Genomic DNA, 81298 nt, shown 5'->3' with positions numbered 1-81298 from the left:
CGATAGCCTGGAGAAATAAGCGGAGGGAACCACGAAGTGGCAATTTTCCTGCCGGGAGCCGGGATTGTAAAGGGCGTGGCGGAAAACGCCCTTTACACGTTCACAGGAATCGGTGCCTCAGAAAAACGATGAACATGAGGTGAACGGAACCTCTCTCTGAGATAGCATGTTCATCACCTCCCCAACACTGGTTGATGCTTTCTGAAACTGAGTCGTTGAATGAACAGTATTACCGGTAACGGGGCCTTTTTTATGGAGTCAGAGAGAAGCATGAAACGAATTGTACTGACATGTGCGGCACTGCTGCTCAGCAGCCCGGCGCTGGCAGAAGACTGCACCAGCGCGAACACCCAAACTGAGATGAACACCTGCGCCGCTGAGCAGTTTAAAACGGCGGATGCAAAGCTCAATGATACCTATCAGAATGCGCTTAAGCGTGCAGCGCCCGCTCAACGTGAATTACTGAAAAAGGCGCAAGTCGCGTGGATAACTCTGCGCGATGCTGACTGCGCGTTAATCAGCTCAGGTACGGAAGGCGGCAGCGTGCAATCGATGATCGCGAGCCAGTGTCTGACCGATAAAACCCACGAGCGCGAAGCGTTTCTCGCCTCGCTGCTGCAGTGTGAAGAAGGTGATTTAAGCTGCCCGTTACCGCCCGCCGGTTAACGCACGCGGATCCCTTCGATAATCATCCGCTGGACGTTCTCAACCGTTTGGTTAAAAAAGGCTTCATCGCGTAGTGTCGCACCCGTCACTGCTTCCACCTGTGGAGCAAAGTCGGCGTAGTGCTGGGTTGAAGCCCAAATCATAAAAATCAGATGATGCGGATCGACCGGAGCCAGTTTGCCGCTACTGACCCACCCGGCAATCAGCGCGGATTTCTCATCAATCAGCGTTTTGAGATCTCCCGTCAACTCGGTCATCAGCAGCGGCGCGCCTGCCAGCATCTCCATACAAAACAGCCGTGATGCCTGCGGGTAATCGCGGGAAACTTCCAGTTTGAGGCGGATATATTCTTTGATCGCCACCAGCGGCGCAAAGTCTTCACGAAAGGCCTTCAGCGGCGCCAACCAGATGTCGAGGATCTGGCGTAACACGGCAATATAGAGCACTTCTTTTGACGGGTAATAATAGAGCAGATTGGTTTTTGACACGCCCGCCTGCTCAGCCACCTGTTCAAGACGCGTTCCGTGGATCCCAAACTGGGAGAAGATATTTAGCGCCGCAGTTAAAATGGCCTGGCGTTTCGCGTTGACCGCCTGCGAGCGTTTACCTGTTTTTTTCTCTACGCCTTGAGCCATCCGCCCTCTCCTTGTTCTGAGGGCGTCAGCATAACAAATCATACGGTGAATGGATAAATTAAAGCGGCCACGGGAAGTAGTTACCGTGCATCCTTCAAACAAAAAAACCGCCGGATAATCCGGCGGCGGTGGCTTTGCGACGTCTGTCGTTGAACGCTCAGACGTCACGATATAGTTAACAGACAGCCTGGCAATTACGTTTTGTTATTGCCGTGGCTATTTTTGCCCCCTTTTTTGCCTGCCTCTGAAGCGCGTTGCGGGTCATTCTTGAAATTCCCCCCGCTGTGCTGGCCACCTTTTCGACCTGCTTCTGATGCTCTTTCGCGGTCTTCCGCAAAGTTGCCGGAACCGCCTCGATGGTTTGCCATTACTGACCTCCGTCATTGATTAGACATCATATTGCATAGGTACTGAGGAGTGATACCTCACGCAAGCTGTGGGCAATGCCCTATGTTCGCTGCGTGGGATTAAGCATAGTGAAGACTGGCCTGACAACCGGCTAACGGTAATATTCTGCAACAGGTTTGTCGGTATTTGGCGAATAATCACCGCCGGAAATCAATAACCCTTTCTTATGACTAGCAAATCCAACCTACTCAAAAATGTATCATTTTGCGACAAAATAGAACTGCCATTAAAATTGTTATAAATCAAAGAAATGATGGTGAAATTTGCACTCCTGGCAGTACGTCATATCTTTAAAGAGAGGTAGCGATTCGCTACACAGACGGTTAACTCGAGGAGTAGTGTAAAATGGCAAAAGTTCTGGTGCTTTATTATTCCATGTACGGACACATTGAAACGATGGCCCATGCAGTCGCAGAAGGTGCAAATAAGGTCGATGGCGCGGAAGTCATTATTAAGCGTGTGCCAGAAACGATGCAGCCTGAGATCTTCCTGAAGGCGGGCGGTAAAACACAAAATGCCCCTGTCGCGACCCCGCAAGAACTGGCTGATTACGACGCCATTATTTTCGGCACCCCTACCCGCTTTGGCAATATGTCCGGTCAGATGCGTACCTTCCTGGATCAGACCGGTGGCCTGTGGGCTTCTGGCGGCCTGTACGGCAAACTCGCCAGCGTATTTAGCTCAACAGGAACCGGCGGCGGTCAGGAACAAACCATTACCTCAACCTGGACAACGCTTGCCCACCACGGGATGGTCATCGTTCCTATTGGATACGCCGCGCAAGAGCTGTTTGACGTCTCGCAAGTTCGCGGCGGGACACCGTACGGCGCGACCACCATTGCCGGGGCCGACGGCTCTCGCCAGCCAAGTCAGGAAGAGTTGTCTATCGCCCGCTATCAGGGTGAATATGTCGCCGGTCTGGCAGTAAAACTCAACGGCTAATCTGCAACAGGAGGATTCGTATGCCAACTCAAGAAGCGAAAGCCCATCGCGTCGGTGAATGGGCGCGTCTGCGCAATACATCGTCGGAAATCGCCGAGGCTATTTTTGAAGTCGCCCATTATGACGAGAAACTGGCGGAGAAAATTTGGGAAGAAGGCAGCGACGAGGTGCTGATCAAAGCCTTCGAGAAAACGGACAAAGACTCACTCTTTTGGGGTGAACAGACTATCGAACGTAAAAACGTCTAGCATCATGACTCCCCCGTCTGTACGGGGGAGTTTCTTGTTATTTCACTCTACTTTGCCGCCGCATTCAGCACGCTATCGAATTTATCGATCGGGCAGAAGCCATTCGCATCTATCGGGCAGCCTTTCAGTTCCAGCGTCACGCGCTGCGCGGGTGATTTCAACGTCAACACCTGTGCATCACGCAGCTGCTGCGAGCTTTGATAAACATACTCGATTTTCATCAGATCCCGGTTAGCATTACTGTCATGCCAGCGCTGGAAGACAATCTTCCCGCCAATCGGCGTGCGTTCGTTCTGGTCATGCAGCTGATACGGTTTGAAATCCAGCGCGGTGAGTAATGACGCAATGTTGGAGTCGTGACCGACCAACACGGTAATTTTCGGCGCTTTTGTACGCCCGGTCACCAGTGCATTATCGATATATTTCACCAGCGGCTTGGCCACATTTTGCGCCACGGCTGGCGAGGTAAACAGGCTGTCCTGATAGCCATTCTTCAGCTTTGACAGCACCTTCCACTGTTGATCGGATTTGATCTCACCCCAGGCCACCTCATTTAGCGGGAACCCTTCGTAATATTGCAACGTGAACGCATCCACCAGCGAGTTACCAACCTTTAGCGGTCCTGAAACTCAGGCTCCTGTTGGTACTTCGCAGTAAACGTGTCTTTGGCGTCGGTCAGTGAGCACTGCTGTTTTTCTTTACAGGACGGTGAGTCTTTGTAGTTTGTCATTTGCTCTAGCAACTGGTAGCTGTCGCTAAGCTGCATTTTGCTGCGCTCTTTTTCCATCGCCTGCACGGCCTGCTGACTAAATGCGGCAGAGTCGTCAGTGATTACCGGGTTGAAGGTGGGATCCATGGTGCCCATTTTTTCCTGATGGTGCACGGGAACATCGCAGCCCGGGAACGCGCCGGTCACAAAGAACTGCGCCGTTGCGACCGTACGCTGCAGGCTATTGGCGTAGGTATACACCGAGTCCGGGGCCGGACATTCACCGGATTTCACCATCCCCTGCTCTGCCAGCCATTCACGCATGTAATGGCCCATATAGATTTCCAGCACCCCGCCTTTGGTGGTGAGTTGACCGCCCGGCACATCCCACTGTGGCCACGGCTTCGGCGTTGATTGCTCCAGAACACTGCCATTATTGGCTAAAGGTGCACGTAAGTTATGTCGGCTCATCATCAATACTTGCTGGAGTTGATAGCCCTCCGGCGCGATCTGCGCCTGTGCGGCGGATGACAGTAATACGACCCCTGCCACGGCTGCGGCGATTAGCGATTTATTCATCCCTACGACCTCTTGTTGTTATCAATCACCACTGAGTGTGACAGAAACAAGACATTTTTCCGGGAACGCTTTCGCAAAATGCAGGTGTAGTTAAGGGTTTATCTCAGCTGTAAAAAAATGCCGGGTTTCCCCGGCACGATATTCAGAACTTTTTTGCCCACCACAGCCGCAATTTCATGCCCCAGTAACTGGTCCAGCCGCTGGTTGTGGAGACCACGCGGCCTTGCGACATCACTACCAGCGTCGGCGTGACGCTAACCTCCCAACTGCGGGAGAGCGTGCCATCGGCGTCATTGATGACCGGGAAGTCCACGCCTTTGCGCGACAGCCAGCGAGACACTTCCGCTTCACTGCCGGAGCGTAACGCAATGGTCATCACGTTCTCGCCTTCCCGCTGCAACCGGGCAACATCCGGTGTGGTGAAGCGACAAACGCCACACCAGCTGGCCCAGAAATAGAGCAGCACAGGTTCTTGTTGACTGAGCGCCGCCAAGGTAACGGTTTCACCCTCCAGCGTCTGCAATGGCGTGCTGTCAAAAGCGGTGGGGAGCGTGGGCGCTCGCCACGCATCCATCAGCAACATCGCGCCCGCAATCAGCACCAGTAAGATGAGCCCTTCGCGCAGCCAGCGGCGCAGTTTACTTAGCATTGGCCGCCGCCAGCTTTTCTTTGACCACGGCTTCCAGCGTTTCCCACGGTACGGCACCTGGGATCAGTTCATCGTCGATGATCGTGGCAGGCGTACCGCGCACACCTACCAGCCGCGCCAGTTGCAGGTTGGTGCTCAACGTTTCCATACTTTTATCATCCAATGTGACCGGGGTTGCCGCCGATTTCTCCTGCGCCTGTTTGATGCTGGCAGCAGTATGGTAGCCTCTTTTCTGCATCAGTTTTTCATGTAACGCCTGGAACTGCTGCGGGTGCTCACGCCAGGTCATCAGTGCGGTGCGCGCCGACAGCACCGAGCTTTCACCTTTAAACGGCAGCGGTTTAATCACTACGGCTACGTCCGGGTACTTTTGCACAATTTTTTCCAGCATCGGATCCAGCTGCTTGCAGTACGGGCAGTTGTAATCGGTAAAGTTAATCAGCGTCAGTTTTGCCTGCTTCGCGCCAATGCGCGGACTGTCCGGATCGTTAAACAGCGCTTCCTGAATTAACGCTTCAATTTGCTTTTCCTGCTCCGGGGTAAACGGCGCGGGCTCTTGCGCCACACTGACGGCAGAAAACAGGGACAACAGCAGAACAATCAACAGTTTCATGGCGTGACTCCTTTAGCATCTACCAGCATGTTTAACACCGCATCGCGGGTTAACAGCGTCGGCAACGCCTGGCCTTCCGGCATGCCGGGGCCATAAATTTGGTTAAACGGCACAGCAACCTGGCCGCGTTTTTTTAGAAATTCGGTAATTGCTTCAGAGGGCAGCGTCCAGTCACCGCGCAGTGCCACCACATCGGGCTGCTGCAGGGCGGCCTGCACGTCTTCTTTATTCAAGACGTTGAATTTGTTGACCTTACAGGTAATACACCAGTCGGCGGTCACATCGATGAAAACACGTTTATGCTGAGCCAGCGCGTCGGTGATGGCCTGTTCACTTAGCGGCTGCCAGTTGACGCTCTCTTTGGCAGCACTTTGGCTGGTAAACCCCAGATGCGGGAGCAGCAACGTTGCCAGCCAGATGGCTGAACCGAGCATCATCACCCCGAGCAAACGCCGCAGGATAGTCATCCAGCGTCCCGGACGCGGTAAACGCAGCGCCAGACCCGGGCGCAGCGCCACCAGCAGCCACGGTAAACTCATTCCCAGTCCTAGAGCCAGAAACAACCCCCACAGCGTGGGTAGTGAAGCCGTTAGCGCCACCGCCACAGCCGTACCCAGGAACGGCGCACTGCACGGCGTGGCAAGCAGCGTCGCAAACGCGCCCTGCCAGAAATGACCGGCCAGGCCATTGCCACCGTGAGTCGCCAGCGTAGTGGTCATCTTTGAAGGTAAACGGAATTCAAACAGCCCGAACAGGCTGGCACTGAACGTAAGCATCACCAGCACCATCACGCCGATAAACCACGGACTCTGGAACTGGATCCCCCAGCCGAGTGCCTGATTGGTCATCCGCAGCACCGTCATCAGCGCGGCCAACGCCATAAAGGAGACCACTATTCCGGCCACCGAAGCCAGAAACTGGCGGCGAACCTGGCGACGGCTTTTCTCCTCGACGAGTAAAATTGAACCCAGCTTCATCCCAAGAACCGGCAGCACGCAGGGCATCAGGTTGAGGATAAGCCCGCCCAGAAGCGCCATCAACACCACCTGCCACAGCGGAAGCGCCGCGCTTTCTGCTGCCGGCGCGTCACCAATGACAAGACGACTTTCCTGAGCGACACCGTTATCTACCAGCACCAGCGTGAGCGATTTACCGCGCAGATCCGGCGCACCCTCACCCCAGCTGTCATGCACCGGGATCGTGGCGCGCAGCGTTTCACCCTCCACGCGCATTGTCGGCATGCCAAAGTCCGCCTCATCGACAGTATCCAGGTACAATCCCGGTGTAGACCAGCCGCCCTTACGCTGCGCCTCGACGACCAGTTCTCCGGCGCGCGCCCCGGCGTGCAGAGAATCCGTCAGACCACTGGCAAGTGGGATCTGCCCCATGGCCTGTGCATAGTCATGGGCAAAAGTGGCGTCCTGGACAGAAGGCGTCACAGAAAAGGGATAATCTGTCAGCAGACAGACGTTGCTACAGGTCGACAGCGTCAAAACGCCGTTCAGCGTAGCCGGTGACGTACCGCGCACCACCATCGGGAACGTCACCCGATCGTGATAGCCCTGGGTGGTAATGTTGGCGACCTCAAAACGCGCAGGCGTGGGCCAGAACCAGTCCACGGTTGGCATAGCGCCCTTCCAGGCAATAGACGGCGCGACGCCGCCCTCGCCCGGTGAGCGCCAGTAGGTTTTCCAGCCATCCTCCAGTTTGACGTCCAGCAGCAGCCGGGTTTCCCCCTCGGCGGACGTATCGGCACGCAGTCGCACACTGGCATGGTCGTTCTCGGCTGAGCGCAGCCAGCCGATATCAGCCGCCCAGGATACGGGCAGCCATAGCAATAACAGACAGAGCAGCGCCTGCCTGAAAACAGTCATCATATTTTTTCTCCGTGAATAATTATCTAACAGTCAGCAACGGCTGCTCTGTCATTCACGGAAGACGCAAAACCTGAGATGAACCCGCAGAGTGGGCGGCGAGATAGCTCGCGGTGGGAAAAACGGCAGACGAAAAGCCCGCACCGGCGCCAGTAGCGACAGAAGCAGGCAAAGCACCAGAATGGCACCTTCAAACAGCACCGGAGGCGAAGCCAGCAATGACTTCGCACTCAGTTCGCAAGGGGTCACGGGTGAGGCGTCATCAGCCTCTGTTTGCGCGCTGGCAACAACGGTTGCGGCAGTGGTGTTCATCTGCAACGCGTGCAGACCCGCCATGCGCTGCGCGGTGCATACCATCACCACAACACATGCCAGGCACAGGAACCACCATCCCATCCGTTGACGTTTTGCCATTTTACCCTCACTGATTGACGCGGTTATCTTAGCTACTGGCGAGGTTTTGGCAACCTTTACGCTGTAAAGTTATGTCGGTGCAGGACATTCATTCGCCCTGCTTGTATGTTATGGAAACAAATAATCGCCACCGTAAAATATAACGAGGGAAATATTTCGCTATTTCCGATAACTCCAAAAAATTCACCCAGGCATTTAAATACGTTATTAAAAAGCATCCATGCGTAAATCAAAGTAAGGAGCAGCGCATTATAAAATAAATGCTTTATTATAATGATGGCGTAATGGACATCGCGTTCATTATAAACATCTTTGTTTATAATATGTTATTTAGAGTATATGAAAATGAAAAAATATCTACTCCCGCTGATCGGGTTGCTGTTTACCGTGAGTGCTCAGGCCGCAACATTTACCGATGGAAAAGAATTTATCACGCTGGAAAAAGCCGTACCGTCAGCGCCTGCTGCACTGAAGTTTTTCTCCTTCTACTGCCCCTCTTGCTATCAATACGATGAGGTCCTGGAAGTTACTGATAATGTGAAAAAAGCCTTACCTGAGGATGTTAAACTCACCGAGTACCACGTCGACTTTTTAGGTCCTCTGGGAGCCGATATGACGCACGCCTGGTCTGTCGCCATGCTGTTAAATGTAGAAGATAAGGTTAAACCTTTACTTTTTGATGCCGTACAGAAGAAACAGTCGATTAAAACCGCTGATGATATTCGCAACGTGTTTATCCAGGCAGGCGTGAGCGCCAGCGATTATGATGCCGCGTGGAATAGCTTTGCGGTGAAATCACTGACTGCCAAACAGCAAGAATTGGCCAAAGCCGTCGATTTGAAAGGCGTACCGGCTATCTTCATTAACGGCAAATATATGATTAACCCGAAAGGATTAAATTCCGATAACGTAAATGCCTTTGTGCAGAACTACGCAGAGACGGTCCGTTTTCTTATTACCAAATCCTGATCATTAATATTGCACGACGCACCACCAACAGAAACCGTCGGCTACCGTTGGTGGTGCAAAATGTCCGATTCATGCCGTCAGGCGTCACTGTTTTCGTCCCTTTCATAGTTGGCATTCGCACTTTTCAGGATTACCCTAAACTTACGGTGATGCCTTTCCCGAGGGGTATCCTTCTTCATGGGTTGATTCATACGAGATAACACTATGGAATTAAAGGATTATTACGCCATCATGGGCGTGAAACCGACGGACGATCTCAAAACCATCAAGACCGCCTATCGTCGACTCGCCCGCAAATACCATCCTGACGTCAGCAAAGAAACCGACGCCGAAGCACGTTTTAAAGAGGTTGCTGAAGCCTGGGAAGTCCTAAGCGATGAACAACGTCGTGCCGAATACGATCAGTTGTGGCAGCACCGCAACGATCCGCAGTTCAGCCGTCAGTTCCAGCAAGGTGAAGGTCAGAGCTACAACGCCGAAGATTTTGACGATATTTTCTCCTCCATTTTTGGTCAACACGCTCGCCAGTCGCAACAGCGCCACGCCCGTCGTGGGCACGATATCGAAATCGATGTGGCCGTGTTCCTCGAAGAAACCCTTGCTGAGCATAGCCGCACCATCAGTTACTCCCTGCCGGTCTACAATGCGTTTGGCCTGGTAGAGCGAGAGATCCCCAAAACGCTGAATGTGAAAATTCCAGCAGGTGTAGGCAACGGCCAGCGCATCAGGCTGAAAGGCCAGGGCACGCCCGGCGAGAACGGTGGCCCGAACGGTGATTTGTGGCTGGTGATTCATATCGCGCCGCATCCGCTATTTGATATCGTCAATCAGGACCTGGAAATTGTCGTGCCCCTTGCCCCATGGGAAGCCGCACTGGGCACAAAAGTGACCGTGCCAACACTCACAGAGAGTATCCTGCTGACGATCCCACCTGGCAGCCAGGCCGGACAACGATTACGCATCAAGGGCAAAGGGCTGGTGAGTAAAAAACAAACCGGCGACCTGTACGCGGTGATCAAAATTGTGATGCCACCCAAACCTGACGACAACAGCGCCGCATTGTGGCAACAGCTGGCGGACGCGCAGAAGACCTTTGATCCACGCAAAGAGTGGGGGAAAGCATAATGGCTAACGTTACCGTCACCTTTACCATTACCGAGTTTTGCCTGCATACCGGCGTTTCCGCCGAGGAGCTGACTGAGATTGTCGGCCTGGGGATGATTGAACCCCGCGAAGATGAAAGCGCCCACTGGCAGTTTGACGATCGCGCGTTAGGCGTCGTACGGCGGGCTTTGCGTTTACGTCAGGAACTGGCGCTTGACTGGCCGGGGATAGCCGTTGCGCTCACGTTACTGGAAGAGAATGCGCAGTTGCGTCAGGAAAATCACCTGCTGCGCCAGCGTTTGTCGCGCTTTGTCACGCATTTATAACGAATTGAGATTAACGCCCGATTGATAACGTGAAATACCACGGGTAAGCGACGAATTCAGCGCTTACCCGTGTAGTCAGGATTTATCCGTCTTGCCGAACAGCAACGCCGTGTAGTGGGTGTTCACTTTGCCACTGCGTTTACCGTCTGGTCCAAAATATCGGTCATCCCGGCACAGACGCTCAGTGGTGTCGCAGAACAGACCGCCCTGGAAGGTAAAGGCCGTCGTGTCAAATTGTCCGGCCGCTGCCAGTTTATCACCCTGCTTCTTTCCGACATACTTCGTGGTCAGCGCCACCGACAAGCCGTGCTCATCCGCACAGATATATTTGTCGCACAGTACGCCCGCGACAGGGCTGTATGGTCCGGTCGTCGCGGCGTACGCGGGCAGTGACAGGATACCAACTGCCAGCAGGCTACCAATTTTTATCATCATACTCTCCCTATATTCTTCGCCTGACATGATTAATATTGTACACCAGAAACCATCTATAACCATGAGCTACAATTATATTACTTTTAGATAATCAGCTGCGCGCTTGATGACAATAATGTGCAAAGGTTTACTATAAACCTGTCTTTTTTAGCAGGGAATTAAAATGAACAAAACAAAAGGCGTAATGATTCTGCCCCTGACATTCGCCCTGTCGGCGTGTGCTTTAAATACGATAGTGCAAGTATAACTCGCCATCACACATTGGGTGAACCTGAATTTAAATAACGCACTCTGTTACCTGTAATTCACTTGCTAAATCATTAGCCAAAAATAGGCTTTATCCTTCTTATGCCTGATCGCCTCATGCTATTTATCGATGACATCCCTCCCCTGCATACAATGCAAATTACAGTGTACGTCAAATTTATTCAGGGATTACTATGAACAGAAAACGCTTACTGCTGATACCATTGTTTTTTAGTGTCGCAATTATCACCGCGTGTGACAATCAATCCTCAGAAAAAAACATCACCAGAGAACCCGAAGTTGGGATTATTACTCTGAAACCCTCTTCCGTTGATATTAAAAGTGAACTTCCGGGCAGGGCCGTATCGTTCGAAATTGCTGAGATAAGACCGCAGGTCAGCGGTATAATTATTAAGCGAAATTTTATTGAGGGTGATAAAGTCAGCAAAGGTGAATCGCTCTACCAAATTGATCCGGCGCCTCTGCAGGCAAAACTCGATGCGGCCAAAGGCGCTCTGGCAAAAGCGCTGTCCACTACCAATAATCTACGTTTAACATTCCAGCGCCAGTCAGCTTTATTAAAATCCAATTACGTCAGTCGTCAGGATTATGACACCACGCGTTCACAGCTTAATGAAGCTGACGCTAATGTTGCCGTCGCCAGAGCGGACGTCGAGCAGGCCGCCATTAACCTTCATTACGCCAATGTCACCTCGCCTATCGATGGCATTAGCGGCACGTCTTCCGTTACCGTTGGCGCACTGGTCACCGCGAATCAGGAAAGCGCGCTGGTCACCATTCAGCAATTAGACCCAATTTACGTCGATTTAACCCAGTCGGTGCAGGACTTCTTACGCCTGAAAGAAGAAAAATCCAGTGGAAAAATCGCCCAGGAAAAAGGCCAGATCCCGGTTGAATTGATGCTGGAAAATGGCAAACCCTACCGCTATACCGGGGCGCTGCAGTTTTCCGATCCCGCCGTCGATAAAGTCACTGGCTCCGTGACCCTGCGCGCCATCTTCCCGAATCCTGACGGCGAGATTTTACCCGGTATGTACGTTACGGCTTTACTGGATGAAGGTCGCCAGCAGAACGTTCTAATGGTTCCTCAGCAAGGGGTTACCCATAACGAGCAGGGAAAGGCGACTGCCCTGATCCTCGACCAGAAAAACAGGGTGCAACTGCGCCAAATCAACGCAGTAAAAGCTGTCGGTAACCAATGGTTAGTGACCGCAGGATTACGTCCCGGCGACCGGGTTATTGTTTCCGGATTACAACGAATCCGTCCGGGAATGAAAGCCCGGGTTCTCTCTTCGCCATCAAACAGCCCTGACACGGTAACCGAACAGTAATATTTCAGGTATTAAGGACACCTTCTTCATGGCTAACTTTTTTATTGAGCGCCCGGTTTTTGCCTGGGTGCTGGCGATTATTCTGATGTTTACCGGGGGGATCGCTATTATGAACCTGCCGATCGCCCAATATCCGCAAATAGCGCCCCCGACGATTACGATTAACGCCGCCTACCCTGGCGCAGACGCAAAGACCGTAGAAGACTCCGTCACTCAGGTGATTGAACAAAATATGAATGGTCTTGATGGCCTGATGTACATGTCGTCCACCAGCGACGCGGCAGGCAATGCGTCAATTATCCTGACGTTTAAAACCGGCACATCACCCGATATTGCACAGGTTCAGGTGCAGAATAAACTGCAGTTGGCGATGCCCTCCTTGCCGCAGGAGGTTCAGCAACAAGGGGTCAGCGTGGATAAATCCAGTAGCAATATCTTAATGGTTGCCGGCTTTATCTCGGATAACAACAGCCTGAGCCAATATGATATTGCTGACTATGTTGCCTCAAACATTAAAGATCCTCTCAGTCGTACTGCCGGGGTGGGGAGCGTGCAATTATTCGGTTCACAATACGCCATGCGCATTTGGTTGGATCCGCAAAAACTCAACAAATATAGCCTCACACCGCAGGACGTTATTGCGCAAATTAAGATACAGAATAATCAGATATCGGGGGGACAACTGGGGGGGATGCCTCAGTCGGCAGACCAGCAGTTGAATGCGTCGATCGTTGTTCAGACTCGCCTGCAAAGTACCGATGAATTTGGCAAGATCTTTCTGAAAGTCCAGCAAGACGGTTCTCAGGTTCTGTTGCGTGACGTTGCGCGAATTGAGCTGGGGGCGGAAAATTATTCGACGGTCGCACGGTATAACGGCAAACCTGCCGCCGGGATCGCGATTAAGCTTGCCGCCGGCGCAAATGCCCTGGAAACATCCCAGGCGGTCAAAAAAGAGCTGGACAAATTATCGGCCTGGTTCCCGACCAGCATGAAGACCGTTTACCCCTATGACACCACCCCGTTTATCAAGATTTCAATTCAGGGTGTTTTCCAAACATTGATCGAGGCAATTATCCTGGTCTTCCTCGTCATGTATCTATTTCTGCAAAATTTCCGCGCGACGCTTATCCCCACAATCGCAGTTCCCGTGGTTATTCTCGGCACATTTTCCATCTTGTCTGTCGCCGGTTTTACGATTAATACACTGACGATGTTTGGCATGGTGCTGGCAATAGGACTTTTAGTCGATGATGCCATCGTAGTGGTCGAGAACGTTGAGCGTATTATTTGCGAAGAAAAATTGCCGCCAAAAGCGGCAGCGCATAAAGCGATGAGCCAGTTGCAAAGAGCGCTGGTCGGTATTGCCGTGGTGTTATCTGCCGTATTTATGCCGATGGCCTTTATGAGCGGCGCGACAGGTGAAATCTTCCGTCAGTTTTCCATCACCTTGATCTCCTCTATGACGCTATCGGTATTCGTGGCGATGAGCCTGACACCCGCACTTTGCGCCACGCTGTTGAAACCCGCGCCTGAGGAGGAGAACACAAGAACACATTTTCTGTTCACCCATTTCAATCATTTCATGGAGAAGTGCACCCGGCACTACACGGACAGCACGCGTAAACTCTTGCGTTGCACAGGCCGTTATATGGTTATCTATTTGGTGATCGGGGCAGGCATGATTGGCTTGTTTTTACGCACCCCAACCTCCTTTTTACCTGAAGAAGATCAGGGGGTATTCATGACCACGGCACAATTGCCTTCAGGTTCAACGATGGTCAATACCCGCAAAGTCCTCGACGAAATAACAGATTACTACCTGACGAAAGAAAGGAAAAATGTCGCGTCTGTTTTTACCGTTGGTGGATTTGGCTTCAGCGGCCAGGGGCAAAACAACGGGCTGGCCTTTATCAGCCTGAAGCCATGGTCAGAACGTGTTGGTGAAGAAAATGCAGTTACCTCCATTATTCAACGGGCAATGGTGGCTTTAAGCGCCATTAATAATGCCGTGATTTATCCGTTCAATTTACCTGCGGTAGCAGAACTGGGAACCGCTTCAGGGTTTGATATGGAGCTACTGGATAACGGTAATCTCGGACACGAAAAAATGATGCAGGCACGCAATCAGTTGCTGGAGCTGGCCAGTCAGTCATCCGGAGAGGTCGCCGGGGTGCGTCCTAACGGGCTGGAAGACACACCGATGTTCCATGTTAATGTTGACGCCAAAAAAGCTGAGGCCATGGGCGTTTCACTCGCGGATATTAATCAGACCCTCTCCACAGCGTTTGGTAGCCGCTATGTCAATGATTTCCTTAACCAGGGCCGCGTTAAAAAAGTGTATGTCCAGGCTGATACGCCGTTCCGTATGCTACCTGGCAATATAAACCACTGGTACGTGCGCAACGCCTCCGGCTCTATGACCCCGCTTTCCGCCTTCTCAACCACCGAATGGACCTATGGTTCACCCCGTCTTGAACGTTACAACGGGCAGCCTGCGATGGAAATTCTGGGACAGCCGGTTGCCGGGAAAAGCAGCGGTGATGCAATGAACTTTATGGCATCCCTGATTAATAAACTCCCTGCCGGCGTCGGCTACGCGTGGACGGGTCTGTCTTATCAAGAGGCGTTATCCACCAACCAGGCCCCCATGCTATATGCCATTTCGCTCGTGGTAGTCTTTCTTGCGCTGGCAGCACTGTATGAAAGCTGGTCCATTCCTTTTTCCGTGATGCTCGTAGTGCCCATTGGCATCGCCGGTGCGTTGCTGGCTACCGACCTGCGTGGTTTGAGCAATGATGTTTACTTCCAGGTCGGCCTGCTCACCACGATGGGCCTGTCGGCTAAAAACGCCATTCTGATCGTTGAGTTTGCCGTCGAGATTATGCAAAAGGAAGGTAAAACACCGCTTGAGGCTGCGGTCGACGCGGCGCAAATGCGTCTGCGCCCTATTCTGATGACCTCACTGGCCTTCATTTTAGGTGTAATTCCACTGGCTATTAGCAACGGCGCGGGTTCTGGTGCACAAAATGCCGTCGGTACCGGCGTAATCGGGGGCATGCTGGCGGCGACCGTACTGGCGATTTATTTTGTCCCGGTCTTCTTTGTGCTCGTTGAAAACACGTTAGCGCGATTTAAAATATCGCGCTGATATAAATAAATATAATATATCCGTATATGATAAAAACTCTGGGGTTACATTATGTAATCCCAGAGTTTTTAAATAATCGATTAACAATGATTTAATGCTTATTCTGAACATTCACCGCAACTTCAGAATATTTTCAGGCCTGAATGAAGTGCAACAGATCGTTATTAATCACCTCGGCATGGGTAGTATGCATCCCATGCGGATAACCTGGATAAATCTTCAGAACGCTGTTAACGAGCAATTTATCCTGCAACAGCGCTGCATTTTTATAAGGGACGACCTGATCATCATCTCCTTGCATCACCAAAACGGGTAGCGTAATGGCTTTTAAATCATCGGTCTGATCGGTTTCAGAGAACGCCTTAATTCCTTCGTAGTGCGCTTTTGCACTCCCCATCATGCCCTGTCGCCACCAGTTTTGAAGAGTTCCATTGGATATCTCTGCCCCTTCCCGATTGAATCCATAAAAAGGCCCGGTTGCCACGTCAAGATAAAACTGCGCGCGATTGGCGGCAAGCGCCTGGCGGAATCCATCGAAAACGCTGAGCGGTGTCCCTCCCGGATTATTATCTGTCTTAACCATCAGCGGTGGCACGGCGCTGATCAGCACGGCTTTCGCCACGCGACCTTGCGGTTGTCCGTATTGAGCGACATATCTTGCCACCTGCCCCCCTCCCGTGGAATGACCAATATGCACGGCATTATGCAGGTCAAGATGCTCTACCACGGCCGACGCATCTGCCGCATAGTGGTCCATATCATGACCGTCGCTCACCTGATCTGAACGTCCATGCCCGCGACGATCGATGGCGATAACACGATAACCGTGATTAAGGAAGAATAACATCTGGTTATCCCAGTCATCTGCGCTCAGCGGCCAGCCATGATGGAATACGATAGGTTGCGCATCTTTCGCACCCCAGTCTTTATAAAAAATGTTTACACCATCTTTTGTTTTTACAAATGACATAGTTGTATTTCCCTCGAGAGGATATTCCGCCTAAAGATCGTTGATACCACATTGATCGCGCAACGTCTTACCAGCATGTTACACATCAACGCGAATGAACCTGCGTAAGGCTTAGTGAGTATAGTTGCAAAAAAAGAAACCTATTAATTTTGGTTTTACTGGATATATAACGTATGCCATCAATAAATCGTTAAAAACAAAGCGTTATTAGCTAACATCCACTTACCTGAAAATTAAACTTCACATTATTAATGAATACCACTCATAGCGCCTATCCTCCTGCTGACCATTATCTGCAAGCACAAACCCGTTAACATGGTCCTGTCTTTCAATATCCAGATGGTTCAGCATGCTTAACCTACAAGCACAAACGCAGTCAGCGACGGCTAAAAAAACCGGTCTTACCTTTATCCTTATCCTTAGCGCCTTAATGGCCGTGACCTCCTTATCAACCGATATCTATCTGCCGGCAATGCCCATAATGGCAAAAGATTTACACGGCGATGCTGAGTTAACCATCACCGGTTTTCTCATGGGTTTTTGCATTGCACAACTGATTTGGGGACCGATTAGCGATCGTTATGGGCGGCGTCTGCCGCTATTCATTGGTTTGAGTTTATTCGTTATAGGTTCAGTCGGCTGCGCGTTATCAACGGATATTGTACATATTGTCTTCTGGCGTGTTTTTCAGGCGCTAGGTGCCTGTACCGGCCCGATGCTGGCGCGCGCAATGATCCGCGACCTGTTTAGCCGTACTCGCGCAGCACAAATGCTGTCGACCCTGATGATCATCATGGCTATCGCGCCGATTGCCGGTCCTCTGATTGGCGGGCAAATGATTAAGGTCACCTCGTGGCACACCATTTTCTGGCTACTGGCGATAATCGGTACATTCATGCTGCTGTCGCTATTCTGGCTACCGGAAACCCTGACGGAAGACAAACGTTCCCAGGCTTCCATCTCCAACGCCTTTCATCATTATTCCGCATTACTGACCAACACCAGATATATGCGCTTTACGCTATGCCTGACGTTTTACTACATCGCGGCCTACGCCTTTATCACCGGTTCCCCGTTTGTGTACATCACGTACTTCGGCGTTGATCCGCAGCATTATGGCTGGTTATTTGCCATCAACATTGTGGGACTGATGGCCGTGAGCATGGTCAACAGACGCCTGGTTTATCGCTACCCACTGGAGGTGTTACTTAAGATTGCTGTCTTCATCGCTACCGTTGCCGCCATCGTGCTGGCTGTTACAACGGGCCTGGGCGCGGGAGGGATCACCGTGATTGTCGGAGCCGTATTCGTGTTCTTCTCAATGAATGGCATCATCGCCGCGACGTCTACGGCATGTGCACTGGACGCCGCGCCGAATGTCGCCGGTTCCGCATCGGCGCTAATGGGCGCGTTGCAATACGGTAGCGGCATCATCTCCTCGCTGTTGCTGGCACTCTTTAGCGATGGCACACCTTGGACAATGAGCTGGGTCATTGCGGTATTTACGACAGCCAGCGCCGTTATGGCACTGAGCATTCAGGTAAAAAATCCGCAGTAGCACGAGATACTGCTATTCCCCCAGAGAATGGCAAAACACTTAGATTTACAGTGCTTTAAGAATTGTGACTTCTATTTTCGCTGGGGTGGTAAACGGTGCAAAACGCTTGAGCGGTTTACCGTCGCGTCCAATCAGGAACTTAGTGAAATTCCACTTGATCCGCCCACCCAGCACGCCTGGCAATTCGTCTTTCAGGTAGCGAAATACCGGATGCGTTGCACCGCCGTTGACCTCCACTTTCTCGAACATCGGGAAACTCACACCGTAGTTGATGTGGCAGGTCTGAGCGATTTCGTCGGCACCGCCGGGTTCCTGCTTACCAAATTGGTTGCAGGGAAACCCCAGCACCACCAGCCCCTGCGCAGCGTACTTCTTGTAAAGCACCTCAAGACCTGCGTATTGTGGCGTAAAGCCACAATGGCTGGCAGTGTTAACGACCAGAACCAGCTTGCCAGCGTAGTCAGCCATAGAGATGAGCTGACCCTGCAGGCTGGTGGCAGTAAGTTGATGAAAAGTGGTCATGTCGGGATCCTCAGAGCAGACGTCGACATTGCCATGCAGCGGGTTGCTGCTGGGGTAATCGTCGCGGGTCGTGGCGAGGAGATCCGGCTCCCCATTGATTAACACCCTATTATACGAGCAATATCCGTTTCCTCATCATTCATTAGTTACGCCACTGCCATTTTGTTAATCTTCGTTACTGGTAATCAGAATGGATGTCAGGAAATGAGCGAGCAGATAAAGATAGATATTCCGCCACAGGAAGGTCGTGGCTTTTGGGTTGCTAAAGGTCAAACATTCAGTGTTATTGACCCTGAAGGACAGCAGGTTGCGGACTTGTGGGCAATGTCTATCAGCGCTGGTGAAATTGACTGGCTAAGCACATCTCAGACGCGAGATATAACAGAGCGATTATTCCCCGCACCGGGAGAGTCTTTTTACAGTGAAAAAGCCAAACCCTTACTCACATTAGTGCAAGATAACTCACCATGCCCGCATGATATGCTGTTCCCGGCCTGCAACCCTGGACTTTACGAACGAGCAGGCCTGTATGATCACCCGAACTGTCGTGACAACATGCTGAGAGCACTGCAGGCGGCAGACATATCACTCCCCATCGTTCCCGATCCGGTCAATTTTTTCCAACGCTCAGAACCGCAGGCTAACGGTAAGCTTGAGGTATTGGCTTCGAACAATCCCCCCGGAGGAAATGTGCTATTACTCGCGGAAACAGATCTCTATGTGATGGTTACTGCCTGTTCTGTTGATTTCCACCCGACCAATGGGGGCCACTGTACTGGTATCCAGATTATCGTTGGTTGAAATTCTGATAGATTAGGACTGGGCTATCACCGACTTCCAGGACGTGCACAGCAGGTACAATAAGCCTTTCGGGGCACTTTAATTTGAGGTTAACGATGGAATTTATTCCTTATTTTTTATTTGCCGGTGCGCTGTTTCTTAATGCCGGCGTTCCAGGACCCAGTATTGCTGCCCTTGTGTCACGGGTCATTACGAATGGCTGGCGAAATGTCATACCTTTCATCGCTGCAATGTGGATAGGTGAAGTGATCTGGCTCTCCATGGCTATGGCCGGGCTAACTACCCTCGCGCAAACATTCCAGTTCGGTTTTCATATTCTGAAATGGGTAAGCATCGCCTACCTTTGCTGGCTTGCGTTTAAAATGTGGCGCAAGCCTGTGAATGAGAAAACAGACGAACTTCCGCAACGGACATCTTCATGGTCAATGTTTAGCGCGGGTATGGCATTAACGTTGGGTAACCCCAAAATCATGGTGTTCTACCTGGCTCTTCTTCCGTCGTTTATCGATTTGTCAAAAGCCGGTGTAAGTGAATGGGCAATCCTTGCCAGCATTACGCTGGTGACATTGGCCGCGATCGATCTGAGCTGGACGTTCCTTGCACACAGAGCACGCGTTTTATTACGGACTCCTAAAGCGGTGAGATTTGCCAATCGTATAGGCGCTGTTGCTATGGGCGGTGCCGCTGCGGCTATCGCTGCACGCAACTAATACTCTAAAAAGTCTGCTGGCCATTTGTCGGCTGATTTATTAAATCTGAGCGTCTGTTTCTGGCTCTGACCGGCCCTTGAGGCTGGCATTATCCGTAAAAAACCTTGTACCATTTTTAATGAAGGAGTTCGCATGCTAAAAGTCATCGCCGAAGATTTTATCAAACCTGAATGCGTCGACAACGTTCTCCCTTTATACCGCGAACTCATCGCGGCAACGAAGAAAGAGCCTCTGTGTATTGCTTATGATTTGTACCGGGATGAAAAGGATCTGGGGCATTTTATTTTCATTGAAGAGTGGCCAGACCGGGCAGCACTCGATGCACACTGTGCCAGCGAGCATTTTACTCGGCTTGTTCCTTTGATTGATCAATACGCACGTAAAGCGGCGCAGTATATCCTGATGGATGGTCGGGTGGAGCCGGAGAGATAAAGTCCGTTTCCGGCTCGAAGCCGACCAGCGTTGTTCCATAAGATTAATGAATCCATCTAATAAAGCTTAGTGAATTACTCCACCTAATCAAATAAATCAGTTTGCGTTATGCTGTTACGGGACAACAGTTGAAGGATAACGTCATGCAAACAGTCACACTGAACAACGGTATTAATATGCCCCTGTTGGGCTTTGGTGTATTCCAGATGACGGATGCCGCCGAGTGCGAGCGGGCGGTGATTGACGCCATCGAAACGGGTTATCGCCTGATTGATACCGCAGCCTCTTACCTGAATGAAACTCAGGTAGGCAACGCGCTAAAACAAAGCGGCGTCGCCCGCGATGAGCTTTTTGTGACCACCAAATTGTGGTTACACGATACAAACTACGAAGGTGCGAAGGCCCAGTTCGAGCGGTCACTGAACCGACTACAGCTCGACTATGTTGACCTGTATTTGATTCACCAGCCTTACGGCGATGTCCACGGCGCATGGCGTGCCATGGAAGAGCTGCAACAGGCAGGTAAAATTCGTGCTATTGGCGTGAGCAACTTCCATCCCGACAGACTGGCCGATCTTATTGCCTTTAATAAGGTCACCCCGGCGGTGAATCAGATTGAAGTGAACCCTTTCAATCAGCAGCTGCATGCCGTGCCGTGGATGCAAAGTCGTGGTATTCAACCTGAAGCGTGGGCCCCGTTTGCCGAAGGGAAAAACGGTCTGTTCCAGCATCCTGAGTTAACAGCGATAGGCCAGAAATACGGCAAAAGCGTCGGTCAGGTTGTCCTGCGGTGGATCTTCCAGCGTGGCATCGTGTCACTGGCAAAATCGGTGCGTAAAGAACGTATGGAAGAGAATATCAACATCCTCGATTTTGAACTGAGCGCGGAAGACATGCTGCACATCACCGCGATCGACACCGCAACCAGCGCATTCTTTTCCCATCGCGACCCGGCCAGAGTGGAATGGCTGGCTGGCCGTAAGCTCGACGTCTAATCCGCGACACAAACAGTGGTTTACTGTCGCAAACACGTTATCTCGGTCAATCCTGGCTCGACGTGTTGGCGACAGGACTCGGTTTCATGGGGCTAAGCCACGGCTTACATGACTAACACGCTGAATCTGTTTGCCTGACACGTTAAATGCCGCAACTAGAACCGAATAAAACGAAAAAACCCAAGTCGCATAACGACTTGGGTTTTGTATTTGGCGGAAGCGTAGAGATTCGAACTCTAGAACCCTTTCGGGTCGCCGGTTTTCAAGACCGGTGCCTTCAACCGCTCGGCCACGCTTCCAATGAGGCGCACTATAAACATCCCGAACGGACCTGTAAAGCACCAATGTGTTTGTTTGCCTGAAAAACAGTCAAAATATTGTTAATCGACTGAAATAACAACAGATTGAACGTTTATTCAGCACAAATATGCTCTTCTGCCACTTAGTGTTTTTTGATGAACATATCTTTGGTGTAGTAATAGCCCCGGTTATCCGGCGCAAATCCCCCTACCCACGGCTTCACCAGATGTGCGCGAACATAGTGATAAATCGGAATGGCTGGCACATCCTCAGCCAAAAGCGCTTCCGCCTGCTGATAATACTTGCCACGTTCTTCCACTGAACCTGCTTTCGCCGCATGACTCATCGCCTCATCATAGGCAGGGTTGCTGTACTGGGTCGTGTTCTCACTATCGCCGGTACGGAAAATATTCAGGAAGCTTGAAGCATCATCGTAATCAGCGATCCACGCATAGCGCACCACGTCAAAATTACCGGTGTGCATGGTGTCCAGCATCGTTTTCCACTCCTGGTTTTGCAGCGTCACCTCGACACCCAAATTTTTCTTCCACATCGACGATGCCGCAATCGCAATCCGCTGATGCGTTTCGAAGGTGTTGTAGAGCAAATTTAATGAAAGCGGATGTTCAGGGCCAAAACCGGCTTCTGCCAGTAGTTTTTTCGCTTCCGCAATACGTTTATCCCGCGGCCACGACGCGTATTCTGGCGCGGATAACGTCACCCCGCCAATTTCAGGCTGGCTGATAACCCAGGCTTCCCTCTGCCCCTGCCCCATCACCTTTTGGGCAATGATGTCTTTATCCAGCGCCATATTCAGCGCCCGACGCACGCGCGAGTCGTTAAACGGCGCCCGGGTCGTATTAAACTGGTAGTAATAGGTTGATAACAACGGTGAGACGTGAAGCTCATTACCCATTGTTTTTTTCAACTGGGCAAACTGATTCACCGGCACGCTTAAGACAATATCGATTTCACCGGCCTTGTAGCGGTTAACATCTGCCGCTTCTGAGCTAATAGGCAGATAAGTGACTTTATCAATGACCGTGTGCGCGTTATCCCAGTAGTGCGTATTGCGCACCGCGACAATTCGCTCATTCACCACCCACTGCGACAGTTCGTACGGCCCACTGCTGACAAAATGCTCTGGTCGGGTCCACTTATCGCCATAACGGCCAATCAGTACCTTATCCAGCGGCACCAGTGACGGATGCGCCAGCATAGCCAGAAACGCCGCCGTCGGTTGCGTCAGGGTAATTTCCAGCGTGGTATCATTCAGTGCTTTTACACCCAGCGTGGTGGGGTCTTTTTTCCCCTGTGCGATATCTACAGCGTTGGCCACATGCATATTGCCAAGGTAAGAGGCATACGGTGAAGCTGTTTGCGGTGAAACCAGACGCTGCCAGCTCCAGACAACATCCTGTGCGGTAATGGCAGAGCCATCAGACCAGGTAATACCCGGTCGTAAATGAAAGGTCCAGACGGTGTTATCTTTATTCTCCCAGGATGCCGCCAATCGAGGCTCGATAGCCCCATCCTGACTGACGGCAACCAGACCGTCGAACATATCGCTGATTAAAGTAAATTCAACGTTGCTTTCAACTTTATGCGGATCCAACGATGCAGGTTCACTCCCGTTATTTCTCACCAGTTCCTGTTTTTCGGCCAATGTTGTTCCTGCAGGAACATTGGCAGCCCATACCGCACCGTTTATCGATATCAAACAAGCGGTCAACAGCGAAAACGTAAATACCTTCGATTTTTGTTGAGTCATTCCCTGCACCTTATTGTTCTGTTTTATGATGACACCGCAGTCACTCTTAAAGGGATGTAGGGGATAACGCAATATTTTTCAGTTACCTATCAGATATCGATCTGACATTTTCAAACATTAAGTGGTAACATCTGATTCAGGCACTTTTGCTGAAATAAAATGCTTAAGTCTGGCGGGTTAAAATGCGTAAAGATGGGTAAAACCGCTGTGTCATTACCCGCGATTTCATTATCCTCCGTCATTAATTACATCTGTCATAAGAGAGTGACTCATGGATCGTATTATTAGTTCATCGCGCGACCGTACATCGCTACTCAGCACGCATAAAGTGCTGCGTAATACCTATTTTCTGCTTAGCCTGACGCTGGCGTTTTCTGCCATCACCGCAACGGCTAGCACCGTGCTGATGCTGCCATCCCCGGGTCTTATCCTGACGCTGGTCGGTATGTATGGCCTGATGTTCCTGACCTATAAAACGGCAGATAAGCCGGTCGGTATTCTGTCAGCTTTCGCCTTCACCGGCTTCCTGGGCTACATTCTGGGACCGATGCTGAATGCCTACTTGTCTGCGGGCATGGGTGATGTCATCGGTATGGCGCTGGGCGGTACCGCGCTGGTCTTCTTCAGCTGTTCTGCCTACGTGCTGACCACCCGTAAAGACATGTCCTTCCTCGGCGGTATGCTGATGGCGGGTATCGTGGTGGTGCTGATTGGTATGGTTGCCAATATTTTCCTGCAGTTGCCGGCTCTGCATCTGGCTATCAGCGCGGTGTTTATTCTGATTTCTTCAGGCGCTATCCTGTTCGAAACCAGCAATATCATCCGTGGCGGTGAAACCAACTACATCCGTGCAACGGTCAGCCTGTATGTGTCGCTGTACAACATCTTCGTCAGCCTGCTGAGCATTCTGGGCTTCGCCAGCCGCGACTAAGTTGTCAACTCGCATTATCCAGCCCCGCTTATGCGGGGCTTTCTTTTTTGCTAAACTGCCGCCAGTTTGACTAACGCAGTGAAGGATTATGTTGATCTTTGAAGGTAGAGAAATAAGTACCGACAGCGAAGGCTATTTAAAAGACACTACCGAGTGGAGTGAGCCGCTGGCCGCTGCCATTGCCGAAAACGAAGGTATTACCCTGACGCCCGAGCATTGGGAAGTGGTGCGCTTTGTACGCGAGTTTTATCTGGAGTTTAATACGTCTCCGGCAATCCGCATGCTGGTAAAAGCGATGGCCAACAAGTTTGGCGAAGACAAAGGTAACAGCCGTTATCTTTACCGTCTGTTTCCGAAAGGTCCGGCTAAACAGGCAACCAAAATCGCGGGCCTGCCTAAACCGGTAAAATGTATTTAATAGCGGATACTAAATCCCTTTAAATCATCGCCAGGACGGTGGGGTTCGCTGAGAATTCTGTCTACCCTGGCGCTACGCGGGCCCCCAGCCTTTAACCACCTCATCAGTTGTTCCACCTGGTCGCTTTCGCCGCAGGCGACAATCTCTACGCTACCGTCATCCATGTTCTTTGCGTATCCGGTTAATCCCAACCGTTGTGCTTCATGCTGAGTGGTGTAGCGAAAACCCACGCCCTGTACCCGGCCGTGAACCCAGGCAATGATGCAGACTTTAGACATAGCGGTTCTCCTTATCATCGCGTTGCGCGTTGCAAATCCTCGAAAAACTCAGGACAATGGCGCCCATTTCTTTGAATCGACAGAATAGCAAATTATGAGTGTACGTTTAGTGTTAGCCAAAGGGCGCGAAAAATCATTACTTCGCCGCCATCCGTGGGTATTTTCCGGTGCAGTCGCCCGTATGGAAGGTAAAGCCAGTCTGGGTGAAACCATCGATATTGTTGACCATCAGGGTAAATGGTTAGCACGCGGAGCCTGGTCACCGGCGTCGCAGATCCGTGCACGCGTCTGGACATTCGACAAGTCCGAATCCATTGATATTGACTTCTTCACCCGCCGTTTGCAGCAAGCAAAGACGTGGCGCGACTGGCTGGCGAAGAAAGACGGCCTGGACAGCTACCGTCTGATCGCCGGAGAATCCGACGGCCTGCCGGGTATCACCATTGACCGTTTTGGCCGTTTCCTCGTCCTGCAACTGCTCAGCGCCGGGGCTGAATATCAGCGTGCCGCGCTGATTAGCGCCCTGCAAACGGTGTTCCCTGAATGCGCCATTTATGATCGCAGCGATGTTGCAGTGCGCAAAAAAGAAGGTATGGAGCTGACCCAGGGGCCCGTCACGGGCGAACTGCCTCCGGCCCTGCTGCCGATTGAAGAACACGGCATGAAGCTGTTGGTCGATATTCAGCACGGTCATAAGACAGGTTACTACCTGGATCAGCGTGACAGCCGTCTGGCCACGCGTCGTTATGTACAAGACAAACGTGTCCTGAACTGTTTCTCCTATACCGGCGGTTTCGCGGTGTCTGCGCTGATGGGCGGATGCAGCCAGGTCGTCAGCGTTGATACCTCGCAGGAAGCGCTCGACATCGCCAGACAAAACGTCGAACTGAATAAGCTGGATCTGAGCAAAGCTGAATTTGTCCGCGATGACGTCTTTAAACTGCTGCGCGCCTATCGCGATCGCGGTGAGAAGTTTGATGTCATCGTGATGGATCCGCCGAAGTTTGTGGAAAACAAAAGCCAGCTAATGGGCGCCTGTCGTGGCTATAAGGACATCAATATGCTGGCTATCCAGCTACTGAATCCTGGCGGTGTACTGCTGACGTTCTCGTGCTCCGGACTGATGACGACCGATTTATTTCAGAAAATCATCGCTGATGCCGCATTAGATGCGGGTCGTGATGTACAATTTATAGAGCAGTTCCGTCAGGCCGCCGATCATCCGGTGATCGCTACCTACCCGGAAGGGCTGTATCTGAAAGGGTTTGCCTGTCGCATCATGTAACTTGAAAAGTGGAATATTGCCCTTACATAGAGGGTATCTATTTCCCGGGAGGTGACTATGATTGCCAGCAAATTCGGTATCGGCCAGCAGGTCCGCCATTCCCTGTTAGGTTACCTCGGAGTGGTCGTGGATATCGACCCGGAATATTCGCTTGATGACCCGTCACCTGATGAGTTGGCGGTTAACGACGAACTCCGCGCCGCTCCCTGGTATCACGTGGTGATGGAAGACGATAATGGCCTGCCAGTGCATACGTATCTGGCGGAAGCACAGTTGAGCAGTGAGCTACAGGAAGAACATCCAGAGCAACCATCGATGGATGAACTGGCACGGACCATCCGTAAACAGCTTCAGGCTCCACGCCTGCGCAACTGACTTTAGCCGTTGCCGGATGACGATAAACTCATCCGGCAACGGCTCATTCTTATTTCGCCAGCCCCAGTCTCGGGATCTCGATAGCCGGGCAGCGATCCATCACCACAGCCAGACCCGCATCACGCGCCAGCACCGCCGCCGGCTCATTGATCACGCCCAACTGCATCCATAATGTCTTTGCCCCGATGGCAATCGCCTCCTGCGCAACACCCCAGGCCGCTTCTGAATTACGGAAGACATCCACCATATCCACCTTCTCCGGCACATCCGCCAGCGTCGCATACCCTTGCTGTCCCAGTAACGTTTTCCCGGCAACCTTGGGGGAAACAGGAATAACGTGATAGCCCTGATCGAGCAAATATTTCATCACGCGATAGCTGGGGCGGTCGGGTTTATCGCTTGCCCCTACCAAAGCAATCGTGCGGGTGGATGTCAAAATGCCAGCAATATCGGTCTCTTTCATCATCTTCCTCCAGGCTGTTTTGCAAAGTGTACGACAAACCTGACGTTGCAACCATTCATCCCATACCGGCGCATGAGAGCTAAACTGGAAATTATGTCTATATGTTAGTAAACATGATTGTCGAAAACTTTTGATACATCTTACTCAGGTATTTTCTGGACAGGAGAACCCTATGAGAGCCGGCATTGTGACAGCCTTGATTGCCCTGTGTTTGCCGGTATCCGTTTATGCGACCTCACTGCGTCTGTCAAGCGACATTGACCTGCTGGTACTGGACGGAAAAAAAGTCTCCAGCTCATTGTTACGCGGTGCCGAAAGCATTGAGCTGGAAAATGGTCGGCATCAGCTGGTTTTTCGCGTCGAGAAAACCATTCGCCTGTCCAGCCATGAAGAACGGCTGTATATCTCCCCCCCGTTGGTCATCAGCTTCGATACCCAATTAGTCAGTCAGGTTAATTTTCATCTTCCGCGTTTGGGCAATGAGCGTGACGCGGCACATTTCGATGAAACCCCTCGTGTGGAACTGTTGGATGGTGACGCCATGCCGATTCCGGTCAAGCTGGATGTGATGACCATCACATCCACCGCGAAAACCGTTGATTATGAACTGGAGACCGAACGCTACAACAAAGCGGCTAAGCATGCTTCATTACCACAATTTGCCACCATGATGGCCGATGACAGTTCGTTACTCTCCGGGGTTTCTGAACTGGATCGGGTGCCACCTCAATCGCAAGCGCTCACCGAGCAGAGGTTAAAATATTGGTTTCAGCAGGCCGACGCGCAAACGCGAAGTAACTTCCTGCAATGGGCAGAGAAGCAGCCCCCCTCATGACATTTATGTCCACGTACGCATTTTTTTTGTCTTTCTCTTGCAGCGTCAAGTGCTTCCAGTACTCTGTAGCAAGGTTAACTTGGGAGCGGTACTATGGAATTGACGACTCGCACATTGCCAGCGCGCAAGCATATTGCGCTGGTTGCACACGATCACTGTAAAAAGATGTTGATGAACTGGGTTGAACGCCACCAGCCACTGCTGGAACAACACGTTCTCTATGCGACAGGCACAACGGGTAATTTAATCCAGCGCGCGACCGGTATGGACGTTAACGCTATGCTGAGCGGCCCGATGGGCGGCGACCAGCAGGTGGGAGCGCTGATCTCTGAAGGGAAAATTGATGTGCTGATCTTCTTTTGGGATCCGCTCAATGCCGTGCCTCACGACCCTGATGTCAAAGCCCTTCTGCGCCTGGCAACGGTGTGGAATATTCCGGTAGCGACCAACGTGTCGACGGCCGACTTTATTATCCAGTCGCCGAATTTCAGCGACGAGACGGAGATCCTGATCCCCGATTACGCCCGCTACCTGGCTGAGCGCCTCAAATAATAGCCAGCAGGCGGCTGTCGCCGCCTGCTTTCAAGGTTTACGGCTAACTGGCACATCCCGCTGTTTAAGCTCATCGACAAAACACGACGGCGCGTCTTTATTAAACAGCAGCCATACCCGATGCCGTGCACGCGTAAGCGCCACGTAAAGCAAGCGTCTCTCTTCTGCATCAGGAAAATCTTCTACCGCCGGCAGCAGCGCCTCCTCCATAATTGACTCGCGGGCCGGTGCCGGGAAACCATCATTACCGTCATGAAGCCCGACAATAATGACGTAATCCGCCTGCTGCCCTTTACTGGCATGGATAGTCATAAACTCAAGCTGTAGCTTGGGCCAACGGGTCGCCGCCTTCTCCAGGCTGGCAGGTTTCAGATGATGATAGCGCGCCAGTACCAGAATTCGCTCCTCGGCTTTCGCAAAACCAGACAGCTTATCCAGCAGCGCATCCAGCTGGCTTTCATCCAACAGCGTCACCGCTTTTTTGTCACCAACCGTCAGGCTGTTAAGCGGTTTTGCAAGTTGATGCGGGTTTTGCTGAATAAAACCGTTGGCTACCTCTCCAATACGGCTATTGAAGCGGTAAGTGGTATCCAAATCGCAGCGATCGCCCTCGCCAAAGGTGTGATGGAAGGCAGTAGTTAACGAAAGCTGTGCGCCACTAAAGCGATAAATAGCCTGCCAATCGTCTCCTACAGCAAACAAGGTGGTCTGTGAATTTTGCTGTCGCAACGCAGCCAGCAACGCTGCGCGCTGGGGGGAAATATCCTGAAACTCATCAACCAGAATATGTTTCCACGGGCTGATAAAACGCCCCTTTTCCAGAATGACGATGGCCTGATGAATTAGCCCGGAAAAATCAACGGCGTTTTCTTCTTTCAGGGCGCTCTTCCATGCTTTAAGCAACGGCGCCATGAGCTTGATACGTTTACTGAATAGATCGCGAATGTCCTCCGGCGCATTGGCAATCATTTCCGCTTGCGCCCCCCCGTGCATACGCATCAGGCTAACCCAACGATCCAGCCTCGGGGCCAGGCGACGCTGCAGTTTTTCATCATCCCAAAAATTACCTTCAGGTACTGACCACTGCATCTCTTCTTCTAACCATTGCCGCCAGCCTTTGGCCTGCGCCTTTTTCTCACTACACTGCTGACGCCAGGCGGTAATAAAAAGTTTATGGCGCGCGGGGGTATCGTTTTCAAGCTTGCTTACCGTTGGGACCTTTTTACTGCCCTGCTGAATGATGTGCAGCGCCAGCGAGTGGAACGTCCGGGCGGTGATGTCTTCTGTATGCAGTCGCTCACGAATCCGCTCATCCATTTCCTCGGCCGCTTTGCGACCAAACGCCAGCAGCAGAATTTGTTCGGCCATCGCGTCTCCCTTTGCCAGTAGCCAACCTGCACGTGCCACCAGCACAGATGTTTTGCCACTTCCCGCACCCGCAAGCACGAGTAACGATTGCTCACCGTTAACCACCGCCCGGGCCTGAGCCGGATTCAGCGGCGAAGATTCAATCTGCTGGAAGAACTCGGCGTGCTCTGTCAGCATTGCGTCGGTATAGGCTTGATTATGCTGCAACCGGCAGGCTTCAATATCCTGCAACCATGCCTGACACTGGCGTATTGCCTCGCGACAGTTGTCAAACTCCTCCAGCCTTTCAACCGGCAACGGCAGCGCCGCGAAAGCGCGACGGATTTGCTGTTGCAGGCCTGCCGTTTGGTTGCGTGTCAGCCATTTATTTTCATGGGTACGGGCCGCAATCGTCTCGAGCTGCTCCTGCAAAACCGTGGCGGCGACCTCGCTCATTTCCTGGCTCCACTGCTGCCAAAGCATGTTGAGATGGCGATGAAAACGCTGAGTTTCTGCCCATTCCGTCCCATGAAGTCGCACAACCTTATCGCCCGGGAGTACAAATTCGAGTTCCCCCCATACGAGGCCCCGTTTGCAATGAATAGCCAGTAATTGATTGAATGGAATAAGATACTCGTGACGATCGCCGGAAACTTTAATCCCGGCATTAAGAATAACGGCCCGATCGTACGGGTGTTGCGCCAGACGTTTTCCAATAGAAGTAGCTTTCAGTTCCATAAGGCTTAAGCGGATCCACACGAAGAGGTTTACTTATCAGTGTAACCGCCAGAGAAAACGTGCTCCAGCCCAAAAAAACGTTACAATTGCCGAATTCACCAAAAACCAGAGTTAACCGAGAGTTTATGCGTACAGTTCTGAATATTTTAAATTTTGTGCTCGGGGGGTTCGCCACCACCTTAGCCTGGTTACTGGCAACGCTGGTCAGTATCGTGCTTATTTTTACCCTGCCATTAACCCGCTCATGCTGGGAGATAACGCGCCTTTCTCTGTTTCCCTATGGCAACGAAGCCATTCATGTTGATGAACTCAACCCGGCAGGTAAAAATGTTCTTCTGAACACCGGCGGAACATTACTGAATATTTTTTGGCTGATTTTCTTCGGCTGGTGGCTGTGCCTGATGCATATTGTCTCCGGTATTGCCCAGTGCATCACGATTATTGGTATTCCGGTGGGGATTGCTAACTTTAAGATTGCCGCAATTGCACTCTGGCCCGTCGGTCGGCGCGTGGTCTCGGTAGAAACTGCCCGCGCAGCACGTGAAGCCAATGCGCGTCGCCGCTTTGAATAACCAGGACTGATGGCCTTTATGTTAAGTCCTCTGCTCAAACGCTATACCTGGAACAGCACCTGGCTGTACTACGTGCGAATTTTTATTGCACTTTGTGGCACCACCGCGCTGCCCTGGTGGCTGGGCGACGTCAAGCTGACTATCCCGCTGACGCTGGGCATGGTGGCCGCCGCGTTAACCGACCTCGACGATCGTCTAGCTGGTCGCTTGCGCAATTTGATCATTACGCTGATCTGTTTTTTTATTGCCTCAGCGTCCGTCGAGCTTCTCTTCCCATGGCCGTGGCTGTTTGCCATTGGATTAACGCTTTCAACCAGCGGCTTTATTCTGCTTGGCGGATTAGGCCAGCGCTATGCGACGATCGCCTTCGGCGCATTGCTTATCGCTATTTACACCATGCTGGGCACGTCACTGTACGATCAGTGGTATCAGCAGCCGATACTACTGCTCGCCGGGGCTATCTGGTACAACCTGCTGACATTGACCGGACATCTCCTGTTCCCAATCCGTCCATTGCAGGATAATTTGGCGCGCAGCTATGAGCAGTTAGCGCACTATCTGGAGCTGAAATCCCGTCTGTTTGATCCCGACATTGAAGATGAAAGCCAGGCACCGCTCTACGATTTAGCGCTGGCCAATGGGCAACTGATGGCGACGCTAAACCAAACCAAAGTGTCGTTGCTAACCCGCCTGCGCGGTGACCGTGGGCAACGGGGAACACGTCGCACGTTACACTACTATTTTGTGGCGCAGGATATACACGAACGCGCAAGCTCTTCGCATATTCAATACCAAACGCTACGCGATCACTTCCGTCACAGCGACGTGATGTTTCGCTTCCAGCGCCTGATGTCTATGCAGGGGCAAGCCTGTATGCAGCTGTCACGCTGTATTTTATTGCGCGCACCCTACCAACATGACCCACATTTTGAGCGCGTTTTCACCCATATCGATGCCGCACTTGAGCGCATGCGTGTTAATGGTGCGCCTGCAGACTTGCTTAAAACATTGGGATTTTTGCTCGCTAACCTGCGTGCTATCGACGCGCAATTGGCAACAATTGAGTCCGAGCAGGCGCAGGTCATTTCGCGCAATGAGTCCGAAAATCAGCTTGCCGATGACAGCCCACATGGGTTCAGCGATATCTGGTTGCGTCTGAGCCGTAACTTCACCCCCGAGTCAGCCCTATTTCGCCATGCTATCCGCATGTCGTTGGTGCTCTGTGTCGGATACGCCATCATCCAGATAACCGGTATGAACCATGGATACTGGATCCTGCTAACCAGTCTGTTTGTCTGTCAGCCAAACTACAACGCCACCCGACATCGCCTGGCCCTGAGAATTATTGGTACCTTAGTCGGAATAGCGATTGGTTTACCCATTTTGTGGTTCGTCCCCTCTCTGGAAGGGCAGCTCATCCTGTTGGTGATTACCGGCGTGCTCTTTTTCGCCTTTCGCAACGTACAGTATGCCCATGCGACCATATTTATCACCCTGCTGGTATTATTATGCTTTAACCTGCTGGGAGAAGGGTTCGAGGTCGCACTGCCGCGAGTCATCGATACGCTGATCGGCTGTGCGATTGCCTGGGCTGCCGTCAGTTTTATCTGGCCAGACTGGCGTTTTCGTAATTTACCACGGGTCATCGAACGAGCAACGGATGCTAACTGCCGCTATCTGGACGCTATCCTTGAGCAATATCATCAGGGCCGTGATAACCGTCTGGCATACCGAATTGCCCGCCGTGATGCACATAACCGTGATGCGGAGCTTGCTTCCGTGGTGTCGAACATGTCGAGTGAACCAGATGTTACAGCCCAAACGCGCGAAATGGCATTCCGTTTGCTGTGCCTCAACCATACCTTCACCAGCTATATTTCCGCTCTCGGCGCTCACCGGGAACAGCTGACTAACCCGGAAGTCCTGGCATTACTGGACGACGCGGTCTGCTATGTTGATGATGCGCTTCATCATCAACCCGCTGACGAGCAGCGCGTATACCAGGCTCTGGAAAGTCTTAAACAACGGATTCAACATCTTGAAACGAGCCAGGACACAAAAGAACCGCTGGTCGTACAACAGGTTGGATTATTGATTGCGCTGTTACCAGAAATCAGTCGGTTACAGCAACAAATCGCGGCATTACCCATTAGTAACCCGGTTCAGGCTTAAGTGAACTCACCCACTCAACCAACTCCCGGCGGCGAACCGTCGGGAGTGCAGCTTCATGTATCCCACTGATTGCACCCTCAAGCGCATAAAGAATTTTCACTGTCAGCGATGGGTTAATTTGCAAAAGCTTTAGCCAACACATTTGAGCACCCAGGGTGCGTAATGTATTCTCATCGTTAATCCCGGCTTCACTCAGTAGGGTCTCCAGATGAAAGGAAATGTTCGGCAGTTCCCGTAACCGGTGTTGCGAAACACGCGTCTGCTTTTCTTTTACTGCGGCATCCAGCGAATATCGTGATAAAGACACCAACTGCGGATGGTTTCGCCACAGCGCATCATTAACTTGATAATAGTTGAGTATCACGGGACGTCCCCGCTTCATAAACGTCAACCAGACCGGGGAATGTTTGACACAGTACTGTACGCTTTGCTCACAGGCCCGCAGGTATAACTCACCGTCGGCAACCATTGCAAAGACCGTATCGCCCACCGTCAGGCTATAACTGCCAAATAAAGAGCGGTAGCTAATTGTACCTAAAGAGGCCAAATATTCTTGTGATTTATAGATCCTGGCATAAGAGAGGTTTTTCATAAAAGTCCTTTTAAATCATAAGATAATGGAATGATTTCCAGTAACAGATCCGTTAATGACGACGATAGGCAACTTAGCCCCAAGGGGCAAGATGAATTTTATATTTCCCGCCACGACGGCTAAAAATTGCGAGTCTGTTTCCGAAAATAAGGTTGATCTTTAGTGATAGCAGAGTTACTGTACATCCATACAGTAACTCACAGGGCTGGATTGATTATGTACACTTCAGGCTACGCAAATCGTTCTTCGTCGTTCTCTTCAACATCAAGCAATAGTGCGCGCGTTTCTTCAGAAAATGCGACTGCCGGGCTTATCAGTGAAGTGGTCTATCGCGAGGACCAGCCCATGATGACGCAATTACTGCTATTACCCCTGCTTCAGCAGTTAGGACAGCAATCACGCTGGCAGCTCTGGCTTACGCCACAACAAAAGCTGAGCCGTGAATGGGTGCAATCAGCGGGGCTTCCATTAACGAAAGTTATGCAAATTAGTCAACTCTCTCCCTGCCACACGTTAGAATCGATGGTTCGCGCGCTGCGCACCGGCAATTACAGCGTGGTTATCGGCTGGCTGACTGAAGAATTAACAGAAGATGAACATGCAGAACTGGTGAAAGCTGCAGATGAAGGGAATGCAATGGGATTTATTATGCGTCCTGTTCGCGCTCAGGCACTTGCGGGGAGACAGCATTCCGGGCTAAAAATTCACTCGAATTTGTATCATTAAGTAAAATTAGGATTAATCCTGGAATTTTTTTTCATACCTCAATCTGCCATTGAGATATAACGCATATTTTGTGTGAACGCCTGTCAGAAGCGGTTTTAGAGAAGTTTTGAGTTCAATTAATCAGCCATAAATGTTAAATATTGTGTATACAAGCCTTTTTTTTTCATATGCCTGACAGAGTTCACACTTGTAAGTTTTCAACTACGTTGTAGACTTTACATCGCCAGGGGTGCTCGGCTTAAGCCGCAGATATCGGTAGAGTAACTATTGAACTGATCCCCGGGTGAAGGATTTAACCGTGTTATCTCTCTGGAGATAGTCATGGCGAATTTTGGATGATAACGAGGCGCAAAAAATGAAAAAGACAGCTATCGCAATTGCAGTGGCACTGGCTGGTTTCGCTACCGTGGCGCAGGCCGCTCCGAAAGATAACACCTGGTATGCTGGTGCTAAAATGGGCTGGTCTCAGTTCCATGACGTAGGCAACAACCAGATCAACAACGCCGGTCCTACCCACGAAAGCCAACTGGGTGCTGGTGCGTTCGGTGGTTATCAGGTTAACCCGTACGTTGGTTTTGAAATGGGTTACGACTGGTTAGGTCGTATGCCGTACAAAGGCTACACCGACGGCACTCATCAAAACGGCGCTTTCAAAGCTCAGGGCGTTCAACTGACCGCTAAACTGGGTTACCCAATCACTGACGATCTGGACGTTTATACCCGTCTGGGTGGTATGGTTTGGCGTGCTGACGCTAAAAACAACGAAGGCTTTAAAGACCACGACACTGGCGTATCCCCAGTATTCGCTGGCGGCGTAGAGTATGCAATTACTCCTGAAATCGCTACCCGTCTGGAATACCAGTGGACCAACAACATCGGTGATGCGAACACCGTTGGTGGTCGTCCGGATAACGGTCTGTTGAGCGTTGGTGTTTCTTACCGTTTCGGCCAGCAGGAAGAAGCAGCTCCAGTAGTTGTAGCTCCGGCTCCGGCTCCAGAAGTCCAGACCAAGCACTTCACTCTGAAGTCTGACGTTCTGTTCAACTTCAACAAAGCGACTCTGAAACCAGAAGGCCAGCAGGCTCTGGATCAGATGTACAGCCAGCTGAGCAACCTGGATCCGAAAGACGGTTCCGTTGTGGTTCTGGGCTTCACTGACCGTATCGGTTCTGACGCTTACAACCAGAGCCTGTCTGAGAAACGTGCTCAGTCCGTTGTTGATTACCTGATCTCTAAAGGTATTCCTTCTGACAAAATCTCTGCACGTGGCATGGGCGAATCTAACCCAGTTACTGGCAACACCTGTGACAACGTGAAAGCTCGCGCTGCACTGATCGACTGCCTGGCTCCGGATCGTCGTGTTGAGATCGAAGTTAAAGGCATCAAAGACGTTGTAACTCAGCCTCAGGCTTAAGTTCTCGTCTAATAAAAAACCCCGCGATGCGGGGTTTTTTTTCACCTGTGGTTCACCATAAAAACGTGGGTGCTCAGCACACCGAAGCCGACATCAGGCTATTCTTTTCCCAGCAACGCTTGTAAATCCTGCTTCAATGTGGACATTTTGTTCGCGTACTTCTCTTTATGCTCAGCGTCTTCAATCAGCTGCACGATGGTTTCAGAAAGCGTTTTTCCACGCCGCTGCGCAAGCCCTGCTAAGCGCTGCCAAACCATGAACTCCAGATCGATAGATTTCTTACGCGTATGCTGATGCTCTGCATTAAAGTGCCGCTTACGCCTCGCGCGTATGGTTTGCTTCATACGATTTTGCAGCGCGGCATTCATGTGTTCTTCAATCCAGGTATTCACCCGAACCGGTTCATTTTCGAGGGTTAGCAATAAATCAACGGCTTCTTCGGCAGCGCTGGCTTCCACGTAACGGGTAATCAACTCCCCTTCACGATGCTTTTTCACCAGATACTTCCATTTCCAGCCGCTTTCAAGATTTTCAAGTTGTTGATATTTCATTGCGATCTCAATGTTACCGTGTAACTCTTATCAGAATATCAGCTTTTTGGGCATCTGAAGAAAAGAATATCCAGCCTGTGAACTGTCGCGCGTCATCATCCCCGTTTAGCGGTGCATTCCACGTGTGCAGTGCTGACGGTTACGGTATAATCTCGTTTTTTACAACAGACTAAAAAACATCAACTTTGACCATTACGAAACTTGCATGGCGTGATCTGGTTCCTGATACTGACAGTTATCAGGAAATATTTGCACAGCCGCACGTCACTGACGAAACCGATACCTTACTCAGTGATACTCAACCACGCTTACAATTTGCGCTTGAGCAACTGCTTCAGCAATGGGCGACGTCCTCCTTTATGCTGGTGAAAGCGCCGGAAGAGCTTGAGTATCTCAATCTTATCGCCACGGCTGCGCGCTCATTACATACGGATGCCGGAAGCTTAACCGGAGGTCATTACGACATCTCTGGGCACACTATCCGTTACCGTGCAGCACAGCACGCAGAAGACAATTTTGCGACCTTAACTCAGGTAGTCAATGCTGACTGGGTTGAAGCCGAACAACTGTTTGGCTGTTTGCGTCAGTTCAATGGTGAAATTACGCTGCAACCGGGACTGGTGCATCAGGCAAACGGGGGCGTGCTGGTTATCTCATTACGCACCCTATTGGCTCAACCCCTGCTGTGGATGCGCCTGAAAGCCATTGTCAGCCACGAGCGCTTTGACTGGGTAGCTTTCGACGAATCTCGTCCACTTCCTGTCTCCGTACCGTCTATGCCGCTGAAACTGAAAGTGGTGTTAGTCGGTGAGCGTGAGTCGCTGGCCGATTTCCAGGAAATGGAACCAGAATTAGCTGAACAGGCAATTTACAGCGAGTTTGAAGATAATCTGCAGATAGTGGATGCTGAAACCATGACCCAGTGGTGTCAGTGGGTCACGCATACCGCCATACGCAACAATCTTCCCTATCCCGCCCCTGACGCCTGGCAAACGCTGGTGCGTGAGGCCGTTCGTTATACCGGCGATCAGGCGACATTACCGCTTAATCCGCTGTGGATCATCCGCCAGTTCAAGGAAGTGGCCCCCCTTTGTGAAGGCGAAACCTGCAGCGCAGAACAGCTGGGTCTGATGCTGGCGCAACGCGAATGGCGGGAAGGTTTCCTGGCCGAACGCATGCAGGATGAGATCCTGCAAGAGCAGATCCTTATCGAGACGGAAGGCGAGCAAATTGGACAAATAAACGCGCTGTCGGTGATTGAGTTTCCAGGGCATCCTCGCGCGTTTGGTGAACCTTCTCGTATCAGCTGCGTTGTGCATATTGGCGATGGCGAATTTACCGATGTTGAGCGTAAAGCCGAACTGGGCGGAAATATTCATGCCAAGGGTATGATGATCATGCAGGCGTTCCTGATGTCGGAACTGCAGCTCGAACAGCAAATCCCCTTCTCTGCCTCGCTAACCTTCGAGCAATCCTACAGCGAAGTAGATGGAGACAGCGCATCCATGGCTGAACTGTGCGCATTAATTAGCGCCCTTGCCGATGTTCCTGTCAATCAAAGCATCGCGATTACCGGTTCTGTCGATCAGTTTGGCCGGGCACAACCTGTCGGTGGCCTGAACGAGAAAATTGAAGGTTTCTTCACTATCTGCCAGCAGCGTGAATTAACCGGTACGCAGGGCGTGATTATCCCTTCAGCCAACGTCAGGCACCTGAGCCTACCGCCAGCCCTGTTACAGGCCGTTGAAGAAGAAAAGTTCACTATTTGGGCGGTGGATGACGTGACCGATGCGTTACCACTGTTGTTAAATTTGGTGTGGGATGGCGAAGGCCAAACAACGTTGATGCAAACTATCCAGGAGCGTATTGCTGCGGCAACGCAACAGGAAGGTCGTCACCGTTTTCCATGGCCGCTGCGTTGGCTGAACTGGATTATTCCGAACTGATCGGACTTGTTCAGCGTACACGTGTTAGCTATCCTGCGTGCTTCAATAAGATAAGGCTTACAGAGAACATGGTAGATAAACGCGAATCCTATACAAAAGAAGACCTTCTTGCCTCTGGTCGCGGTGAGCTGTTTGGCGCAAAAGGCCCACAACTGCCTGCACCAAGCATGCTGATGATGGACCGTGTCATCAAGATGACCGAAACCGGTGGCAACTTTGACAAAGGTTATGTTGAAGCTGAACTGGATATCAACCCGGACCTGTGGTTCTTCGGTTGCCATTTTATTGGCGATCCGGTGATGCCAGGCTGCCTGGGTCTGGATGCCATGTGGCAGCTGGTTGGATTCTATCTCGGCTGGCTCGGTGGTGAAGGTAAAGGCCGTGCACTGGGCGTGGGTGAAGTGAAATTCACCGGTCAGGTTCTGCCGACCGCGAAGAAAGTCACTTACCGCATTCACTTCAAACGTATCGTTAACCGCCGCCTGATCATGGGCCTGGCAGATGGTGAAGTGCTGGTTGATGGTCGTCTGATCTACACGGCGAACGATCTGAAAGTAGGCCTTTTCCAGGATACGTCTGCGTTCTAATTGCGGACATCTGTTAGCCTGATAAGATGCTACAAAAGGCGAAACCTCCGCAATGCGGAGGTTTCTTTTATCTAAAGAGACAGAATCAGGCCATTAACACCCTATCCCCCATGGCTTCTCGCCAGCCTCCCAGCCAGTATGACCTTTGATTCAGCGTCTGATAGGGACACATTTCTTTTGAGCGTCCGGCGATGCCGGCCTGATATCCACGTTGATGTGCCCGTTCCAGGCGATCTCGTTTTTGTCTCTTCATGCCTCGTTTCCCTCATCTTTGGGTCTGGTGGAAAAGAAAACAGTGATTACTAAGTGTGCAATCACACTAAACGAATACCCCGAAACATCAGACTCGTCAATGCGCAAAATTCACGCCAGTGTCATATTTGTGAGCTACCCGGTAAATCATCTATACAAAAATCATGAGTCAGAACAGTTATATCAGTCGTGAAAAAAATAAAAAAAACCGCCCAGGGCGCTGAGCCGAAGGCGGTGTAATTTACAATTATTTAAGCTTAAGGAATGCGTTTCAGTTCTTGAGCGATAGCCGTCGCCTCCTGACTCCATGCGCTGGCCAGTACCTTCACCATCTCATCATAGCCATCTTGCGTCTGCATGGCTTCGATGTGGAACGGGCGCTTAATCAGTTGTCCCTGGTGATTCAGCAACCATTCACCACTGACGATCACTTTACCATCGTAGCGGCCATGGAAGCCGGTTACCGTCACATTGAGCGTGTCCTGCGTACTGCCCAACGGTTGAGAGGCAACCACCCACCCTGGCAACTGCGTGCTCAGGTTGGCGACGAGAGTGTTACGCAATTGCTGATCTAACGGGCTGGCCCACAGATTACTGTTGGCAATAACGTACTTCACATCACTGGTTTGGTACACCACGCCATTACCTGCCAGGTAATCCGGTACCGCCACCTGCTCAACCCACAACAGGCGGTTACCCTGGTTAGCGCTACTCTGTACGCCCCCTTGGGCGATAGGGAGCTGGTAATAGCTTTTATTCTCTCCGCTGGAGCTACATGACGTCAGCCAGACCGCCATCATCACCACTAGCCACTTTTTCATTGTTTCGCCCTCTTCGGCTCTGGATCTTTTTTGTCCTTCGCTTCAAACACCAGCGCGTTACTCTTATCGTTCAACGTTTTCAATACCGGCTGCAGCTCACGCAGAACCTGATCAAGACGCTGCATATCTGCCACCATCTTGTTATAGGCCGCAGAACCTGGCTGGAAGCCCTGCATGCTACGATTCAGTTCGCGCAGTGTATTCTGCATATCCGCAGGAAGCTGCTGCATCGACTGGCTACCGGTGATCTTATTCATGTTATCCAGCGTCGTTTGCAGATGTTTCATCGTGCGCTGGCTTTCTGAAAGTGTCGTGGTCGCCTGCACAATCATCGGATTCAGTGGCAGATTATTAATCTTATCCAATGCTTCCATCAAACGTTGCTGGATCTGCGCCAGACCACTGCTCACGGTCGGGATAATTTGGTAACCATTAAATTCGCGCACGCCCGTAATCGGTGGATCCTTCGGATAGAAGTCCAGATCGACATACAGCGCCCCGGTGACCAAATTCCCTGTTTTCAGGGATCCTCTTAATCCACGCTTGAGCAATTCGGCCAGATGGGTACCGACATCAGTATCTTCACCCAACTGCGCCTTAAGGCGTTCTGGTTCAATGCGCACCAGCACCGGAATACGATAATCATCATTGAACACCTGACGCATATTCGGGGCAAAGAAAGGCACCTTGCTAACCGTACCGAGGCGAATACCACGGAACTCCAGCGGCGCACCAGGCTGCAACCCGCGAATCGAGTCTTTAAAGAACATCAGGTAATCAATGTGATCCGTATACAGCGAGTCCTGAATACTTTTTTGATCGTCATACAGGCTAAACGTGGCCTGTTGTGCAACCGGCTGGCCTTGTTCTAACCCCTCCGGCACATCAAAGCTGACTCCACCGCCAAACAGCGTGGTTAGCGATCCCATTTCTACACGCATCCCCGCCGAGGTGAGATCGACGGCAATACCGCTGTCCTTCCAGAAACGTACGTTGCTGGTGACCAGGCGATCGTTTGGCGCATTAATGAAAAGCTGATAGCTGATGGAGCGTTTTTGCGCATCAAAGGTGCTGGTCTCAACTGACCCTACGCGATACCCGCGGAACAACACCGGGTCTCCCGGGCTAAGCTGACCGGCTTTTTTGCTGTCCAAAATCACGCGGATCCCCTTCGCATCTGGCGGTGCCAGCGGTGGAGAGTCCAGCAACTGATAATTGGCGAGCTGGCTGCCTTTGTTACCCGGCTGCAGTTCAATATACGCCCCGGATAACAGCGTGCCTAAGCCACTGATACCTTCACGTCCCACCTGCGGCTTCACTACCCAAAAGACCGAGTCTTTATGCAGCAGCTTTTCCATACCAGAATTGAGACGTGCTTTAATTTCCACATGCGTCAAATCGTCGGTCAACGTGGCACTCTCAACGACGCCGACATCCACGCTGCGGCTCTTGATCGTGGTTTTGCCACCTTCAATACCTTCAGCATTGGTTGTAATCAGCGTGACGACCGGCCCCTGATGACTGTAGTGATAAAACAGGACCCACGCGCCGATGAGTGCGGTGACGATTGGGAATATCCACACGGGCGACCAGTTTTTAACCTTTTGCACTTTGGCTTCCCCACTTTTAGATTCCATGCTGTCAGGACTCCTCATGGCCTGGTTCTGGTTCACGGTCCCACGACAGACGTGGATCAAACGTCATCGCAGAAAACATTGTCATAATGACGACTAAAGCAAACATCAATGCACCCATTGCAGGATAAATGTTCATCAACCCTCCCATACGCACCAGCGCAGAGAGTACCGCAATAACAAAAACATCGATCATTGACCAACGACCGACAAATTCCACAACTTCATAAATGAAATGCATACGTTCACTGTCGCGTTTGCCGTGCCCTTTGGCATCCCAGCACAGCCAGGCAATGGCGATCATTTTTAGCGTCGGCACCAGAATACTGGCAATAAAGATGACCGCTGCCACCGGATAAGAACCTTCGCTCCAGATTAAAACAACGCCTTCAATAATGGTTGATGGCAGTTTTGACCCTAACAAATCGGTAATCATGATCGGCATAATATTGGCGGGCAGATACAGCATGATCGACGTGAACAGGAGTGCCAGCGTCCATTGCAGACTGTTTTTACGTCGCACGTAGCCCGTTGTCTGACAGCGCGGGCAGACCGGCTCGTCAGCGGGAAGAATCGCGGTACAACAGGAGCAGGAACGCAACCCTTGGTGAATACCGGGTACACCGGGTTTTAAGACCTGCTTAACCTCCGGCATTGGCGCGATATCATCCCACAGCCAGCGACGATCGACACACTGAAAGGCACGCAACTGAAGAACGCAAAATAGGCACCACGGGATAAAGCTGCTCCCCACGCCGATATCGCCATAAGCCATCAGCTTAACAAAGCTCACCAACACGCCTGCGAGGAAAATTTCTGCCATTCCCCAGCTTTTTAACTGAAACAGAATCCGCGCTAGCCACGCTTTCAGCCGCCAGGGCATCTCAACCCGGTTCACCAGCAATAAGATGGTGAACAGGCAAAAAGCAGGAACCAACTGCACGAATAATAAAAAGAAGGTGCCAAGACTGGCGTAGTCTTCTGAAAACAGAACGCCGGGGATTTCCAGCAACGTGACTTCGCTGCTCACCCCTGCGACATTCATGTTCACAAAGGGAAAAAGGTTCGATAAAAGCAGCATGAACAATGCTGCGATAACATACGCGGTGGGACGCTGTCTTGGCGCGTCCCACGCAACGGTTAATGTCGTGCCACATCTTGGACATGCCGCTTTTTGACCATGCGTCAGGCTCGGTAATGCCACCAGCATGTCACACTGCGAGCACAAAATATGCTTCGCGGCATGGTGATGTTCGCACATATGCGCTCCTTTAATTATGCGCCATTCTTCAAAGACTCAAGATACTCCCAGCGCTCAAAGGCTTGCTCAAGTTCTTGTTCCGCTTCGCTCAGATTAGCTAATACCTGCTGCGTTTGCTCATGTGGCTGACTGAAAAAAGAAGCATCAGCAACCTGGGCCTGCAACGTTTCCAGTTTAGCTTCCAGCTCTTCAAGCTGCGCAGGGAGCTGCTCCAGTTCGCGCTGGTGTTTATAGCTTAGTTTGCTGGTGCCGCGTTTTACAATTTCTGCTTTAGGGGCAGCAACTTCCTCTGTTTTTTTGGCAACAGGCTGTTTAAACGCCACATACTGTGACTGCTGCTCACGTGCGTCATGGTAACCGCCTACATAACGACCAATTTTGCCGCCGCCTTCAAAGATCCAACACTCGGTAACGGTGTTATCGACAAACTGACGATCGTGGCTGACCAGCAACACGGTTCCCTGATAACCGTCAATCAACTCTTCGAGAAGTTCCAGCGTTTCGACGTCGAGATCGTTCGTTGGTTCATCGAGAATCAAAAGATTGCTGGGCTTCAGAAAAAGACGCGCCAGTAACAGACGGTTTCGTTCCCCACCGGAGAGTGCACGCACTGGTGTCATCGCTCGCTTAGGGTGGAACAGGAAGTCCTGCAGGTAGCCCAGCACGTGACGTGGTTTACCGTTGACCATCACCTCTTGCTTACCTTCCGACAGGTTATCCATGACGGTTTTATCCGGATCCAGCTCCGCGCGGTGTTGGTCAAAATAAGCCACTTCCAGCTTGGTACCGACATGGATACGACCGCTGTCAGCCTGTAACTGACCCAACATCAGCTTGATTAGCGTTGTTTTACCGCAACCGTTAGGTCCAATTAGCGCAATTTTGTCACTACGCTGTACCTGCGCCGAGAAGTCTTTCACCAGTTGTTTACCGTTAATCTGGTAATCAACATTCTCCATTTCAAAGACGATTTTACCCGAACGGCTCGCCTCTTCGACCTGCATCTTCGCGGTACCCATCACTTCACGACGCTCGCCACGCTCACGACGCATCGCCTTCAGCGCACGCACGCGGCCTTCGTTACGTGTACGGCGCGCTTTAATGCCCTGACGGATCCAAACCTCTTCCTGCGCCAGTTTGCGGTCAAACTCCGCATTCTGAAGCTCTTCTACACGCAGCGCTTCTTCTTTCTCCAGCAGGTACTGATCGTAATTACCCGGATAGGTCACCAGCTTGCCGCGATCGAGATCGACAATACGCGTTGCCATATTGCGAATAAACGAACGGTCGTGAGAAATGAAGATGATCGTTCCATTGAAGGTTTTCAGGAACCCTTCCAGCCAGTCGATGGTTTCGATATCCAGATGGTTGGTCGGTTCATCCAGCAACAATACGCGTGGATTGCTGACTAACGCCCGGCCCAGTGCGGCTTTACGCAGCCAACCGCCGGAAAGCGATGCCAGTTCCATGTCTGGCTCCAGCCCAAGCTGTTCCAGTACTTCATTGATGCGGTTTTCCAGTTGCCACAGATTGTGGTGATCCAGCTGTTCCTGAACCTTCGCCAGTTCCTGCAGGTTTTTATCACTCGGATCGGTGATCACCAGATGCGAAATATCATGGTAACGCTTGAGATACACCGCCTGCTCTGCAATCCCTTCGGCAACGAAATCGTAGACGGTACCCTGCACGTTACGCGGCGGATCCTGCTGCAGACGTGCCACAACCAGATCCTGTTCATAAATAATACGTCCGTCGTCAAGACCCTGTTCACGGTTGAGGATCTTCATCAGCGTCGATTTGCCCGCGCCGTTACGGCCAACCAGACAAACGCGCTCGTTATCTTCGATATGCAGTTCAGCATTATCAAGAAGCGGCGCATCGCTGAACGACAGCCATGCACCATGCATACTGATTAATGACATTTATTTTTCCTTTCAGGCTGCGGTAATCAGCCAGCAATTGTGGATCTGACGGTTACGGGCAAAGTCCTGAGAAAGCGTTTTTTGGGTAATTTCTTGTGCTTTCAATCCCAGTTCAGCCAGTCCGTCGAGATCCATACGGAATCCACGTTTGTTGTTAGAGAACATGATCGTGCCGTCTTTACGCAGCAGACGCTTCAGATCTTTCATTAGCGCCAGATGATCGCGCTGCACGTCAAACGAGTCTTCCATACGTTTTGAGTTAGAGAAGGTCGGTGGATCGATGAAGATCAGATCAAACTGTTCATTGGCTTCGCGCAGCCAGCCCAGGCAGTCGGCCTGAATTAAACGATGCGCGCGGCCGCTCAGCCCGTTGAGTCGCAGGTTACGTTCCGCCCACTCCAGATAAGTACGAGACATATCGACCGTTGTGGTGCTGCGCGCACCGCCAAGCCCGGCGTGTACGCTGGCGCTGCCGGTATACGAGAACAGATTGAGGAAATCTTTACCCTTGCTCATCTGGCCCAGCATGCGGCGCGCAATACGGTGATCCAGGAACAGACCAGTATCAAGATAGTCGGTCAGGTTAACCCACAGGCGCGCGTTGTACTCGCTCACCTCAATGAATTCACCCTTCTCATTCATCTTCTGATACTGGTTTTTCCCTTTCTGCCGTTCACGGGTTTTCAGCACCAGTTTATTCGGCGCAATCTCCAGTACCGACAGCGTGGCGGCAATGATGTCAAACAGACGCTGGCGAGCCTTCTGGGCATCAACCGTCTTCGGCGGCGCGTATTCCTGAACCACAACCCAGTCACCGTAGCGGTCGACCGCGACGTTGTATTCTGGCAAGTCAGCATCGTACAGGCGATAGCATTCAATGCCTTCCTGACGCGCCCATTTTTCCAGCTTTTTGATATTTTTACGCAGACGGTTGGCGTAGTCTTCCGCCACCGTGGCAGGCTTGCTGTCTGCGGTGGTTTCCGCGACGTGATAGTTTTTCTGTACGCAATCCAGCGGGCCGTTTTTGGCTTTAAACTGCTTGTCAGCGCGTAATTGCAGACTGCTGAGCAAATCCGGTGAGGCGCTGAACAGCGACAGATTCCAGCCGCCAAACTGGTTTTTCATCGTGCGGCCCAGCAGGCTGTGTAGTGCGATCAGCGCCGGTTCGCTATCCAGACGTTCACCGTACGGCGGGTTGCTGATAACGGTACCATACGGACCTTGCGGTAGCGGGTTACTCAGTTTCGCTACGTCTTTGACGTCAAATGTCACCAGATCGGCAATCCCAGCGCGGCGGGCGTTGCTGCGCGCTTTTTCAATCACTCGGGCGTCGCTATCAGAGCCATAGAAGTGCGACGTATAGTCCGCCAGCCCTTTACGCGCGCGAACCTGTGCTTCCGCTTTCACCTCTTGCCAGACCGCTTCATCATGCTGCGCCCAACCGTTAAAGCCCCAGTAGCCACGGTGCAGACCGGGTGCGCGATCGGTTGCCCACATCGCGGCTTCAATCAGCAGCGTACCGGAACCACACATCGGATCGAGCAGCGGCGTACCCGGCTGCCAGCCAGAACGCATCACGATAGCCGCAGCCAGCGTCTCTTTGATCGGCGCCTGACCGGCACGATCGCGATAGCCGCGCTGATGCAGACCATCACCGCTAAGATCGAGGGCAATGCTGGCGGTATCTTTGTTCAGCCAGACGTTAATACGCAGATCCGGGGATTCGCGATCCACATTCGGACGGGCCATATTTTTACGGGTAAAGGAATCGACAATCGCGTCCTTTACTTTTAATGCGCCGTACTGGCTGTTACGAATGGTGTCGTTTAAGCCGCTAAAATGCACGGCAAACGTCGCTCCTGGGTTAAATATCTCTGTCCAGTCGATTGCCTGAACACCGAGGTACAGATCAAGATCGCTGTAGACCTTGCACTCTCCCATCGGCAGGATAATGCGCGAGGCCAGGCGGCTCCACATCAGGCTCTGGTAAACAAGCCGCGTGTCGCCCTTAAAATGGACCCCACCCTGAACCACCTGGCACTCCGCGGCGCCGAGGTTTTCCAGTTCAGTTTTTAACAGCTCTTCCAGCCCACGGGCCGTACTGGCAAACAGAGAATTCATAATGTCACTTTTACTCCAATAAAATTGCTGCGCATTATAGCTAATCTCGCGCCCTTGTCATAAAGTTGAAGGCTTATTTTCGTTCGAGGGGCTGTACAGTGGTAACGTTAACCCGACTTTTTGTTCATCCGGTTAAATCAATGCGCGGTATTGGGCTCACGCACGCCCTGGCAGACGTTAGCGGTCTGGCCTTTGACCGCATCTTTATGGTTACCGAACCCGACGGAACGTTCATCACCGCCCGGCAGTTCCCCCAGATGGTCCGTTTTACCCCTTCCCCTTTACACGATGGGTTGCACTTAACCGCACCCGACGGCAGCAGTGCGTTGGTCCGTTTTGCCGACTTCGCCACCCAGGATGCGCCAACAGAAGTCTGGGGAAACCATTTTACTGCACGTATCGCGCCAACAGCTATCAATCAGTGGCTCAGCGGTTTTTTCTCGCGCGATGTACAGTTACGCTGGGTTGGCCCACAGTTAACCCGCCGGGTCAAACGCCACGACGGCGTACCGCTCTCGTTCGCCGATGGTTTTCCTTACCTTCTGACTAATGAAGCCTCACTGCGCGATGTGCAGCAACGCTGCCCGGCCAGTATCAGAATGGAGCAGTTTCGCCCCAACCTGGTGGTCTCAGGGGCTAGCGCCTGGGAGGAAGACACCTGGAAGGTGATTCGCATTGGCGAGGTCATCTTTGATGTGGCAAAACCCTGCAGCCGCTGTATTTTCACCACTATCAGCCCTGAAAAAGGCCAGAAACATCCGTCCGGTGAACCGCTGGCAACGCTGCAAACCTTCCGCAGCGCGGTGGATAACGGCGATGTCGATTTCGGTCAGAATCTCATCGCCCGCAACAGCGGCGTGATCCGCGTTGGCGATGAAGTTGAAATTTTGTCCACCGGGCCCGCCCGAGCTTACGGCGCGGTGGCTTCCGATGACACTGTTGCACAACAGCAGCAGCCTGACGCCAGTGTGCTTATCGACTGGCAGGGGCACACCTTTCGTGGCAACAATCAACAGGTGTTACTGGAACAACTGGAAAACCAGGGGATCCGGGTTCCTTATTCGTGCAGGGCGGGGATCTGCGGATGCTGCCGGATTCGGCTGGTAGAGGGCGAAGTCAGTCCGCTGAAAAAATCAGCGATTGGTGATGACGGGACGATTCTTTGCTGCAGTTGTGTGCCAAAAACAGCGGTCAGGCTGGAGAGTTAAACGGCCTGCTCAAGGCTGAAACTGTCGACAGGGAGTTGCGGTTTCAGTCTGTCATTCATGATTTTAATGGCGTCGCCAAGCTGCATGGTGCGCCCGGCAATAACCACGCCCGGCTGTGCCAACAGACACAGGGCCGCATTTTCCCCCGGCTCAACCACTAACAGATTGACCTGTTCCTCGGTATCGCTTAAATACACGCAGGCAGCGTCACCTATCCTCGGTGACCAACTAACAGTGTGCGCCACAAAGTGCCAGCTTTTTGGCATTTGCGGTTTTAGATAACGAATAGCCACCAGCGCATTGAGTACCAGCTCCGCTTTTTGCTCTTTGGCTAAATCCAGATCACGGCATTTTTCTTCAAAAGAAAAATAAAGCGCGGCATCATCAACACAAAAACCGGACGGAGAGAATGCATCGGGTGTGAGCATTTTGCGCGCAAAACGCGAACGAAATAACATGCCATTGGCTAAATCGAGCATCATACGATCGTGCTCTTCATCATAATACCAGCGCCAGTTATCGTCGGGTTTAATTCGCATCAGTATCTCTCCATTCCTTAATCATCGTCGTTACGACAGTATCCTTTTGCCGCTTCGTTTATTGCCCTAATAATAAAAGCTCAGAATGTTTAAATAAGCAACAGTAAAGGAATATAAAACAACCAGGGCCAGAAATAAAGCCCTGGTTTGTGATTAAGGTAGTATTCAGATATTGGTGATGATTTCTTTAATCAACGGCGGGCCTTTAAAAATAAAGCCTGAATAAATCTGAACCAGGGAAGCCCCTGCGGCTATTTTCTCACGCGCAGCGATGACTGAGTCGATACCGCCAACCCCGATAATCGGCAGTTGCCCTTTTAATTCCCGGGACAACATACGAATAATTTCGGTGCTTTTTAATTGTAACGGTCGACCACTCAGGCCACCCATTTGATCGCAATTTTTCATTCCCTGTACCAGGGAGCGATCGAGCGTGGTGTTGGTGGCAATGACGCCATCAATATTATGGCGAACTAAACTGTCGGCTACCTGGATCAGTTCTTCTTCAGAAAGATCCGGGGCGATCTTTACCGCCACCGGAACATATTTATGGTGGATCGCCTGGAGATCGTTTTGCTTATTTTTAATTGCCGTCAGCAAATCATCCAGCGCTTCGCCGTATTGCAGCGTGCGTAACCCTGGCGTATTAGGTGAGGAAATATTAATCGCAATATAGCCAGCATAAGCATAGACTTTTTCCATACAAATCAGATAGTCATCTTTGCCATTCTCTACCGGGGTATCTTTGTTCTTACCAATATTGATCCCCAGAATGCCGTCAAAATGCGATTTCTTAACGTTCTCTACCAGGTTATCAACGCCCAGGTTATTGAAGCCCATGCGGTTGATCAAACCTTCTGCGTCAACCAGACGGAAAAGACGTGGCTTATCATTACCCGATTGAGGACGTGGCGTCACGGTGCCTATCTCAATTGAGCCGAACCCCATTGCACCGAGTGCATCAATGCACTCCCCGTCTTTATCCAGCCCGGCGGCAAGACCGAGCGGATTCTTAAACGTCAGCCCCATGCAGGTCACCGGTTTTGCCGGTACTTTCTGGCGGACAAGCGCTTCGAGCGGCGTGCCCGTAATGCGACGTAATTGCTGGAATGTCAATTCATGAGCGCGCTCTGGATCGAGCTGAAAAAGGGCTTTACGAACGAAGGGGTAGTACATGAACTCTCCTGGATTCCCGGTGTGCAAACCGGGGGCGTATTATGTGCGATCGTGAACAAAAAGGGAATTGACCTGCGGCAATAAAACGCAAACGTTTTCTTTCTTCTCCTCCTTTTATGCAGTTTTCAGCTTTTCTATCCCGCATAAATCATTTCGATAAACAAAATCTCTCTGCCAGACTGCACAAATTGTTATCAATGTTAAATAAAAACGAATATTTGGTTATAAGGAGAGAATATAAATATGCGCGTTATCACTCTGGCGGGTAGCCCACGCTTCCCCTCTCGCTCCAGCGCCCTACTGGAATATGCGCGAGAAAAACTGCATGGACAGGATGTCGAGGTCTATCACTGGAATCTGCACAATTTTGAGCCCGAGGATCTGATCTATGCGCGCTTCGACAGTCCGGCACTGAAGACGTTTATCGAACAGTTGCAGGATGCAGACGGACTGATTGTCGCCACGCCGGTCTACAAAGCGGCCTATTCCGGCGCATTGAAAACCTTGCTTGACCTGCTCCCCGAACGTGCACTGGAAGGCAAAGTCGTGTTGCCACTGGCCACCGGCGGCACCGTGGCACATTTGCTGGCCGTCGATTACGCCCTGAAACCAGTACTCAGCGCACTGAAGGCCCAGGAGATCCTGCACGGCGTTTTCGCCGATGATTCGCAGGTTATTGATTATCAACATAAGCCGCAGTTTACGCCGAACCTGCAATTACGCCTGGACAATGCACTCGAGACCTTTTGGCAGGCGTTGCAGCGTCGTGATGTCCAATTTGTGCACGTGAACACGCTGCGGGGTACCGCCCATGCTTAATTTACTCAAACGCCATACATCGTGGCTAGCGCTGACCGGACTGCTGTCTTTATCCACGCTGGTTCACGCCGCAGAGACCGCGCCAGACGCCCTGCGCATTGGCTATCAGAAAGGCAGCGTCAGCATGGTGCTGGCTAAAAGCCATCAGTTGCTGGAAAAACGCTACCCGCAAACAAAAATCTCCTGGGTAGAGTTCCCAGCCGGCCCGCAAATGCTGGAGGCGCTCAATATCGGCAGCATCGATCTGGGCAGCACTGGTGATATCCCGCCGATTTTTGCTCAGGCCGCCGGGGCCGATCTGGTCTATGTCGGCGTCGAACCGCCAAAACCGCATGCGGAAGTGATTTTGGTACCGAAAGACAGCCCCATCCACACCGTCGCTGAGCTTAAAGGGCATAAAGTCGCCTTCCAGAAAGGCTCTAGCGCGCACAATCTGCTGCTGAGAGCCCTGCAGCAGGCCGGGTTGAAGTTTACCGATATCCAGGCCACCTATCTGACGCCCGCCGATGCGCGTGCCGCTTTCCAACAGGGGAATGTGGATGCATGGGCAATTTGGGACCCTTACTACTCCGCCGCCTTGCTGCAGGGTGATGTACGCGTACTCAAAGACGGTACCGACCTTAAACAGACCGGATCGTTTTATCTCGCCGCACGCCCTTATGCCGAGAAAAACAGCGCATTTATTCCTGGCGTGCTGGACACCTTCAGCCAGGCCGATGCCTTAACACTCAGCCAACGCCAGCAGAGCATCACCCTGTTGGCGAAAACGATGGGGCTACCTGAGCCGGTCATAGCGTCCTATCTGGACCATCGCCCGCCAACCTCCATTACGCCCGTCAGCGCTTCTGTTGCCGCATTGCAGCAACAAACTGCCGATCTGTTTTATGACAATCGGCTGGTGCCGAAAAAAATCGACATTCGCCAGCGAATCTGGCAACCCACTCAGCAGACAGGAGCAAAATTATGAGTCTGAATATGTTCTGGTTTTTACCCACGCACGGTGACGGCCATTATCTGGGAACAGAAGAAGGTGCACGCCCGGTCGATCATGGTTATCTGCAACAAATCGCGCAAACGGCCGACCGCCTGGGATTTACCGGGGTACTGATCCCGACAGGCCGCTCCTGTGAAGATGCCTGGTTGGTTGCCGCCTCAATGATCCCGGTCACCCAGCGGTTAAAATTTCTGGTCGCGCTGCGCCCCAGCGTGACGTCCCCCACTGTGGCGGCACGCCAGGCGGCGACGCTCGACAGACTGTCCAACGGTCGGGCGCTATTTAATCTGGTAACCGGCAGCGATCCACAAGAGTTAGCAGGTGATGGTGTTTTTCTCGATCACACTGAGCGTTATGAAGCCTCCGCTGAATTTACCCAGGTATGGCGACGCTTGCTACAGGGCGACACCGTGGATTTTAACGGTAAACACGTTCACGTCCGTGGGGCAAAACTCTTTTTCCCGCCCGTGCAACAACCCCATCCGCCACTGTATTTCGGCGGGTCTTCCAACGTCGCGCAGGAACTGGCCGCAGAGCAGGTTGATCTGTATCTGACCTGGGGTGAGCCGCCCGACTTGGTGAAAGAAAAGATAGAGCAAGTACGGGCAAAAGCAGCGGCGCTTGGGCGTAAGATCCGTTTTGGCATTCGCCTGCACGTGATTGTGCGCGAAACCACCGCAGAGGCATGGCAGGCAGCGGATCGCCTGATTGCCCATCTGGATGATGAGACCATTGCCAAAGCCCAGGCGGCTTTCGCCAGAACCGACTCTGTGGGCCAGCACCGAATGGCAGCGCTGCACAACGGCAAGCGCGACCAACTGGAAATTAGCCCGAACTTGTGGGCGGGCGTTGGACTGGTACGTGGCGGGGCCGGGACCGCACTGGTGGGGGATGGTCCAACAGTGGCGGCACGGATTAATGAGTATGCCGCGCTGGGTATCGACAGCTTTGTGTTGTCCGGGTATCCACATCTGGAAGAGGCGTACAAGGTCGGCGAGCTACTGTTCCCGCATCTGGATGTCTCGATCCCAGAAATACCGCAGCCGCAACGCCTGCATCAACAAGGTGAAGCCGTGGCGAACGAATTTATTCCGCGTAGCGTCGCGCAACGCTAAGGAGCCCGATGATGGCAACGCCGCAAAATAAGTGGTTACTTCGCTTTGCTCCGTGGTTTTTACCGATTGGTCTGGTGGCGCTCTGGCAGCTGGCATCATCCATGGGCTGGCTGTCCACCCGCATCCTGCCCTCTCCAGAAGGTGTAGTAGAAGCTTTCTGGACGCTTTCCGTCAGCGGCGAGCTTTGGCAGCATCTGGCGATCAGCACCTGGCGGGCAGCGATCGGCTTTTCTATTGGCGGATCGATTGGCCTGACGTTGGGGCTGATAAGCGGCCTGTCACGCTGGGGGGAACGGTTGCTGGACACCTCGGTGCAGATGCTGCGTAACATACCGCATCTGGCGCTGATCCCTCTGGTCATTTTGTGGTTCGGTATTGATGAATCCGCCAAGATCTTTCTCGTTGCCCTGGGTACATTGTTCCCGATTTACATCAATACCTGGCACGGGATCCGCAATATCGATCGCGGGCTGGTGGAAATGGCTCGCAGCTATGGGTTATCCGGTATTTCACTGTTTATCCATGTGATCCTGCCCGGCGCTCTGCCCTCGATCATGGTCGGCGTACGTTTTTCCCTTGGGCTGATGTGGCTGACGCTTATCGTGGCGGAAACCATTTCAGCGAACGCTGGCATCGGCTACCTGGCAATGAATGCCCGCGAATTTCTGCAAACGGATGTGGTCGTGGTGGCCATCATTCTCTACGCCCTGCTCGGCAAGTTGGCCGACATCAGCGCGCAACTACTGGAACGTAGCTGGCTACGCTGGAACCCGGCTTACCATGCGAAGGAGGTCACCGTATGAATACCACGCGTTTAAATCAGGGAATTCCGCTACTGCTAAGCGGCGTAACAAAACGCTACGGCGCCAATACGGTGCTCAATCAGCTAGATTTGCCTGTTCCAGCGGGGCAATTTGTTGCCGTGGTGGGCCGCAGCGGTGGCGGGAAAAGTACCCTGCTGCGTCTGCTGGCCGGTCTGGAATCGCCCACCTCAGGGGAATTGTTCGCCGGCACCGCGCCGCTGGCAGATATTCAGCATGATACGCGAATGATGTTTCAGGACGCACGCCTGCTGCCGTGGAAATCAGTCATTGATAACGTAGGACTGGGCCTTAATGGCCACTGGCAAGATGCAGCCCGGGATGCGCTGACGTCTGTTGGGCTGGAAAATCGGGCGCAGGAATGGCCTGCCGCCCTTTCCGGTGGGCAAAAACAGCGCGTGGCGCTGGCACGGGCACTGATTCATCGTCCCGGATTACTGTTGCTGGATGAACCACTGGGCGCGCTGGATGCGTTAACCCGTCTGGAAATGCAAGATTTGATTGTCTCGCTGTGGCAAAAGCAGGGATTTACCGTACTGCTGGTCACCCATGATGTCAGCGAAGCGGTGGCGATGGCCGATCGCGTGTTGCTGATTGAAGATGGAAAAATTGGTCTGGATTTGACGGTAGATATTCCACGTCCACGCCGACCAGGTTCAGTGCGCCTGGCAGAACTGGAAGCAGAAGTATTGAATCGGGTGATGCAGCGTGGCGAGGCAGAACAGTCAATCCGACTGCATGGATAAACATTCAGGACATTGTAGGCCCGGTAAGCGTTTGAGCCACCGGGCATTTTGCCGGATGGCGGCTTTACCGCCTTCTCCGGCCTACAAAACGACAGGTCAACGTCTCAGGCTAACGCTTTGGTTATCTTCTCGAACAGATCGCCGGACAGATTCTCCAGACCTTTCAGTTGCTCGAGCGCCGCACGCATCTTCGCCTGGCGTTTGGCATCATAACGTTTCAAGCGGATCAGCGGCTCAATCAGACGTGAGGCCACCTGCGGGTTACGGCTGTTCAGCTCGGTCAGCATGTCGACCAGGAACTGATAACCGCTACCGTCTTCCGCATGGAACGCCGCCGGGTTGCTGCCCGCGAAAGCGCCAATCAAAGAACGAATACGGTTCGGGTTGCTCATGCTAAAGGAACGATGCTGCAACAGGCCGCGTACCGTTTCCAGCACGTTGTCCGCCGGGCTGGTGGATTGCAGGATAAACCATTTATCCATCACCAGACCGTCATGATGCCACTTGTCGTCATACGCCTGCATCAGCGCATCGCGACACGGCAACTGCGCCGCTACCGCCGCAGACAGGGCCGCCAGCGCATCAGTCATGTTATTGGCTTCACGGTACTGCTTGCTCACCAGGGTATCTGCCAGATGCGTTTCGCCGAAAGCCAGGAAACGCAGACAAGCATTACGCAGCGTGCGTTTGCCAATATCGCCATGTTCAACGCGGTATTCTGCAAGATGGTTGGCGTTATACACGGCCAGGAACTCATCTGCCAGTTCGGCAGCCAGCGTACGGGTTAACGCCTCGCGCACGTCGGTAATCGCCACTGGATCGATAATCTCAAACAGCTCGGCAATTTCATTCGCCGAAGGCAGCGTCAGGATTTCTGCCGCCAGCGCCGGATCGATTTTCTCATCCAACAAAATGGCACGGAACGCATCAGCCACGTGCACCGGCAGCGACAGAGGTTGCCCTTGCTGATGGCGAGCAACGTTCAGCTTGATATAGGTGGCCAACAGGCTTTGCGCCGCATCCCAACGAGAGAAATCGTTACGCGCGTGACGCATCAGGAAGGTTAACTGCTGATCGCTCCATTTATATTCCAGTTTTACCGGTGCAGAGAATTCGCACAGCAGCGCCGGAACCGGCTGGAAGTAGACGTTATCAAAGACAAAGGTTTGTTCCGCCTGGGTGACGTTGAGCACAGAATTCACCGGATGCCCGCCTTTTTGCAACGGGATCACTTTGCCTTCGTTGTCGTACAACTCAATGGCAAAAGGAATATGCAGCGGCAGTTTTTCTGCCTGATCCGGTGTAGCCGGCGTACGTTGGCTTATCGTCAGCGTGTACTGTTCGGTGGCCGGGTTATAGTCATCACGTACAGTCACAATCGGCGTACCGGACTGACTGTACCAACGGCGGAAATGCGAGAGATCGACGTTAGACGCATCTTCCATCGCCTGCACGAAATCATCACAGGTCGCTGCGCTGCCATCATGGCGCTCAAAATAGAGCTGCATTCCCTTCTGGAAATTCGCTTCACCCAGCAGGGTGTGGATCATCCGGATCACTTCTGCGCCCTTTTCGTACACGGTCAGGGTATAGAAGTTGTTCATCTCAATGACACTATCCGGGCGGATAGGATGCGCCATCGGGCTGGCGTCTTCGGCAAACTGCAGACCGCGCATGGTACGCACGTTGCTGATCCGATTAACGGCACGAGAGCCAAGGTCGGAGCTAAACTCCTGGTCGCGGAACACGGTTAAGCCTTCTTTCAGGCTCAACTGGAACCAGTCGCGGCAGGTCACACGGTTGCCGGTCCAGTTGTGGAAGTATTCGTGGCCGATCACGCGCTCAATATCGAGGTAATCTTTGTCGGTGGCGGTATCGGTACGCGCCAGCACGTATTTGGAGTTAAAGATGTTCAGACCTTTATTCTCCATCGCGCCCATATTAAAGAAGTCCACCGCGACAATCATGTAGATATCGAGGTCATACTCAAGGCCAAAACGCTCTTCATCCCACTTCATGGAATTTTTCAGCGAGGTCATCGCCCACGGTGCGCGATCCAGATTGCCGCGGTCGACGTACAGCTCTAACGCCACTTCTCGCCCGGAACGGGTGGTAAAGGTGTCACTCAGAACGTCGAAATCACCGGCTACCAGGGCAAACAGGTAGCATGGTTTCGGGAACGGATCCTGCCACTGTACCCAGTGACGACCGTTGTCCAGCTCGCCCTGAGCAATGCGGTTACCGTTAGACAGCAGGAACGGATAGCGGGTTTTATCGGCGATAATTTTAGTGGTAAACCGTGCCAGCACGTCAGGACGGTCGAGATACCAGGTAATATGGCGGAAACCCTCCGCTTCGCACTGCGTGCACAGCGCTTCGCCGGACTGATACAGGCCTTCCAGTGCGGTATTCGTCGCCGGACTGATTTCATTCACGATACGCAGCGTAAAACGTTCCGGCAGGTGGCTGATGACCAGCGCCCCCTCTTCTTCTTTATACTCTGTCCACGGTTCGTCGTTCACGTGGATTGACACCAGGGTCAGATCCTCGCCATTCAGGCGCAGAGGTGCATCAGACGCACCATGACGGACAGCCTGGCTCACGGCAGTGACCACGGTTTTTTCAGCATCCAGGTCAAAGGTCAAATCAATATCAGTAATCTGGTAATCCGGCGCACGGTAGTCGTGGCGGTATTTGGCTTGTGGCTGTTGTGTCATAAAAAACCTTTAGCATCTATGGTAGAGTCTCGGGTTCAGTCTATTCCTGTTGCGTAAATCGCGCTACGCAGAATGTTCATCTTTTCAGGCACAAACACCCTTTTTGCTACATTTGTATAACACGAGGCACGAATTGCCCTCGACCAGAAAGTCAGCTTATGGTGTGATCGGGGTTCAATAAATCGCTAAACAGGGTATACTCCAGCGGTTTTCTTAGTTGTTTATTGTACTAAACGCTCCCGTGAGAGGATGCTACTGCGCACCTATGACACAATTCGCTTCTCCTGTTCTGCACTCGCTGCTGGATACAGATGCTTATAAGTTGCATATGCAGCAAGCCGTTTTTCACCACTACTATGATGTACAAGTAGCGGCTGAATTTCGTTGCCGTGGCGATGACCTGCTCGGTATTTATGCCGATTCTATTCGCGAGCAGGTGAATGCTATGCAGCACCTGCAACTGCAGGAGGACGAGTACCAGTGGCTCTCCGGCCTGCCTTTCTTTAAAGCTGATTACCTCAGCTGGCTTCGCGATTTCCGCTATAACCCGCAGCAGGTATGCATCACCAACGATAACGGTAAGCTGAATATTCGTTTAACCGGCCCGTGGCGTGAAGTCATCATGTGGGAAGTCCCGCTGCTGGCAGTGATTAGCGAGCTGGTGCACCGCTACCGTTCGCCAGAAGTTGGGGTGCCGCAGGCGCTGGATGAACTGGAAGGCAAACTAGTCGAATTCTCTGCTTTAACGAAAGATGTCGATATGTCCCGCTTCCATCTGATGGATTTTGGTACGCGCCGTCGTTTTTCTCGTGACGTGCAGCAGGCGATTGTTAAACGTCTCCAGCAAGAGCCATGGTTTGTGGGCACCAGTAACTACGATCTCGCCCGCCGCCTGTCATTAACTCCAATGGGGACTCAGGCACACGAATGGTTCCAGGCTCATCAACAAATTAGCCCTGAACTTGCCACCAGTCAGCGCGTCGCACTTGCCGCCTGGTTGCACGAGTACCCTAATCAACTCGGCATTGCGCTGACCGATTGCATCACCATGGACGCCTTTTTACGCGATTTCGGCGTTGAGTTTGCGACCCGCTATCAGGGTCTGCGCCATGACTCTGGCGATCCGCTGGAATGGGGTGAAAAAGCCATCGCGCATTACGAGAAATTGGGTATCGATCCACTGAGCAAAACGCTGGTGTTCTCCGATAATCTCGATTTGAAGAAAGCAATCGAACTGTATTGCCACTTCTCTTCTCGCGTGCAGCTGAGTTTTGGGATTGGCACGCGCTTAACCTGCAATATTCCTCAGGTCAAGCCGCTGAATATCGTTATCAAGCTGGTCGAATGCAACGGCAAACCGGTGGCGAAGTTGTCCGACAGCCCGGGTAAAACCATTTGCCATGATAAAGCGTTTGTCCGCGCGCTGCGCAAAGCCTTCGATCTTCCGCATATCAAAAAAGCCAGTTAATCTCTCAAGGGAGTCGTTTCGACTCCCTTTTCGCGTTTATTTCCGAAATCTTTCACTCCAGCTACGAATTCTGCTTGTCTGATTGCAGATGCCAGGTAACATAGGTATCCCCCCCATTTACGGGTGGACATGTGTTTATATATCCGACTATTAACAGAGAGACTATTATGAGCGTAGTGCCTGTAGCCGACGTACTCCAGGGCCGCGTAGCCGTTGACAGCGAAGTCACCGTGCGCGGATGGGTGCGTACCCGCCGAGATTCAAAAGCTGGCATCTCCTTCCTCGCCGTTTATGACGGTTCCTGCTTTGATCCTGTACAGGCCGTCATCAATAATTCTCTGCCCAATTACAATCAAGACGTATTACGTCTGACGACGGGCTGCTCGGTTATCGTAACGGGTAAAGTCGTTGCGTCTCCAGGACAGGGACAGAGCTTTGAAATCCAGGCAACCGAAGTTGAAGTGACCGGCTGGGTTGACGATCCTGATACCTACCCAATGGCCGCTAAACGTCACAGCATTGAGTACCTGCGTGAAGTGGCGCATATGCGTCCGCGCACCAACATGATTGGTGCAGTCGCGCGCGTTCGTCATACGCTGGCGCAAGCGCTGCATCGCTTCTTCCACGAGCAGGGTTTCTTCTGGGTATCCACTCCGCTGATCACCGCCTCCGATACCGAAGGCGCCGGTGAAATGTTCCGCGTTTCAACTCTGGATCTGGAAAACCTGCCGCGTAACGATCAGGGTAAAGTCGATTTCGATAAAGACTTCTTTGGTAAAGAAGCGTTCCTGACCGTTTCAGGTCAGCTGAACGGCGAAACCTACGCCTGTGCCCTGTCCAAAATCTATACCTTTGGACCGACCTTCCGTGCAGAAAACTCCAATACCAGCCGCCACCTGGCTGAGTTCTGGATGCTGGAGCCGGAAGTTGCGTTTGCCGATCTGAACGATGTTGCGGGTCTGGCTGAAGCCATGCTGAAGTACGCGTTCAAAGCCGTACTGAATGAGCGTGCAGATGACATGAAATTCTTCGCTGAACGTGTCGACAAAGACGCGATTTCACGCCTGGAGCGTTTCATTGAGGCTGACTTCGCGCAGGTGGATTACACCGACGCGGTAAGCATTCTGGAAAACTGCGGTAAAAAGTTCGAGAACCCGGTTTACTGGGGCGTGGACCTGTCTTCCGAGCATGAACGTTACCTCGCGGAAGAGCACTTTAAAGCGCCGGTGGTGGTTAAAAACTACCCGAAAGACATTAAAGCGTTTTATATGCGCCTTAACGAAGACGGTAAAACCGTCGCGGCAATGGACGTACTTGCTCCAGGAATCGGTGAGATCATCGGTGGTTCCCAGCGTGAAGAACGTCTGGACGTGCTGGATGCCCGTATGCTGGAGATGGGGTTGAACAAAGAAGATTACTGGTGGTATCGCGATCTGCGCCGCTACGGCACCGTTCCGCATTCCGGTTTCGGTCTGGGCTTTGAACGTCTGATAGCCTACGTTACTGGCGTACAAAACGTGCGTGATGTTATTCCGTTCCCGCGTACACCGCGTAACGCCAGCTTCTGATCCTGAATGATTCTGCCAAAGGCCAGCATTGCTGGCCTTTTTTATATCCATCACCCATACACCGTTTTTTCACTTAAGACAGACTCGCCATTCTTCCTGAATACAACCTCTTACTCCATTTGTCCTGTTACGTAATGTTTCTCTGCAATACATATGCACAAAAAATAATCAGTTCTTTTATTGTGGATTAGCATTTTCTGATTAAATAGACCATTTTTAATCACTCACATGGCATTCTGGATGGCCAAAAATAGTCAACTGTAAAAATCGAACTTTCCATTATTCGCACAGAAAAACGCCGTTATGATAATTAAATATAAGAAAATCATATAAATAGAAATGAAAGTGCTGTTTTTTAGCGCGGAGACAACTGAAGTTTGAAGTTGTTCACAAAGTTGCATAAAAATAACATTTAGTTACACATTTTTTCTTTTTGAAACCAAATCTTTATCTTTGTAGCACTTTGACGGTAGCGAAACGGTTGTTTGAATGGAAAGATGCCTGTCAGACACATAAAGACACCAAACTCTCATCAATAGTTCCGTAAATTTTGATTGACGGAATTTATTGGCGGCAGTGGCAGGTGTCATATAAAAACCGATGAGGGTAATAAATAATGATGAAGCGCAATATTCTGGCAGTGGTTATCCCTGCTCTGCTGGTAGCCGGGGCAGCTAACGCTGCAGAAGTTTATAACAAAGATGGCAACAAGCTGGATCTGTACGGTAAAACCGTGGGTCTGCACTATTTTACTGACAACGCTGGTGACGATGGCGATCAGACTTATGCTCGTCTTGGTTTCAAAGGGGAAACTCAGATTAATGCCGATCTGACTGGTTACGGTCAGTGGGAATACAACTTTGCCGGTAACAATTCTGAAGGCGGCAGTGACGCTCAGAACGGCAACAAAACCCGTCTGGCCTTTGCGGGTCTGAAATATGGCGACGCAGGTTCTTTCGATTACGGTCGTAACTACGGTATCGTTTACGATGCACTGGGCTACACCGATATGCTGCCAGAATTTGGTGGTGATACTGCATACAGCGACAACTTCTTCGTAGGTCGTGTTGGTGGCGTTGCAACCTACCGTAACTCCAACTTCTTCGGTCTGGTTGACGGCCTGAACTTTGGTGTTCAGTATCTGGGCAAAAACGAGCGTGACGGTAACACCAGCCGCTCTAACGGCGACGGTGTGGGCGGTTCTGTAAGCTACGAAATGGATGGCTTCGGTATCGTCGGTGCTTACGGCGCAGCTGACCGCACCAACGCGCAGGAAAACTCTGCCTACGCTAACGGCGGTAAAAAAGCTGAGCAGTGGGCGACCGGTCTGAAATATGACGCCAACAACATCTATCTGGCAGCAAACTACGGTGAAACCCGTAACGCTACCCGTTTCACCAACGGCATCAACAACGTGAGCGGTTTTGCTAACAAAACTCAAGACTTCTTTGTTGTCGCTCAGTACCAGTTCGATTTCGGCCTGCGTCCGTCCATCTCCTACAACAAATCTAAAGCGAAAGACGTAGAAGGTATCGGCAACGAAGATCTGGTGGACTACATCGAAGTAGGCGCAACCTACTACTTCAACAAAAACATGTCCACCTATGTTGACTACAAGATCAACCAGATCGATTCTGACAACAAACTGGGCGTGAACTCTGACGACATCGTGGCACTCGGTATCGTTTACCAGTTCTAATAGCAGACCTCTTTGCTAAATGCCTAAAAAACAGGACTTCGGTCCTGTTTTTTTATGTCCATCAGCGGATTCTTGCGTCTTCAAAAAACACTCTATCTTTTCGTCACTAACGGTTGGCATTTTGTAAATCTACCGTTAACCTGATAGCGGACTTCCCTTCTGTAACCACAATGGAACCTCGTCATGTTTGAGAACATTACCGCCGCTCCCGCCGACCCAATTTTGGGCCTGGCTGATTTGTTTCGTGCCGATGACCGCCCAGGGAAAATCAACCTCGGGATCGGTGTATATAAAGATGAGACAGGCAAAACGCCGGTGCTGACCAGCGTGAAAAAAGCCGAGCAATATATACTGGAAAATGAAACCACCAAAAACTACCTTGGCATTGACGGTATTCCGGAGTTTGGTCGCTGCACTCAGGAATTACTGTTTGGTAAAGGTCACGCACTGATTAACGACAAACGCGCACGTACCGCGCAAACCCCTGGTGGCACCGGTGCATTGCGTGTGGCGGCTGATTTCCTGGCAAAAAATACCTCAACGCAGCGCGTATGGGTAAGTAACCCAAGCTGGCCGAACCATAAAAGCGTCTTTAACTCCGCCGGTCTGGAAGTTCGTGAGTACAATTATTACGACGCGGCCAGCCATTCATTAGACTTTGATGCGCTACTAGCAAGCCTCAGTGAAGCACAGGCAGGTGACGTGGTACTGTTCCACGGTTGCTGCCATAACCCTACCGGTATTGACCCTACGCTGGAGCAGTGGCAAACGCTGGCACAGCTGTCGGTAGAAAAAGGCTGGTTACCACTGTTCGACTTCGCTTATCAGGGCTTTGCTCGTGGTCTGGAAGAAGATGCCGAAGGCCTGCGTGCATTCGCCGCGCTGCACAAAGAGCTTATTGTCGCCAGCTCTTACTCCAAGAACTTTGGCCTGTACAATGAGCGCGTGGGTGCCTGTACGCTGATTGCTGCCGATGCCGACACCGTTGACCGTGCGTTCAGCCAGATGAAGTCCGTCATTCGTGCCAACTATTCCAACCCACCGGCCCACGGTGCATCGGTTGTCGCCACCATTCTGAGCAATGATGCCCTGCGTGCAATCTGGGAGCAGGAACTGACCGACATGCGTCAGCGCATTCAGCGTATGCGTCTGCTGTTTGTGAATACATTGCAGGAGAAAGGGGCGAACCGTGACTTCAGCTTTATCATCAAACAGAACGGCATGTTCTCCTTCAGCGGTCTGACGAAAGAACAGGTTCTGCGTCTGCGTGAGGAGTTTGGCGTTTACGCTGTCGCTTCCGGGCGCGTGAACGTCGCGGGTATGACGCCTGACAACATGGCGCCGCTGTGCGAAGCGATTGTTGCCGTGCTGTAAGCTCACCTGAAAAGAGAAAGCCCGCATATTCGTGCGGGCTTTTTTTTGCCGGATGGCGGCTAGCGCCTTATCCGGCCTACGGACTGGATTTACCAGACCGGCATTTCATCCTGCAGGAACGGATTGTGCTGGCGTTCATTCCCCAGCGTTGAAAGCGGACCGTGACCAGGAATAAACGTCACATCATCGCCCAAGGGTAATAACTTGCGTTTAATCGAGTCGATCAGCTGGCTGTGATCCCCGCGCGGGAAGTCGCTGCGTCCGACTCCACCTTTGAAAATCACATCGCCTGAAATCAGCAGCTTTGACTGTTCATCAAAGAAGACCACGTGCCCCGGCGTGTGGCCCGGACAATGCAACACCTGTAACGTCACGTTGCCAACGCTGATGCGATCGCCTTCGTTTAGCCAGCGATCGGGCGTTAACGGCTCGCAATCACCCAAGCCAAACATGCGGCTCTGCGAAGGCAGTCCCTGTAGCCAGAACTCATCTTCTTTTTCCGGACCGATAACCGGTACACCATAATGTTGCGCCAGTTCAGACGCCGCGCCCACGTGGTCAAGATGACCATGTGTGAGCAGGATCTGCATAAGCGTCAGACCGCTGGCATCCACTTCCTGTTTGATTTTCTCGGCATCGCCGCCGGGATCGACCAACGCGGCAAGACGCGTTTGTTCACACCAGATCAGCGAGCAGTTCTGAGCGAATGCAGTGACCGGAATAATACGATAGTTCATACAGCTCCTGTTTCATTAAGCGACGGCTCACCAGTGCCGTGCAGGCCCGGTGTCAATATGCACAAAGTTACTGCGTGGGTAGTATCCTACACCACCTGCGCGCATAGATAACGCAGCTTTGCGAATATTACTTAATGCAACGCCTTCAATGTGGAAATCCATGGCCTGCCCTTTGGTGTGGTAACTTTTCTTTGCCACACCGCGGCTGCGCGCGCGTAATTCGTTGTTGGTATCGACAGAACGATAGCCGGAGATCAGCTGTACGGGTTTACGCGTGCCGAGGAGGCCTTGCAGACGGAAGAGTTGATCGAACAATCCCGGATCGATGGACTTGACTTTATTCGCGCGAAAATCACGGAAAAAGTGGTTAAGTTTTGCTAATTCGTCCTGAATATAGCCCCTGCCATCAAAAAACTCAGCTTTAATTGACTCACCGGTATGCAGGTTATTCAGAGTCAATATACGCGGACGTGGGGTGGAGAGTGTAGCAAACGCAGGCGTGGGCAGGATGGCGGCGCCGAGGGCAACGCCACCAAGCGCCAGCAGTTTGCGGCGATTAGCGTCAAATTTGTCCATGGTATTAAGGTCTACAAGGTCAATGTTATCGTATGTATGCTCTAGCGCACGCGGGAAACCTTACCGGGCTAACTAGTCTGCGTCAAGGCTCCCAACCCCAGGAAATACGGGGCCTGTAGCCATTTCACCCCGTTTCCAACATAACTTACGACAATCATTTTCCTCGAACTGCTTCATTTATCTGATTAATTGTTCCACTTTTGACACAATTTGTGCACTGGATCGCGCAGTAAGATCGTAATTGTAAATATCTGTACGATATTGCGTACGCCCATCGGGTCCAACAAATGCGGTCAGATAGTAAAGATTAACCGGAATATTTTGGCGAATATTCACGTAGCGCGTATCCCCTTGTTTCAAGGCATCCGAGATCCGCGAATCATTCCAGCCCGCATCCTGTAGCAGCATATTCGCCAGTTCCGAGGCCTTATTCACGCGCACACAACCAGAGCTAAGCGCCCGCGTATCTTTCTGGAACAAATTATGATTCGGCGTATCGTGCAGATAAATAGCGTCTGAACTCGGCATATTGAATTTATAACGTCCCAACGAGTTGCGCGCACCCGGCGCTTGCTGGAAGCGGAACGGCAGATTTGACGGCGTAATCGTCGCCCAGTCCACCTGCCACGGATCGATAGTTTCTTTACTGTTCCAGCCACGCATCACGGTATACCCGTGACGTTCGAGATAGCCCGGATCGTTCCATACCTTAGGCAAAATGTCTTTGCGCGCCAGCGTCGGCGGAACGTTCCACGGTGGGTTTACGACGACGTTATTCAGCGCGCTGCTCATCATCGGCGTTTTACGGTCAGGACGTCCCACAATAACCCGTGAATCCAGCACCTGATTACCGTTTTGATAATAGACCAGCGAGTAAGCCGGAATATTAACCATAATCCCGGTAGACATCTCACCCGGCAGCAGGCGTAAACGCTGGATATTCAGTGCCAGCACACCCGCGCGCTGCGCGGGCGTCACGTTCAGCCAGTCACGCGTTGCCGGACCAATTGCACCATCGGCCCCCAATCCCTGCCATGTCTGAAAACGCTTTACCGCCGCAACCAGTTCACTGTCGTAAGCACTACGCCCTTCTCGGGCAGATGTACTGACTGTCGCATCCAGCATGCCGGTGCGCTGCAAAATTTCGCGCAGGGCCGGAATATCATTACTCCATTCACCTGGGCGCAGCGTGGCTGTGCTGGTTAACTGTGGCCACGGACGTGAATCGCCCACCAGCTTCAGCAGCGATTCATGCATCGCCGCGTACTGCGGGTGCTGCGGCGTCAGACTGGCTATAAAGGGGGTTAACTGGCCGTTATCCAATGCCACCTGCCATTGATTAATCACTGAAATGGGCGGCGTAGTCAGCGCGTAAGGCTTGTCGCTGTAGAGCCAGCGATTACCTTTGACCGGGATATTGGCAATAAAGTGAAGGTAGCCCATCATCGCGTCAGAAAGAACGGCATCCCGCGCCAGGCCCGTTACGCCTGGGTCGGTCAATAAAGCCACCCAATTAGTGAACTGCGGCTGAAAACCGGCAATCGCCACCTCGGCGAGCTGTTGCTGAAAGGCTTTGACCGCATCGCGATTTTCCCACATCGGTTTCATATCGCGGGCGGCGTACAGCAACTCCAGTTGGCTCATGTAAACCGGCGTATAACCTACTGGAAGTTGAGAACGTAATTCTGCGCGGGCATTATCCACAGACGCGCCATCCGGCAGCGCCTGAATACCCGCCATCACGGCTGTGGCTAAAGATTGTCCCTGCGGCTGCGATAACGCGGTTGGCTGCTCGCTGACGGTCGCTGAGCTGTCGCCAGGGATCATTTCAGGCTCATCGGCCTGCGCATTGAACAGCGGAGCGAATGTTACGGCCAGGCACAAACTGATTGCCGACAGCCGACGACCACACATTTTATTAAGCAACATCCCTTGCCCCCTGTTTTCTTTATCATACTTAAATAGCCAGGCCGTCTGTATTCTCCCGATTATCTCGGGGCGGGCCTGTAAAACGCCAATACGCTCTGAAGTATGACGAGCAAGCCCGGTGACGCGTCGGGCTTATCTTCAGTATATAAACATCAAATCGTTTTTGCCTAACCTAATGTAAAGAAATATAAAGAAATTACACCTGGCATTGAGTACTTTTCAGAAAAGAAGAAGGCGGCCCTTTAGCCGCCTTCCTGACTTAACTTGCCTGCGATGAGGCATCTTCCGTTCCGGGCAGCGGTTCAGGAAGCTGCGGTGCAAACCCGCGCAGACCCACTACATGAACGTGCTCAGTATTCTGGAAGACCTTACGCACCAGTTTATAGGTGGTGCCTTTCTCCGGGCTGATGTTCTCCGGCGCGGCGATAATAAGCTGCATCTGCAAACGCTCGCACAGTTCAAACAGGGTCGCGATAGAGCGTGCATCCAGTCGTGCGGCCTCATCAAGGAACAGCAGACGACACGGGGAAATATCTTTCCCACGCAGTCTACGTCCTTCATCCTCCCAGCTTTGTACCACCATCACCAGAATCGACATCCCGGTACCGATCGCTTCACCCGTTGACAGCGCACCGGACTCAGCACGCAGCCAGCCGTCTGAACCACGGTTAACTTCAACTTCCATTTCCAGATAGTTGCGGTAGTCCAGTAGCTCTTCACCAATGGTTTGCGGCGTGCGCTGCCCCATGTCAATCTGCGGATTCAGACGCTGATACAGCTTCGCCAGCGCTTCCGAGAAGGTCAGGCGGTTACTGTTAAACAGATCCTGGTGCTGCTCGTGCTGCTCGGACAGGACATCCAGCAACGTGGCGTGGGTTTCACGCACGTTAACGTTCAGACGAACGCTGTTAACCTGACCAAAGGAGACGTTTTGCAGACCCTGGTTCAGCATACGAATACGGTTTTGCTCGCGCTGGATAGTCTTACGGATGATGTTCGCCACGCTGCGGGAGCTGATCGCCAGCTTCTGTTCACGCGAGGTTAACTCTTCCGTCAGGCGGCTAAGCTCAATTTCCATTTGCTCGATGGCTTCCACCGGATCGTCGGTGCGGATAATATCCTGACGAATACGTTCGCGCAGATGCTGGTAGACCGCCACGAAGAACTGGATTTTGCGTTCCGGACGCTTCGGATCTTCGGACATGCGCAGTACGTCACGCAGATGTTCGTTATCCGCCACCGCCAGACGTAGCGCACCCAACGCCTTATCCGACATTGAACGTAATTCATCCCCGGAAAGATAAGCCAGCTCGCGACGGTGCAGACGACGTTCAACGCCATTGTCTTTCACCATGCGCATCACGGCGCACCATCCGGCTTTCGCCATGACCACCTGCTCACGCATTTCAAAATAATCACGTTCCAGCTTACGCAGCCTGCGGGTCAGGTTATCCATTTCCGCTTCGCAGAAGGTCAGTGCTTTTTCCAGCTGGTTACGGCGCGCACGGTTGTTGCTGAGCTGCGCGTGCAGCTCATCACGACGGATACGCGCTCGTTCTTCCGCTCCGCTGTCGGCGCGAACGCCAATATCCTGCAGCTCGCGCTGTAAATCGTTGAGCAGCTCTTTTTTGGTGTCATACGAGCTTTTCAGCGACGCCATTACCTGGCTGTACTGACTTAGCTGTGCAGCATGACTGCGCAAGGCTTCACGAGCACGGGTACGTTCAGCTTCTGCGTGCTCCAGACGTTCACGCAGCTTCTCGTTCAGATCGCTGTTACCGCTGAGCATATCTGCCGAGTCGGAATAGCTAAAGTGCGCGCGGCGCTGGACGACTTCAGTCAGCGCAAACGCCTGCTGACGCGCGTCACGCTGCATTTGCTGCGAGTATGCGTAGTCTTCTTTTAACTGTTCAAACTGCTCGGGGTCATTTTGCAGAACCGAAACCATCGGCTCCAGTTTGGCAAGCTGATTACCATGCTGCTGAACAAAACGCGCGGCCTCCTGGGCTTCATCCAGACGTTCGCGGATTTCGTCTACGCGGTCAGCTAAGGTGTCATCGGCCAGTAGATTCAAACGCGGCAACAGGCGGTTAAGGGCTGAGACGCCCTCTTTCGCCTGTTCAAACTGCATGCGTTGCTGCTGGTTATCATTTTCATGATTGGTCAGCGCACGCTCCAGCTCAACACGGCGGCTGTTCAGTTGGCGAATTTCCGCCTCGGGATCGGATTCAAACGCCACCGATAGATGGCTGCCGATGAAGCGGCTAAACGCCTGGTGCAGACGTTGCGTTTTCTGGACGTCAAAAGAGAGCGTGGCGAAGCGTTCGGACAGCCCTTCACGTTCGGCATGCAGGGTTTCTATGCGACTTTCCCGCGCGGCGCGACCAAAAATCGGTACCGTCGGGAAGCGAGAATAACGCCACTGACGCTCGGCGGTTTTCACCACCACCGCGCCTTCCAGTTCATCCACGCTGAAGACGCTGTCATCAAACGACTGCGGGTCCCCTTCGATGAAATAGAGATCTTCCGGGCAATCCGTCAGTCCAGACAGCTGTTCGGTGACAAGCGACAGGTCCGGGACCACGATGGCATGGCGCGACGGGCCATACAGCGCGGAGAAGTACGGGGCATCTTCAAGGCTGACGTCATCGTAGATTTCTGACAGCAGCACGCCACCAAAACGTTCGGCCAGTGCGTTGAGGCGCTGATCTTCTGCGCCCCCCGGCTGACTTAAGCGTTCTATCTCTTCATCTACCGCGTTTTTACGTGCGCCGACTTCATCACGCTCAACAATGGCTTCGCGTTCGCGCTCCAGCAGTTGTTGCAGATATTCGGTGACCTCCTGGCTGGAGGTAAACTCTTCACCGCACTGCTCGCTGAGCTGGTTGAGGCTATTTTGCGCCGCCAGCCAGACAGGGGCTCGTTGCATTAAATGCTGAATACGGGATTGCAGTTGTTCCTGCTCCTGACGCAGGGTCATACGCTGTTCGCTGGCAGACGACACGCTATCAGACAAGGACGCGATGCGGGCTTCCAGCTCCTGGTGCAGGGCTTCCAGCTCGTCGATGTCGAAGTGTTTACCCTGACGCTTACAGAATTCAGCCAGCAAACGCTCGGCCTCCTGCTGTTCGCGCAGACGCTGTTCCAGCTCGCTCAGCCGCATGCGCAGCGGCTGAACCTGCTCCGCCAGATGCCGTTGCTCAACGCCTTCACGCAGCAGCTCACGCGCCACGCTCCAGGCTTCGCCGCGCGCCAGCGGGCCGTTTATCGCCGCCACCAGCTGATAGGCTTGTTCGAACTGGCTGTGCGCGGTTTGCGCCACGCTCATTTTTTGTTCGAGCGTCAGTAGTTTTTCCGTGGCTTCCTGCTCTTTCGCCTGGAAGGTTTCCAGCCACTCCGCTGCGGAGTCTGGCGTCAGATCCGGTAAATGACAGATCTCTTTGGCCCGGCTCAGTGCCTGAATCGCCTGAGTATACTGAATCGCACGCGTTTGCTGGACGTCCAGCGCCTGCTGATAATCGGCAAGCTGGTTTTTCAGCTCATCCACTTCCAGCTCGGCGGCTTCCGCCCGCGCTTCGTTGTCTTCCTGGCGATCGGCGGCTTCCGCCACCACTTCATTTTGTTCTTCGAGACGGATCTGTAACTCTTCGAGATCCGCTTCATAACGTTCAATTTTTTCCTGCTGACGCAGCGCGGTTTGCACCAGATTCAGGTGATCGCTGGCCGCCTGATAATCGGCTTCAAGGTCGCCTTCGGCGCCATTATGCTCGCCCAGCTCACGCGCCATATCCACGTGCTTATACTGCTCTGCCGCCAGTTGTTTACGTGACGTGTGCAGCTCACGACGATATTCCAGCGCTTTATCCAGGTGAATACGACGTTCGTTGGCATGGCGCATATAGTCCGCCGCCACGTAGTTGGTCGCTTCGCTGATCAGGTGCTTAAACAGGTCGCGGTCAGACTGGGTCACGCGTATGGCTTCCAGCGTCATGCGGTTTTCACGCAGCGCGGCTTCCATATCCTGGAACGCTTTACGCACCCCGCCGTTTTCCGGCAGCAGGTAGTCACGAAGCGAACGGGTGATGGCGCTGGAAATCCCGCCATAAAGCGAGGCTTCAATCAGACGATAGAATTTGCTTCGATCGGAAGCGGAGCGCAGACGACGAGCGATGATGCCCAAATCGAACATCAGCGAGTGATAATCCGTTATCGAGTTGAATTGCTTAAACTGGACGCCTTCCATCTCCTCAAGCTTATCTTTCAGCTCTGCAAGAGACAGGACGCGCGCTTGACGCTCGTTCAACGTTTCTGTGACCAGTTCGGTTGGCTGTACCGACATCGGCAGCCCCTGAATGGCGAACGGTTTGATATCCACTTTACGATCGCGCCCGGCGACCTGTTGCAAGCGCACGCCAACCACTACGCGTTGATGACGCGAATTCAGGACGTCGAGCATCGAGTAACAGACACCCGCTTTGAGCTTACCGTGCAGGCCTTTATCACGCGATCCGCTAGTCGCACCGGCTTCGGTGGTATTACGGAAATGCAGTAAGGTTAAGTCCGGAATCAGTGCCGTAACAAATGCCGCCATAGTGGTGGATTTACCGGCACCGTTTCCGCCGGACAACGTGGTAACCAGTTCATCCAGGTCAAACGTGCGGGCAAAAAAACCATTCCAGTTGATCAGCGTTAGTGAGCGAAATTTACCGCGTTCAATCATTATTCTTCCTCTCCACTGTCCGGCTGATTCTCTTCTGGCTCATCGTTGAGTTGCAGATTATTCTCGACCGACATCGCCTCACCATCACGAATTAAACGACGCTGCGCTTCGCGCGGATCGTCACCGCTGCGCACATCCGCGCCAAAGCGGAACACCGATTCCGTAATGCGGAATTTGCTACTGTCATGGCCCATAAACCACACCATGCCTAAGCGGCGCAGGCGGTTTAATGAAGAACGTACTTTTTCCTGCAGCTTCTGACGGTCAACGTCCGAGCCGGTGGAGCGGTTATTCACCAGCCTGAGCAATTTAGCTTCGTCCGCCAACGTCAGCAGTTCGTCGTACAGTTCTTGCTGGGTAAAAATCCCTTCATTGGCCAGACGTTCCGGGCTGAGATAGAGATAGCAAAGAATTTTACCAACCATCATGTCCAGTTCAGACAATACTGAGCGCGGAATAAGCGTGGTCGAGCGCGGACGAAGGTAGAAAAAACCCTCCGGGGCGCGAATGAGCTCCACGTTATAGCGGCTGTAAAATTCTTCAAAATATTCCTGAAAGTCCATCAGGAAGGCATGATTGTCCAGCTCATCCAGCCCGATATGTCGACCCGAACGTAATGCGCTGTCCAGCGCCGGAAATAACGGATTCGCCAGCGCCTGCGCCAGCTTAACCGGCATCACTTTTTCAATATTTGTCAATGACATGCGCCTGTACCTTGGCTCCGTAATCATTAATCGGCTGCCATTTGGCTGGCAGTCCGGTGAAATCTGCTTGCGCTACGCCAAGGCGTACCGCCTGATCGATAACAATACGCGCAACGTCGAAGTGACGCGCGCGCGGATATTGCGCCAGATACTCGCGCACTACCAAACCGAGATCCAGTGGCGTTTGTCTGGATTTATAGATAGCCAACTGTTCTTCGATGATCGCTGCCAGCTGTTCACGGATCTCGTTAAATTCTTCATACTCAAGGTCCGGCGGCAGTTCCCCAGTGACCTCTTCATCACGCAACACCATCTCTTCGTCACGCATGTCCAGCAGACGATCGGCATTGGCATAGGTCAACGCCCACGGATCGTCAAAGTAAGTCTGGACAGACTGGCGCAAACGCTGAGCAAAGACGCGGTTTTTATCCATATCAATCGCGGTACGGATGAATTTATGCACGTGGCGATCGTAGCCGATCCACAGATCGATGGATTGCTGACCCCAGCTTATAATACGGTCAAGCTTGCTCTGTAAGTCGAACACCAGACGGTCAACGAAATGCAGATCGTCATGGGTCATGGTGGAGTCCTGAATACGCAGCAGGTTAGCCTGTAGCTTATCCCCCGCTGCTTCCAGCGTGTCCTGCAGTTCACGCAGCGTGCCGGAGGTTTCAGACAGCAGCATTTCGCAGCTGGAAATCGCCGCCCGCCAGTCTTTATTCAGCAATTGGGCAATGTCGTCTTTCACCTGCTGCTGCTGCTCATCCATAATGCGCTGCGTCAGGTCGATGCTGTCGAAGATTTCCGCCACCGAATATTTCAGCGGTGCGTACACATTGCGGTGCCAGTGGAACTCATCGCCGCCTTCTTCGGCCGCATCTGCCGCGCGCTTCAGTTCCCCAGCCACAATTGAGAGCTGCATGGAAAGGCGCAGCGTCGAGAACTCACGCTGGCGGATGTAATAATCGGTGATGCCAATCCCCAATGGCGTCAGACGATAAATGGCGTTTCCTTCCGCCTGCTCGCTGGTAAAGCGGTTCAGCAGACGTTGACGCACCATATCGTTGATCGCGTTGTTGGCGCGCACGCCGATGGTTTCGCTGGTTTGCTCAAACGCATCACTGACATGGCGGAATGCATCCACCAGTTCGCCTTCACTCATCTCACCGTCAAGCCGCTCACCGTTCAACGTAGCCACAGCCAGCAGAAAAGAAAGTCTGTCTACCGGCAGAGAGATGGAAAAGTCATTTTTTCTGGCCCAGGCAACCAGTTCGGGGACTGTCTGGGAAAATTCACTCATAGGTTATCCTTGCATCTGCGGTTTGCGCGCGGTGACATGAATATAACGCCCAAGGCTGATAAACGGCTCCTGGCGACAATAGCGCGTTTCTATTTCTGTTAAAGCGTCAAAACAGTCATGCTGTTTTTGTTTATCACGCAGATAATCATGAAACACCCTCACGCCCGTTTTACCGGTTATCTCCCAGCCGATCTCCTCCAGCCAGCCATAGACTTGCTGAGGGTCGCGCGGGAAATCGGGAGACAACGTGCGCCGTTTCTTTTTATACATTCCCTGCTGTACATAGCCAAAATTACCGACCAACACATTACGCATCAACAGACCGTTTGCATTGTAGAACATCAGCGATAAAGCACCGCCCGGGCGTAACATCGACCACAGTGTTTTTAAGACCTCTTGCGGGTCAGCCACCCATTCCAGCACAGCATGAAACAATATCAGATCAACCTGAGAATCCAAATGCTGCGGAATGTCCTGAGCGGCACAATGTATAAAATGCATGTTGTCGCTCACACCTTGCTCTTCTGCCGCTCGTTGCGCTCGCGCCACCATTTCAGCAGAAAGATCGCACAAGGTGACGTGATGGCCCCGCTGCGCCATCAGAATGGCTGTCTGCCCTTCTCCGCCACCCGCATCAAGCACACGCAACGTTTGGCCCGCGTAGTCGGCAAGCAGCGTGTCCAGATCCTGCCAGAGGATCGTCTGACGAAGCTGACCTTTGGTGGTACCGTAAATGTTACGGGAAAACTTCTCGGCAATATCATCAAAATTGCGATCCCGCATCGCGCACTCCACATGCTGGCTTAAGGGTGACTAAGTAAAACCGCTATTTTGTCACACCCACGCCGAGAATGAACCTTTCTGGTGTAATATCCCTGCTGATCTTCTGCTGTATGGTTAAAAAAGGAACCAAAAAGGATGCTTTTTACGCTGAAGAAAGTGATTGGCGGTATGATGCTGCCGCTTCCGTTGATGCTGCTGGTGATGGGGATAGGGCTGGCGCTAGTGTGGTTTAGTCGCTTTCAGAAAACAGGGAAAGTGTGTATTAGCCTTAGCTGGCTGGCACTTTTGCTGCTCAGCTTGCAGCCCGTCGCCGATAGTCTGCTAAAACCGATTGAGGATACCTATCCCACCTGGCAGGATACGCAGAAAGTCGAGTTTGTTGTGGTACTGGGCGGAGGTTATACTTGGAACCCGCAATGGGCGCCGAGTTCAAATCTTATCAATAATAGCCTTCCGCGCCTCAATGAAGGTCTGCGCCTGTGGCGAGCCAATCCGGGATCGAAACTTATCTTTACTGGTGCTGCAGCTAAGACCAATCCCGTCAGCACTGCTGAAGTTGGTGCCCGAGTGGCGCAATCACTGGGGGTTCCCCGCAGTGAGATAATTACCCTGGATGAACCTAAAGATACCGAAGAAGAAGCCGCCGCAGTGAAAAAAACAATCGGTGACGCGCCATTCCTGCTGGTGACCTCCGCATCACATTTACCGCGCGCGATGATCTTCTTCCAGCAGGCCGGACTGCATCCGCTACCAGCACCCGCTAATCAACTGGCGATAGACTCTCCGCTGAACCCGTGGGAGCGCGCCATTCCGTCCCCCGTCTGGCTGATGCACAGCGATCGCGTCGGCTACGAAACGCTGGGAAGGATCTGGCAGTGGTTGAAGGGCTCATCAGGCGAGCCAGGGCAACAGTGATTTGGTTGCCAGATCAAAGTTAGACCGACTGAAACGCCCGGTATTGACCAACTGGGCGACTTCATCCCACAACACATACAGCCAGCGTCGCCAGATGAACGACTCCGCCACGGGCGCGCGTTGCAGATATTGCCACAACAGGCTTTCCGCCAGCGCATTATCCATCAGCCGGAACAGCTCAAACTCTCTTGGCGCCCAGAGCATTAATCCCGGCCCGACCATTGCCAGGAGCTGATCGCTACGAGCATCTTTGAGCATACTGCGCAAACTGAAATTGCCGTGGATCAGAACGCAGTTATCGTTAAAACCTTCGAACAGGCTGGGCAGGCACTCTCGGGTACGAAACAAAATCCGTTTGTCCTGCATCGTTAACCCGGTATTGCTGAACTGGTTGAGGGTGCTCCACAACACCTCCACACGTTGACGATACCAGGATGGCCAGAAATTTTCCTGGGTATTATCCACCTCACCAACACATCCGCGACTGTCCTGGCGATGCCATGACAGCATACCTTCTACAATCTGATCTTTTAAATGTTCCCAACGCTCGGGCGTTCTGGCAGGTGCTTCCACCGGCACGCCGCGCAAGCGCTCAAGTAGCAGCACGTCCGGGCCAGGATGTTCCTCGTGCGTCAGGACACCATAAATGACCGGCATACGTACCGTACCACTGCGCGCCAGCATGGACGTTTTCCATGCCAGCTGCTGTGCCATACCCGGCGTAGTGAAACTTCTCGCCATCAGCGGCATCGGGTTTCCCTGGCTGTCATACAATGCCCACAGCGCTGTATCCGCTTTTTCATTCACGCATTCTATACGACTGAGTTTTTCACCCAGTAAATGACTGAGTTCGGCACGCAACTGTTCCATTTCAGATGGCCCTCATAAATGCGACTGCTTTCATAATGAGCGTCGTGCAGACGGATGTCACCCGGATGAGATCAATTGATGAACAGAAAAGTGGAAGAAAAGAATCAAGATACGACACTCCTCCCACTAATACTCGTCAGATATCAATCTGTAGTGAGGGGAGTGTGATTAGAAAAACTAACGCATTTCGGCGCGAACGCGCTCGAGATCTTCGGCGGTATCAACACCTGTGCCGGGTACTTCTTTTGCCACAGCAACGTGAATTTTTTCGCCGTACCACAGCACGCGGAGCTGCTCCAGCATTTCAATATGCTCAAGCGGGCTCGGCTGCCAATTAACATAGCGACGGATAAAACCGGCGCGATAGCCATAAATCCCCAGGTGACGCAGGAAAGTATCACCGACGGTTTCAAGACTTTTGGCAAAACGATCGCGATCCCAGGGAATAGTTGCCCGTGAGAAATAGAGCGCATAACCTTCCGAATCCAGTACCACTTTTACCGCATTAGGATTAAAGGCTTCTTCCGTGGTGTGGATCGGCGCGGCAAGCGTTGCCATACCGACCTGCCGCTGCGCCAGGTTCTCTGCTACCTGCCGAATAATGACCGCCGGGATCATCGGCTCATCACCCTGCACGTTCACAATAACGGTATCGTCGCTAAAACCACATTTCTCGACGACTTCCGCCAGGCGCTCCGTTCCGGACTGGTGATCGGCGCGCGTCATGCACACTTCCCCACCCACCGCTTCGACTGCGCGAGCAACATCTTCATGATCGGTAGCAACAATAATGCGATCGGCACCGGACTCGCGCGCACGCTCCAGAACATGCACGATCATCGGTTTGCCGTTGATATCCAGCAGTGGCTTACCGGGCAGACGCGTAGACGCATAGCGCGCGGGAATAATGACCACAAAACTCATGATTTACTCTCATCCGCCGTCAGGGCGCGAGCTTCCGTTTCCAGCAACACGGGAATACCGTCTCGCAGTGGGAACGCCAGGTTATCCGGCTTACAAATAAGTTCCTGTTTTTCCTGGTTGTACCAGAGTTTTCCATTGCATACCGGGCAGGCAATAATTTCAAGCAGACGATGATCCATAGTTCCTCCAGATGGACCGGATTGTGAATCCGTAAATATTAACATATTCGTTTAGCGGGCTGGGGCTATTTCCCAGCCATCACGGCAGTCGACAAATAAACTGTCAGGATAGCGTCCCAGCGTAACGCGTGTCGCCTGTTGCCAGCGCGCAAAATCATCGATGGCCTGGAACACGCCCCTTTGCAGGGTAATTCCCGGTTTGACGCCATCCTGCAACCATAGTGAGATAATCTCCAGCACGCCCGTTTTACGGTGCATTTTAGCATCCATACGGCCCACCAGTTGCCCACGATGCAGCAAAGGCAAAACAAAATAGCCGTACTGCCGTTTCGGCGCTGGCGTATAGCACTCCAGCCGATAGTTAAAATCAAACAACTGCTCCGCGCGTTTACGATCCCAGACCACCGGGTCAAAGGGAGATAACACAGCACTGTGGGTGGCGGTTAATCTGCCCGCCTTTGCCTGTTCAAGCAATGGTAGAAGATCGCTATGGAGCCACATAGGTCCCAACCTTTCGACATCGACAGGGATGATTTTCCGTTGCTCTGCGCGCACATCACGCCAGTTTTTGAGTTCTGGACGCTTCAATCGATAGTAGTCCGCCAGCCACGGTTCGCGGAAAATACCGAGGCTGCGCGCACTGTTGTCCAGCATGGCCGTTTCCGCTTGCGTCTGCGAAAGCAAGTCTCGTTCATCATCCCAGTGCGGCATAACCCGATGCGTTACATCATAGACCCGCTGGAAATTACGCCGCTCCACCACCATCACCCTACCGGCGGTGAACAGTCCTTCAAGATGACGTTTCTGCGGCTTCCATTCCCACCACCCGCTGGTTCCCTTGCGCGGATGCTCAAAATCGGCTGAACGCACCGGTCCATTTTGCTGAATGTGATGAAGCAATTGTTCAATCTCATGGACATGCTCTTGCATCCAGGCGGCTTTGTACTTCCAGCCCATATTCTCTGGGGCAAGCATACGATGGCGAATCAGCATAAAGTCGCTACGCGGTAAGAAGCACGCCTCATGCGCCCAATATTCCATCAACTCGCCACGTAGTAGCGAGTCATCCAGCCACTGCGGGGAATAGTCGCCCAGGCGACTGAACAGCACCAGATAAGGGCTACGCGCGACAATATTAATGGTGTCTATTTGCAGTAAAGACATGCGCGTAATGATCGCGAGAATATCTGCCGGGGTCGCCCGACGACGTGTTTTTTTCAGCAGGCCCTGTGCTGCCAGGTGAAGATGACGAGCATCCGTCAGAGAAAGGTGCGGCAACGACATGGATAACCTCATCAATCAGTCGCTGCCGCAGCGTGAAACCGTTAACGAGCCAGCGAGGTTAATCTATCAAGTAATACGTCAGGCTGGTCACCCGACAGACGCGCACCAACAGGGAGGTACCACCAGTTATCCTCGGCAAAGGCGCGACATTTCACCGCGTCTTTTTCCGTCATCACCAGCGTTTGTCCAGCAACTAATAATGCACTGACGTCACTGTAGGTCAGAGACTGATGGTCTGCCAATGGGACACATTTCTGTGGGTTAGCCCCGCATGCCGCCAGGGTGGCAAAGAAACGCGGGGGATGGCCAATCCCAGCCATAGCAACAATATTGGGTAACAGCGCAACGTCGCAGCGCTCGCCGGTGCGTAAATTAACGGCCAGCCCCGGCTCAAGGCGCATCGGAATTTCTCCCGCCTGCGGAATACCACCGTTGACGATAGCCGCATCCACCGATTTAAGCCGACCCGCTCGCTCCCGCATAGGCCCCGCGGGAAGCCACCAGCCGTTGCCAAACCGACGTTCACCGTCAATCACCACGATTTCAACATCGCGCGCCAGGGCATAATGCTGCAGACCATCGTCCGTGACGATAATCTGCACGTCATGATGAGCAAGAATGGCTTTTACCGCATCGGCTCTTACCGGAGAAACAGCAACCGGCACGCCGGTACGCTGGAAGATCAGTACCGGTTCATCGCCCGCTTCTGCCGTCGTGGTGTCCGCCGTCAGCAACAGCGGGTACGCCTGCGCTTTTCCGCCATAGCCGCGAGAAACTACGCCCACACGAATGCCGCGTTGCTGCAGGTGTTCAACCAACCAAATAACGACTGGCGTTTTACCATTGCCGCCAGCTGTAAGGTTTCCAACTACCACAACCGGCACCGGTGCGCGCCATGCACGTTTAAGCCCAAGCGTATAGCATAAGCGGATCGCCCCGCTCACCAGACCATATAGCCAGGAGAGCGGAAGTAACAACCGCCACAGCGGCGATTCACCGGACCAGATACGCGCGATCATTGACCAAATTGCATTTTGTGTAATTGCGCATACACACCGCGCTGTTCAAGCAGTTCGCTATGGGTGCCGCGTTCAACAATCAGCCCGTCTTCCACAACGACAATCTCATCCGCCTGTTCGATGGTCGAAAGACGGTGCGCAATGACCAGCGAGGTGCGGTTCTTCTGCAGTTCATCAAGAGCCGCCTGGATAGCGCGTTCGGATTCGGTATCCAGCGCCGACGTCGCTTCATCCAGGATCAGGATCGGGCTGTCGCGTAGCAAGGCACGGGCGATAGCAATACGCTGGCGCTGACCGCCGGAAAGCAGCACGCCGTTCTCGCCGATGACCGTATCCAGACCATCATCCATCTTGTTGATGAAGTCCATGGCGTAGGCCATACGCGCCGCTTCTTCAATCTGTTCGCGGCTGTAGATATCCGTACGTGCGTAAGCGATGTTATTGGCAACCGTGTCGTTAAACAGGTGCACGTTCTGCGAGACCAGCGCAACCTGATCGCGCAAGGACGCCAGGGTATATTCACGCAGATCGTGTCCATCCATCAGAATTTGCCCTTCATCAATGTCATAGAAGCGCGTAATCAGACTGGCGATGGTGGATTTACCTGAACCTGAACGCCCAACCAGCGCAACGGTTTTTCCTGCCGGAATATGCAGGTTGATGTTACGCAGTGCAGGCACTTCACGACCCGGATAGGTAAAGGTGACGTTACGGAACTCTAAATCGCCGGTCGCACGTTCGATAACGCGTTTACCTTCGTCTTTTTCCTGTTCGCTATCCAGAATAGTGAACAAGGTCTGGCACGCCGCCATACCACGTTGGAACTGGGCGTTGACGTTAGTCAGAGACTTCAGCGGACGCATCAGGGCGATCATTGAGGAGAAGACCACCGTGATGGTCCCTGCCGTCAGGTTTTCCATGACGCTGGGGAAACTGGCTGCATACAATACGAAAGCCAGCGCCAGCGACGCAATCAACTGAATGATTGGATCGGAGATAGAAGACGCGGAAACCATCTTCATGCCCTGTAAACGCATCTTGTTACTGACTTTATCAAAACGTTTGGTTTCGACTTCCTGACCACCAAAAATCAAGACTTCTTTGTGGCCTTTCAGCATCTGCTCCGCACTGGTCGTCACTTGCCCCATAGTGTTTTGCATATTCTTACTGATGCTACGGAAACGCTTGGAAACCACGCGGATCGCAATCGACACAATGGGTGCCAGCACGATCAGAATTAATGACAGCTGCCAGCTGTAATAAAACATCATGATAAACAGGCCAATAATCGAGGCCCCTTCACGCACTACGGTGATCAGTGCGCCAGAAGACGATGACGCAACTTGCTCTGAATCATAGGTAATACGAGACAGTAACGTACCGGTTGATTGTTTATCAAAAAAAGCGACGGGCATGCCCATCATATGACCAAACAGGCGGCGGCGTATGGTCATTACCACTTTGCCTGACACCCAGGAAATACAGTAGCTGGAGACGTAGCTGGTTAAGCCACGTACTACCATCAGTCCAATGACCACCAGTGGCATCCACATCAGCACCGAGCGATCGGCTTTACCAAAACCATCATCCAGTAATGGTTTAAGGAGCGATAGCATGAAGGTATCGCTGGCCGCGTTCAGGACTAACGCTATACCCGCCACGATCAGACCCGATTTAAAAGGCGCTATGGTCGGCCATAGTCGGCGAAACGTCTGCCACGTAGAGAGATCTTTATCGTTATGCATTCAAAAAACCAGCATTTGTTAGAATAGCCGTATATTCTACCTGTTATCCTCCGGCACGCCAAACCACTGATGATACCAACGAGGTAAAATCTGATCCCGCAAACTGCGTATCCGCCAATTTCTCGGGAAAAAGTCCAGCGTAACCTGCCCCTGATGAGGCGTGTCCAGCCATTGGTAACTCTGCTGCTGATAGCGTT

74 protein-coding genes, 1 tRNA gene and 1 pseudogene (1 of these 76 only partly in view) are annotated in these 81298 nt (G+C 52.3%); 36 read left to right on the top strand and 40 right to left on the bottom strand.

Going from position 1 to position 81298, the window contains the following annotated elements; translation table 11 throughout:
- Positions 1–270: 270 nt before the first annotated feature.
- Positions 271–666: a lysozyme inhibitor LprI family protein gene (locus FCH32_RS07365; protein ID WP_174360703.1), complete on the top strand. Its 396-nt coding sequence runs from the start codon at positions 271–273 to the stop codon at positions 664–666.
- Here the strand turns inward: FCH32_RS07365 and rutR are convergent.
- Together rutR and FCH32_RS07355 are read right to left on the bottom strand one after the other, a co-directional pair.
- On the bottom strand, positions 663–1301 hold the full coding sequence (gene rutR / locus FCH32_RS07360; RefSeq protein WP_096757607.1) for an HTH-type transcriptional regulator RutR: 639 nt from the start codon (positions 1299–1301) through the stop codon (positions 663–665). The two genes, FCH32_RS07365 and rutR, sit on opposite strands and share 4 nt — an antisense overlap.
- Before the next feature lie 194 nt (positions 1302–1495).
- Entirely contained in the window at positions 1496–1669 is a 174-nt protein-coding gene (locus tag FCH32_RS07355) for a con-10 family general stress protein (RefSeq protein WP_096757608.1), read from the bottom strand.
- 385 nt (positions 1670–2054) lie between these two features.
- Between FCH32_RS07355 and wrbA the strand changes: the two genes are divergently transcribed.
- Both wrbA and FCH32_RS07345 read left to right on the top strand, forming a co-directional pair.
- Positions 2055–2651 carry an NAD(P)H:quinone oxidoreductase gene (wrbA, locus tag FCH32_RS07350; RefSeq protein WP_096757609.1) on the top strand — a complete coding sequence of 199 codons (597 nt, stop codon included), beginning with the start codon at positions 2055–2057 and terminating at the stop codon, positions 2649–2651.
- 20 nt (positions 2652–2671) lie between these two features.
- Positions 2672–2899: a YccJ family protein gene (locus tag FCH32_RS07345; RefSeq protein WP_115258899.1), complete on the top strand. Its 228-nt coding sequence runs from the start codon at positions 2672–2674 to the stop codon at positions 2897–2899.
- A gap of 47 nt (positions 2900–2946) precedes the next feature.
- Here FCH32_RS07345 and agp read toward each other — a convergent pair.
- The 5 genes and pseudogenes from agp to FCH32_RS07320 form a co-directional block, all read right to left on the bottom strand.
- Positions 2947–4187, bottom strand: a pseudogene (gene agp, locus FCH32_RS07340) (bifunctional glucose-1-phosphatase/inositol phosphatase).
- A 142-nt stretch (positions 4188–4329) separates the two neighbouring features.
- Positions 4330–4836, bottom strand: a complete 507-nt coding sequence (locus FCH32_RS07335) for a protein disulfide oxidoreductase (protein ID WP_174360702.1) — start codon at positions 4834–4836, stop codon at positions 4330–4332.
- Positions 4826–5449, bottom strand: a complete 624-nt coding sequence (locus FCH32_RS07330; protein WP_174360701.1) for a DsbA family protein — start codon at positions 5447–5449, stop codon at positions 4826–4828. Before FCH32_RS07330 ends, FCH32_RS07335 begins: the two co-directional genes overlap by 11 nt.
- Positions 5446–7326 carry a cytochrome c biogenesis protein CcdA gene (locus FCH32_RS07325; RefSeq protein ID WP_174360700.1) on the bottom strand — a complete coding sequence of 627 codons (1881 nt, stop codon included), beginning with the start codon at positions 7324–7326 and terminating at the stop codon, positions 5446–5448. The genes FCH32_RS07330 and FCH32_RS07325 overlap by 4 nt, the downstream gene beginning before the upstream one ends.
- A gap of 48 nt (positions 7327–7374) precedes the next feature.
- The gene (locus FCH32_RS07320) at positions 7375–7737 is read right to left on the bottom strand and encodes a copper resistance protein (protein WP_117341748.1); all 363 of its coding nucleotides are present in this window, start codon (positions 7735–7737) and stop codon (positions 7375–7377) included.
- Positions 7738–8082: 345 nt separating this feature from the next.
- On the opposite strand from FCH32_RS07320, the gene dsbA reads away from it, so the two are divergent.
- From dsbA to cbpM, 3 genes are all read left to right on the top strand, one after another.
- Positions 8083–8706, top strand: coding sequence for a thiol:disulfide interchange protein DsbA (gene dsbA, locus FCH32_RS07315; RefSeq protein ID WP_115258904.1), 624 nt, complete (start codon positions 8083–8085; stop codon positions 8704–8706).
- Between the two features lie 204 nt (positions 8707–8910).
- On the top strand, positions 8911–9831 hold the full coding sequence (gene cbpA / locus FCH32_RS07310) for a curved DNA-binding protein (protein ID WP_096757617.1): 921 nt from the start codon (positions 8911–8913) through the stop codon (positions 9829–9831).
- Positions 9831–10136: a chaperone modulator CbpM gene (gene cbpM / locus FCH32_RS07305; protein ID WP_115258905.1), complete on the top strand. Its 306-nt coding sequence runs from the start codon at positions 9831–9833 to the stop codon at positions 10134–10136. The genes cbpA and cbpM overlap by 1 nt, the downstream gene beginning before the upstream one ends.
- Positions 10137–10211: 75 nt before the next feature.
- Here the strand turns inward: cbpM and FCH32_RS07300 are convergent, their stop codons facing one another.
- Positions 10212–10571, bottom strand: coding sequence for a YcgJ family protein (locus FCH32_RS07300; RefSeq protein WP_117341745.1), 360 nt, complete (start codon positions 10569–10571; stop codon positions 10212–10214).
- Between the two features lie 440 nt (positions 10572–11011).
- Here FCH32_RS07300 and FCH32_RS07295 point away from each other — a divergent pair, with 440 nt between their 5' ends.
- Positions 11012–12169 carry an efflux RND transporter periplasmic adaptor subunit gene (locus FCH32_RS07295; protein WP_174360699.1) on the top strand — a complete coding sequence of 386 codons (1158 nt, stop codon included), beginning with the start codon at positions 11012–11014 and terminating at the stop codon, positions 12167–12169.
- A gap of 28 nt (positions 12170–12197) precedes the next feature.
- Positions 12198–15317, top strand: a complete 3120-nt coding sequence (locus FCH32_RS07290; protein WP_174360698.1) for an efflux RND transporter permease subunit — start codon at positions 12198–12200, stop codon at positions 15315–15317.
- A gap of 133 nt (positions 15318–15450) precedes the next feature.
- Here FCH32_RS07290 and FCH32_RS07285 read toward each other — a convergent pair whose 3' ends face one another.
- On the bottom strand, positions 15451–16287 hold the full coding sequence (locus tag FCH32_RS07285) for an alpha/beta fold hydrolase (RefSeq protein ID WP_174360697.1): 837 nt from the start codon (positions 16285–16287) through the stop codon (positions 15451–15453).
- 349 nt (positions 16288–16636) lie between these two features.
- Between FCH32_RS07285 and FCH32_RS07280 the strand changes: the two genes are divergently transcribed.
- The gene (locus FCH32_RS07280; protein WP_174360696.1) at positions 16637–17845 is read left to right on the top strand and encodes a multidrug effflux MFS transporter; all 1209 of its coding nucleotides are present in this window, start codon (positions 16637–16639) and stop codon (positions 17843–17845) included.
- A 45-nt stretch (positions 17846–17890) separates the two neighbouring features.
- On the opposite strand, the gene FCH32_RS07275 is transcribed toward FCH32_RS07280, so the two are convergent.
- Positions 17891–18367: a glutathione peroxidase gene (locus tag FCH32_RS07275; RefSeq protein ID WP_174360695.1), complete on the bottom strand. Its 477-nt coding sequence runs from the start codon at positions 18365–18367 to the stop codon at positions 17891–17893.
- 204 nt (positions 18368–18571) lie between these two features.
- On the opposite strand from FCH32_RS07275, the gene FCH32_RS07270 reads away from it, so the two are divergent.
- From FCH32_RS07270 to FCH32_RS07255, 4 genes are all read left to right on the top strand, one after another.
- Entirely contained in the window at positions 18572–19168 is a 597-nt protein-coding gene (locus tag FCH32_RS07270; protein ID WP_174360694.1) for a DUF1989 domain-containing protein, read from the top strand.
- Between the two features lie 95 nt (positions 19169–19263).
- A complete protein-coding gene (locus tag FCH32_RS07265) occupies positions 19264–19878 on the top strand; it encodes a LysE family translocator (RefSeq protein ID WP_174360693.1) in 615 nt (204 codons plus the stop codon).
- A 132-nt stretch (positions 19879–20010) separates the two neighbouring features.
- Complete coding sequence (locus FCH32_RS07260; RefSeq protein WP_115258908.1) at positions 20011–20310, top strand: putative quinol monooxygenase; 300 nt, start codon at positions 20011–20013, stop codon at positions 20308–20310.
- Between the two features lie 143 nt (positions 20311–20453).
- On the top strand, positions 20454–21305 hold the full coding sequence (locus tag FCH32_RS07255; RefSeq protein ID WP_096757627.1) for an aldo/keto reductase: 852 nt from the start codon (positions 20454–20456) through the stop codon (positions 21303–21305).
- A 211-nt stretch (positions 21306–21516) separates the two neighbouring features.
- Here FCH32_RS07255 and FCH32_RS07250 read toward each other — a convergent pair.
- Positions 21517–21604: transfer RNA gene (locus tag FCH32_RS07250), tRNA-Ser, on the bottom strand.
- Positions 21605–21747: 143 nt separating this feature from the next.
- Positions 21748–23376, bottom strand: a complete 1629-nt coding sequence (locus FCH32_RS07245) for an ABC transporter substrate-binding protein (protein WP_174360692.1) — start codon at positions 23374–23376, stop codon at positions 21748–21750.
- 271 nt (positions 23377–23647) lie between these two features.
- Here FCH32_RS07245 and yccA point away from each other — a divergent pair, with 271 nt between their 5' ends.
- Together yccA and tusE are read left to right on the top strand one after the other, a co-directional pair.
- Positions 23648–24307, top strand: coding sequence for an FtsH protease modulator YccA (yccA, locus tag FCH32_RS07240; RefSeq protein WP_096757630.1), 660 nt, complete (start codon positions 23648–23650; stop codon positions 24305–24307).
- An 88-nt stretch (positions 24308–24395) separates the two neighbouring features.
- Positions 24396–24725 (top strand): sulfurtransferase TusE, encoded by a 330-nt coding sequence (tusE, locus tag FCH32_RS07235; RefSeq protein ID WP_096757631.1) that lies wholly within the window; start codon positions 24396–24398, stop codon positions 24723–24725.
- Here tusE and yccX read toward each other — a convergent pair.
- A complete protein-coding gene (yccX, locus tag FCH32_RS07230; RefSeq protein WP_096757632.1) occupies positions 24722–25003 on the bottom strand; it encodes an acylphosphatase in 282 nt (93 codons plus the stop codon). The genes tusE and yccX overlap by 4 nt on opposite strands.
- 94 nt (positions 25004–25097) lie before the next feature.
- Here yccX and rlmI point away from each other — a divergent pair, with 94 nt between their 5' ends.
- Positions 25098–26288: a 23S rRNA (cytosine(1962)-C(5))-methyltransferase RlmI gene (rlmI, locus tag FCH32_RS07225; RefSeq protein ID WP_096757633.1), complete on the top strand. Its 1191-nt coding sequence runs from the start codon at positions 25098–25100 to the stop codon at positions 26286–26288.
- Positions 26289–26345: 57 nt separating this feature from the next.
- A complete protein-coding gene (gene hspQ / locus FCH32_RS07220; RefSeq protein ID WP_005123508.1) occupies positions 26346–26663 on the top strand; it encodes a heat shock protein HspQ in 318 nt (105 codons plus the stop codon).
- Positions 26664–26712: 49 nt separating this feature from the next.
- On the opposite strand, the gene FCH32_RS07215 is transcribed toward hspQ, so the two are convergent.
- Positions 26713–27126, bottom strand: a complete 414-nt coding sequence (locus FCH32_RS07215; RefSeq protein ID WP_096757634.1) for a CoA-binding protein — start codon at positions 27124–27126, stop codon at positions 26713–26715.
- 172 nt (positions 27127–27298) lie between these two features.
- On the opposite strand from FCH32_RS07215, the gene csgI reads away from it, so the two are divergent.
- Both csgI and mgsA read left to right on the top strand, forming a co-directional pair.
- The gene (csgI, locus tag FCH32_RS07210; RefSeq protein WP_096757635.1) at positions 27299–27961 is read left to right on the top strand and encodes a curli synthesis inhibitor; all 663 of its coding nucleotides are present in this window, start codon (positions 27299–27301) and stop codon (positions 27959–27961) included.
- 93 nt (positions 27962–28054) lie between these two features.
- Positions 28055–28513 carry a methylglyoxal synthase gene (gene mgsA / locus FCH32_RS07205; protein WP_115258915.1) on the top strand — a complete coding sequence of 153 codons (459 nt, stop codon included), beginning with the start codon at positions 28055–28057 and terminating at the stop codon, positions 28511–28513.
- A 30-nt stretch (positions 28514–28543) separates the two neighbouring features.
- Here mgsA and helD read toward each other — a convergent pair whose 3' ends face one another.
- Positions 28544–30598, bottom strand: coding sequence for a DNA helicase IV (helD, locus tag FCH32_RS07200; protein ID WP_174360691.1), 2055 nt, complete (start codon positions 30596–30598; stop codon positions 28544–28546).
- A 125-nt stretch (positions 30599–30723) separates the two neighbouring features.
- On the opposite strand from helD, the gene FCH32_RS07195 reads away from it, so the two are divergent.
- Positions 30724–31170 carry a YccF domain-containing protein gene (locus FCH32_RS07195; protein WP_096757638.1) on the top strand — a complete coding sequence of 149 codons (447 nt, stop codon included), beginning with the start codon at positions 30724–30726 and terminating at the stop codon, positions 31168–31170.
- 18 nt (positions 31171–31188) lie between these two features.
- The gene (gene yccS / locus FCH32_RS07190) at positions 31189–33342 is read left to right on the top strand and encodes a YccS family putative transporter (protein ID WP_174360690.1); all 2154 of its coding nucleotides are present in this window, start codon (positions 31189–31191) and stop codon (positions 33340–33342) included.
- Here yccS and FCH32_RS07185 read toward each other — a convergent pair.
- Positions 33320–33934 (bottom strand): TfoX/Sxy family DNA transformation protein, encoded by a 615-nt coding sequence (locus FCH32_RS07185; RefSeq protein ID WP_174360689.1) that lies wholly within the window; start codon positions 33932–33934, stop codon positions 33320–33322. The two genes, yccS and FCH32_RS07185, sit on opposite strands and share 23 nt — an antisense overlap.
- A 216-nt stretch (positions 33935–34150) precedes the next feature.
- On the opposite strand from FCH32_RS07185, the gene sulA reads away from it, so the two are divergent.
- Entirely contained in the window at positions 34151–34660 is a 510-nt protein-coding gene (gene sulA / locus FCH32_RS07180) for an SOS-induced cell division inhibitor SulA (protein ID WP_096757640.1), read from the top strand.
- Positions 34661–35015: 355 nt separating this feature from the next.
- On the top strand, positions 35016–36074 hold the full coding sequence (ompA, locus tag FCH32_RS07175; RefSeq protein ID WP_115259970.1) for a porin OmpA: 1059 nt from the start codon (positions 35016–35018) through the stop codon (positions 36072–36074).
- 98 nt (positions 36075–36172) lie between these two features.
- Here ompA and matP read toward each other — a convergent pair whose 3' ends face one another.
- On the bottom strand, positions 36173–36625 hold the full coding sequence (gene matP / locus FCH32_RS07170) for a macrodomain Ter protein MatP (RefSeq protein ID WP_096757641.1): 453 nt from the start codon (positions 36623–36625) through the stop codon (positions 36173–36175).
- A gap of 185 nt (positions 36626–36810) precedes the next feature.
- Between matP and FCH32_RS07165 the strand changes: the two genes are divergently transcribed.
- Together FCH32_RS07165 and fabA are read left to right on the top strand one after the other, a co-directional pair.
- Positions 36811–38571, top strand: a complete 1761-nt coding sequence (locus FCH32_RS07165; RefSeq protein ID WP_115258918.1) for an AAA family ATPase — start codon at positions 36811–36813, stop codon at positions 38569–38571.
- Positions 38572–38639: 68 nt separating this feature from the next.
- Positions 38640–39158 carry a bifunctional 3-hydroxydecanoyl-ACP dehydratase/trans-2-decenoyl-ACP isomerase gene (fabA, locus tag FCH32_RS07160; protein WP_003035875.1) on the top strand — a complete coding sequence of 173 codons (519 nt, stop codon included), beginning with the start codon at positions 38640–38642 and terminating at the stop codon, positions 39156–39158.
- Positions 39159–39243: 85 nt separating this feature from the next.
- Here fabA and rmf read toward each other — a convergent pair whose 3' ends face one another.
- From rmf to rlmKL, 6 genes are all read right to left on the bottom strand, one after another.
- Positions 39244–39411 carry a ribosome modulation factor gene (gene rmf, locus FCH32_RS07155; protein ID WP_003035871.1) on the bottom strand — a complete coding sequence of 56 codons (168 nt, stop codon included), beginning with the start codon at positions 39409–39411 and terminating at the stop codon, positions 39244–39246.
- Positions 39412–39667: 256 nt separating this feature from the next.
- On the bottom strand, positions 39668–40231 hold the full coding sequence (gene pqiC, locus FCH32_RS07150) for a membrane integrity-associated transporter subunit PqiC (RefSeq protein ID WP_096757644.1): 564 nt from the start codon (positions 40229–40231) through the stop codon (positions 39668–39670).
- Positions 40228–41868, bottom strand: coding sequence for an intermembrane transport protein PqiB (pqiB, locus tag FCH32_RS07145; protein ID WP_117341732.1), 1641 nt, complete (start codon positions 41866–41868; stop codon positions 40228–40230). The genes pqiC and pqiB overlap by 4 nt, the downstream gene beginning before the upstream one ends.
- Positions 41869–41872: 4 nt before the next feature.
- Positions 41873–43126 carry a membrane integrity-associated transporter subunit PqiA gene (gene pqiA / locus FCH32_RS07140; protein ID WP_096757646.1) on the bottom strand — a complete coding sequence of 418 codons (1254 nt, stop codon included), beginning with the start codon at positions 43124–43126 and terminating at the stop codon, positions 41873–41875.
- 14 nt (positions 43127–43140) lie between these two features.
- On the bottom strand, positions 43141–45048 hold the full coding sequence (locus FCH32_RS07135; protein WP_096757647.1) for an ABC transporter ATP-binding protein: 1908 nt from the start codon (positions 45046–45048) through the stop codon (positions 43141–43143).
- Positions 45049–45060: 12 nt separating this feature from the next.
- Positions 45061–47169 (bottom strand): bifunctional 23S rRNA (guanine(2069)-N(7))-methyltransferase RlmK/23S rRNA (guanine(2445)-N(2))-methyltransferase RlmL, encoded by a 2109-nt coding sequence (gene rlmKL, locus FCH32_RS07130; protein ID WP_117341731.1) that lies wholly within the window; start codon positions 47167–47169, stop codon positions 45061–45063.
- Positions 47170–47267: 98 nt separating this feature from the next.
- On the opposite strand from rlmKL, the gene FCH32_RS07125 reads away from it, so the two are divergent.
- Positions 47268–48377, top strand: coding sequence for a YcbX family protein (locus FCH32_RS07125; protein WP_115258922.1), 1110 nt, complete (start codon positions 47268–47270; stop codon positions 48375–48377).
- Here FCH32_RS07125 and zapC read toward each other — a convergent pair.
- Both zapC and pyrD read right to left on the bottom strand, forming a co-directional pair.
- Complete coding sequence (gene zapC / locus FCH32_RS07120; RefSeq protein ID WP_117341729.1) at positions 48374–48916, bottom strand: cell division protein ZapC; 543 nt, start codon at positions 48914–48916, stop codon at positions 48374–48376. The two genes, FCH32_RS07125 and zapC, sit on opposite strands and share 4 nt — an antisense overlap.
- 165 nt (positions 48917–49081) lie before the next feature.
- Complete coding sequence (pyrD, locus tag FCH32_RS07115; RefSeq protein ID WP_096757651.1) at positions 49082–50092, bottom strand: quinone-dependent dihydroorotate dehydrogenase; 1011 nt, start codon at positions 50090–50092, stop codon at positions 49082–49084.
- Between the two features lie 243 nt (positions 50093–50335).
- Here pyrD and ssuE point away from each other — a divergent pair, with 243 nt between their 5' ends.
- From ssuE to ssuB, 5 genes are read left to right on the top strand one after another with little or no spacing between them, the layout of a single operon-like run.
- On the top strand, positions 50336–50911 hold the full coding sequence (gene ssuE / locus FCH32_RS07110; RefSeq protein WP_115258925.1) for an NADPH-dependent FMN reductase: 576 nt from the start codon (positions 50336–50338) through the stop codon (positions 50909–50911).
- Positions 50904–51878 carry a sulfonate ABC transporter substrate-binding protein gene (locus FCH32_RS07105; RefSeq protein ID WP_174360688.1) on the top strand — a complete coding sequence of 325 codons (975 nt, stop codon included), beginning with the start codon at positions 50904–50906 and terminating at the stop codon, positions 51876–51878. Before ssuE ends, FCH32_RS07105 begins: the two co-directional genes overlap by 8 nt.
- Positions 51875–53020, top strand: a complete 1146-nt coding sequence (gene ssuD / locus FCH32_RS07100) for an FMNH2-dependent alkanesulfonate monooxygenase (RefSeq protein ID WP_174360687.1) — start codon at positions 51875–51877, stop codon at positions 53018–53020. The genes FCH32_RS07105 and ssuD overlap by 4 nt, the downstream gene beginning before the upstream one ends.
- A gap of 11 nt (positions 53021–53031) precedes the next feature.
- Positions 53032–53823: an aliphatic sulfonate ABC transporter permease SsuC gene (gene ssuC / locus FCH32_RS07095; RefSeq protein ID WP_137362383.1), complete on the top strand. Its 792-nt coding sequence runs from the start codon at positions 53032–53034 to the stop codon at positions 53821–53823.
- Positions 53820–54587: an aliphatic sulfonates ABC transporter ATP-binding protein gene (gene ssuB / locus FCH32_RS07090; RefSeq protein ID WP_174360686.1), complete on the top strand. Its 768-nt coding sequence runs from the start codon at positions 53820–53822 to the stop codon at positions 54585–54587. Before ssuC ends, ssuB begins: the two co-directional genes overlap by 4 nt.
- A gap of 104 nt (positions 54588–54691) precedes the next feature.
- Here ssuB and pepN read toward each other — a convergent pair whose 3' ends face one another.
- A complete protein-coding gene (pepN, locus tag FCH32_RS07085; RefSeq protein WP_146717095.1) occupies positions 54692–57304 on the bottom strand; it encodes an aminopeptidase N in 2613 nt (870 codons plus the stop codon).
- A 265-nt stretch (positions 57305–57569) separates the two neighbouring features.
- Here pepN and pncB point away from each other — a divergent pair, with 265 nt between their 5' ends.
- The 4 genes from pncB (at position 57570) to aspC (ending at position 63413) form a co-directional block, all read left to right on the top strand.
- Positions 57570–58772 (top strand): nicotinate phosphoribosyltransferase, encoded by a 1203-nt coding sequence (gene pncB / locus FCH32_RS07080; RefSeq protein ID WP_115258931.1) that lies wholly within the window; start codon positions 57570–57572, stop codon positions 58770–58772.
- Positions 58773–58939: 167 nt separating this feature from the next.
- A complete protein-coding gene (gene asnS, locus FCH32_RS07075) occupies positions 58940–60340 on the top strand; it encodes an asparagine--tRNA ligase (protein ID WP_117341721.1) in 1401 nt (466 codons plus the stop codon).
- Positions 60341–60956: 616 nt separating this feature from the next.
- Complete coding sequence (ompF, locus tag FCH32_RS07070; protein ID WP_115258933.1) at positions 60957–62039, top strand: porin OmpF; 1083 nt, start codon at positions 60957–60959, stop codon at positions 62037–62039.
- A gap of 183 nt (positions 62040–62222) precedes the next feature.
- On the top strand, positions 62223–63413 hold the full coding sequence (gene aspC / locus FCH32_RS07065; protein ID WP_135912320.1) for an aspartate transaminase: 1191 nt from the start codon (positions 62223–62225) through the stop codon (positions 63411–63413).
- Positions 63414–63502: 89 nt separating this feature from the next.
- Here aspC and FCH32_RS07060 read toward each other — a convergent pair whose 3' ends face one another.
- The 7 genes from FCH32_RS07060 to cmoM all read right to left on the bottom strand — a co-directional run bounded on the left by FCH32_RS07060 (position 63503) and on the right by cmoM (position 74165).
- Positions 63503–64150: an MBL fold metallo-hydrolase gene (locus tag FCH32_RS07060; protein ID WP_096757663.1), complete on the bottom strand. Its 648-nt coding sequence runs from the start codon at positions 64148–64150 to the stop codon at positions 63503–63505.
- A gap of 27 nt (positions 64151–64177) precedes the next feature.
- A complete protein-coding gene (gene mepK / locus FCH32_RS07055) occupies positions 64178–64726 on the bottom strand; it encodes a peptidoglycan L,D-endopeptidase MepK (protein WP_096757664.1) in 549 nt (182 codons plus the stop codon).
- A gap of 177 nt (positions 64727–64903) precedes the next feature.
- Complete coding sequence (gene ldtD, locus FCH32_RS07050; RefSeq protein WP_115258935.1) at positions 64904–66655, bottom strand: L,D-transpeptidase; 1752 nt, start codon at positions 66653–66655, stop codon at positions 64904–64906.
- A gap of 259 nt (positions 66656–66914) precedes the next feature.
- Positions 66915–71375 (bottom strand): chromosome partition protein MukB, encoded by a 4461-nt coding sequence (mukB, locus tag FCH32_RS07045; RefSeq protein ID WP_135912321.1) that lies wholly within the window; start codon positions 71373–71375, stop codon positions 66915–66917.
- Positions 71375–72079: a chromosome partition protein MukE gene (mukE, locus tag FCH32_RS07040; protein WP_096757667.1), complete on the bottom strand. Its 705-nt coding sequence runs from the start codon at positions 72077–72079 to the stop codon at positions 71375–71377. The genes mukB and mukE overlap by 1 nt, the downstream gene beginning before the upstream one ends.
- The gene (mukF, locus tag FCH32_RS07035) at positions 72060–73382 is read right to left on the bottom strand and encodes a chromosome partition protein MukF (RefSeq protein WP_096757668.1); all 1323 of its coding nucleotides are present in this window, start codon (positions 73380–73382) and stop codon (positions 72060–72062) included. Before mukF ends, mukE begins: the two co-directional genes overlap by 20 nt.
- Positions 73383–73385: 3 nt before the next feature.
- The gene (gene cmoM / locus FCH32_RS07030) at positions 73386–74165 is read right to left on the bottom strand and encodes a tRNA uridine 5-oxyacetic acid(34) methyltransferase CmoM (RefSeq protein WP_135912322.1); all 780 of its coding nucleotides are present in this window, start codon (positions 74163–74165) and stop codon (positions 73386–73388) included.
- A 135-nt stretch (positions 74166–74300) separates the two neighbouring features.
- Here cmoM and elyC point away from each other — a divergent pair, with 135 nt between their 5' ends.
- Entirely contained in the window at positions 74301–75080 is a 780-nt protein-coding gene (gene elyC, locus FCH32_RS07025; protein WP_115258937.1) for an envelope biogenesis factor ElyC, read from the top strand.
- Here the strand turns inward: elyC and FCH32_RS07020 are convergent.
- The 7 genes from FCH32_RS07020 to FCH32_RS06990 form a co-directional block, all read right to left on the bottom strand.
- Complete coding sequence (locus FCH32_RS07020; RefSeq protein WP_096757672.1) at positions 75057–75950, bottom strand: YcbJ family phosphotransferase; 894 nt, start codon at positions 75948–75950, stop codon at positions 75057–75059. The genes elyC and FCH32_RS07020 overlap by 24 nt on opposite strands.
- A 177-nt stretch (positions 75951–76127) precedes the next feature.
- Positions 76128–76874, bottom strand: coding sequence for a 3-deoxy-manno-octulosonate cytidylyltransferase (kdsB, locus tag FCH32_RS07015; RefSeq protein ID WP_117341716.1), 747 nt, complete (start codon positions 76872–76874; stop codon positions 76128–76130).
- Complete coding sequence (gene ycaR / locus FCH32_RS07010) at positions 76871–77053, bottom strand: protein YcaR (RefSeq protein WP_096757674.1); 183 nt, start codon at positions 77051–77053, stop codon at positions 76871–76873. Before ycaR ends, kdsB begins: the two co-directional genes overlap by 4 nt.
- Before the next feature lie 51 nt (positions 77054–77104).
- Positions 77105–78337 carry a winged helix-turn-helix domain-containing protein gene (locus FCH32_RS07005; RefSeq protein WP_174360685.1) on the bottom strand — a complete coding sequence of 411 codons (1233 nt, stop codon included), beginning with the start codon at positions 78335–78337 and terminating at the stop codon, positions 77105–77107.
- A gap of 41 nt (positions 78338–78378) precedes the next feature.
- Positions 78379–79356 (bottom strand): tetraacyldisaccharide 4'-kinase, encoded by a 978-nt coding sequence (gene lpxK, locus FCH32_RS07000; protein WP_174360684.1) that lies wholly within the window; start codon positions 79354–79356, stop codon positions 78379–78381.
- Entirely contained in the window at positions 79353–81101 is a 1749-nt protein-coding gene (gene msbA / locus FCH32_RS06995) for a lipid A ABC transporter ATP-binding protein/permease MsbA (protein ID WP_115258941.1), read from the bottom strand. Before msbA ends, lpxK begins: the two co-directional genes overlap by 4 nt.
- Before the next feature lie 36 nt (positions 81102–81137).
- A protein-coding gene (locus FCH32_RS06990) for a ComEC family protein (protein WP_174360683.1) crosses the window boundary here: on the bottom strand, positions 81138–81298 show its end. The gene runs 2104 nt beyond the window's last position; 161 of the gene's 2265 nt are visible here — the last part of the coding sequence; its start codon lies beyond the right edge, outside the window; the stop codon is at positions 81138–81140.

This window comes from Citrobacter gillenii (genome assembly GCF_013337685.1).
Classification (GTDB): Bacteria; Pseudomonadota; Gammaproteobacteria; order Enterobacterales; family Enterobacteriaceae; genus Citrobacter; species Citrobacter gillenii.
This window is presented reverse-complemented; position numbering and strand designations above follow the sequence as displayed.

Coding starts and splice junctions, on each gene's coding strand:
- FCH32_RS07365 (WP_174360703.1), top strand. CDS start 271: ATGAAACGAATTGTACTGACATGTGCGGCACTGCTGCTCAGCAGCCCG.
- rutR (WP_096757607.1), bottom strand. CDS start 1,301: ATGGCTCAAGGCGTAGAGAAAAAAACAGGTAAACGCTCGCAGGCGGTC.
- FCH32_RS07355 (WP_096757608.1), bottom strand. CDS start 1,669: ATGGCAAACCATCGAGGCGGTTCCGGCAACTTTGCGGAAGACCGCGAA.
- wrbA (WP_096757609.1), top strand. CDS start 2,055: ATGGCAAAAGTTCTGGTGCTTTATTATTCCATGTACGGACACATTGAA.
- FCH32_RS07345 (WP_115258899.1), top strand. CDS start 2,672: ATGCCAACTCAAGAAGCGAAAGCCCATCGCGTCGGTGAATGGGCGCGT.
- FCH32_RS07335 (WP_174360702.1), bottom strand. CDS start 4,836: ATGCTAAGTAAACTGCGCCGCTGGCTGCGCGAAGGGCTCATCTTACTG.
- FCH32_RS07330 (WP_174360701.1), bottom strand. CDS start 5,449: ATGAAACTGTTGATTGTTCTGCTGTTGTCCCTGTTTTCTGCCGTCAGT.
- FCH32_RS07325 (WP_174360700.1), bottom strand. CDS start 7,326: ATGATGACTGTTTTCAGGCAGGCGCTGCTCTGTCTGTTATTGCTATGG.
- FCH32_RS07320 (WP_117341748.1), bottom strand. CDS start 7,737: ATGGCAAAACGTCAACGGATGGGATGGTGGTTCCTGTGCCTGGCATGT.
- dsbA (WP_115258904.1), top strand. CDS start 8,083: ATGAAAAAATATCTACTCCCGCTGATCGGGTTGCTGTTTACCGTGAGT.
- cbpA (WP_096757617.1), top strand. CDS start 8,911: ATGGAATTAAAGGATTATTACGCCATCATGGGCGTGAAACCGACGGAC.
- cbpM (WP_115258905.1), top strand. CDS start 9,831: ATGGCTAACGTTACCGTCACCTTTACCATTACCGAGTTTTGCCTGCAT.
- FCH32_RS07300 (WP_117341745.1), bottom strand. CDS start 10,571: ATGATGATAAAAATTGGTAGCCTGCTGGCAGTTGGTATCCTGTCACTG.
- FCH32_RS07295 (WP_174360699.1), top strand. CDS start 11,012: ATGAACAGAAAACGCTTACTGCTGATACCATTGTTTTTTAGTGTCGCA.
- FCH32_RS07290 (WP_174360698.1), top strand. CDS start 12,198: ATGGCTAACTTTTTTATTGAGCGCCCGGTTTTTGCCTGGGTGCTGGCG.
- FCH32_RS07285 (WP_174360697.1), bottom strand. CDS start 16,287: ATGTCATTTGTAAAAACAAAAGATGGTGTAAACATTTTTTATAAAGAC.
- FCH32_RS07280 (WP_174360696.1), top strand. CDS start 16,637: ATGCTTAACCTACAAGCACAAACGCAGTCAGCGACGGCTAAAAAAACC.
- FCH32_RS07275 (WP_174360695.1), bottom strand. CDS start 18,367: ATGACCACTTTTCATCAACTTACTGCCACCAGCCTGCAGGGTCAGCTC.
- FCH32_RS07270 (WP_174360694.1), top strand. CDS start 18,572: ATGAGCGAGCAGATAAAGATAGATATTCCGCCACAGGAAGGTCGTGGC.
- FCH32_RS07265 (WP_174360693.1), top strand. CDS start 19,264: ATGGAATTTATTCCTTATTTTTTATTTGCCGGTGCGCTGTTTCTTAAT.
- FCH32_RS07260 (WP_115258908.1), top strand. CDS start 20,011: ATGCTAAAAGTCATCGCCGAAGATTTTATCAAACCTGAATGCGTCGAC.
- FCH32_RS07255 (WP_096757627.1), top strand. CDS start 20,454: ATGCAAACAGTCACACTGAACAACGGTATTAATATGCCCCTGTTGGGC.
- FCH32_RS07245 (WP_174360692.1), bottom strand. CDS start 23,376: ATGACTCAACAAAAATCGAAGGTATTTACGTTTTCGCTGTTGACCGCT.
- yccA (WP_096757630.1), top strand. CDS start 23,648: ATGGATCGTATTATTAGTTCATCGCGCGACCGTACATCGCTACTCAGC.
- tusE (WP_096757631.1), top strand. CDS start 24,396: ATGTTGATCTTTGAAGGTAGAGAAATAAGTACCGACAGCGAAGGCTAT.
- yccX (WP_096757632.1), bottom strand. CDS start 25,003: ATGTCTAAAGTCTGCATCATTGCCTGGGTTCACGGCCGGGTACAGGGC.
- rlmI (WP_096757633.1), top strand. CDS start 25,098: ATGAGTGTACGTTTAGTGTTAGCCAAAGGGCGCGAAAAATCATTACTT.
- hspQ (WP_005123508.1), top strand. CDS start 26,346: ATGATTGCCAGCAAATTCGGTATCGGCCAGCAGGTCCGCCATTCCCTG.
- FCH32_RS07215 (WP_096757634.1), bottom strand. CDS start 27,126: ATGAAAGAGACCGATATTGCTGGCATTTTGACATCCACCCGCACGATT.
- csgI (WP_096757635.1), top strand. CDS start 27,299: ATGAGAGCCGGCATTGTGACAGCCTTGATTGCCCTGTGTTTGCCGGTA.
- mgsA (WP_115258915.1), top strand. CDS start 28,055: ATGGAATTGACGACTCGCACATTGCCAGCGCGCAAGCATATTGCGCTG.
- helD (WP_174360691.1), bottom strand. CDS start 30,598: ATGGAACTGAAAGCTACTTCTATTGGAAAACGTCTGGCGCAACACCCG.
- FCH32_RS07195 (WP_096757638.1), top strand. CDS start 30,724: ATGCGTACAGTTCTGAATATTTTAAATTTTGTGCTCGGGGGGTTCGCC.
- yccS (WP_174360690.1), top strand. CDS start 31,189: ATGTTAAGTCCTCTGCTCAAACGCTATACCTGGAACAGCACCTGGCTG.
- FCH32_RS07185 (WP_174360689.1), bottom strand. CDS start 33,934: ATGAAAAACCTCTCTTATGCCAGGATCTATAAATCACAAGAATATTTG.
- sulA (WP_096757640.1), top strand. CDS start 34,151: ATGTACACTTCAGGCTACGCAAATCGTTCTTCGTCGTTCTCTTCAACA.
- ompA (WP_115259970.1), top strand. CDS start 35,016: ATGAAAAAGACAGCTATCGCAATTGCAGTGGCACTGGCTGGTTTCGCT.
- matP (WP_096757641.1), bottom strand. CDS start 36,625: ATGAAATATCAACAACTTGAAAATCTTGAAAGCGGCTGGAAATGGAAG.
- fabA (WP_003035875.1), top strand. CDS start 38,640: ATGGTAGATAAACGCGAATCCTATACAAAAGAAGACCTTCTTGCCTCT.
- rmf (WP_003035871.1), bottom strand. CDS start 39,411: ATGAAGAGACAAAAACGAGATCGCCTGGAACGGGCACATCAACGTGGA.
- pqiC (WP_096757644.1), bottom strand. CDS start 40,231: ATGAAAAAGTGGCTAGTGGTGATGATGGCGGTCTGGCTGACGTCATGT.
- pqiB (WP_117341732.1), bottom strand. CDS start 41,868: ATGGAATCTAAAAGTGGGGAAGCCAAAGTGCAAAAGGTTAAAAACTGG.
- pqiA (WP_096757646.1), bottom strand. CDS start 43,126: ATGTGCGAACATCACCATGCCGCGAAGCATATTTTGTGCTCGCAGTGT.
- FCH32_RS07135 (WP_096757647.1), bottom strand. CDS start 45,048: ATGTCATTAATCAGTATGCATGGTGCATGGCTGTCGTTCAGCGATGCG.
- rlmKL (WP_117341731.1), bottom strand. CDS start 47,169: ATGAATTCTCTGTTTGCCAGTACGGCCCGTGGGCTGGAAGAGCTGTTA.
- zapC (WP_117341729.1), bottom strand. CDS start 48,916: ATGCGAATTAAACCCGACGATAACTGGCGCTGGTATTATGATGAAGAG.
- pyrD (WP_096757651.1), bottom strand. CDS start 50,092: ATGTACTACCCCTTCGTTCGTAAAGCCCTTTTTCAGCTCGATCCAGAG.
- ssuE (WP_115258925.1), top strand. CDS start 50,336: ATGCGCGTTATCACTCTGGCGGGTAGCCCACGCTTCCCCTCTCGCTCC.
- FCH32_RS07105 (WP_174360688.1), top strand. CDS start 50,904: ATGCTTAATTTACTCAAACGCCATACATCGTGGCTAGCGCTGACCGGA.
- ssuD (WP_174360687.1), top strand. CDS start 51,875: ATGAGTCTGAATATGTTCTGGTTTTTACCCACGCACGGTGACGGCCAT.
- ssuC (WP_137362383.1), top strand. CDS start 53,032: ATGGCAACGCCGCAAAATAAGTGGTTACTTCGCTTTGCTCCGTGGTTT.
- ssuB (WP_174360686.1), top strand. CDS start 53,820: ATGAATACCACGCGTTTAAATCAGGGAATTCCGCTACTGCTAAGCGGC.
- pepN (WP_146717095.1), bottom strand. CDS start 57,304: ATGACACAACAGCCACAAGCCAAATACCGCCACGACTACCGTGCGCCG.
- pncB (WP_115258931.1), top strand. CDS start 57,570: ATGACACAATTCGCTTCTCCTGTTCTGCACTCGCTGCTGGATACAGAT.
- asnS (WP_117341721.1), top strand. CDS start 58,940: ATGAGCGTAGTGCCTGTAGCCGACGTACTCCAGGGCCGCGTAGCCGTT.
- ompF (WP_115258933.1), top strand. CDS start 60,957: ATGATGAAGCGCAATATTCTGGCAGTGGTTATCCCTGCTCTGCTGGTA.
- aspC (WP_135912320.1), top strand. CDS start 62,223: ATGTTTGAGAACATTACCGCCGCTCCCGCCGACCCAATTTTGGGCCTG.
- FCH32_RS07060 (WP_096757663.1), bottom strand. CDS start 64,150: ATGAACTATCGTATTATTCCGGTCACTGCATTCGCTCAGAACTGCTCG.
- mepK (WP_096757664.1), bottom strand. CDS start 64,726: ATGGACAAATTTGACGCTAATCGCCGCAAACTGCTGGCGCTTGGTGGC.
- ldtD (WP_115258935.1), bottom strand. CDS start 66,655: ATGTTGCTTAATAAAATGTGTGGTCGTCGGCTGTCGGCAATCAGTTTG.
- mukB (WP_135912321.1), bottom strand. CDS start 71,375: ATGATTGAACGCGGTAAATTTCGCTCACTAACGCTGATCAACTGGAAT.
- mukE (WP_096757667.1), bottom strand. CDS start 72,079: ATGTCATTGACAAATATTGAAAAAGTGATGCCGGTTAAGCTGGCGCAG.
- mukF (WP_096757668.1), bottom strand. CDS start 73,382: ATGAGTGAATTTTCCCAGACAGTCCCCGAACTGGTTGCCTGGGCCAGA.
- cmoM (WP_135912322.1), bottom strand. CDS start 74,165: ATGCGGGATCGCAATTTTGATGATATTGCCGAGAAGTTTTCCCGTAAC.
- elyC (WP_115258937.1), top strand. CDS start 74,301: ATGCTTTTTACGCTGAAGAAAGTGATTGGCGGTATGATGCTGCCGCTT.
- FCH32_RS07020 (WP_096757672.1), bottom strand. CDS start 75,950: ATGGAACAGTTGCGTGCCGAACTCAGTCATTTACTGGGTGAAAAACTC.
- kdsB (WP_117341716.1), bottom strand. CDS start 76,874: ATGAGTTTTGTGGTCATTATTCCCGCGCGCTATGCGTCTACGCGTCTG.
- ycaR (WP_096757674.1), bottom strand. CDS start 77,053: ATGGATCATCGTCTGCTTGAAATTATTGCCTGCCCGGTATGCAATGGA.
- FCH32_RS07005 (WP_174360685.1), bottom strand. CDS start 78,337: ATGTCGTTGCCGCACCTTTCTCTGACGGATGCTCGTCATCTTCACCTG.
- lpxK (WP_174360684.1), bottom strand. CDS start 79,356: ATGATCGCGCGTATCTGGTCCGGTGAATCGCCGCTGTGGCGGTTGTTA.
- msbA (WP_115258941.1), bottom strand. CDS start 81,101: ATGCATAACGATAAAGATCTCTCTACGTGGCAGACGTTTCGCCGACTA.